At 69.9% G+C, this 109,406-nt stretch carries 109 protein-coding genes, 5 tRNA genes, 1 other RNA gene and 2 riboswitches (1 of these 117 only partly in view); of the genes, 66 read left to right on the top strand and 49 right to left on the bottom strand.

The annotated features are described in order from the left end of the window. Positions 1-1,726, top strand: the 3' portion of a protein-coding gene (gene parC, locus H7F53_RS06050) for a DNA topoisomerase IV subunit A (protein WP_185678572.1). The gene continues 563 nt to the left of window position 1, outside the view; 1,726 of the gene's 2,289 nt are visible here — the last part of the coding sequence; its start codon lies off the left edge, out of view; it ends in the stop codon at positions 1,724-1,726. Positions 1,727-3,113: 1,387 nt separating this feature from the next. On the opposite strand, the gene H7F53_RS06045 is transcribed toward parC, so the two are convergent. From H7F53_RS06045 to H7F53_RS06025, 5 genes are read right to left on the bottom strand one after another with little or no spacing between them, the layout of a single operon-like run. Further along, on the bottom strand, positions 3,114-3,758 hold the full coding sequence (locus H7F53_RS06045; RefSeq protein ID WP_185678571.1) for a retropepsin-like aspartic protease family protein: 645 nt from the start codon (positions 3,756-3,758) through the stop codon (positions 3,114-3,116). Between the two features lie 42 nt (positions 3,759-3,800). After that, entirely contained in the window at positions 3,801-4,970 is a 1,170-nt protein-coding gene (locus tag H7F53_RS06040; protein WP_185678570.1) for a CCA tRNA nucleotidyltransferase, read from the bottom strand. Next, positions 4,963-5,559 carry a CoA pyrophosphatase gene (locus H7F53_RS06035; protein ID WP_185678569.1) on the bottom strand — a complete coding sequence of 199 codons (597 nt, stop codon included), beginning with the start codon at positions 5,557-5,559 and terminating at the stop codon, positions 4,963-4,965. Before H7F53_RS06035 ends, H7F53_RS06040 begins: the two co-directional genes overlap by 8 nt. Continuing rightward, entirely contained in the window at positions 5,556-6,098 is a 543-nt protein-coding gene (locus tag H7F53_RS06030; RefSeq protein WP_185678568.1) for a DUF1285 domain-containing protein, read from the bottom strand. The genes H7F53_RS06035 and H7F53_RS06030 overlap by 4 nt, the downstream gene beginning before the upstream one ends. A gap of 24 nt (positions 6,099-6,122) precedes the next feature. Further along, positions 6,123-6,641 (bottom strand): GNAT family N-acetyltransferase, encoded by a 519-nt coding sequence (locus H7F53_RS06025; protein ID WP_185678567.1) that lies wholly within the window; start codon positions 6,639-6,641, stop codon positions 6,123-6,125. An 84-nt stretch (positions 6,642-6,725) separates the two neighbouring features. Between H7F53_RS06025 and H7F53_RS06020 the strand changes: the two genes are divergently transcribed. The 4 genes from H7F53_RS06020 (at position 6,726) to folP (ending at position 10,083) form a co-directional block, all read left to right on the top strand. Next, entirely contained in the window at positions 6,726-7,370 is a 645-nt protein-coding gene (locus tag H7F53_RS06020; RefSeq protein ID WP_185678566.1) for a ribonuclease HII, read from the top strand. A gap of 234 nt (positions 7,371-7,604) precedes the next feature. Beyond that, entirely contained in the window at positions 7,605-8,750 is a 1,146-nt protein-coding gene (locus H7F53_RS06015) for a site-specific DNA-methyltransferase (protein WP_185678565.1), read from the top strand. Between the two features lies 1 nt (position 8,751). Beyond that, a complete protein-coding gene (locus tag H7F53_RS06010) occupies positions 8,752-8,940 on the top strand; it encodes a hypothetical protein (protein ID WP_185678564.1) in 189 nt (62 codons plus the stop codon). Between the two features lie 42 nt (positions 8,941-8,982). Continuing rightward, entirely contained in the window at positions 8,983-10,083 is a 1,101-nt protein-coding gene (gene folP / locus H7F53_RS06005; protein ID WP_185678563.1) for a dihydropteroate synthase, read from the top strand. Here the strand turns inward: folP and H7F53_RS06000 are convergent. Beyond that, positions 10,054-10,239, bottom strand: coding sequence for a hypothetical protein (locus H7F53_RS06000; RefSeq protein WP_185678562.1), 186 nt, complete (start codon positions 10,237-10,239; stop codon positions 10,054-10,056). The two genes, folP and H7F53_RS06000, sit on opposite strands and share 30 nt — an antisense overlap. A 77-nt stretch (positions 10,240-10,316) precedes the next feature. Further along, entirely contained in the window at positions 10,317-11,717 is a 1,401-nt protein-coding gene (locus tag H7F53_RS05995) for a sigma-54-dependent transcriptional regulator (protein ID WP_221773612.1), read from the bottom strand. A 193-nt stretch (positions 11,718-11,910) separates the two neighbouring features. On the opposite strand from H7F53_RS05995, the gene H7F53_RS05990 reads away from it, so the two are divergent. The 13 genes from H7F53_RS05990 (at position 11,911) to gcvPB (ending at position 23,415) form a co-directional block, all read left to right on the top strand. Beyond that, entirely contained in the window at positions 11,911-12,045 is a 135-nt protein-coding gene (locus H7F53_RS05990) for an aa3-type cytochrome c oxidase subunit IV (protein WP_281384740.1), read from the top strand. Positions 12,046-12,060: 15 nt separating this feature from the next. Next, entirely contained in the window at positions 12,061-13,191 is a 1,131-nt protein-coding gene (locus H7F53_RS05985) for an NAD(P) transhydrogenase subunit alpha (RefSeq protein WP_185678560.1), read from the top strand. A gap of 86 nt (positions 13,192-13,277) precedes the next feature. Then, positions 13,278-13,697, top strand: coding sequence for an endonuclease domain-containing protein (locus tag H7F53_RS05980; protein WP_185678559.1), 420 nt, complete (start codon positions 13,278-13,280; stop codon positions 13,695-13,697). A gap of 1 nt (position 13,698) precedes the next feature. After that, a complete protein-coding gene (locus H7F53_RS05975) occupies positions 13,699-13,995 on the top strand; it encodes an NAD(P) transhydrogenase subunit alpha part 2 (RefSeq protein ID WP_185678558.1) in 297 nt (98 codons plus the stop codon). Next, complete coding sequence (locus H7F53_RS05970) at positions 13,995-15,446, top strand: NAD(P)(+) transhydrogenase (Re/Si-specific) subunit beta (protein WP_185678557.1); 1,452 nt, start codon at positions 13,995-13,997, stop codon at positions 15,444-15,446. Before H7F53_RS05975 ends, H7F53_RS05970 begins: the two co-directional genes overlap by 1 nt. Next, the gene (locus H7F53_RS05965) at positions 15,446-15,763 is read left to right on the top strand and encodes a hypothetical protein (RefSeq protein ID WP_185678556.1); all 318 of its coding nucleotides are present in this window, start codon (positions 15,446-15,448) and stop codon (positions 15,761-15,763) included. Before H7F53_RS05970 ends, H7F53_RS05965 begins: the two co-directional genes overlap by 1 nt. A gap of 116 nt (positions 15,764-15,879) precedes the next feature. Next, positions 15,880-16,572 (top strand): aspartate/glutamate racemase family protein, encoded by a 693-nt coding sequence (locus H7F53_RS05960; protein ID WP_185678555.1) that lies wholly within the window; start codon positions 15,880-15,882, stop codon positions 16,570-16,572. A gap of 11 nt (positions 16,573-16,583) precedes the next feature. Further along, entirely contained in the window at positions 16,584-17,750 is a 1,167-nt protein-coding gene (locus H7F53_RS05955) for a deoxyguanosinetriphosphate triphosphohydrolase (RefSeq protein WP_185678554.1), read from the top strand. 8 nt (positions 17,751-17,758) lie between these two features. Further along, entirely contained in the window at positions 17,759-18,472 is a 714-nt protein-coding gene (locus tag H7F53_RS05950; protein WP_185678553.1) for an NAD(P)H-binding protein, read from the top strand. 53 nt (positions 18,473-18,525) lie between these two features. Next, a riboswitch (glycine riboswitch) is annotated at positions 18,526-18,647 on the top strand. Between the two features lies 1 nt (position 18,648). Continuing rightward, positions 18,649-18,767: riboswitch (glycine riboswitch) on the top strand. Between the two features lie 35 nt (positions 18,768-18,802). Further along, entirely contained in the window at positions 18,803-19,948 is a 1,146-nt protein-coding gene (gene gcvT, locus H7F53_RS05945; protein ID WP_379542872.1) for a glycine cleavage system aminomethyltransferase GcvT, read from the top strand. 10 nt (positions 19,949-19,958) lie between these two features. Beyond that, a complete protein-coding gene (gene gcvH, locus H7F53_RS05940) occupies positions 19,959-20,330 on the top strand; it encodes a glycine cleavage system protein GcvH (protein WP_185678552.1) in 372 nt (123 codons plus the stop codon). A gap of 146 nt (positions 20,331-20,476) precedes the next feature. Next, on the top strand, positions 20,477-21,859 hold the full coding sequence (gene gcvPA / locus H7F53_RS05935; protein WP_185678551.1) for an aminomethyl-transferring glycine dehydrogenase subunit GcvPA: 1,383 nt from the start codon (positions 20,477-20,479) through the stop codon (positions 21,857-21,859). Further along, entirely contained in the window at positions 21,856-23,415 is a 1,560-nt protein-coding gene (gcvPB, locus tag H7F53_RS05930) for an aminomethyl-transferring glycine dehydrogenase subunit GcvPB (RefSeq protein ID WP_185678550.1), read from the top strand. The genes gcvPA and gcvPB overlap by 4 nt, the downstream gene beginning before the upstream one ends. A 71-nt stretch (positions 23,416-23,486) precedes the next feature. Here gcvPB and H7F53_RS05925 read toward each other — a convergent pair whose 3' ends face one another. After that, a complete protein-coding gene (locus tag H7F53_RS05925) occupies positions 23,487-24,392 on the bottom strand; it encodes a DMT family transporter (RefSeq protein WP_343061940.1) in 906 nt (301 codons plus the stop codon). A 49-nt stretch (positions 24,393-24,441) separates the two neighbouring features. Between H7F53_RS05925 and H7F53_RS05920 the strand changes: the two genes are divergently transcribed. Beyond that, positions 24,442-24,639, top strand: a complete 198-nt coding sequence (locus H7F53_RS05920; protein ID WP_185678675.1) for a hypothetical protein — start codon at positions 24,442-24,444, stop codon at positions 24,637-24,639. Position 24,640: 1 nt separating this feature from the next. Here H7F53_RS05920 and H7F53_RS05915 read toward each other — a convergent pair whose 3' ends face one another. Beyond that, a complete protein-coding gene (locus H7F53_RS05915) occupies positions 24,641-26,152 on the bottom strand; it encodes a TadA family conjugal transfer-associated ATPase (RefSeq protein ID WP_185678549.1) in 1,512 nt (503 codons plus the stop codon). A gap of 129 nt (positions 26,153-26,281) precedes the next feature. Between H7F53_RS05915 and H7F53_RS05910 the strand changes: the two genes are divergently transcribed. Together H7F53_RS05910 and H7F53_RS05905 are read left to right on the top strand one after the other, a co-directional pair. Next, entirely contained in the window at positions 26,282-26,593 is a 312-nt protein-coding gene (locus H7F53_RS05910) for an HNH endonuclease (RefSeq protein WP_246438583.1), read from the top strand. A gap of 20 nt (positions 26,594-26,613) precedes the next feature. Continuing rightward, positions 26,614-27,141, top strand: a complete 528-nt coding sequence (locus tag H7F53_RS05905) for a DUF6265 family protein (RefSeq protein WP_185678548.1) — start codon at positions 26,614-26,616, stop codon at positions 27,139-27,141. Here the strand turns inward: H7F53_RS05905 and H7F53_RS05900 are convergent. The 7 genes from H7F53_RS05900 to H7F53_RS05870 all read right to left on the bottom strand — a co-directional run bounded on the left by H7F53_RS05900 (position 27,072) and on the right by H7F53_RS05870 (position 35,514). Continuing rightward, positions 27,072-28,601 (bottom strand): hypothetical protein, encoded by a 1,530-nt coding sequence (locus H7F53_RS05900; RefSeq protein ID WP_185678547.1) that lies wholly within the window; start codon positions 28,599-28,601, stop codon positions 27,072-27,074. The genes H7F53_RS05905 and H7F53_RS05900 overlap by 70 nt on opposite strands. Positions 28,602-28,685: 84 nt before the next feature. Further along, a complete protein-coding gene (locus H7F53_RS05895) occupies positions 28,686-28,943 on the bottom strand; it encodes an ATP synthase F1 subunit epsilon (protein WP_185678546.1) in 258 nt (85 codons plus the stop codon). A 202-nt stretch (positions 28,944-29,145) separates the two neighbouring features. After that, positions 29,146-30,591 carry a F0F1 ATP synthase subunit beta gene (atpD, locus tag H7F53_RS05890; RefSeq protein ID WP_185678545.1) on the bottom strand — a complete coding sequence of 482 codons (1,446 nt, stop codon included), beginning with the start codon at positions 30,589-30,591 and terminating at the stop codon, positions 29,146-29,148. Positions 30,592-30,621: 30 nt separating this feature from the next. Continuing rightward, positions 30,622-31,497, bottom strand: a complete 876-nt coding sequence (locus H7F53_RS05885; protein ID WP_185678544.1) for a F0F1 ATP synthase subunit gamma — start codon at positions 31,495-31,497, stop codon at positions 30,622-30,624. 105 nt (positions 31,498-31,602) lie between these two features. Then, positions 31,603-33,132: a F0F1 ATP synthase subunit alpha gene (gene atpA, locus H7F53_RS05880; RefSeq protein WP_185678543.1), complete on the bottom strand. Its 1,530-nt coding sequence runs from the start codon at positions 33,130-33,132 to the stop codon at positions 31,603-31,605. Positions 33,133-33,146: 14 nt separating this feature from the next. Then, positions 33,147-33,701 carry a F0F1 ATP synthase subunit delta gene (locus tag H7F53_RS05875; protein ID WP_185678661.1) on the bottom strand — a complete coding sequence of 185 codons (555 nt, stop codon included), beginning with the start codon at positions 33,699-33,701 and terminating at the stop codon, positions 33,147-33,149. Between the two features lie 268 nt (positions 33,702-33,969). Continuing rightward, the gene (locus tag H7F53_RS05870) at positions 33,970-35,514 is read right to left on the bottom strand and encodes a S1C family serine protease (RefSeq protein WP_185678542.1); all 1,545 of its coding nucleotides are present in this window, start codon (positions 35,512-35,514) and stop codon (positions 33,970-33,972) included. Positions 35,515-35,611: 97 nt separating this feature from the next. On the opposite strand from H7F53_RS05870, the gene H7F53_RS05865 reads away from it, so the two are divergent. The 3 genes from H7F53_RS05865 (at position 35,612) to H7F53_RS05855 (ending at position 37,649) form a co-directional block, all read left to right on the top strand. Next, the gene (locus H7F53_RS05865) at positions 35,612-36,103 is read left to right on the top strand and encodes a DUF1203 domain-containing protein (RefSeq protein ID WP_185678541.1); all 492 of its coding nucleotides are present in this window, start codon (positions 35,612-35,614) and stop codon (positions 36,101-36,103) included. Beyond that, on the top strand, positions 36,100-37,173 hold the full coding sequence (locus H7F53_RS05860; RefSeq protein ID WP_185678540.1) for a methylated-DNA--[protein]-cysteine S-methyltransferase: 1,074 nt from the start codon (positions 36,100-36,102) through the stop codon (positions 37,171-37,173). Before H7F53_RS05865 ends, H7F53_RS05860 begins: the two co-directional genes overlap by 4 nt. Positions 37,174-37,295: 122 nt before the next feature. Further along, a complete protein-coding gene (locus tag H7F53_RS05855) occupies positions 37,296-37,649 on the top strand; it encodes a hypothetical protein (protein WP_185678539.1) in 354 nt (117 codons plus the stop codon). Here the strand turns inward: H7F53_RS05855 and H7F53_RS05850 are convergent, their stop codons facing one another. Continuing rightward, positions 37,650-39,215, bottom strand: coding sequence for a cryptochrome/photolyase family protein (locus H7F53_RS05850; RefSeq protein WP_185678538.1), 1,566 nt, complete (start codon positions 39,213-39,215; stop codon positions 37,650-37,652). A gap of 61 nt (positions 39,216-39,276) precedes the next feature. Continuing rightward, a complete protein-coding gene (locus H7F53_RS05845; protein ID WP_185678537.1) occupies positions 39,277-41,445 on the bottom strand; it encodes a primosomal protein N' in 2,169 nt (722 codons plus the stop codon). Between the two features lie 155 nt (positions 41,446-41,600). Between H7F53_RS05845 and fsa the strand changes: the two genes are divergently transcribed. The 4 genes from fsa (at position 41,601) to cysS (ending at position 46,607) form a co-directional block, all read left to right on the top strand. Then, positions 41,601-42,251: a fructose-6-phosphate aldolase gene (gene fsa, locus H7F53_RS05840; RefSeq protein ID WP_185678536.1), complete on the top strand. Its 651-nt coding sequence runs from the start codon at positions 41,601-41,603 to the stop codon at positions 42,249-42,251. A 178-nt stretch (positions 42,252-42,429) separates the two neighbouring features. After that, positions 42,430-44,244, top strand: coding sequence for a cobaltochelatase subunit CobT (gene cobT / locus H7F53_RS05835; protein WP_185678660.1), 1,815 nt, complete (start codon positions 42,430-42,432; stop codon positions 44,242-44,244). Positions 44,245-44,272: 28 nt separating this feature from the next. Beyond that, positions 44,273-44,932 (top strand): nitroreductase, encoded by a 660-nt coding sequence (locus H7F53_RS05830; RefSeq protein ID WP_185678535.1) that lies wholly within the window; start codon positions 44,273-44,275, stop codon positions 44,930-44,932. Positions 44,933-45,143: 211 nt separating this feature from the next. Continuing rightward, positions 45,144-46,607, top strand: a complete 1,464-nt coding sequence (cysS, locus tag H7F53_RS05825) for a cysteine--tRNA ligase (protein ID WP_185678534.1) — start codon at positions 45,144-45,146, stop codon at positions 46,605-46,607. A gap of 35 nt (positions 46,608-46,642) precedes the next feature. On the opposite strand, the gene H7F53_RS05820 is transcribed toward cysS, so the two are convergent. Together H7F53_RS05820 and H7F53_RS05815 are read right to left on the bottom strand one after the other, a co-directional pair. Then, positions 46,643-47,014, bottom strand: a complete 372-nt coding sequence (locus H7F53_RS05820) for a hypothetical protein (protein ID WP_246438580.1) — start codon at positions 47,012-47,014, stop codon at positions 46,643-46,645. Further along, positions 47,004-47,192, bottom strand: coding sequence for a hypothetical protein (locus tag H7F53_RS05815; RefSeq protein WP_185678533.1), 189 nt, complete (start codon positions 47,190-47,192; stop codon positions 47,004-47,006). Before H7F53_RS05815 ends, H7F53_RS05820 begins: the two co-directional genes overlap by 11 nt. 105 nt (positions 47,193-47,297) lie before the next feature. Here H7F53_RS05815 and H7F53_RS05810 point away from each other — a divergent pair, with 105 nt between their 5' ends. From H7F53_RS05810 to H7F53_RS05800, 3 genes are all read left to right on the top strand, one after another. Continuing rightward, the gene (locus tag H7F53_RS05810) at positions 47,298-47,954 is read left to right on the top strand and encodes a S24 family peptidase (protein WP_185678532.1); all 657 of its coding nucleotides are present in this window, start codon (positions 47,298-47,300) and stop codon (positions 47,952-47,954) included. Between the two features lie 199 nt (positions 47,955-48,153). After that, a complete protein-coding gene (locus H7F53_RS05805) occupies positions 48,154-48,813 on the top strand; it encodes an MBL fold metallo-hydrolase (protein WP_281384739.1) in 660 nt (219 codons plus the stop codon). A gap of 19 nt (positions 48,814-48,832) precedes the next feature. Next, the gene (locus tag H7F53_RS05800) at positions 48,833-49,396 is read left to right on the top strand and encodes a GrpB family protein (RefSeq protein ID WP_185678531.1); all 564 of its coding nucleotides are present in this window, start codon (positions 48,833-48,835) and stop codon (positions 49,394-49,396) included. A 16-nt stretch (positions 49,397-49,412) separates the two neighbouring features. On the opposite strand, the gene H7F53_RS05795 is transcribed toward H7F53_RS05800, so the two are convergent. Next, positions 49,413-49,802 carry an MAPEG family protein gene (locus H7F53_RS05795; RefSeq protein ID WP_185678530.1) on the bottom strand — a complete coding sequence of 130 codons (390 nt, stop codon included), beginning with the start codon at positions 49,800-49,802 and terminating at the stop codon, positions 49,413-49,415. Positions 49,803-49,949: 147 nt separating this feature from the next. Between H7F53_RS05795 and rpmF the strand changes: the two genes are divergently transcribed. The 5 genes from rpmF to H7F53_RS05770 all read left to right on the top strand — a co-directional run bounded on the left by rpmF (position 49,950) and on the right by H7F53_RS05770 (position 53,090). Then, positions 49,950-50,129 (top strand): 50S ribosomal protein L32, encoded by a 180-nt coding sequence (gene rpmF, locus H7F53_RS05790; protein WP_185678529.1) that lies wholly within the window; start codon positions 49,950-49,952, stop codon positions 50,127-50,129. A 26-nt stretch (positions 50,130-50,155) separates the two neighbouring features. After that, positions 50,156-51,229 (top strand): phosphate acyltransferase PlsX, encoded by a 1,074-nt coding sequence (plsX, locus tag H7F53_RS05785; RefSeq protein WP_185678528.1) that lies wholly within the window; start codon positions 50,156-50,158, stop codon positions 51,227-51,229. Continuing rightward, a complete protein-coding gene (locus H7F53_RS05780) occupies positions 51,229-52,200 on the top strand; it encodes a beta-ketoacyl-ACP synthase III (protein WP_185678657.1) in 972 nt (323 codons plus the stop codon). The genes plsX and H7F53_RS05780 overlap by 1 nt, the downstream gene beginning before the upstream one ends. Positions 52,201-52,338: 138 nt before the next feature. Next, positions 52,339-52,635 carry an integration host factor subunit alpha gene (locus H7F53_RS05775; RefSeq protein WP_185678527.1) on the top strand — a complete coding sequence of 99 codons (297 nt, stop codon included), beginning with the start codon at positions 52,339-52,341 and terminating at the stop codon, positions 52,633-52,635. A gap of 23 nt (positions 52,636-52,658) precedes the next feature. Then, complete coding sequence (locus H7F53_RS05770) at positions 52,659-53,090, top strand: MerR family transcriptional regulator (RefSeq protein ID WP_185678526.1); 432 nt, start codon at positions 52,659-52,661, stop codon at positions 53,088-53,090. Between the two features lie 84 nt (positions 53,091-53,174). Here the strand turns inward: H7F53_RS05770 and H7F53_RS05765 are convergent, their stop codons facing one another. Continuing rightward, positions 53,175-53,729, bottom strand: coding sequence for a SixA phosphatase family protein (locus tag H7F53_RS05765; protein WP_185678525.1), 555 nt, complete (start codon positions 53,727-53,729; stop codon positions 53,175-53,177). A gap of 31 nt (positions 53,730-53,760) precedes the next feature. Beyond that, on the bottom strand, positions 53,761-56,502 hold the full coding sequence (locus H7F53_RS05760; RefSeq protein ID WP_185678524.1) for an ATP-dependent DNA helicase: 2,742 nt from the start codon (positions 56,500-56,502) through the stop codon (positions 53,761-53,763). A 213-nt stretch (positions 56,503-56,715) separates the two neighbouring features. Here H7F53_RS05760 and H7F53_RS05755 point away from each other — a divergent pair, with 213 nt between their 5' ends. Further along, positions 56,716-57,279 carry a phosphoribosyltransferase gene (locus H7F53_RS05755; protein WP_185678523.1) on the top strand — a complete coding sequence of 188 codons (564 nt, stop codon included), beginning with the start codon at positions 56,716-56,718 and terminating at the stop codon, positions 57,277-57,279. A 20-nt stretch (positions 57,280-57,299) separates the two neighbouring features. On the opposite strand, the gene H7F53_RS05750 is transcribed toward H7F53_RS05755, so the two are convergent. After that, positions 57,300-57,815: a DUF4402 domain-containing protein gene (locus tag H7F53_RS05750; RefSeq protein WP_185678522.1), complete on the bottom strand. Its 516-nt coding sequence runs from the start codon at positions 57,813-57,815 to the stop codon at positions 57,300-57,302. Positions 57,816-58,303: 488 nt separating this feature from the next. Here H7F53_RS05750 and H7F53_RS05745 point away from each other — a divergent pair, with 488 nt between their 5' ends. Continuing rightward, positions 58,304-59,920, top strand: coding sequence for a lysine--tRNA ligase (locus H7F53_RS05745; protein ID WP_185678521.1), 1,617 nt, complete (start codon positions 58,304-58,306; stop codon positions 59,918-59,920). Further along, positions 59,917-60,834, top strand: coding sequence for an SGNH/GDSL hydrolase family protein (locus tag H7F53_RS05740; RefSeq protein ID WP_185678520.1), 918 nt, complete (start codon positions 59,917-59,919; stop codon positions 60,832-60,834). The genes H7F53_RS05745 and H7F53_RS05740 overlap by 4 nt, the downstream gene beginning before the upstream one ends. Positions 60,835-61,304: 470 nt before the next feature. On the opposite strand, the gene H7F53_RS05735 is transcribed toward H7F53_RS05740, so the two are convergent. The 5 genes from H7F53_RS05735 to H7F53_RS05715 form a co-directional block, all read right to left on the bottom strand. Then, complete coding sequence (locus tag H7F53_RS05735) at positions 61,305-63,170, bottom strand: DUF885 domain-containing protein (protein ID WP_185678519.1); 1,866 nt, start codon at positions 63,168-63,170, stop codon at positions 61,305-61,307. Beyond that, positions 63,161-63,862 (bottom strand): 2OG-Fe(II) oxygenase, encoded by a 702-nt coding sequence (locus H7F53_RS05730; protein ID WP_185678518.1) that lies wholly within the window; start codon positions 63,860-63,862, stop codon positions 63,161-63,163. Before H7F53_RS05730 ends, H7F53_RS05735 begins: the two co-directional genes overlap by 10 nt. A 96-nt stretch (positions 63,863-63,958) precedes the next feature. Next, positions 63,959-64,981 (bottom strand): RcnB family protein, encoded by a 1,023-nt coding sequence (locus tag H7F53_RS05725; protein WP_185678517.1) that lies wholly within the window; start codon positions 64,979-64,981, stop codon positions 63,959-63,961. Between the two features lie 156 nt (positions 64,982-65,137). Next, on the bottom strand, positions 65,138-66,817 hold the full coding sequence (gene ettA / locus H7F53_RS05720) for an energy-dependent translational throttle protein EttA (protein WP_185678516.1): 1,680 nt from the start codon (positions 66,815-66,817) through the stop codon (positions 65,138-65,140). Positions 66,818-66,924: 107 nt separating this feature from the next. Beyond that, a tRNA-Val gene (locus tag H7F53_RS05715) sits at positions 66,925-67,000 on the bottom strand. A gap of 101 nt (positions 67,001-67,101) precedes the next feature. Here H7F53_RS05715 and H7F53_RS05710 point away from each other — a divergent pair. Then, on the top strand, positions 67,102-67,719 hold the full coding sequence (locus tag H7F53_RS05710) for a DUF938 domain-containing protein (RefSeq protein WP_185678515.1): 618 nt from the start codon (positions 67,102-67,104) through the stop codon (positions 67,717-67,719). Positions 67,720-67,766: 47 nt separating this feature from the next. Here H7F53_RS05710 and H7F53_RS05705 read toward each other — a convergent pair whose 3' ends face one another. Further along, on the bottom strand, positions 67,767-68,282 hold the full coding sequence (locus tag H7F53_RS05705) for a DUF2306 domain-containing protein (RefSeq protein WP_185678514.1): 516 nt from the start codon (positions 68,280-68,282) through the stop codon (positions 67,767-67,769). A gap of 121 nt (positions 68,283-68,403) precedes the next feature. On the opposite strand from H7F53_RS05705, the gene H7F53_RS17900 reads away from it, so the two are divergent. Then, positions 68,404-69,174, top strand: coding sequence for a LytTR family transcriptional regulator DNA-binding domain-containing protein (locus H7F53_RS17900; RefSeq protein WP_185678513.1), 771 nt, complete (start codon positions 68,404-68,406; stop codon positions 69,172-69,174). Between the two features lie 65 nt (positions 69,175-69,239). On the opposite strand, the gene H7F53_RS05695 is transcribed toward H7F53_RS17900, so the two are convergent. From H7F53_RS05695 to H7F53_RS05680, 4 genes are all read right to left on the bottom strand, one after another. Further along, positions 69,240-69,316, bottom strand: a tRNA-Pro gene (locus tag H7F53_RS05695). 29 nt (positions 69,317-69,345) lie between these two features. Continuing rightward, a tRNA-Ile gene (locus H7F53_RS05690) sits at positions 69,346-69,421 on the bottom strand. Positions 69,422-69,469: 48 nt separating this feature from the next. After that, positions 69,470-70,474, bottom strand: coding sequence for a polysaccharide deacetylase family protein (locus H7F53_RS05685; RefSeq protein WP_246438579.1), 1,005 nt, complete (start codon positions 70,472-70,474; stop codon positions 69,470-69,472). Between the two features lie 21 nt (positions 70,475-70,495). Continuing rightward, a complete protein-coding gene (locus tag H7F53_RS05680) occupies positions 70,496-72,202 on the bottom strand; it encodes a HAMP domain-containing histidine kinase (protein ID WP_185678512.1) in 1,707 nt (568 codons plus the stop codon). A 271-nt stretch (positions 72,203-72,473) separates the two neighbouring features. Between H7F53_RS05680 and H7F53_RS05675 the strand changes: the two genes are divergently transcribed. After that, complete coding sequence (locus tag H7F53_RS05675) at positions 72,474-72,941, top strand: Lrp/AsnC family transcriptional regulator (protein ID WP_185678511.1); 468 nt, start codon at positions 72,474-72,476, stop codon at positions 72,939-72,941. Between the two features lie 45 nt (positions 72,942-72,986). Here the strand turns inward: H7F53_RS05675 and accC are convergent, their stop codons facing one another. The 4 genes from accC to H7F53_RS05655 all read right to left on the bottom strand — a co-directional run bounded on the left by accC (position 72,987) and on the right by H7F53_RS05655 (position 75,907). Then, positions 72,987-74,336 carry an acetyl-CoA carboxylase biotin carboxylase subunit gene (gene accC / locus H7F53_RS05670; protein ID WP_185678510.1) on the bottom strand — a complete coding sequence of 450 codons (1,350 nt, stop codon included), beginning with the start codon at positions 74,334-74,336 and terminating at the stop codon, positions 72,987-72,989. Positions 74,337-74,340: 4 nt separating this feature from the next. Continuing rightward, the gene (gene accB / locus H7F53_RS05665) at positions 74,341-74,787 is read right to left on the bottom strand and encodes an acetyl-CoA carboxylase biotin carboxyl carrier protein (RefSeq protein WP_185678655.1); all 447 of its coding nucleotides are present in this window, start codon (positions 74,785-74,787) and stop codon (positions 74,341-74,343) included. Between the two features lie 153 nt (positions 74,788-74,940). Next, positions 74,941-75,375, bottom strand: coding sequence for a type II 3-dehydroquinate dehydratase (aroQ, locus tag H7F53_RS05660; protein ID WP_185678509.1), 435 nt, complete (start codon positions 75,373-75,375; stop codon positions 74,941-74,943). A 118-nt stretch (positions 75,376-75,493) separates the two neighbouring features. Next, a complete protein-coding gene (locus tag H7F53_RS05655; protein ID WP_185678508.1) occupies positions 75,494-75,907 on the bottom strand; it encodes a holin family protein in 414 nt (137 codons plus the stop codon). Between the two features lie 171 nt (positions 75,908-76,078). Here H7F53_RS05655 and H7F53_RS05650 point away from each other — a divergent pair, with 171 nt between their 5' ends. Continuing rightward, a complete protein-coding gene (locus tag H7F53_RS05650) occupies positions 76,079-76,855 on the top strand; it encodes a crotonase/enoyl-CoA hydratase family protein (RefSeq protein ID WP_185678507.1) in 777 nt (258 codons plus the stop codon). Here H7F53_RS05650 and H7F53_RS05645 read toward each other — a convergent pair. From H7F53_RS05645 to H7F53_RS05635, 3 genes are all read right to left on the bottom strand, one after another. Then, positions 76,852-77,508 (bottom strand): flavin reductase family protein, encoded by a 657-nt coding sequence (locus H7F53_RS05645; protein ID WP_343061939.1) that lies wholly within the window; start codon positions 77,506-77,508, stop codon positions 76,852-76,854. The two genes, H7F53_RS05650 and H7F53_RS05645, sit on opposite strands and share 4 nt — an antisense overlap. Before the next feature lie 13 nt (positions 77,509-77,521). After that, on the bottom strand, positions 77,522-78,460 hold the full coding sequence (locus tag H7F53_RS05640; protein WP_185678506.1) for an NAD(P)H-dependent flavin oxidoreductase: 939 nt from the start codon (positions 78,458-78,460) through the stop codon (positions 77,522-77,524). Positions 78,461-78,647: 187 nt separating this feature from the next. Continuing rightward, positions 78,648-78,724, bottom strand: a tRNA-Pro gene (locus H7F53_RS05635). 213 nt (positions 78,725-78,937) lie between these two features. Between H7F53_RS05635 and yajC the strand changes: the two genes are divergently transcribed. From yajC to secF, 3 genes are read left to right on the top strand one after another with little or no spacing between them, the layout of a single operon-like run. Beyond that, on the top strand, positions 78,938-79,267 hold the full coding sequence (gene yajC / locus H7F53_RS05630; RefSeq protein ID WP_185678505.1) for a preprotein translocase subunit YajC: 330 nt from the start codon (positions 78,938-78,940) through the stop codon (positions 79,265-79,267). Positions 79,268-79,320: 53 nt separating this feature from the next. Further along, positions 79,321-80,928, top strand: a complete 1,608-nt coding sequence (secD, locus tag H7F53_RS05625) for a protein translocase subunit SecD (RefSeq protein WP_185678504.1) — start codon at positions 79,321-79,323, stop codon at positions 80,926-80,928. 13 nt (positions 80,929-80,941) lie between these two features. Then, positions 80,942-81,919 carry a protein translocase subunit SecF gene (secF, locus tag H7F53_RS05620; protein WP_185678503.1) on the top strand — a complete coding sequence of 326 codons (978 nt, stop codon included), beginning with the start codon at positions 80,942-80,944 and terminating at the stop codon, positions 81,917-81,919. A 22-nt stretch (positions 81,920-81,941) separates the two neighbouring features. Here the strand turns inward: secF and H7F53_RS05615 are convergent, their stop codons facing one another. Both H7F53_RS05615 and H7F53_RS05610 read right to left on the bottom strand, forming a co-directional pair. After that, complete coding sequence (locus tag H7F53_RS05615) at positions 81,942-83,120, bottom strand: glycosyltransferase (RefSeq protein ID WP_185678502.1); 1,179 nt, start codon at positions 83,118-83,120, stop codon at positions 81,942-81,944. Between the two features lie 8 nt (positions 83,121-83,128). Further along, positions 83,129-83,704, bottom strand: a complete 576-nt coding sequence (locus tag H7F53_RS05610; RefSeq protein ID WP_185678501.1) for a helix-turn-helix domain-containing protein — start codon at positions 83,702-83,704, stop codon at positions 83,129-83,131. A gap of 111 nt (positions 83,705-83,815) precedes the next feature. On the opposite strand from H7F53_RS05610, the gene H7F53_RS05605 reads away from it, so the two are divergent. Both H7F53_RS05605 and H7F53_RS05600 read left to right on the top strand, forming a co-directional pair. Beyond that, on the top strand, positions 83,816-84,292 hold the full coding sequence (locus H7F53_RS05605; RefSeq protein WP_185678500.1) for a DUF6456 domain-containing protein: 477 nt from the start codon (positions 83,816-83,818) through the stop codon (positions 84,290-84,292). Positions 84,293-84,396: 104 nt separating this feature from the next. Continuing rightward, a complete protein-coding gene (locus tag H7F53_RS05600) occupies positions 84,397-86,199 on the top strand; it encodes a DUF885 domain-containing protein (RefSeq protein WP_185678499.1) in 1,803 nt (600 codons plus the stop codon). A 34-nt stretch (positions 86,200-86,233) separates the two neighbouring features. On the opposite strand, the gene H7F53_RS05595 is transcribed toward H7F53_RS05600, so the two are convergent. After that, positions 86,234-88,030: an ABC-F family ATP-binding cassette domain-containing protein gene (locus H7F53_RS05595; protein ID WP_185678498.1), complete on the bottom strand. Its 1,797-nt coding sequence runs from the start codon at positions 88,028-88,030 to the stop codon at positions 86,234-86,236. A gap of 119 nt (positions 88,031-88,149) precedes the next feature. Between H7F53_RS05595 and H7F53_RS05590 the strand changes: the two genes are divergently transcribed. The 3 genes from H7F53_RS05590 to H7F53_RS05580 all read left to right on the top strand — a co-directional run bounded on the left by H7F53_RS05590 (position 88,150) and on the right by H7F53_RS05580 (position 90,639). Then, positions 88,150-88,473: a PepSY domain-containing protein gene (locus H7F53_RS05590; RefSeq protein ID WP_185678497.1), complete on the top strand. Its 324-nt coding sequence runs from the start codon at positions 88,150-88,152 to the stop codon at positions 88,471-88,473. A gap of 89 nt (positions 88,474-88,562) precedes the next feature. Beyond that, on the top strand, positions 88,563-89,240 hold the full coding sequence (locus H7F53_RS05585; protein ID WP_185678496.1) for a response regulator transcription factor: 678 nt from the start codon (positions 88,563-88,565) through the stop codon (positions 89,238-89,240). Between the two features lie 52 nt (positions 89,241-89,292). After that, on the top strand, positions 89,293-90,639 hold the full coding sequence (locus H7F53_RS05580; RefSeq protein WP_246438596.1) for a sensor histidine kinase: 1,347 nt from the start codon (positions 89,293-89,295) through the stop codon (positions 90,637-90,639). A 35-nt stretch (positions 90,640-90,674) separates the two neighbouring features. On the opposite strand, the gene H7F53_RS05575 is transcribed toward H7F53_RS05580, so the two are convergent. Continuing rightward, positions 90,675-90,995, bottom strand: coding sequence for a chorismate mutase (locus tag H7F53_RS05575; protein WP_185678495.1), 321 nt, complete (start codon positions 90,993-90,995; stop codon positions 90,675-90,677). Positions 90,996-91,113: 118 nt separating this feature from the next. Here H7F53_RS05575 and H7F53_RS05570 point away from each other — a divergent pair, with 118 nt between their 5' ends. The 6 genes from H7F53_RS05570 (at position 91,114) to ffs (ending at position 97,171) form a co-directional block, all read left to right on the top strand. Further along, positions 91,114-92,130 carry a polyprenyl synthetase family protein gene (locus H7F53_RS05570; RefSeq protein WP_185678652.1) on the top strand — a complete coding sequence of 339 codons (1,017 nt, stop codon included), beginning with the start codon at positions 91,114-91,116 and terminating at the stop codon, positions 92,128-92,130. A 314-nt stretch (positions 92,131-92,444) separates the two neighbouring features. Continuing rightward, the gene (locus H7F53_RS05565) at positions 92,445-93,515 is read left to right on the top strand and encodes an acyltransferase family protein (RefSeq protein ID WP_185678494.1); all 1,071 of its coding nucleotides are present in this window, start codon (positions 92,445-92,447) and stop codon (positions 93,513-93,515) included. Between the two features lie 69 nt (positions 93,516-93,584). Beyond that, complete coding sequence (locus tag H7F53_RS17570; RefSeq protein ID WP_221773594.1) at positions 93,585-93,917, top strand: PEPxxWA-CTERM sorting domain-containing protein; 333 nt, start codon at positions 93,585-93,587, stop codon at positions 93,915-93,917. 169 nt (positions 93,918-94,086) lie between these two features. Next, a complete protein-coding gene (gene hrpB, locus H7F53_RS05555) occupies positions 94,087-96,573 on the top strand; it encodes an ATP-dependent helicase HrpB (RefSeq protein ID WP_185678493.1) in 2,487 nt (828 codons plus the stop codon). A 172-nt stretch (positions 96,574-96,745) separates the two neighbouring features. Further along, positions 96,746-97,024 (top strand): ETC complex I subunit, encoded by a 279-nt coding sequence (locus H7F53_RS05550; protein WP_185678492.1) that lies wholly within the window; start codon positions 96,746-96,748, stop codon positions 97,022-97,024. Positions 97,025-97,076: 52 nt separating this feature from the next. Next, positions 97,077-97,171: signal recognition particle sRNA small type (gene ffs / locus H7F53_RS05545), an RNA gene on the top strand. Here the strand turns inward: ffs and H7F53_RS05540 are convergent. Then, positions 97,167-97,667 carry a DUF4188 domain-containing protein gene (locus tag H7F53_RS05540; protein WP_185678491.1) on the bottom strand — a complete coding sequence of 167 codons (501 nt, stop codon included), beginning with the start codon at positions 97,665-97,667 and terminating at the stop codon, positions 97,167-97,169. The genes ffs and H7F53_RS05540 overlap by 5 nt on opposite strands. Positions 97,668-97,752: 85 nt before the next feature. Here H7F53_RS05540 and H7F53_RS05535 point away from each other — a divergent pair, with 85 nt between their 5' ends. The 4 genes from H7F53_RS05535 (at position 97,753) to H7F53_RS05520 (ending at position 103,107) form a co-directional block, all read left to right on the top strand. Continuing rightward, on the top strand, positions 97,753-99,603 hold the full coding sequence (locus H7F53_RS05535; protein ID WP_185678490.1) for a DNA polymerase III subunit gamma/tau: 1,851 nt from the start codon (positions 97,753-97,755) through the stop codon (positions 99,601-99,603). Continuing rightward, positions 99,600-99,938 (top strand): YbaB/EbfC family nucleoid-associated protein, encoded by a 339-nt coding sequence (locus tag H7F53_RS05530; protein WP_185678489.1) that lies wholly within the window; start codon positions 99,600-99,602, stop codon positions 99,936-99,938. Before H7F53_RS05535 ends, H7F53_RS05530 begins: the two co-directional genes overlap by 4 nt. A 195-nt stretch (positions 99,939-100,133) precedes the next feature. Continuing rightward, positions 100,134-102,533, top strand: a complete 2,400-nt coding sequence (lon, locus tag H7F53_RS05525) for an endopeptidase La (RefSeq protein ID WP_185678488.1) — start codon at positions 100,134-100,136, stop codon at positions 102,531-102,533. A gap of 301 nt (positions 102,534-102,834) precedes the next feature. Further along, positions 102,835-103,107 carry an HU family DNA-binding protein gene (locus tag H7F53_RS05520; RefSeq protein WP_185678487.1) on the top strand — a complete coding sequence of 91 codons (273 nt, stop codon included), beginning with the start codon at positions 102,835-102,837 and terminating at the stop codon, positions 103,105-103,107. 143 nt (positions 103,108-103,250) lie between these two features. Here the strand turns inward: H7F53_RS05520 and H7F53_RS05515 are convergent, their stop codons facing one another. Next, complete coding sequence (locus H7F53_RS05515; RefSeq protein ID WP_185678486.1) at positions 103,251-104,123, bottom strand: hypothetical protein; 873 nt, start codon at positions 104,121-104,123, stop codon at positions 103,251-103,253. Positions 104,124-104,153: 30 nt separating this feature from the next. Next, entirely contained in the window at positions 104,154-104,972 is an 819-nt protein-coding gene (gene rlmB / locus H7F53_RS05510) for a 23S rRNA (guanosine(2251)-2'-O)-methyltransferase RlmB (RefSeq protein ID WP_185678650.1), read from the bottom strand. 165 nt (positions 104,973-105,137) lie between these two features. Here rlmB and H7F53_RS05505 point away from each other — a divergent pair. The 3 genes from H7F53_RS05505 (at position 105,138) to H7F53_RS05495 (ending at position 106,937) form a co-directional block, all read left to right on the top strand. Beyond that, positions 105,138-105,223 (top strand) — tRNA-Tyr (locus tag H7F53_RS05505). A gap of 134 nt (positions 105,224-105,357) precedes the next feature. Next, on the top strand, positions 105,358-106,107 hold the full coding sequence (locus H7F53_RS05500; protein ID WP_185678485.1) for a phosphatidylserine decarboxylase: 750 nt from the start codon (positions 105,358-105,360) through the stop codon (positions 106,105-106,107). Beyond that, the gene (locus H7F53_RS05495) at positions 106,104-106,937 is read left to right on the top strand and encodes a CDP-alcohol phosphatidyltransferase family protein (RefSeq protein WP_185678484.1); all 834 of its coding nucleotides are present in this window, start codon (positions 106,104-106,106) and stop codon (positions 106,935-106,937) included. Before H7F53_RS05500 ends, H7F53_RS05495 begins: the two co-directional genes overlap by 4 nt. On the opposite strand, the gene H7F53_RS05490 is transcribed toward H7F53_RS05495, so the two are convergent. After that, positions 106,909-107,196 (bottom strand): hypothetical protein, encoded by a 288-nt coding sequence (locus tag H7F53_RS05490; RefSeq protein ID WP_185678483.1) that lies wholly within the window; start codon positions 107,194-107,196, stop codon positions 106,909-106,911. The two genes, H7F53_RS05495 and H7F53_RS05490, sit on opposite strands and share 29 nt — an antisense overlap. Positions 107,197-107,570: 374 nt before the next feature. On the opposite strand from H7F53_RS05490, the gene rpsB reads away from it, so the two are divergent. Together rpsB and tsf are read left to right on the top strand one after the other, a co-directional pair. Next, entirely contained in the window at positions 107,571-108,323 is a 753-nt protein-coding gene (rpsB, locus tag H7F53_RS05485; RefSeq protein WP_185678482.1) for a 30S ribosomal protein S2, read from the top strand. Positions 108,324-108,417: 94 nt separating this feature from the next. Continuing rightward, complete coding sequence (gene tsf, locus H7F53_RS05480; protein WP_185678481.1) at positions 108,418-109,344, top strand: translation elongation factor Ts; 927 nt, start codon at positions 108,418-108,420, stop codon at positions 109,342-109,344. Positions 109,345-109,406 lie beyond the last annotated feature (62 nt).

Here is a 109,406-nt window from a genome sequence, read left to right as displayed (position 1 = left end):
GATCCCCAGCCACAACGTCGCCGAGATCGTCGATGCGACGCTGCTGCTGATCGACAATCCCCATGCCGAGCATGCCCAGCTGATGGAGGTGTTCCACGGCCCCGATTTCGCCACGGGCGGCGTGGTGGTCGACAGCCCGGCGGCGATCAGCGCCGCCTATGCCACCGGCAAGGGCGCGCTGCGGGTGCGCGGGCGCTTCTCGACCGGGCGCGACGCGGCCGGCAACTGGGAAGAGACCGGGATCGAGAAGCTGGGTGGCGGCCAGTGGCAGCTGGTCATCTCCGAGATCCCCTACATGCTCCCCAAGAGCAAACTGATCGAGCAGGTCGCGCAGTTGATCGCCGACAAGAAGCTGCCGATCCTCGAGGACATCCGTGACGAGAGCGACGAGCAGATCCGCATCGTCTTCGTGCCCAAGAGCCGCAACGTCGATCCCGAGCTGCTCAAGGAATCGCTCTACAAGCTGACCGACCTGGAAAGCCGCTTCGGGCTGAACATGAACGTGCTCGATGCCCAGCGCACTCCGGGCGTGCTCGGGCTGAAGCTGCTGCTCCAGGAATGGATCATCAGCCAGATCGACATCCTCGTCCGCCGCAGCCAGCACCGCCTCGACAAGATCGCCGCGCGGCTCGAGCTGGTCGAAGGCTACATCGTCGCCTACCTCAACCTTGACCGGATCATCGAGATCATCCGCACCGAGGATGAGCCCAAGCCGGTGATGATGGCCGAGTTCAACCTGACCGACCGCCAGGCCGAGGCGATCCTCAACATGCGCCTGCGCTCCCTGCGCAAGCTCGAGGAGATGGAGTTGCGGCAGGAGCGCGACGAGCTGCTGGCCGAGCAGGACGAGCTGCAGAAGCTGCTCGACAGCCCGGCCCGCCAGCGCACCCGCCTGAAGCGCGACCTCACCGCGCTGCGCAAGGAGTATGGCCCCGACACGCCGCTGGGCCGCCGCCGCACCACCATCGCCGAGGCCGCGCCGACGCGCGAGTTCAACATGGACGCGATGATCGAGAAGGCCCCGGTCACGGTGATCCTCTCGGCGCGCGGCTGGATCCGCGGCGCCAGCGGGCACGAGCCGCTCGACAAGGACTACAAGTTCAAGGAGGGCGATGGCCCGGCCTTCGTGCTCCACGCCCAGACCACCGACAAGCTGCTGCTGGCCTGCGACAATGGCCGGTTCTACACGCTCGGTGCCGACAAGCTGCCCTCGGCGCGCGGGTTCGGCGAACCGGTACGGACCATGGTCGATATCGATGCGGCGGCGCAGATCATCGCCGTGCTGGTCTATCGGCCCAAGGCCCAGCTGCTGCTGGCCAGCAATGCCGGGCGCGGCTTCGTGGCGGAAATGGACGAGCTGCTGGCCGAGACCCGCAAGGGCCGCGGGGTGATGAGCACCAAGCCCGGCGTGCGGCTGATGATCGTGCGCGAAATCCCGCCCGAGCACGACCACGTCGCCGCCGTGGGCGAGAACCGCAAGCTGGTGATCTTCAGCCTTGCCGAGATGCCGGTCATGGCCAAGGGCCAGGGCGTGGCGCTGCAACGCTTCCGCGAGGGCGGCCTGTCCGATGCGATCACGATCCGCCTCGAGGATGGGCTGAGCTGGAAGATGGGCGGCGAAAGCGGCCGCACCCGCACCGAAAGCGACGTGCGCCTGTGGAAGGTCGCCCGCGGCGCCGCCGGGCGCATGCCGCCCAACGGGTTCCCGCGCGACAACAGGTTCTAGGGGCAAATAAGCGGCCGGATGCTGGTGCGCGGCAGGGGCTGGGACTTGATTGTCGTTCAGGCTTCCGTCGCTGAACGGCAGCTCACGCCCAGAATTAGCCATTCAGCTCCTCTCCGCACAGAGTACACGATCACCCCCTGATCGTCGCCCCGGCCTTGAGCCGGGGCAGGGCTTGCGTGGCCACGGTTGGGGAAGGACAGCCCTGTCCCGGGTCCCCGACCTCCGCCAGGGCAGGCAAGCCCGGGACGACGATGGCTTTAGTAATGTGCCAATTTGCGGGCGTGCGAATTGGTCTTGGGTCGGCGATGCGCGCTTGCCCCTCTCCCAACCCTCTCCCCTGAGCCGAAGGCCGCCGAAGGCAATGGGAGAGGGCTAACGTCCCTTTCCCACCCCCAAATCGCCAATCCTTCAATCGATCGAAACCGGCCGACTTTGGTGGATAGCGGACGCGGGTAGCTGGGGTGGACGGGGCTGTCGCTCATTGTCTGATCAGAGCCAAACCCAGCGTCATGCTAGCTTAGACTGGCATCTTCTGCGGCAATGCCAGAGATCCCAGCCTGCGCTGGGATGACGGATATTCGGCGCAACCCGCCGAGCCCATGTCGGCCTGACCCTCCATCCCGTCATGCCAGCGCAGGCTGGCATCTTCTGCGGCGGGGCGAGAGATCCCAGCTTTCGCCGGGATGACGGATATTCGGCGCAACCCGCCGAGCTCATGTCGGCCTGACCCTCCACCCCGTCATGCCAGCGCAGGCTGGCATCTTCCACGGCGAGGCTGGAGATCCCAGCTTTCGCTGGGATGACGGATGTTCGGCGCAACCCGCTGAGCCCATGTCGGCCTGACCCTCCACCCCGTCATGCCAGCGCAGGCTGGCATCTTCTGCGGCGGGGTGAGAGATCCCAGCTTTCGCCGGGATGACGGATATTCGGCGCAACCCGCCGAGCCGAAGTCAGCCTTCCCCTCCATCCCGTCATGCCAGCGCAGGCTGGCATCTTCCACGGGGAGGCGAGCGATCCCGGCCTTCGCCGGGATGACGGGTATCCGGCGAAAGCGGACCTCCGCCATTCTGGCGTTAAATGACCGGCCCTGGTCACAACCGGGCATCCCAGGTGTCTTGCCCCCTTGGCATGCCCGCTGCCGCAAGACAGATCTGCGTTGCCGCCCGGCCGGGCGCCGCTTCCGCCTCGCGCATTTTCCTACCCGCCGCCGCGATGGCACAGTCCCGTCATGGCCATGCCTCGATCCTACCCGGTCACAACCTCCGGCATGTGGCGGTGCCTTTGTCATCTGGACCGTGTCAACCGTGTCAACCTGTTCAGCCTTGCCGGGCCGGGGATGAACCATTGCTGCCGACATGGTCTCTACCGCTGGCCCGCTTCCCGTCGCTCAGCCCCCATCCTCCTGCGGATGGTGCGGCACCAGGATCAGGGTGCGGCCCTCGACCCGCCAAGAGGCCAGCCGCGACAGGAAGTTCATCCCCAGCACGCTGGTGCCCTGCAAGCCCGGGGCGACCACGGCATCGAGATCGCGGGCGACGACATTGCCGATGCGCACCTCGCCAATCGTCACCAGCTGGGCCGGGACCGTCCCGTTGGCGGTGCGCAGCAGGATCGGCTGGCGCATCGGCTGGGGGGTGACGCGGGCCGTCTCGGCCACCTCGGGCGAGATCGCGGTCACCGTCGCGCCGGTGTCGACGAGGAAGCGTTGTGGGGTGCCATTGAGCGTGGCCTTGACCCAGAAATGGCCGTCGCGGGCGATCGGCACGCGGGTCTCACGCCCGCTCACCTGCTGGGTTGGCAGCCCGAGCTGGGGCACCCCGAAATCGACGGTCTGGTTGACCCGGACGATCTGCATGACGGTGAGCAGCAGCGCGCCGAACAGGCCGACATTGCCGATCCCGCGGATCAGCCCGCCAAGCAGCGGGAAAACCCGCCGCAGCAGCCCGCCGACCAGCACCAGCGCCATGGCGAGCAGGGCCAGCGCCAGCAGCGGCTGGCTCAGCAGGTATTGGCCAAGCGGGGCAAGGTCCATGCCGCCCATGCTATGCCCGGGCGCACCTGTCGGCAGCCTGACTCATCGTCCGGCCAGCACCGCGTCGAGCAGCTCCTGCACGCGGGCGCCCGCAGGAAAGTCCTCGGCCACCCAGCGCGTCTCGACCGCCCGCAGCACGCGCGCCACCTCGGGCCCGGCGCCGATGCCGCGCGCGACAATGTCGCCGCCCTTCAGCGGCAGCCGCGGCATGGTCCAGCCATGCAGCGGGGCGAGGCTGGCGCCGGCCAGCAGCAGCCGATCGCTCGCTTCGACCAGACCCAGCCGGTAGGCCAGCGCGCGGGCCGGTTCCGCCGGCTCGGCCGCGCGCGCGGCGGCGGTGACCAGCCGCTTGCGCTGCGCGGTGGACAGCCGCAGCCGCGCCCCGACCTGATCGGCCAGTGCCGGCTGGGCCGGGAGCAGCGCCGCCAGCCGGCGCAGCGGATCGGGCGCTGCGGCCTCGCGCTGCTCGGCCGCGACCAGCGCGGGCAGTCCGGCGGGGTTGCCCTCGGGCAGGATCACCGTCAGCACGCCCAGCGCGGCCATGCGGCTGAGGGTGGGGGCGGGATCGGGCAGGGCCAGCAGGTTGAGCAGTTCCATCGCCACGCGTTCGCGCGACAGGCCCTTCAGCATTGGCGCCAGTTCGGCACAGGCCGCCTCGGCCTCGGCATCGGCGGGGAGCGAGCCGAAGCGTGCCTGGAAGCGGAAATAGCGCAGGATGCGCAGGTGGTCCTCGCGGATCCGCTGCGCCGCCTCGCCGATGAACCGGACCCGCCGGCCGGCCAGATCGGCCAGCCCGCCGAACCAGTCGTGCACGGTGCGCGTGACGGGATCGGCATAGAGCGCGTTGATCGTGAAATCGCGCCGCGCCGCATCCTCCTCCCACTCCGCCGCGAAGGCCACGGTGGCGTGGCGCCCGTCGGTGCTGACGTCGCGACGCAGGGTGGTGATTTCGACCGGGCCTGCCGCGAGCACGGCGGTGACCGTGCCGTGCGCGATGCCGGTCGGCACCACGCGGATGCCAGCCGCGGCCAGCCGCGCCATCACCGCATCGGGCGGCAACGGGGTGGCCATGTCGATGTCCTTCACCGCCAGTCCAAGCAGCGTATCGCGCACCGCGCCGCCGACATAGCGCGCGTTGCCCGCGCCCAGCGCGGCGACCAGCGCATGAAGGTCGGGCCGTTCGGTCCAGGCAGCGGCGGGGAGCTCAGTCATGCCAGCGCAGCCGCCGCGCCAGATTGACCACCAGGCCGCCGGTCACGCCCCAGATGCGGTGCTCGTTCCACGTGATCTCCCAATAGGCATGCGGCCGCCCCTCCCACTCGGTCGGGATCTCGCGGTGATTGGCCGGATCGAGCACGAAGTCCAGCGGCGCCTCGAACCACTGGGCCACCTCGGCGGGGTTGGGGACCAGCGGCAGGTCGGGTGGGATCACCCCGATCACCGGGGTGATCGCGAAGCCCGAGCCGGTCAGGTAGAGATCGCCGGTGCCCACCACGGTGACCGCCGCGGGCGGGATGCCCAGCTCCTCGTGGGCCTCGCGCAGCGCCGCCTCGACCGCGGTCTCGCCCGGATCGCACTTGCCGCCGGGAAAGGCCACCTGCCCGGGATGGGCGCGCATGTTGGAGGGGCGGTGGATCAGCAGCACGCCGGGGCGGGGCCGCTCGGTCACCGCGACGAGCACCGCGGCCTCGCGGAACGCGGTCTGTCCGGGGGCGATCCGGGGGTCGCTGGTCAGCGCCAGATCGTCGCGCGCCGCCCCGATCCGGTGCAGCCCGGCCAGCCGCGCGGCGAGCCCGGTCATGCCGGCACCAGCGGAAAGCGCAGGCCCTGACTGGTCACGGCCCAGTCGTCCCCGTCGGCCAGCTCGACCAGCTGGAGCCAGGTGCTGCGGTTGATCCGGGCCTCGCAGCCATGCCGCACGCCCAGGTAGATCGCCGGCTGCTCGGCCGTTCCGGCGGCGCGCAGCGGGTGGTCCGGCCCGGCGACGATCAGGTCGTCGGTGTTCAGCCGGAACACCAGCGCACCCTCGCGCGCCACCACGTCGACCGCGACGAAGGCCGCGTCGACCACCTGTACCGCGTGGCGCTGGTGGGGGGTGCACAGCCAGTAGTCACCCGCGGCATCGCGCATCAGCAGGCTGGAGAAGGCGCGCACCATGGCCGGGCGCTCGATCCGCCCGCCCTCATGATACCAGCTGCCGTCGGCACGGATCTCGATCCCGCTGTCGAGCGTCTCGCTCGGGGTCCAGTCGGTCACCGGGGGGAGCCGCCGCGCCGTCACCAGATCGGCGATCTCGCCCAGCGACAGGGCGGTCAGTTCGGGAGGGGGCTCATAGGGCATGGTGCTGCCCGATGCCAGATCGGTCTAGCGCCGCCAAGGCCCCAGCATGCCCCGTTCGGGCAGGATCGCGGGATTGTCGCAGCGCGCCAGCAGGCGGTGTTGGGCGAAGGGGCCGGGCAGGCTCCAGCCGCCGGTCTGGGCATTGCTGAAGCCCCAGAAGCGGCCGTAGTACTCGGGATCGCCGATCATCACCTGCGGCAGCGGCGCCTGCGGGCTGAGCGCGCCAAGGCTCGCGGTCATCAGCGCCTTGCCATAGCCGGCGCCCTGATGCTCGGGCAGCACCGCCACCGGCCCCACCATGATCAGCGGGTGGGCACGACCGGCGGGATCGGTCAGGGCGACCGGCCAGCACTGGATCGTCCCGACCAGATGCTCCTCGGTATCGAGCGCGGCGAACGAGAGCTGCGGCAGCCAGTCCATCCCTTCGCGTACCTTGTAGGCGGTGCGCTGATGGCGGCCCGGCTCGAACGCGCGGTCGAGCAGGTCCTCGACCAGGGCGGGGTCGACCGCGTCGAGCGGGATCAGATGGGCAGCCTCGGACATGAGAGGCGCGCCGATAGGACCTGCCGCCCCGCCATGCAACGAATCTCTTGCTGTCCGGCGCCGGGCCGGGCGATAGCCGGGGACATGGACGGAGCGAACGAGGGGCCGGAGGGCGCGGAAGCCGGGGTCGATCGCCCGGCCGGCCGGATCGTGGTCGGCGTGGACGAGGCCGGGCGCGGCCCGCTGGCCGGACCGGTGGTGGCGGCGGCGGTCGTGCTGTGCCGGCCGCGGCCGGCCGGGCTCGACGATTCCAAGCGCCTGTCGCGCGCGGCCCGCGCCCGGCTCGACGCGCAGATCCGGCGCCGCTGCACCTGGGCGATCGGCGTGGTCGAGGCTGACGAGATCGACCGCATCAACATCTTCGCCGCGACCATGCGGGCGATGACCCTCGCGGTCGGCGGCCTGTGCGACCGGCTGGGGTGCGATCCGCACGAGGTGCTGATCGACGGCAACCTCACCCCGCAAGGGCGGCAGCCCGACTGGCGCTGGCCGGCGCGGGCGATCGTCGGCGGGGATGCGATCGAGCCGTGCATCTCGGCGGCCTCGATCATTGCCAAGGAGCACCGCGACGCGCTGATGCGCGCCCATGCCGTGGTCCACCCGCACTACGGCTGGGAGCGCAATGCCGGCTATGGCACGCCCGAGCATCTCGCCGCGCTGCGGACCCATGGTCCCACCCCGCTGCACCGCCGCAGCTTTGCCCCGGTGGCCCAGCTCGCGCTGTTCTGACCCGCTGGTGTCCTGACCTTTTGTCGCCGCGCTTGCCGGACGGGGTGGGCACAAGATCTTGAGTCCCGCCGGGGTCGGGAGACTCAAGATCTAGCGTCGGACTCGTTGTGTTCTCCCGGATGGATGGCTGCGACTCGCCGGAATCCGGCGAGTCGCAGCTTGACGGCGAGTCCCTGATGACTCACAAGGGGCGAAGTTTTCCACAGGGGCGGGCGCAAGATCATGGTAGGGCTGATGCTCAAGGAACCGGTGACGAGGACCAGGACCCGCGCCCGCAGTGCCGGCCGCGGCGCCGCCGATGTGCAGGCCGCGCTGCCGCTGGGGCAGATCCTGGCGGGCGATTGCATCAGCGCGATGCGCAGCCTGCCCAGCGCCAGCGTTGACATGGTCTTCGCCGATCCGCCCTACAACCTGCAGCTCGGCGGCGATCTCAGCCGGCCCGACGGCAGCCATGTCGATGCGGTCACCGACGACTGGGACAAGTTCGCCAGCTTCGCCGCCTACGATACCTTCACCCGCGCCTGGCTGAGCGAGGCGCGCCGCGTGCTCAAGCCGACCGGGTCGCTCTGGGTGATCGGCAGCTACCACAACATCTTCCGCGTCGGGGCGATCCTCCAGGACCTGGACTTCTGGATCCTCAACGACATCGTCTGGCGCAAGGCCAACCCGATGCCCAACTTCAAGGGCACCCGCTTCACCAATGCCCACGAGACCCTGATCTGGGCGAGCATGGGCGAGAAGGCGCGCTACACCTTCAACTACCGCGCGATGAAGACGCTCAACGACGAATTGCAGATGCGGTCGGACTGGGTCCTGCCGATCTGCTCGGGGCAGGAGCGGCTGAAGAAGGGCGGGGCCAAGGTCCATCCCACCCAGAAGCCCGAAGCCCTGCTCTATCGGGTGATGCTGGCGACGACCAACAAGGGCGACGTGGTGCTCGATCCGTTCTTCGGCACCGGCACCACCGGCGCAGTCGCCAAGCGGCTGGGCCGGCAGTGGATCGGCTGCGAGCGCGAGAGCGCCTACCGCGAGGCCGCGCTCGAGCGGATCGAGCTGGCCCTGCCGCTCGACGAGAGCGCGATCACCACGATGCAGAGCCCGCGGACCGCGCCGCGGGTGGCCTTCGGCACGCTGGTCGAAACCGGCTGGGTCCGGCCGGGCAGCGTGGTGTGCGATCGCAAGCGCCGCTTCGTGGCGCTGGTCCGGGCTGACGGCTCGCTCGATTGCGGCCAGGACACCGGCTCGATCCATGGCCTCGGCGCGAAGCTGCAGGGCGCCCCCTCGTGCAACGGCTGGAGCTTCTGGCACATCGAGCACGAAGGCCAGCTCAAGCCGCTCGACGATATCCGTCAGCTCTACCTGCTTTCGACCGAGCCCTGACGTGCCGATCGGCGACACGCTCGTGGCGATCCTGCAATCGCTGCAGGATCCCCGGCTGCTGCGCATGCGCGCCGGAATGGGCCGCGCGGCCGGGCCGCTCGCTCGGCTGGCCCGCAGCGGTCTCGTCCGCACCGGGCGGGCCCGGCTCGCCCTGGGGCGCCGCCGGACCTTGCGGCCGGGGCGTGGCTGAAGCGCCTTACCTCGCGGCGCGGCACCGGCTAAGGCGCGCGGCATGACCCGCTTCTATCTCCAGCCGATCACCCTTGCCGCCAGTCCGCAGAGCCTTGACGGGGCGGCCCTGCGGCTGGCCGGCGGGCTGGTCTATGCCAGCCAGTTCGCGCTGCTGCACCGCGCGGAGGAGGGGCACGTGGTGGCGCGCGAGGTGCTGGATCTGCGCGCGCTCGAGGCGCGCCTGCCCGACCTGCCCGAGGCGGTCCGCACCCAGTGGGACAATCTGCGCCGCAGCCCGGCCCCGCTGCAGCTGGGCGCGCGCACCGTGCGGCTCGACCAGCCGCAGGTGATGGGCATCCTCAACGTCACGCCTGACAGCTTTTCGGATGGCGGCGAATTCCTGGACAAGCCGGAGGTGGCCGCGGCCCATGCCGCGGCGATGCTCGAGGCGGGGGCGGCACTGGTCGATGTCGGCGGCGAATCGACCCGCCCCGGCGCGGCGGCGGTGTGGGAGGGCGACGAGATCGCCCGCGTGGTGCCGGTGGTCGCAGCGCTGGCCGCGATGGGGGCGGCAATCAGCGTCGATACCCGCCGCGCCGCGGTCATGGAGGCGGCGCATGCCGCCGGGGCCCACCTGTTCAACGACGTGTCGGCGCTGCGCCACGATCCGCGCGCGCTGGCCCTGGCGGCCGGCACCGGGCTGCCGGTGGTGCTGATGCATGCGCCCGGCGAGGGCGAGGATCTCCATGCGGGTGCCGGCTATGCCAACGTGGTGCTCGACGTGTTCGACTGGCTTGCCGCACGCCGCGACGCCGCGGTGGCCGCCGGTATCGCGCGCGAACGGATCGTGCTCGATCCGGGCATCGGTTTCGGCAAGTCGCTGGCCGACAACCTCGCGCTGCTCAATGCCCTGCCGCTGTTCCACGCGCTGGGCCAGCCACTGCTGGTCGGGGCGAGCCGCAAGCGGATGATCGGCGCGCTTTCGCATGAGGCTCCGGCCGACCAGCGGCTTGGCGGTTCGCTGGCGCTGGCGGTGAAGGCGATGGAGGCCGGGGTGCAGTTGCACCGCGTCCACGATGTTGCGCCCACGGTGCAGGCGGCGCGGGTCTGGCGCGGTCTGCGGGACGCGGCGCTAACCGACTTCGCGCAGCTCCCACTTTGAGGTGGTGACCGCCACCGGGGTGCGATCGGCCGCAGCGGGATCGGCGGGCGGGGCGCGGTCGCGCAAGTCAGCCCGGCTGACGACCGTGTCAAGCGGGACCAGTCCCCACCCGGTGAGCGGGGTGCCAGCAGGTTCGACGATGTCGTGAAGGCTCATGGCAATCCGCCCCATTTCAACGGATTAACGTAGACTGCTCAAGCCGGTTCCCGCGTCTGGCGGGCGACCGGCCGGATTCAGGCGGCGCTGTCGATGCCGAGGTCGGACAGCTTGCGGTAGAGCGTCGAGCGGCCGATGCCGAGCCGCCGTGCCACTTCGGTCATCCGTCCGCGGTAATGGCCAATCGCCAGTCGGATCACGTCGGCCTCGATCTCCTCGAGCGGACGCAGATTGCCGTCCGGGGTGTAGAGCAACACGCCGGGCGAGCCGTGGACGGCCTGGTTGCCAGGGGTGACCGGCTGGTCCATCCCGAGCATCGTGCAGAGCTGCGGGAAGTCCTCCGCCGTCAGCCCGTCGCCATCGCAGAACACCGCCGCGCGGAACAGGACGGTCTGGAGCTGGCGCACGTTGCCCGGCCAGTCATAGGCCGAGAGCAGCGACAGCGCGCTGTCGGTGATCGACAGCCGGCGCAGTCCGGGTTGCTCGCCGATCCGGGCGAGGAAGTGGCGAGCGAGGGCCGGAATGTCCTGGGCGCGTTCGCGCAGCGGAGGCAGCGCCACGCTGACCTGGGCGATCGCCTCGTGGAGCGCGCCGAGGAAATGCCCGCCGGCGACAAGATCGGCCAGCGGCAGGTTGCTGGCGGCGATGATCCGCACGTCGATCCGGAACGAATGCCGCGCGCCGATCGGGCGGACGTCGCCGCGGGCAAGGGATTCGGCCAGACGCTCCTGCACGGCAGGGGGCAGGCGGTCGATCTCGTCGAGCACCAGAGTGCCGCCGTCGCACTGCTGGATGGCGCCGACCTGCCGGTCGAAGGCGCCGGGAAAGGCACCCTTCTCGTGGCCGAACAGCACGGATTCCACCGCATTGGCCGGCAAAGAGCCGATGTTGACCATGCGGATCGGTGCCTTGGCGCGCGGGCTGGCGGCGTGCATCGCGCGCACCAGCATCTCCTTGCCGGTGCCGCTTTCGCCCTCGATCAGCACGTGACTGTGCCCGCGCGCGGCCTTGGCGGCGACCGCCAGCGCGGCGCGGAAGGTGGGCGCGGCGCCGATCATCGCGTCGAAATCGGGCTTGCCCGGCATCTTCTCGGTCAGGGGAGCGAGCTCGTCGCGCGGGGTGCCCTTGGCGGTTGCAGCGCGCAGCGCCTGCATCAGCCGTTCGGGCGCCACCGGCTTGATCAGGTAGTCGGCCGCGCCGGCGCGCATCGCCTCGACCGCCAGCAGTGGCGACGAACTGGTCGTCAGCATCAGGATCGGCAGCGCAGGTCGGCGCGCCTTCAGTTCGGCGATCAGCGTGCAGGCCTCGTCGCCGGGCACCCATTGGTCAAGAATGATCGCGGAGAGCTGCATGCCCTGGCGCGTGCCGAGCGTGGCGATGGCGGTCTCGGCGTCGCGGACAACCAGCGTGCGCCAGCCCTCGCGCCCGGCCAGGGCGGTGATCAGGCGGCTCTGGGCCGGCTCGTCGTCGATCAGCATCAGCAGACGCTGCTCGAACTCGGCGATCGAAGGGGTCTGATTGGCTCTCACTCAACAGTGCTTAGGGCAATCAGGTAAAAACCAGCTTAAAGATCAGGGGGCACGCTGGCCCCCTTGAGTGGGGGGGCGCGCCGCGATAGAGCCATGCGCGGTTTGTCACGCAACGGGCCCCGCAGCGGGTCGAAGCACGGGAATGATTGAGATGGCATCTGGAAACGACATCAAGGCCGCCCGCGAAACCTACGAGGCGTTCATCGGGGTGGTGAAGTGGACCACGCCGGCGCTGATCGCGCTGACGGCGTTTGTCGTCTACCTGCTCGCCCGCTGACGCACTGACGGGGGGATGAAACTAGCCGTCGTTCGGGAGCGGGCTCCCGGTGAGACGCGCGTGGCTGCGACACCGGAGACGGTGAAGAAGTTCATCGCGCTGGGGGCCTCCGTGGCCGTGGAACCGGGTGCCGGGGCCGCGGCCTCGATCGCCGACGCCGACTACGCCGCCGCCGGGGCCGAACTGGCCGCGTCTGCCGTGGCCGGGGCGAACATCATTCTGGGTGTGCAGGGGCCCGATCCGGCCGCGCTGGCGGCAGCGGCGCCGGGCGCCTGGGTGGTCGCCGGGCTCGATCCGTTCGGGCAGGGGCCGGGGGGTGGACGCGCCCGGGTCGATGCCTATGCCGCGGCCGGGCTGGAAGCGCTGGCGATGGAGTTCATGCCGCGCATCACCCGCGCGCAGTCGATGGACATCCTCTCCTCGCAGTCGAACCTGGCCGGCTACAAGGCCGTGATCGAGGCGTCCAACCTCTACGGCCGGGCCTTCCCGATGATGATGACCGCGGCCGGCACGATCAGCGCCGCCAAGGCCTTCATCATGGGGGTGGGCGTAGCGGGGCTCCAGGCGATCGCCACGGCCCGCCGCCTCGGCGCCCAGGTTTCGGCCACCGACGTGCGTTCGGCCACGCGTGAGCAGATCATCTCGCTCGGCGCCAAGCCGATCTTCGTCGAGACCGTCGCCGGGATCGAGGGTGAGGGCGCTGGCGGCTATGCCACCGAGATGAGCGAGGAGTACCAGAAGGCCCAGGCCGAGCTGGTCTCCAGCCACATCGCCAAGCAGGACATCGTCATCACCACCGCGCTGATCCCGGGACGCGCCGCGCCCCGCCTGATCAGCGATGCGCAGATCGCCAGCATGAAGCCGGGTTCGGTGATCTTCGACCTGGCCGTGGCGCAGGGCGGCAACGTCGAAGGGTCGGTGCCCGACCAGGTGGTCGAACGCCACGGGGTCAAGATCCTTGGCTACAGCAACACGCCGGCCAAGCTGCCGGCCGATGCCTCGGCCCTGTTCGCGCGCAACCTCTACAACTTCCTCGCCGCCTTCTGGGACAAGGAACAGGGCAAGCCCGTGCTCGATGAGGAGATCGGCGGGGCGATCCGCCTGACCCAGGGCGGCAAGGTGGTGAACCCGAGGCTGCTCGGGTGAGGGCAGCGGGCGGGGCGCCCGTGGGCAATTCGAGACTCCCCCTCTGGGGGAGGTGGCAGCCCGGAGGGCTGACGGAGGGGGAAACGATGGAGAACCACACGCCCCGGGCTCTGGGCGCCGCACGCAAGCTGCGCCGCCAGATGTCGCTTCCGGAAGGTCTGTTGTGGCAGCAACTGCGCCAGCGCCCGTGTGGCCTCAAGTTCCGCAGCCAGCATCCGGTCGGCGATTTCGTGGTCGATTTCTACTGCGCCAGCCATCGCCTCGTGATCGAGATCGATGGCAAGGTTCACGATATGGGAGGAAATCCGGCCAGGGATCGCGAGCGGGATCAATGGCTCGAAGGCAAAGGCCTGACCCTGGTGCGGGTGCCCGCTCCCGATGTTCTGCGTGACCCCGCCCGGGTCGCTGAGTCGCTTGTGGCGCTGTGCCACGACATGCCCCCTCCGTCAGCGCTTCGCGCTGCCACCTCCCCCAGAGGGGGAGACTCGTTAGGAGTCGTTAGCTGACATGGACTTTATCTCGATCCTGAGCATTTTCGTGCTCGCCTGCTTCGTGGGCTATTACGTCGTCTGGTCGGTCACGCCCGCCCTCCACACCCCGCTGATGGCCGTGACCAACGCGATCTCCTCGGTGATCGTGGTCGGCGCGCTGATCGCGGCGGCCGCGCCGGTGCTGGGCGCCAGCGGGACCACGGCCAAGTGGCTGGGGCTGGGGGCGGTGGTGCTGGCCTCGGTCAACATCTTCGGCGGCTTCGCTGTCACCGCGCGCATGCTCGCGATGTACAAGAAGAAGGAGAAGAAGTGATGAGCTTCGCGCTCCTTGCCGCCGCCGCGGCCGAAGCCGGGCATGCCGCCATCCCCGCCTGGGTGGCGCTGGCCTACCTCGTCTCGGGCGTGCTGTTCATCCTCGCGCTGCGTGGGCTGTCCAGCCCGGCGACCAGCCAGGCGGGCAACCGCTATGGCATGATCGGCATGACCATCGCGGTCGCGACCACGCTGGTCACGCACGAGATCGCCAGCCTGCCGGAGATCGTTGCCGCGCTGGCCATCGGCGGCGGCATCGGCTGGTTCATCGCGCGCAAGATCGCGATGACCGACATGCCGCAGCTGGTCGCGGCGTTCCACTCGCTGGTCGGCCTCGCCGCCGTGCTGGTCGGCCTGGCCGCCTATCTCAACCCGCAGGCCTTCGGCATCGCCGGCGCGGACGGGGTGATCGAGGTGCAGAGCCGGATCGAGATGGGTCTTGGCATCGCGATCGGCGCGATCACCTTCTCGGGCTCGGTCATCGCCTTCCTCAAGCTGGCGGGCAAGATGAGCGGATCGCCGATCCTGCTGCCCGGCCGCCACGTGCTCAATCTCGGCACGCTGGTCGCGATCCTGGGGCTCGTGGCCTATTTCACCCAGGACCAGTCGGGCTGGGTGATCGCCACGATCACTGCGCTCAGCTTCTTCATCGGCTTCCTGCTGATCATCCCGATCGGCGGCGCGGACATGCCGGTCGTGGTCTCGATGCTCAACTCGTACTCGGGCTGGGCCGCGGCGGCGATGGGTTTCACCCTGCACAACAGCGCGATGATCATCACCGGTGCGCTGGTCGGTTCGTCCGGCGCGATCCTCTCCTACATCATGTGCAAGGCGATGAACCGCGGGTTCCTGTCGGTCATCGCCGGCGGCTTCGGCGCCGATGCGGCGGCCGGGGGCGGGGGTCCGGCCAAGGAGCAGCGCCCGTGGAAGCGCGGCTCGGCCGAAGACGCGGCCTACATGATGAAGCAGGCCGAAAGCGTGATCATCATCCCGGGCTACGGCATGGCGGTCAGCCAGGCGCAGCATGCGCTGCGCGAGATGGCCGACACGCTCAAGAAGGAGGGCGTCAGCGTCAAGTACGCGATCCACCCGGTGGCGGGGCGCATGCCCGGGCACATGAACGTGCTGCTCGCCGAGGCCAACGTGCCCTATGACGAGGTGTTCGAGCTGGAGGACATCAACAGCGAGTTCGCCCAGGCCGACGTGGCCTTCATCATCGGCGCCAACGACGTGGTGAACCCCGCGGCCAAGACCGACAAGTCGAGCCCGATCTACGGCATGCCGGTGTTCGACGTCGACAAGGCCAAGACGATCTTCTTCGTCAAGCGCTCGATGGGCGGGGTCGGCTATGCCGGCGTCGACAACGACGTGTTCTACATGGACCAGACGATGATGCTCCTCGCCGACGCCAAGAAGATGGTCGAGGACATCGTCAAGGCGTTGGCCCACTGATGCGCCGCGGGGCGGTGCTGGGCGGCCTGGCGCTGCTGGCCGTCCCGCTGGTCCTGGCCGGCTGCGTCGAGCGGATCGCGGAGAGCCGCGTGCGTTCGGCGCTGGTCGGGGCCGGGCTATCGGAACCAACCTCGGCCTGCATGGCGCGCCGCATGGTCGATCGGCTGACGATTGCCCAGTTGCGCAAGCTCCAGGCGCTGCAAGGCCCGAAGCGCAGCCTGGCCGACTATGTCGCGGCGGTGCGCAGGGTGGGCGACCCGGCGGTGATCGAGGTGACCGCCAGCTCGGCCGCGCTCTGCGCCACCGGCTTCGGCTGATCTCCACGCCGCCGCACCGAACGCCGCTGGACCTCGGCCGGAGGCATCCCTAAGACCCCGCTCGACTGACGACCATGCCGGCCGCCCTGGCCGGATCGTTTGGGGAGTTCTCCGTCTTGCGCAAGATCGGCCTGATCGGCGGCATGTCCTGGCTGTCGACCCGTACCTACTACGAGCACATCAACCGCCTCGTCCAGGCCCGCGCCGGCCGCCAGGCCAGCGCTCCGCTGCTGATCGAGAGCCTCGACTACACCAACCTGCAGCGCCTGCAGGGGGCCGAGGAGTGGACCCGGGCCGGGACGATCCTGGCCGACAGCGCCGCGCGGCTCGAGACCGCGGGGGCCACCGCGATCCTGATCGGTGCCAATGCGATGCACAAGGTCTACGATCAGGTGGCCGCAGCGGTCGGCGTGCCGGTCTTGCACATCGCCGAATGCGTCGGCGAGCGGATGGCGCGCGACGGGATCAAGCGGGCGGCGCTGATGGGCACGCGCAACGTGATGGTGGAAAGCTTCTACCGCAAGAAGCTGATCGCCCGCGACATCGAGCTGCTGCCGCCCGAGATGAAGTTCGTCGAGGCGCTCGACCGGATCATCTATGACGAGCTGATGCTCGGCAAGGCCACCCGTCAGGCCGAGCGTGAGCTGAAGTCGATGATGGTCGAGCTGCAGCGCGACGGGGCCCAGGCGGTCGTGCTGGGTTGCACCGAGCTTGAGATGGTGGTCGACGTCGATGCCAACGTGATGCCGATCTACGACTGCACCCGGATCCACGCCGAGGCGGCGGTGGACTGGATCTGCGGCGATTGACGGACCCCGGGATGACAGGCTTGCGCGCGCCCTATGCGTCCGACCCGGCCCGGAGCCGGGGTCGCGAGTTCGCAGCCGATGATACGGTAACCCGCGGGCCGCGCGGGCCCTACCAGCGCGACCGCGACCGGATCATCCATTCGATCGCCTTCCGCCGCCTGCGCCACAAGACCCAGGTGTTCATCGCGCCCGATGGCGATCATTACCGCGTGCGCCTGACTCACAGCCTCGAGGTGGCCCAGATCGGCCGGGTGATCGCCCGCGCGCTCGGGCTCGACGAGGACCTGACCGAGGCGCTGTGCCTGGCGCATGACATCGGCCACCCGCCCTTCGGCCATGCCGGCGAGGAGGCGCTCGACGCGGCGCTGACCGACCACGGCGGGTGGGACCACAACGCCCATTGTCTGCGCACGCTGATGCGGCTCGAGAGCCCCTACTGCGAGTTCGACGGGCTCAACCTCACCTGGGAGCTGCTGGAAGGGCTGGCCAAGCACAATGGCCCGGTCAGCGCGCCCAACTGGGCGCTCGCCGAGCTCGATGCCGCCTGGCCGCTGGACCTCGGCCAGTGGCCCAGCCTCGAGGCGCAGGTCGCCTCGCTGGCCGACGACATTGCCTACGACAATCACGACATCGACGATGGCCTGCGCGCGGGGTTCCTCGTGCACGACGATCTGCTCGCGCTCGATTTCCTGGCCGACCAGTGGCGGGCGGTCGAGCGCCGGTTCCCCCATGCCCCGCGCGAACGCCAGCTGCGCGAGCTGGTGCGCGGCCAGATCGGCTGGATGGTCAACGATCTGATCGAGACCACCCGCGGCCGTGCCGCCGGACTGGGCAGCGCCGAGGCGGTGCGGACGGCGGGCCAGGCCACGGCGGCCTTCTCCCCAGCGCTGGCCGAGCACGAGCGGGTGCTCAAGCGCTTCATGTACCAGCGGCTCTACTACCACCCCGAGCAGCTCGCCACGGCGGAGCGCGCCCGCGAGGTGATGACTACGCTGCTCGCCGCCTACCGGGCCGACCCGGCCCTGATGGGCGCGGGCTGGGCCGGGCGCCTTGACGAGGCCGAGCCCGACCGCACCCGGCATATCGTCGACTACATCGCCGGGATGACCGACCGCTTCGCCGCCACCGCCTATGCGCGCATCACCGGCCATGCCCCGGAAGGGCTGCGCAATGTCTAGGGGGCGCCGTGGCTAGGCCGGTGCGGATCGGGCTGGTCGGAGCGAGCGGGCTGGTCGGCTCGGCGCTGATCGCGGCCTGCGTCGGCCGCGGCGACGTGCGCCTTGTGGCGGTGGCGCGGCGCGAGCTGGCGCTGCCGCGCGGCGCGACCATGGAGGTGCTGCTCGCCGATCCGGAGAACTGGGGCGACGCGCTCGCCGCGGCGCGACCCGACGTGGTGGTGAGCGCGCTGGGCACGACGATCCGCCGGGTCGGCGGTGACGAGGCGGCCTTTCGCGCGGTCGACCATGATCTGGTGCTGGCCTGTGCGCGCTGGGCGGGCGAGGCCGGGGCGCGGCAGTTCATCGCGGTCAGCGCGATCGGTGCCAGCCCGCAATCGCGCAACTTCTACCTGCGCGTGAAGGGCGAGACCGAGGCGGCGCTGGCGCGGACCGGGCTGGCCCGGCTCGACATCCTGCAGCCCGGCCTGCTGCTTGGCGCGCGCGACGATCGGCGTCCGGCCGAGGCGGTCGGCCAGCTCCTCGCGCCGCTGGCCGGGCTGGTGCTCCACGGCGGCGCGCGGCGCTACCGGCCGATCGCGGCGGATACCCTGGCCGAGGTGATCCTGGCCCTGGCGCACCAGAAGGCGCGCGGACGGTTCGTCCACGATCACGACGCGATGATCCGGGCGCTGCGCCGCCATGCCTTCGAACGCTCGCTGCCTGCCCGAGAGTCTGTGGACTAAATCGGCCGCGCGCGGTTGACTTCGCACCTGCACACGTTCACGCCGGGCAGGACGCTGACCGCGCGGGAGAGTCCGACGCGAATCGCCGCCCTTTCATCCGGGGCGTCACGGTTCGCCCGGCGCCGAAGGAGCAACCGCCCCGGAATCTCTCAGGCTTCAGGACCGCGATGGGTCGATAGCGTCGCTCTGGAAAGTGCAGCACCTTCGGGGGCTGCCGCCGAAGGGGTAACCCGGTTCCGCCAGTCATGGCCGGAACAGGGGAAAGCTCTCAGGCTTCCGTGACAGAGGGGGCACGGAAACGTGTGCCACATCTGTGCGGAGCCATGCCCTGTGAACGCGATCGACGCGCCTGCGAACGACGAGCTTGATGACGCTCCGGCCGAGCCGGAAACCCTGCCCCTCGATGATTGGCACCGGGCGCGCGGCGCGCGGATGGTGCCCTTCGCCGGCTACTGGATGCCGGTCCAGTACGAGGGAATCATCGCCGAGCACCTGTGGACCCGCAGCAGCGCCGGACTGTTCGACGTCTCGCACATGGGCCAGCTGTTCATCAGCGGCCCGGGGGGCGAGGCGGCGCTCGAGGCCGTGCTGCCGATCGACCTCGGCACGCTCAAGCCCTATGCCCCGCGCTACTCGCTCCTGCTCGACGAGTATGGCGGCGTGCTCGATGACCTGATGGTCACGCGCTGGAACGAAGGGTTCTACCTGGTCGTCAACGGGGCCACCAAGTGGGATGACATAGCCCACCTGCGCGAGCACCTGCCCGACGAGATCACGATCAACCACCTCGCCGATAGTGCCCTGCTCGCACTGCAGGGCCCGGCCGCGGCAGTTGCGCTGGCCCGGCTCGCGAACGGTCCGGTGCCGATCGAGGCACTCACCTTCATGAAGGGCGGCAGCTTCACCCTGGCCGGGGTCGAGGCATGGATCAGCCGGTCCGGCTATACCGGTGAGGACGGTTTCGAGATCTCGATCCCGGCCGAGGCCGCGGCGGCCGTCGCTGCAGCGCTGTGCGGCGAAAGCGAGGTCAAGCCGATCGGACTCGGCGCGCGCGACAGCCTGCGGCTCGAGGCCGGCCTGCCGCTCTACGGGCACGACCTCAGCCCCGAGATCAACCCGGTCGAGGCCGGGCTGACCTTTGCGATCAACAAGCGGCGCAAGGCCGAGGGCGGCTTTCTGGGCGCCGAGACCGTGCTCGCGGCCCTGGCCGAGGGGCCGGCACGGTGCCGCGTCGGGCTGGCGCTCGAGGGGCGCATGGCCGCGCGCGAGGGCGCCGCGGTCCATGCCGGCGAGGCCGTGATCGGCACGGTCACCTCGGGCGGCTTCTCGCCCAGTCTTAACCATCCGGTCGCCATGGCCTACGTCGCGGCGGCGCAGGCCGCGCCCGGCACCGAACTGACCATCGACATGCGCGGCAGGCGGCTCCCTGCCCGGGTCGTGCCGCTGCCCTTTGTCCCCCATCGCTACCATCGCTGAGGAGCTCACCGTGACGACCTACTACACCAAGGATCACGAATGGATCGCCGTTGCCGGAGAGACCGGCACGGTCGGCATCACCGACTATGCCCAGAGCCAGCTCGGCGACATCACCTATGTCGACCTGCCGGCCGCCGGCACGACCATCGGCAAGGGCGATGCCCCCTGCGTGGTGGACAGCGTCAAGGCCGCCTCGGACGTCTATGCCCCGGTCAGCGGCACGGTGACCGAGAGCAACGCGGCGCTGGCCGATGCCCCCGAGCTGGTCAACAGCGCCCCCGAGACCGACGGCTGGCTGTTCCGCCTGACCCTGTCCGACCCGGCCGAGCTGGCCGGGCTGATGGACAAGGCCGCCTACGACGCCTTCGTCGCCGGGCTGTAATCGCCGACACGATTTCGCGCACTCACGTCCGCTCGTGCTGAGCCTGTCGAAGCACGCGCGCGAGGCCAGTCCCGAGCGTGGCCTTCGACAAGCTCAGGCTGAGCGGACCGGGTGAATTGGGCAAATGCCAAGGTGTGGAGCACCCTGTGAGATACCTTCCCCTAACCCCTGCCGACCGCGCCGAGATGCTCGGCGTGATCGGTGCCGATTCGGTTGATGCCCTGTTCGCCGACGTCCCGCCCGAGGCGCGTCTGCCCGGGCCGGTGCCCGGCCTGCCGCACCACGCCAGCGAGATGGCGGTCGAGCGGCATATGGCCGCGCTGGCCGCGCAGAACCTGGCCGCCGGCGCCGCGCCGTTCTTCCTCGGGGCAGGGGCCTATCGCCATCATATCCCGGCCTCGGTCGATCACCTGATCCAACGCGGCGAGTTCCTCACCGCCTACACGCCCTACCAGCCGGAGATCGCCCAGGGCACGCTGCAGGTCCTGTTCGAGTTCCAGACCCAGGTCGCGCGGCTGTTCGGCACCGATGTCGCCAATGCCTCGATGTACGATGGCTCGACCGCGTGCTGGGAGGCCGTGGCCATGGCCGGACGGGTCACCCGGCGCAGCAAGGCCGTGCTGTGTGGCGGGCTCCACCCGCACTACGTCGCGACCATCGAGACCATGGCCCGCTTCACCGGCGACCAGATCGACAGCCGCGTGCCGACGCTCAGCGCCGAGCCGGACGAGGCCGGGCTGATCGCCGCGATCGATGCGGCCACGGCCTGCGTGGTGGTGCAGTACCCCGACGTGCTCGGCCGGGTGCCCGATCTGGCGAAGATCGCCGCGGCGGCCCAGGCGCAGGGCGCGCTGCTGATCGCGGTGGTGACCGAGCCGGTCGCACTCGGCCTGATCGAGGCGCCGGGCAAGCTCGGCGCCGATATTGTGGTGGGCGAGGGGCAGTCGCTCAGCGTCGGGCTCCAGTTCGGCGGACCCTACCTCGGGCTGTTCGGCTGCCGCGAGAAGTTCGTGCGGCAGATGCCGGGGCGGCTGTGCGGCCAGACGGTCGATGCCGATGGCCGGCGCGGCTTCGTGCTCACCCTGTCGACCCGCGAGCAGCACATCCGGCGCGAGAAGGCGACGAGCAACATCTGCACCAACTCGGGGCTCTGCGCGCTGGCCTTCTCGATCCACATGACCCTGCTTGGCGGGGACGGGCTGGCCCGGCTGGCCCGGATCAATCACGCCCGTGCCCAGCAGACCGCGGCCGCGCTGGCCGGAGTGGCCGGGGTCGAAGTGCTCAACCACGCCTATGTCAACGAGTTCACGGTGATCCTCCCGCGCGATGCGCGCGAGGTGGTGCGCGAACTGGCCGACTATGGCGTGCTGGGCGGGGTCTCGCTCGGCCGGCTCTATCCGCGCCAGCCCGAACTGAGCAACGCCCTGCTGGTCACCGCCACCGAGACCACCACCGATCAGGACATCCACGCCCTTGCCGCGATCCTCGGCGAGGTCCTTGCCAATGCCCACGAAGGAAGCCCGACATGAACGCTCCCAATGTTTCCGGCTGGCGCCCCGCGATGGGCGAAGGGGGCGGCGAGGGTGCCCCGATCGTGACCACCAGTGGTGACCGCGGGCTGTCGCTCGAAGAACCGCTGATCTTCGAGCTGGGCCGCGCCGGCACCTGCGGGGTCGATCTGGACGAGGTCGATACGCCGGTGGTCCCCGGGCTTGCCCGCTTCCTCCGCGCCGCGCCGCCGGCCCTGCCCGGCCTGACCGAGCCCGAGACCGTGCGCCACTATACCCGGCTGTCGCGCCAGAACTACGCGATCGATCTCGGGCCGTTTCCGCTTGGCTCGTGCACGATGAAGCACAACCCGCGGCTCAACGAGAAGGTCGCGCGGCTGCCCGGCTTTGCCGACATCCACCCGCTCCAGCCGCAGCACACCGTGCGCGGGGCGATCGGGGTGATCGCCGAACTGGCGCACTGGCTGGTGACCCTGACCGGGATGAGCGCCGTGGCCATGACCCCCAAGGCCGGGGCCCACGGCGAGCTGTGCGGGCTGCTGTGCATCCGCGCCGCACTGGAGGCCCGCGGCGATGCCCGGCAGGTCGTGCTCGTGCCCGAGAGCGCCCACGGGACCAACCCCGCCACGGCGGCCTTCGCCGGCTACCGGGTCGAAAACATCCCCGCCACCGCCGAGGGGCGGGTCGACCTGGCGGCGCTGACCGCGCGGCTCGGCCCGGACGTGGCGGCGGTGATGATCACCAACCCCAACACCTGCGGCCTGTTCGAGCGCGACATGAAGGCGATCTCGGACGCGGTCCATTCCGCCGGCGGGCTGGTCTACTGCGATGGCGCGAATTTCAACGCGATCGTCGGCAAGGTCCGCCCGGGCGACCTCGGCATCGATGCGATGCACATCAATCTGCACAAGACCTTCTCCACCCCGCATGGCGGCGGCGGGCCGGGCTCGGGGCCGGTGGTGCTGTCGGCCGCGCTGGCCCCCTTCGCCCCGCTGCCCTTTGCCCTGCGCGGTCCCGACGGGATCATCCGGCTGGTCGAGGAAGAGGACGCGCCGGTCCATCATCCGCAGAGCTTCGGGCGGATGGCGGCGTTCCACGGGCAGATGGGCATGTTCACCCGCGCGCTGGCCTATATCCTCAGCCACGGCGCCGACGGGCTGCGCCAGGTGGCGGAGGACGCGGTGCTCAACGCCAACTACGTGCTGCGCAGCCTGGAAGACCTGCTCGATGCCCCCTTCGCCGGAGCGGGGCCGTGCATGCACGAGGCGCTGTTCAGCGACAGCGGCTTTGCCGAGGGCTTCTCGACGCTCGACCTGGCCAAGGGGCTGATCGACGAGGGCTTCCACCCGATGACGGTCTATTTCCCGCTGGTGGTCCACGGGGCGATGCTGATCGAGCCGACCGAGACCGAGAGCAAGGCCGGGCTCGACCGTTTCATCGGCTCGATGCGCAGCCTGGCGGAGCGGGCGCGGGCCGGTGATCCGGGGCTGAAGTCGGCGCCGCATCTGGTCCCGCGCCGCCGGCTCGACGAGACCCAGGCCGCGCGCAAGCCGGTGCTGGTCTGGCCGGAGGCCTGATTCAGGCCGCAGTCCCCGGCGCCGCGCCCGGTGTGACGGGCCGCGTCGCCGGGGACAGTCCGGCTGGTGCCTCAATCGGCGTTGGGCGCGGTCGCCGGGTCCAGCACGCTGCGGCGGTGCAGCACGTGCTCGCGCCAGGCGATGATCAGCCCGGCGGCAATGATCAGCGGCGCGCCCAGCCAGCTCGTGGCCGGCGGGAGCTGGCGCCAGATCAGGTAGCCCCACAGCGTCGACCAGATCAGCTGGCTGTAGTCCATCACGATCACGCTTGCGACGCTGCCATAGCGCAGCGCCGCGGTCAGCAGCAGCTGGGTGACGATCCCGGTGGCGCCCAGCCCGGCCAGCAGCAGCCACTGCACCTGGCTGTGGGCACGGCCGGTGACCAGCGCCGCGGGCAGCAGCAGCAGCGCGCCGAGCAGCGAGAAGTAGAACACGACCCGCAGCGGCTCCTCGGTGCGGCCGAGGTCGCGCAGCTGGATCGAAACCAGCGCGACCGAGAAGGCGGCGAACAGGCCGACCACCACCCCATTGAGCGGCAGGTGGGCGCGGTCGGGCCCGACGATGACCATCACGCCGACCAACCCGACCGCCACCGCGCTCCAGCGCCACGGCCCCACCGTCTCGCGCAGGAACAGGGCGGCCAGCACCACCGCGAACATCGGCGTGGTGAAGCCCAGGATCGTCGCTTCAGCCAACGGCAGGATGCGCACCACGCCCAGGGTGCCGAACATCCCCACCGTGCCGATGAAGGCGCGGCGGGCATGGATCCAGAAGCGTTCGGTGCGCAACCGGCTGAGCTGGCCGCGCGCGGCCAGCCAGGCCAGGATGCCGATGGCGGGCAGCAGCTGTCGCCAGAACAGCGCCTCGGGCAGGGCCAGACCGTAGTCCCCGGTCAGCTTCGAGAACAGCAGCATGACCGACATCGCGACCATCGCCAGCAAGCGCAAGCCGAGCGCGAGGAAAGGTTTTTGTTGCACTTGCACAATCCGGCTTTAGCCGGGCGGCCGGTTGAGACAAGAGGCGTGCGTGGAATTCGGCAGCGACCATCCTGCCCTTGTGGGTGCCATCTTCGCACTTGCGGTGGCGATGGCCGCCTGGTGGGGCGATCGTCGCCGATGGCGTCGGAGCGATCTGGACCGGGTCGGGCTGATGCCCTGGCAGGGCCTGTTCGTCTGGGCGCTGCTGGCCGCAGTGCTCCTGGGGGCGGCCGCCCTTCGGGGATGACCTAGAGGCAGGCCTCGAGATAAGCCTGGTCGAACCCGAACTGGCGCGCCTTCTCGAGCGTGTAGGGACGCAGCCCGGTCGAGCGGAACTCGCCGATGATCTTGCCGTCGTCGCTCTCGTCGAGATACTCGAACTTGAACAGCTCCTGGGTGACGATCACGTCGCCCTCCATCCCGATCACCTCGGTGATGTTGGTGGTGCGGCGCGAACCGTCGCGCAGGCGCTTGACCTGGACGATCAGGTCCACCGATTCGGCGATCTGGCGGCTGATCGCTTCCTTCGGGATCTTGATGTCGCCCATCAGGATCATGTTTTCCATACGGCCAAGGCATTCGCGCGGGCTGTTCGCGTGGAGCGTGCACATCGATCCGTCGTGGCCGGTGTTCATCGCCGCGAGCAGGTCGAAGCACTCGGCGCCGCGGATTTCGCCCAGGATGATCCGGTCCGGGCGCATGCGCAGCGCGTTCTTGACGAGATCGCCGATGGTGATCGCACCCTGGCCCTCCAGGTTCGGCGGGCGGGTTTCCAGCGGCAGCCAGTGCGGCTGCTGCAGGCGCAGTTCGGCCGCGTCCTCGATGGTCAGCACGCGCTCGCCCGGGTCGATCATCTTCGACAGGGCGTTGAGCATCGTGGTCTTGCCCGAACCGGTACCGCCCGAAATCACGATGTTCATGCGGCAGGCGCCCGCGATCTTCAGCGCGGTGCACATCTTGTCCGACATCGAGCCGAAATCGCGCAGCATGTCGAGCGTGATCGGCTTCTCGGAAAACTTACGGATCGAGATGGCCGTGCCGCGCAAGCTGAGCGGCGGGACGATCACGTTCACGCGGCTGCCGTCCTTGAGGCGGGCGTCGGCCAGCGGCGTGGTCTGGTCGACGCGGCGGCCGACCTGGTTGACGATGCGCTGGGCGATCTGGAACAGGTGCTGCTCGTCGCGGAAGCGGATCGGAGCGAGCTGCAGCTTGCCCTTCTTTTCGATGTAGGTCTGGTCCGGCCCGTTGACCATGATGTCCGACACGTCGGGGTCGTTGAGCAGCTCCTCCAGCGGGCCGAAGCCGAGCAGCTCGTCGATCAGCACCTTCTCCAGCGCGAACTGTTCGCGACGGTTGAGGGTGATCTTGAGCTCGGCCAGCACCTCGAGGATGATCGGGCGGAATTCTTCCGACAGCTCGTCCTTGGACAGCGTCGCGGCGGCTTCCGGATCGACCCGCTCGAGCAGGCGGGGGAGCACCTGCTCCTTGATCTTGTGGACCGAGGCCTCGAAGCCTTCGGCCTGGTACTGGTTGTCGACGATCTGGGTGGAGCGGTCGTTGAGCCGCGCCATTGCATCGCCCTTGTTGGGGTCGAGCGCAGCCGGTGCAGGGGCTTCGCCGGGCACAGGCGAGGCGGCAAAGTCGGCCCGGCCACCATCGACGCCGCCGGGGCCGGTTTTCATCGGTCGGGCGACGCCGAACGAGGGGCGGGCGCCCGGTGCCATCCCGCCTAGTCCGTTCTTCCGCCCAAATGCATTCATTTCAAGACTTTCCCCGTCATGACCGAGTCGTGTCGCGATGCTGACCCGGCCTTGGCGCTTGCGTTCGTGCTTCGGTATATGGTTGAAACTTTGAAAACTTCCTAAAGGCAGTGGAGCGCGCTGGTGGCGATGATGGCCGATCCGCCCCCGTCCGCCAGCCCCTGCTGGCTGTGTCAGCGCCCGCTCGGCCGGCGGGTGGAGCGCCACCATCCGGTGCCGAAAAGCCGTGGCGGACGGGCCACCGTGCCAGTGCATCCGCTGTGTCACCGCACGCTCCATGCCACCTTCAGCCCGGCAGAGCTGCAGCGTCTCGGCGCCGATCCGGCAAGGCTGCGCGCCCACCCCGACCTGGCGACTTTCCTGAAGTGGATCGCGGGCAAGCCGGCCGACTTCCACGTCGTCACCGCGCCGCGCAAGAAAGACCTTGGCCGGCGGGGCTGATTGGCCCTAACCCGGCAGGGATGCTCCGCCTCCCGCCGTCGCTATTCGCCGCTCTGCTCATCCCGCTGGCGCTGGTCCATGCGCCGGTGCCCCTGGCAGCACAGCCGCGTGAGACGCGCCTGCCCGAATGGATGGCCGGCACCTGGCACTCGCAATCCGGCGCCGCCTGGGGCGACCGGCTGTGGACTGCGCCGCACGGCGGGCAGATGCTCGGCCTCGCCCGGCGCGGCTTCGGCCCCGAGGTGGAGAGCTGGGACTACCAGCGGATCGTGCGCCGACCGGGCGGCGGCCTGAGCCTGATGGTCCAGCCGCAGGGCGGCAGCGCGGTCGACTATGCGATGGCGGTGATGAGCGACCAGGCGATCGAGTTCGCCAACCCGTCGGCGCCTTATCCGCAGCGAATCCGTTTCTGGCGTGAGGGCCAGTTGCTGATGGTCGAGGCCTCGCAGCTTGACGGGAGCCGGGCCGAGCGCTGGAACTACCGGCCCGTCGCCGGCCCGCCGCCGGACGGACTGCCCCCGGAGCGGCCGGCCTTGCAATCGCCGTAGACGATCACCTGCCCCGAGGCGGTGAAATCCGAGACGGTCTCCACCCCCCAGCGCTGGCAGCCGCGCAGATAGGCAAGCACCAGGGGAACCGTGCGCGGATTGCCCATCGCCGGGGTCAGCCCCGCGGGCACGACCACAACCTGGGGCTGCCAGGCCAGCACGCGGCGCATTTCGCCCGCAGCGTCGCGCCAGCTGGTGCCGTCCTCGGAGGCGGCGCCGAGCAGGTAGGGGAAGAACAGCGGGGTCGGCGGGTAGCGGCCGACCATCTCGTACAGATAGGACGGGCCGAGGAACACGAGCAGCCGGGGGTGGGGCTCGCGGCGCTGCACCATGGCGGCCAGCGCCGCCATCTGCGCGCGCGATTGCTGGCGCGGGGCAAACCAGAACGAAGGGCTGATCAGCAGCACCAGCAGCAGCGCGGCCAGGGCATAGCTGGTGCCCGCGCGGGGCCGGTCGAGCGCCGCGGCTGCGGCCAGGCTGAGCGGGAGCAGCAGCGGCAGCATGTAGTGCAGCAGGAAATTGGGGACCAGCACCAGCCCGACCAGCGCGGCGATCACCCAGCCGGCGACGAAACCGGGCGCCACGCCGCGCTCCCGCGGCCAGATCAGTCCGGCGGCGGCGGGGAGCAGCAGCGGCAGCCCGATCCAGGCCAGCGCCGTGGCCCGCGCCGCGGCATCGCCGCCCGGGTTGGTCGTGCGCACCAGGTTTGACGTGACCATGGCATACCAGAACTCGGCGAAATGGCCGATCGCGGCGAAGCCCAGCCCGGGCAGGACCAGCGGTGCGGCGCCCGCCGCGGCCATCGCCAGGGTTAGCCGGATCAGCCGCCGCGCGTCCTCCCGGCGCAGCTGCCACAGCCCCCACAGCCCGAGGAACAGGCCCTCGGCCAGCGCGGTCTGCTTGAAGCTGGCGGCCAGCCCGGCGAGCAACATGGCCGTGACCAGCTGGCCGCGCAGCACCCGCATCGCGGCGAGGGCGATGAACAGGTTGTAGAACACCGGGGCCTGTCCGCCGATGCCGCCGAACAGTGGCAGCATCACGATGTAGAAGGTCGCTCCCCAGGTTGCTCCGGTGCGGCTGCCGAGCCGCTCGCCCAACTGCTGGATTGCCCAGGCGGTGGCGACCACGAAGCCCGTGGCGACCACCTGGTAGCCGATAAGCGGCACGGGCAGCGCGGCGATCAGACCATAGAGCGCGAACAGCCCGGGTCCCTTGCGGTCCCACAGGTCGACGTAGGGCAGCAGCCCGGCGTGCTGGCGCAGGCCGAGCTGGAGGTAGAACAGCTCATCAGCGAACAGATTGGGATCGCCCCAGGCGGCGACACGGGTGGCCAGCGCGAGCAGCACGAACCAGCCCAGCTGGACCGGCCGCGGCGCCAGCGCACGGGCGATGCGCAAGAACAGGTCGGCCCGGGGTGGCGGGGCGGCGGGCGGTGGAGCGATCGGGTGATGGTCCCCCATGGGTTCAGGCTAGCCGCCCAGCACGGCGGAACCAAGCACCAAGCCCGAGGGCGTCACGGGGTGGGCCGGGCCGGCCGCCGGGGCTCAGCCCTCGACGTGCTCGGCCAGCACGGTCAGGCCATTGGCGCCGACCTCGGCGAAGCCGCCCGACACCGCGATGTCCTCAGGCGCGGCGTTCTCGCTCTTGTAGACGCGGATGACCCCGTCCTTGACCGTCGACATGAACGGCGCGTGGCCCTCCAGCACGCCGAACTCGCCCTCGCTGCCGGGGACGACGACCATATGGACGCTCTCGCTCCGCACGAGCTTGGCCGGGGTGACGAGTTCGAAGTGCAGCGGCATGTCCAAAACTCCCCCTCCGCTTGCCGGAGGGTCACTAGGCTCCCCTCCCGTTGACGGGAGGGGCGGGGGGAGGGCTTGTTCCTGACCGGAGGAAGGTCGCCCAACAGGCCCTCTCCCGGCCCCTACCCATGTCCCCGCGAAGGCGGGGAACAGCGGGAGGGGAGGTTGCGGTGCCCCGGCCCTTGCGGGCGGGGCACTGTTATCAGGCGTCTTCGGCCAGCTTCTTGGCCTTCTCGACCACTTCGTCGATGCCGCCGACCATGTAGAACGCGGCTTCCGGCAGGTGATCGTACTCGCCGTCGACCACCGCCTTGAACGAACGGACGGTGTCTTCCAGCTGGACGAACTTGCCCGGGATGCCGGTGAACACCTCGGCGACGTGGAACGGCTGCGAGAGGAACTTCTGGATCTTGCGCGCGCGGGCAACGATCGTCTTGTCCTCTTCGCTGAGCTCATCCATGCCGAGAATGGCGATGATGTCCTGCAGCGACTTGTACTTCTGCAGCGTCTCCTGGACGCGGCGCGCGGTCTCGTAGTGCTCGGCGCCGACAACGCGCGGCTCGAGCACGCGCGAGGTCGAGTCGAGCGGGTCGACCGCCGGGTAGATGCCCAGCTCCGAGATCGCGCGGTTCAGCGTGGTGGTCGCGTCGAGGTGCGCGAACGAGGTCGCCGGGGCCGGGTCGGTGAGGTCGTCCGCGGGGACGTAGATCGCCTGGACCGACGTGATCGAGCCCTTGTTGGTCGAGGTGATGCGCTCCTGCAGCGCGCCCATGTCGGTCGACAGGGTCGGCTGGTAGCCCACGGCCGAGGGGATGCGGCCGAGCAGCGCCGACACTTCCGAACCCGCCTGGGTGAAGCGGAAGATGTTGTCGACGAAGAACAGCACGTCCTGGCCTTCCTGGTCGCGGAAGTATTCGGCCATGGTCAGGCCCGACAGCGCGACGCGGGCGCGGGCGCCCGGCGGCTCGTTCATCTGGCCGAACACCAGGGCGACCTTCGAGCCCTCCGACGTGGCATTGCCCTCGGCATCCTTGGCGATGACGCCCGCGTCGAGGAACTCGTGGTAGAGGTCGTTGCCCTCACGGGTGCGCTCACCCACGCCGGCGAAGACCGACACGCCGCCGTGACCCTTGGCGATGTTGTTGATCAGCTCCTGGATGAGCACGGTCTTGCCCACGCCGGCGCCGCCGAACAGGCCGATCTTGCCGCCGCGCGCATAGGGGGCGAGCAGGTCGATCACCTTGATGCCGGTGACGAGAATGGCGGCCTCGGTCGACTGGTCGACGAACTCGGGAGCCTTGGCGTGGATCGGCGCGTGCAGGTCCGAACCCACCGGGCCGCGCTCGTCGATCGGCTCGCCGATCACGTTCATGATGCGTCCGAGGGTCTTGGGGCCGACCGGCACCGAGATCTGCGCGCCGGTGTTGGTCACGGCCTGGCCGCGGGTCAGGCCGTCGGTGGCGTCCATCGCGATGGTGCGCACGGTGTTCTCGCCGAGGTGCTGGGCAACCTCGAGCACCAGGCGGTTGCCGTTGTTGTCGGTCTCGAGCGCGGTGAGGATCGCCGGCAGCTCGCCGTCGAAGGTCACGTCGACGACGGCGCCGATGACCTGGCTGATCTTGCCGGTGGAAGTGAGCACGGTGGCCATGGTTGTTTCCTTGCCTTCTCTCTCGTTGCCTTAGAGCGCTTCCGCGCCGGCAATGATTTCAATCAGTTCAGTCGTGATCGCGGCCTGGCGGCTGCGGTTGTACTGGATGGTGAGCTTGTTGATCAGCTCGCCCGCGTTGCGCGTGGCGTTGTCCATCGCGGTCATCGAGGCGCCCTGTTCGGAGGCCATGTTCTCGAGCAGCGCGCCGAACAGCTGGGTGCGCAGGTAGCGCGGCAGCAGCTCGACCAGGATCGTCTCCTCGTCGGGCTCGTACTCGACCACGGCACCATCGTCGGTCGCGGCGGCGGCCGGGGCGGGGACCGGGATGATCTGCTGCGCGGTGGGCACCTGGACCAGCGCGCTGCGGAACTTCGAATAGAACAGGTGGGCGACGTCGAACTTGCCGGCCTCGAACAGTCCGAGCAGCTCGTTCGCGATCGCCTCGGCCTCGGTGAAGCCGGGCTCGCGCACGCCCGTGGTGTCGAACTGGCCGATGATCGCATTGGGCCAGTCGCGCCGGATCTGGGCGCGGCCCTTGCGGCCGACCAGATAGAACAGCACGGTCTTGCCCTCGGCCTGCAGCTCGGTCGCCTTCACCTTGGCGGCCTTGACGATGTTCGAGTTGAACGCGCCGCACAGCCCGCGGTCGGAATTGGCAACCACCAGCAGGTGGACCTGGTCCTTGCCGGTGCCGGCCAGCAGCTTCGGGCTCGAGCCCGACACCGTGACCTTGCCGGCCAGGCTGCCCATCACCCCCGCCAGCCGCGCGGCATAGGGCCGCGCCGCTTCGGCGGCGGCCTGCGCCTTGCGCAGCTTCGCCGCGGCGACCATCTGCTTTGCCTTGGTGATCTTCTGGGTCGACTTGACCGAGTTGATCCGCAGCTTGAGTTCCTTGAGTGAAGCCACTCTACCGGTTCCTCTAATTCGTCATCCCGGGCTTGCCCCGGGACCGCTGTCGTTCTGGCTGTACCTGGCAGCCAGCGGTCCCGGCTTTCGCCGGGACGACGGCACTTACGCGAACTGCTTGGCGAAAGCGTCGAGCGCCGCCTTGACCTTGGCCTTGGCGCTGTCGCCGAAGTCCTTGGTGGTGCGGATCTCCTCCAGCGCGTCAGCGTGCTTTTCGCGCATGAAGCTGAGCATCTCGGCCTCGTACTCGGTCACCTGGCTGACCGCGATGTTGTCGAGGTAGCCGTTGGTGCCGGCGAAGATCGACACGGTCTGCTCCTCGAACGAGAGCGGGCTGAACTGCTTCTGCTTGAGCAGCTCGGTCAGGCGCGCGCCGCGGTTGAGCAGCTTCTGGGTCGAGGCATCGAGGTCCGAACCGAACTGCGCGAAGGCCGCCATTTCGCGGTACTGCGCGAGCTCAAGCTTGATCGAGCCGGCGACCTTCTTCATCGCCTTGGTCTGGGCCGCACCACCGACGCGCGACACCGAGAGGCCGACGTTGATGGCCGGACGGATGCCCTGGTAGAACAGGCCGGTCTCAAGGAAGATCTGGCCGTCGGTGATCGAGATCACGTTGGTCGGGATGTAGGCCGAGACGTCGCCGGCCTGGGTTTCGATCACCGGCAGAGCGGTCAGCGAACCGGCGCCGTTCTCGTCGTTCATCTTCGCGGCGCGCTCGAGCAGGCGGCTGTGCAGATAGAACACGTCACCCGGATAGGCTTCGCGGCCCGGCGGGCGGCGCAGCAGCAGCGACATCTGGCGATAGGCGACGGCCTGCTTGGAGAGGTCGTCGTAGACGATCACGGCGTGCATGCCGTTGTCGCGGAAGAACTCGCCCATGGTCGCGCCGGTGTAGGGCGCCAGGTACTGGAGCGGGGCGGGTTCCGAGGCGGTGGCGGCGATCACGATGGAGTACTCCATCGCCCCGTTTTCCTCGAGCTGGCGGACGATCTGGGCGACGGTCGAGCGCTTCTGGCCGACGGCCACATAGATGCAGTAGAGCTTCTTGCTCTCGTCGCTGCCCTTGTTGGCTTCCTTCTGGTTGATGAAGGTATCGATCGCGATTGCGGTCTTGCCGGTCTGACGGTCGCCGATGATCAGCTCGCGCTGGCCGCGGCCGACCGGGACAAGCGCGTCGATCGCCTTGAGGCCGGTCTGGACCGGCTCGTGCACCGACTTGCGCGGGATGATGCCCGGCGCCTTGACCTCGACGCGCTGGCGCGAGGTGGCCTCGATCGGGCCCTTGCCGTCGATCGGGTTGCCCAGTGCGTCGACCACGCGGCCGAGCAGCCCCTTGCCGACCGGCACGTCGACGATGGTGGCGGTGCGCTTGACCGTATCGCCTTCCTTGATCTCGGCGTCCGAGCCGAAGATCACGACACCGACGTTGTCAGCCTCGAGGTTGAGGGCCATGCCCTTCACGCCATTGGCGAACTCGACCATTTCGCCGGCCTGGACCTTGTCCAGCCCGTGGATGCGGGCGATGCCGTCACCCACCGAGAGCACGGTGCCGACTTCCGAGACCTGGGCCTCGGTGCCGAAGCTGGCGATCTGGTCCTTGATGACCTTCGAGATTTCAGCGGCGCGGATTTCCATGATCTTTAAGCCTTTCAGCCTTTCATCGCCTGGGCGAGGGTATTGAGACGGGTGCGGATCGAGCTGTCGATCTGGGTGCTGCCGATGCGGACGACGAGCCCGCCCAGCAGTTCGGGATCGACACTCGCCTTGAGCTTGACGGTGCGGCCCTCGCGGGCCTGGAGCTTGGCGCCCAGTGCCTTCAGCTGGTCGGCCGAGAGCGGATGGGCGCTGGTGACCTCGGCGGTCACTTCGCCGCGGAAGGCGGCGGCGATGGCGGCAAAGGCGCGAACGATCTCGGGCAGGGCCGAGAGGCGGCGGTTGGCGGCGAGCACGCCGAGGAAGTTGCGGGTCAGCGGCGAGAGCGCGAGCAGGGCGGCCACGCCATCGATCGCCCGGGCGGCGGCTTCGCGGGTGACCTTCGGGTTGCGGATCAGCCCGGCCAGATCGTCCGAGGCGCCGATCGCCTCGCCCAGCTTGTCCAGATCGGCCTCGACCGCGGCGACACTGTCCTGCTCGCGGGCAAGGTCGAAGAGCGCCGAGGCGTAGCGCCCCTGCAGGCTGGCGGTGATGCCGGCGGAATTCTCCACGCGCGTCGTTTCCTTTTCAACGGGTGCCGGATTGACCGGGTTGCTGGCCAGGGCAAGCCTGCCGCAACCGGCGCTGCCCATGCCGACGCCCCTTATCGTCGGGGGCGCGCCTAGCAATGAAAGCCCGGGGATGCAAGGCACCGGACCTAAGTCTAACGCGTCGCGGAATTCCCGCGTTTCATCGATCGATTAACGACGGGTCCGACAGTGGCGGAAAGCCGCGGTCTTGCGCTCTCTGTCCGGCCGCCGGCAGACCTCGCCGCGCGCTCTATTGCGCAGGGCGGCAATCGTAGACCAGACGCTCGTTCGGAGCGCCAGGAAGCAATGCGCGCATCGCGGCCTGGGAATCGGCCAGCCGGTTGGCCTCGGCCTCGCCCGCGCCGCAGGCCGGGGCGGGATAGCGTGCCCGTTCGGCGCGGACCTTGGTCAGAGTGTCGAGATCGAGCAGGTAGCGATCCTGCCGGTAGGTGCGCGTGGCCGGGTCGAAGGTCGCCACGGTCACCGCGTCCTCGCCGTTGGGCGCCAGCACCCGTGCCCAGCCGTCGGGACCCGGACCGTACTGGGTCTTCCCGTTGACGCAGCCGTCGGGGGCGAAGGCCAGCGGCACGTCGGCGGTGTCGGACACGGTCACCCGGCTGCGCTGCGGGTTGAACACGCAGATCAGCGGCGGGAGCGCTGTGGCGGCGGGTTCGCTGGGACTGCCGCTTTCCGGCGTCTCGCCAGCCGCGACGATAGCCTGGGCGCGCGAATCGATTTCGCTGATCGAGGGCCGGGTGAACCATGCGATCGGTGCGGCGATAACCGCCAGACCGGCCACGGCCAGCGCCAGCTTGCGCTCGCGGCGGCGGCGCTGCTGGCCCAGCCACAGGCTGGCGCCGCCCGTCAGGGTGGCCAGCACCAGCGCCAGCCCGGCGAGCGCGATGTGGTTCTCGCGCCCGGTGATGATCTCGAGCTCGGCTTGCCGGGTGGCCTGCTGCAGCGCAGCGTCGCGCCGGGCCACGGCGGCGCGCTGCAGTTCGGCCGACTGGGCCAGCGCGCCGGCCTGGCGCTCGCGTTCGAGCGCGTCGAGCTCGGCGATCGATCGGCACGGCTCGCCGGTAGTCCGCGGGGTCACCTTGGCGCCGATCAGGAAGCGGGCGATTTCACGCATCGAGACGGCGAAGTAGAACTCCGAATCTGCCGTGCTGTCGGACGCCGTGCCGAACGAGTTGGCGCCGATCACCCGGCCGCAGCTGTCGAGCAGCGGGCCGCCCGAATTGCCCGTGCCGAGCGGCGCCGTGTGCAGGATCGTCTCGAAGCCCTTGCTGCTGCGCCCGGCCGAGACCGCGCCGCGGGTCTTCACCGGCACGGTCGGGCTCATCAGGTCGGAAGGATCGAGCCCCTGGGCCTGGTCGACATTGCCGGGATAGCCCACCGCATAGACGTCCTCGCCATCGGTCACGGCCCCGGTGAACAGGGTGGCCGGGGTCAGGCTGCCCTTCTCGGACAGGCGCAACAGAGCCAGATCGTTGCGCGGCGAATAGGCGACGACCTTGGCGAAGTAGCCCGTCTGCCCCTGCGACGGGACCACGCCCACCCGCATGTCCGGGCTTTCGGCCATCGGCGCGATCACGTGGGCGTTGGTCACCACCAGGTCCGGCGCGACCGCGAAGCCCGAGCCGTGGCCGATCAGCTGCACGCCGCCGCCGCTGCGCGAGATCAGCACCACCCGCACGACCGAGCGCGACGCGGCGGCGATATCGGCCGGATCGGCGGTCACGCGGTGGGGGGCGAGCGCCAGCAGCAACAGGGCGAGCAGGATCAAGGGGCGCATCACCCGTCCCGATTAGCCACAGCCAAGTTTGACCGCAAGGCGCGGGACGCGGCGCCGGGCGCGCTGGGCTAGCCAGCCGCCACCAAGGAGACATGCCATGACCTACATCGTCACCGGCCTCGCGGCCGACCTCTTCGCGGATCTGCCGGACCTGGATGACGCGGCGCTGGCGCAGCGCGGCATCTCCCGGGTCACCGCCACCGCCAACCGCGGCTTTCCCTGCCGCATCACGTTGGAGGACGCCCGCCAGGGCGAGGAGCTGCTGCTGCTCAACCATGTCACCCACCCGGTCGCCGGACCGTATCGCTTCGCCTATGCGATCTATGTCCGCGTCGCGGCGATCCGGGCCGGTGGAGCCCCGGCGCGCCACGTCGCGGTCCCGCCGCCGGTGTTTGCCGGACGCCACTTGGCGCTGCGCGGCTTCGCCGATGACGGCACGCTGCGCGAGGCGCGGTTGGCCGCCCCGGGCGAGGCCGACCCTGCGATCCGGGCCCTGTTCGCCGACCCGGCCATCGCCTATATCCACGCGCACAACGCCGCCCCCGGCTGCTTCGCGGCGCGGGTCGATCGAGAGGAGCCCCGGCTGTGACCTCCGCCACCGTTCCCGTCACCGCGGGGCCAAAAAGCGATGTCCCGGGCAGCGAGGAGGCCTGGCGCGCCGTGCTGGCACGCGACCGCCGCTATGACGGGCGGTTCGTGACCGGGGTGTTCTCCACCGGAATCTATTGTCGTCCGTCCTGCGCCGCCCGGCACCCGGCCCGCGCCAATGTCGGATTCTTCGCCGATGGTCGGGCCGCCCGCGCCGCCGGCCTGCGTCCCTGCCTGCGCTGCCTGCCCGATGACGTCGCCCGTGACGAGGCTGCCGTAGCCGCTGCGCTCGCCACGCTGCGCGCCGCCGAGACCGCGCCGCCGCTGGCGCAGCTGGCGGCGGCCGCGGGCTACAGTCCGGCCCATTTCCAGCGGGTGTTCTCGCGTCTCGTCGGGCTGTCTCCCGCCGCCTATGTCCGCAGCCTGCGGCGCGAGCGCGCGCTGGCGGCGCTGGCGGGGGCGGATCGGGTTACCGATGCGATCTACGACAGCGGCTATTCCGCCCCGTCACGATTCTATGCCGCCAGCGAGGGGCGGATGGGCATGTCCCCCTCGGCCTGGCGCGACGGAGGCCGGGGGGTGACGATCCGCTGGGCCGTGGTGACCACCACGCTCGGGCCGATGCTGGTCGCGGCGACCGACAAGGGGATCTGCCGCCTTGCCTTCACCGAGCCCGCAGACGATCTGCGGACGCGGTTCCCCCATGCCGAGCTTGCCCCGGCCGATCCCGCCTTCACCGCGCTGCTGGCAGAGGTCGTCGCCGCGGTCGAGCAGCCCGGCCGACCCAGCGCGCATATCCCGCTCGATGTCCAGGGCACGGCCTTCCAGGAGCGCGTCTGGGCTGCGCTGCGGCAGATCCCCGCGGGCGAGACCCGCAGCTATGCCGAGATCGCCGCCGCCGCCGGCCATCCCGCGGCGGTGCGCGCGGCGGGGTCGGCCAACGGCGCCAATGCCGTGGCCGTGTTGATCCCCTGCCACCGCGTGGTCCGCGCCGATGGCAGTCTGGGCGGCTATGCCTGGGGCCCGGCGATCAAGCAGGAACTGCTCCGCCGCGAGCGAATGGCAAATTGATCAGAGCGACCGATTAACCCCTCCGGGCCCGGGCGTCCCAGATGTGGACGGCGGCGAATCTGCCGGGCGCCCCCCGGTGATATCCCTATGTCGAGCCGGCGCGCGGCAGGTAAACAGCAACCATGCTGACTCGCGTTATGATCCCTGTCGTCTCGATCCTGCTGGCGCTGGTGCCGTCGTGCACGGTGTCCGCCCAGGGCCTTCCCTCAGTCCCGCGGGCCCTGGTCGGGCAGTCGGGCGTGGTCTGCGTCAAGCTGACCGGCAACCGCGTGGCCGATGCCTTCGTGGTGGTTTCGACCGGCCAGCCGCAGGCCGATGCCGCGCTCGTGTCGTGGGTGCGCGAGATGGACTGGGGCACTCCGGACAGCGCCGCCGCCCCGCGCGACCGCTGGTTCCCGATGCCGGTGGCCTTCGGCGAGGGCGAGCCGCCCGCCCCGCCGGCGCAGTGCGGACCGACCCCGGCGAACTGGAGCTGATCAGCCCGCCGCGCGGGCCCAGCCGGGCCGCGCCGGCTTAAGCGTGGCGAGGAACGCCTCGGCGCTGGCGAGGTAATCGGCCTGCTTGTCCGGGCCCATTCGCCGCCAGGTCGCATAGGGCTGGAACAGCCGGGCATTGCCCGCCAGCTTCGCCTCGTTGCGTGCTAGGAAATGCCAGTAGAGCGCGTTGAACGGGCAGGCCTCCGGTCCGGTCTTCTGCTTGACCTTGTAGTGGCACGATCCGCAGTAATCGCTCATCCGGTCGATATAGGCGCCGCTGGCCGCATAAGGCTTCGAGGCGAGTCGTCCGCCATCGGCGTGCAGCGCCATGCCTGCCACATTGGGCAGTTCGACCCATTCGTAGGCATCGGCATAGACCGCGAGGAACCAGTCCGCGACCTCTTGCGGGCGCAGCCCGGCCAGCAGCGCGAAGTTGCCTAGCACCATCAGCCGCTGGATATGGTGGGCATAGGCGTTGTCCCGCGTGGTGCGGACGCATTCGGCGAGGCAGCGCATCGGCGTCTCGCCGGTCCACCAGAACTCGGGCAGGGGGCGCGTCGCCTCCAGATGGTTGGCGGCGGCCAGGCCGGGCATCTCCAGCCAGTACATCCCGCGGATATACTCGCGCCAGCCGATGATCTGACGGATGAACCCTTCGGCCGCCTCGATCGGCACCCGCCCGGCGCGCCACTCGGCCTCGGCGCGGCGGCAGACCGCCAGCGGATCGAGCAGGCCAAGGTTGAGCGCCGGCGCGAGCAGCGCGTGGTACATCGTGTCCTGCCCGGCCAGCATGGCATCCTGGTACCGCCCGAACAGCGGCAGCCGCTCGGTCAGGAAATGGTCCAGCGCGCGCTCGGCGGCGGCGGCGGTGACCGGCCAGGCGAAGCGCTCGGCCGTGCCGAAGTGCCCGGCGAAGCGGGCGGCGACCAGGGCCTGGACCTCGCGGGTGATCGCGTCGGGGGCGAAGGCGGGCGGGGCTGGCGGGACAAGATCGGCCGGGGCGGCGCCGCGGTTTTCGACGTCGAAGTTCCAGCGCCCGCCGACCGGCTTGTCTCCCTCCATCAGCAGCCCGGTGCGGCGGCGCATGTCGCGATAGAAGTACTCCATCCGCAGCTCGCGGCGGCCCGCCGCCCAGGCGAAGAAGTCGGGCAGGGGGCAGAGAAAGCGGGTATCGGGCAGGATCCGCACGCGCACGCCAAGGCTGTCGCGCCAGCTCTCGATCGCTTCGCGCACCCGCCATTCGCCAGGCTCGGTCACCTGCACCCCGCGCGCGCCATGCCGGGCCACCGCGCGCGCCACCTCGCCGGTGAAACTGCCGCTGTTGCCGGGATCGTCGAGCGCGACATAGTCCACCGTCCAGCCGGCGGCGCGCAGTTCGGCGGCAAAATGACGCATCGCCGAAAGCACCAGCACCAGCTTGGCCTGATGGTGGCGGACGTAGCCGGTCTCCTCGGCCACCTCCATCATCAGCACGACCGTGTCGGCCGGAGAGCGGTCGGCCAGGCTGGACAGGCCAGGGCTGAGCTGGTCGCCCAGAATCGGCACGAGGACGGGGGCTGCGGTCACACAGCGGGGATGGCGCGAGGGCAGCCCGAAGCAAGCTGGGCTTTGGGGAGGGGCGGGCGCGTCAGACGAAGCTGTAGGGATCGATGTCCACCGCTACGCGGACGCCGGGCGGGAAGCGCAACTGGCCCAGCCAGTCGCGGATCACCCGCTGGACCTCGGCCGAGCGGCGCGCGTTGAGCAGCAGGCGGTAGCGGTAGCGCCCGCGCAGCAGGGCCATCGGCGCCGGGGCTGGGCCCAGCACCAGCACGTCGGGCAGGTCCGGGCGCGTCCCGCCGATCGCCCGCGCCGCCTCGCGCGCCTCGGCCTCGTCCTCGCTCGACACGATGATCGCCGCCCAGCGTCCGAACGGCGGCGCGCCGGCCTCGCGCCGGGCTTCGGCCTCGGCGGCATAGAACGAATCCCGGTCCCCTGCGGCCAGGGCGGCGATCACCGGGGCTTCGGGGTGGCGGGTCTGGATCAGCACTTCGCCCGGCTTCTCGCCGCGCCCGGCGCGCCCGGCCACCTGGGCGATCTGCTGGTAGGTCCGCTCGCCGGCGCGCAGATCGCCGCCCTCCAGCCCCAGGTCGGCATCGATCACCCCCACCAGGGTCAGCTCGGGGAAGTGGTAGCCCTTGGTCACCAGCTGGGTGCCGACGATGACCTCGACCAGCCCACCTTCGACCGCCTCGACGAACTCGCGCACCTTGCCAGGGGAATTCAGCGTGTCCGAGGTGACCACGGCGACGCGGGCAGAGGGAAACCGTTCGGCCACCTCGTCGGCGATGCGCTCAACCCCGGGGCCGCAGGCGACCATGCAGTCGGGCGTGGCGCATTCGGGGCAGGCCTCGGGTGTCGGCACCTCGTGCCCGCAGTGATGACAGGCCAGCCGGCGCGACAGCCGGTGCTCGACCAGCCAGGCGGTGCAGTTGGGGCACTGGAAGCGATAGCCGCAGGTGCGGCACAGCGTCAGCGGGGCATAGCCGCGGCGGTTGAGGAACAGCAGCGACTGTTCCCCCCGGTCGAGCCGGTCGCGCAGTTCCCGGACCAGCGGCGGGGCGATCCAGTGCTGGCGCTCGGGCTGGTCTTTCCTGAGGTCGACCACGCGGATGGCGGGCAGCTCGGCCCCGCCATAGCGCGCGGCCAGCTCAACCTTGATGTAGACCCCGGCCTCGGCGAGCTGCATCGATTCGAGCGCGGGCGTGGCGCTGGCCAGCACCACCGGGATGCCTTCGAACTTGGCGCGCACCACCGCCACGTCGCGGGCGTTGTAGCGCACCCCGTCGTCCTGCTTGAACGAGACCTCGTGCGCCTCGTCCACCACGATCAGCCCCAGCCGGGCATAGGGCATGAACAGGGCCGAACGGGCGCCGACGATGACCTGCGCGTCACCGGAAACGATCGCCCGCCACGCCCGTCGCCGTTCGCTGGACTTCAGCGAGGAATGCCACAGCACCGGCGGCACCCCGAAGCGCGCCTCGAAGCGGCGCAGAAAGTTTTCGGTCAGCGCGATCTCGGGCAGGAGCACCAGCACCTGCCGGCCGAGCGCGATGGCCGTGGCGACCGCCTCGAAATAGCATTCGGTCTTGCCCGATCCGGTCACCCCGTCGAGCAGGAACGGCTGGAACCCGCCATCGCGCACGGCGGTGCTGAAGCGGTCGGCGGCGGCCTGCTGGTCGGGCGAGAGATCGGGTGCGGCGAAATCGATCCGGGCGCGGGGGTAGGGCCGATCGAGATCGACCAGCACCGGTTCGAGCAGGCCCGCCCCGACCATGCCGCGCAAGACCCCTTCCGAAACCCCGGCGCGTTCGGCCAGTTCGCGGATCGTCGCCTGCTCGTCATGCAGGGCATCGAGCGCGGCGGCCCGTTGCGGGGTGAGGCGGGCGGGCTCGACCCCGGTCAGCCGATACTCGGTGGCGGTCCCGCCGCCCTTGAGCGCGGCCGTCGATCCGATCGCCATGCGCGCCACGGCAGCCAGCGGCGCACAGTAATAGTCGGCGGTCCATTCGATCAGGCGCCGCAGCGGCGTGGACAGGGGCGGCACGGGCAGGGCCTTGAGCAGCGGGCGCAGCTTGCTGGCGGGCACCTCGGTGCCGCCGTCGAGCCGGTCGGCATCCCACACGATGCCCAGCACCTGCCGCGGCCCGAGCGGGGCGATCACCACCGACCCTGGTTCCACCGCCATGCCCGGCGGCACCCGGTAATCCAGCGGCCCCAGCGCGGCGTTGAAGATGATCAGGCGGACCCGGTCCATGCCGGGGCTATATGGGGAGGATCGGTCGGGTGCCAGCCCCGGTACGGGATTCGGCACGCGCGCGATCAATCCACCGCTCCGCCCGCGCAAGGGCTGGCCCGAACCGGCCGTGCCGCCTATAGGCGAGCGAAACCGCCAAGCCCCGGAGCGCTCCCGTGAAGTTTTTTGTCGACACTGCCGATACCGCCGAAATCGCCGACCTGGCCGCCACCGGGCTGCTCGATGGCGTGACCACCAACCCCTCGCTGATCGCCAAGTCCGGGCGTGACTTCATGGAGGTCACCAAGGAGATCTGCGGGCTGGTCCACGGGCCGGTCAGCGCCGAGGTGATTGCGCTCGACCACGAAGGCATGATGCGCGAGGCCGAAAAGCTGCGGAAGATCGCCGACAACGTCTGCATCAAGGTGCCGCTGACGATCGACGGGCTGAAGACCTGCAAGAAGCTGTCGGGCGATGGCACCATGGTCAACGTCACGCTGTGCTTCTCGGCCAACCAGGCGCTGCTTGCCGCCAAGGCCGGCGCGACCTTCATCTCGCCCTTCGTCGGCCGCCACGATGACAACGGCTTCGACGGCATGGGTCTGATCAGCGACATCCGCCTGATCTACGACAACTACTCGTTCGCGACCGAAATCCTTGTCGCCTCCGTGCGGCATGGGATCCACGTGCTGGAAAGCGCCAAGATCGGAGCCGACGTGATGACCGCGCCGCCCGCCGTCATCAAGGGGCTGTTCAAGCACGTCCTGACCGACAAGGGCATCGAGGGCTTCCTGGCCGACTGGGCCAAGACCGGGCAGACGCTCTAGCGGCGCGCCACCCGATCGGGCGCTTGCGCCCGGAGCGGACTGCCGCCACACACGGGGGCGAACGCTGCGCGTGGCCTTCGACAAGCTCAGGCTGAGCGGGCTTGTGGAAGTGGCCATGGCCACCATTCCGCTCGGGCTGAGCCTGTCGAAGCCCGCGCGCCAACCCTACCGGATCAGAATGTCCCAGGAATCGCCCCTCGACCGCTTCAAGACCGCGCTCACCGGAGCCAGCCGGGCGATCTCGGGCGCTGAGGAGCTGGATCTGGTCTGGACCGCCGATGCCCCGGTCCTGACCGGCCAGACGCTCCGCGTGCCGATGCCCGGGCGTACGCTGGCGGCCGAGCAGGCCGCGCTGGCTCGCGGCTATGCCGATGGCTTCGCCCTGCGCCTGCGCCACCACAATGAGGCGCTCCACGCGCGCAACGCCCCGGCCGAGCCGACCGCGCGGGCCTGCTACGACGCGGTCGAGGCGGTGCGCTACGAGGCGCTCGGCTCCACCGGATTCGAGGGCATGCGCGGCAACCTCGACGCCGCGCTCACCGCGCGGATCGGCAGCGACCCGATCGCGCGGGCGACCCGCTCGGACGAGGTGCCGATGGCCTCGGCGCTGGCGCTCCTGCTGCGCGAGCACCTGACCGGCCAGCCCGTGCCCGAGGCGGCCCAGGCTGGCGTGGCGCTGGTCCGGCCGTGGATCGATGCCCGCGCCCGCGATGATTTCGCGGCCCTGGCCGGATCGCTCGGCAACCAGAAGGCGTTCCAGGCCCTGGCGCTTGACATGCTCCAGCACCTCGAACTGACGCGGATGGCGCCCGATCAGCCCGAGCCCAACGAGCCCGAGGAGAACGAGACCGAGGAGGAGGCGCCCGAGGACGAGGACGGTACCGATCCCGACAGCCAGGACCAGCCGATGGAAACCGCGGCCGAGCCTTCGGACAGCGGCGAGCCGGGCGACGACGAGGGCGAGAGCGAAGCCGACGACCTGCCCGACGATGCCGACGGCGACGACGAAGGCGAGGAGGGCATGCTCCCGGTTCGTCCCAACCGGCCCTGGACCGACCTGCCGTCCGACTTCGACTACAAGGTCTATACCAGCCAGTTCGACGAGGTGATCGCCGCCACCGAGCTGTGCGACGACGAGGAACTGACCCGGCTGCGGGCCTATCTCGATGCCCAGCTCAAGGGGCTGCAGGGCGTGGTCACCCGGCTGGCCAACCGCCTGCAGCGCCGGCTGATGGCGCAGCAGAACCGCTCGTGGGACTTCGATCAGGAGGAGGGCCTGCTCGACGCCGCGCGGCTGGCCCGCGTGGTGGTCTCGCCCGGACAGTCGCTGTCCTACAAGATCGAACGGGATACCGAGTTCAAGGATACGGTCGTCACCCTGCTGATCGACAACTCGGGATCGATGCGCGGGCGGCCGATCTCGATCGCGGCGATCAGCGCCGACGTACTGGCGCGCACGCTTGAGCGGTGCGGGGTCAAGACCGAGATCCTCGGCTTCACCACCCGGGCCTGGAAGGGCGGGCAAAGCCGCGAGGCCTGGCTGGCGGGAGGCAAGCCGGCCCACCCGGGGCGTCTCAACGATCTGCGCCACGTGGTCTACAAGAAGGCCGACGAGCCCTGGCGCCGCGCGCGCAAGAACCTGGGCCTGATGATGCGCGAGGGGCTGCTGAAGGAGAACATCGACGGCGAGGCGCTGCTCTGGGCGCACAACCGGATGCTCGCCCGGCAGGAAGACCGCCGCATCCTGATGGTCATTTCCGACGGCGCGCCGGTCGACGATTCGACGCTCAGCGTGAACTCGGCGGGCTATCTCGAACAGCACCTGCGCAAGGTGATCGACTGGATCGAGAAGCAGTCGCCGGTCCAGCTCGTCGCCATTGGCATCGGCCACGATGTCACCCGCTACTATCGCCGCGCCGTGACGATCATGGACGTGGAGCAACTCGGCGGCACGATCATCGAACAGCTCGCCGACCTGTTCGAGGAAGAATGACGGCCGCCGTCCCGAAGGAAGTCCCCCGATGAACGTTACCGAAGCCGTCCTGACCCGCCGTTCGATCCGCGCCTTCAAGGACACGCCTGTCCCGCTCGCCACGCTGCGCCGGGTGCTGGACAACGCGCGCTTTGCGCCCTCGGGCTGCAATTACCAGCCGTGGGAAGCTGTGGTCCTGACCGGGGCGCCGCTCAAGGCGCTGCAGGAGGTCCTGCTGGCTGCCCAGCCGGATGAGCCCCTGGAGTACCGCTACGATCGCCCGGCCGTATCCGAGAAGCATCAGGCGCGCCTGTTCGAGCTGGGCGCGGCGATGTACGGCGCGCAGGGCATCGGCCGTGCCGACAAGGCCGCGCGCGATGCGTTCGCCCGCAACAATCTGCTGTCGTTCGGCGCTCCGGTGCTGCTGCTGTGCCACTTCCCCAAGTTCATGGGCGAACCGCAGTGGTCCGACGTGGGCATGTGGCTGCAGACCATCATGCTGTTGCTGAAGGACGAGGGGCTCGATTCCTGTCCGCAAGAGTGGTTCGGGATCTATGGGCGGACCATCAAGGCCCATCTCGGCATGGGTGAGGACACGCTGCTGTTCGCCGGCCTGTCGATCGGCGAGGCCGATACCAGCGCGCCGATCAACGGTTTCACCCGGCCCCGCGCGGCGCTGGACGATCACGTGACCTTCCAGGGGTTCTGAGGCCAGCCCGGGGCCTGCGCCCGGGGCCAGACCTCTCCGACCTGACGACTGGTCACTGTTCCCGTTCGCCTCGAGCGAAGTCGAGAGGCCGCGCGCCCCGTGTCTCGACTGCGCTCGACACGAACGGGTTGGGTGGGTGACTGGCCGGGAGCTGTTGTCGAAGCCGCCTCCCGGTTGACCGTCCTGCCATTCCGACGCATGGCCCGCGGCCATGACCGATCAAGCCAGCCAGCCCCCGCTTGTCCTGTTCAACAGCCTGACCCGTCAGGCCGAGCCCTTCGTTCCGGTCCATCCGGGCGAGGCGCGGGTCTATTCGTGCGGGCCGACGGTCTACAACTACCCGCACATCGGCAACATGCGGGCCTATGTCTTCGCCGACGTGCTGGGTCGGACGCTGAGCTTCCGGGGCTATCGGCTGACCCATGTGATCAACATCACCGATGTCGGCCACCTGACCGACGATGCCGACGCCGGCGAGGACAAGATGGAGCGGATGGCGGCGCAGCGGCAGCAGTCGATCTGGGACATCGCCGAGCACTACAAGCAGGCCTACTGGGCCGACGTGCGCGCGCTCAACATCCGCCAGCCGGCGCAATGGACCGTGGCGACCGACTTTGTTCCGCAGATGATCGACTTCGCCCGGGGCATTGCCGACAAGCACTGCTACGAGCTGCCGAGCGGGCTCTATTTCGATGTCTCGACCGTGGCCGACTATGGCCGGCTGGCCCGCGCCGCCACCGATGACGCGGGGGAAGGGCGGATCGAGGCGGTCGAGGGCAAGCGCCACGCCGCCGACTTCGCGATCTGGCGCAAGACCCCGCCGGGCGAGACGCGGCAGATGGAATGGGATTCGCCCTGGGGCCGGGGTGCGCCGGGCTGGCATCTGGAATGCTCGGTCATGTCGGGCGCGGTGCTGGGCTTTCCGTTCGACATCCACACCGGCGGGATCGACCATCGCGAGATCCACCACCCCAACGAGATTGCCCAGAACCAGGCGCACTGCTGCACCGGCGGCCTGTCTGATCCCGCCAATTCGGGCGCCCGGTTGTGGATGCACAACAATTTCCTGGTCGAGCGCAGCGGCAAGATGAGCAAGAGCTCGGGCGAGTTCCTGCGCCTGCAGCTGCTGATCGACAAGGGCTACCACCCGCTCGCCTACCGCATGATGTGCCTGCAGGCGCACTACCGCAGCGAACTGGAGTTTTCGTGGGAGGGGCTCGGCGCCGCGCTGGTCCGGCTCAAGCGGCTGGTCATGGCCGTGGCGACGCTGCGCGGTCAGACCGCGCCGGCGGCAGGGTGGAGCCCGCGCTTCGCACCGTTCGTCGAGCGCTTCACCGCCGCCGTGAGCGACGATCTCAACACGCCGGTCGCGCTGACCGTGCTCGAGGAGGTGGCCGCGCTCAAGAAGGTCGATCCCGCCGAGAAGCTTGCCGTGCTCGCGGCGATGGACGCCGTGCTCGGGCTTGACCTGCTCGCACTCGACCGGGCCATGCTGCGCCTGCGCCCTGCCACCACGACGATCGACGAGGCGGCAATCGCCGCAGCCCTGCAGCGCCGCGCCGCGGCGCGCGCCGCCAAGGACTTCGCCGCCTCGGACGCCCTGCGCGACGAACTGGCGGCGCAGGGCGTCGAGGTGATGGACGGCGATCCGCTCGGCTGGGACTGGCGGCTCTAGCGCCGTTCAAGCCGCCATCCGGGCAGCGCGCGGCCTCACGCCTCGGCCAGCAACAGCAGCTCGCAGGTCACCACCAGCATGGGGGTGGGGAGGGCACGCTGCTCCGCTGCGATGATCGCGGTATCGGCCACGATCTGGCCCGGGATGGCGAACTCGTGATCGGGCAGCGCGGCGATCAGATCCTCGCCCCGTGCGATCGCGGCCAGCCCGGTGAAAGCCAGGGTGAAGCGGTGGCGCGATCCGGCGAAGGTCGCGCTGGCCCAGGCGTGCTCGCTGTGCAGCTGCAGCTCGGCTGTGCCCCCGGCCAGTTCGTTGAGCGCGCGCAGAAGATGAAGCCAGGGGCCGGGGCGGACCCGACTGCCCGGAATGCGACAGCCCGGCGGGCGGCGGGCCAGGTCAGCCGGCATGGTGCGACCGTCGATACATGTTCATGAAATGTTCCACCCGTCTTTCCGTGCCGGGGCGGGGCGTCCGGCCGTTGCGCAGGTCCTGGACGAAGCGCGGGTCATGGGTGGCGAGGCGACCGAACCGGGTCCAGGGCATCCCGGTTTCGCGGAGAAAGTGTTCGATGCGGGCGATCAGCATGGGTGGGGTTTCCGGATCTGCGACTCACGAGGGGAGCGACCGGTTCCCTGCATCCCGCGCGAAATCCTACTTGTCTAGGAAAAATACATCATGTAGGACGCGGCGATGGATGATCGCGATCCCCGTGCCCGCCTGCTCGCCCTGGCTGCCCAGCGCGGTGTCAGTCTAGCCGCGCTGTCGGGCCTGATCGGCCGGAATCCCACCTATCTTCAGCAGTTCGTGCGCAAGGGCAGTCCGCGCAAGCTCGAGGAGGAGGATCGCCGCCGGCTGGCCGAGTTCCTTGGTGCCAGCGAGGCCGAACTGGGCGGTCCTGCGTATTTTTCCCATGGCGTGACGCGCGGTAGCGTGCGCGGGCCGGGTGGCTGGATCGACGTGCCTCGGCTCGACATTGCCGCCTCGGCCGGGCCGGGTGCCTTCGGCGGCGAGGACGCCGCGATCGGTACCTTCCGCTTCTCGGCGCGCTGGTTGCGCGAACAGGGCTTCGATGCCGCGCGGCTCAGCGCGATCCGCGTCGCCGGCGATTCGATGGAGCCACTGCTGCGCGATGGTGACGAGATCCTTGTCGACACCACCCCCGGTCCGCTGCGCGACGGCGTCCACGTGGTCCGCATCGAGGAGGCGCTGCTGGTCAAGCGGGTGCAGACCGGGGTGCCCGGGCAGATCGTGCTCGAAAGCCAGAACCCGGCCTATCGCCCGATCGTGCTCAAGCCGGGAGAGGTCGAGGTGATCGGCCGCGTGGTGTGGAAGAGCGGGCGGCTTTAGGCGGCGTTGCCGCGCTGTCGGAGAAGGGCGTCATCCCAGCGAAGGCTGGGACCTCTGGCGACCGGGTACGACCTTCTGCTGCGCAATCCGGTTGGAGGTCCCAGCCTTCGCCGGGATGACGGGGTGTTCGCGTCGCTGCACGGTTCGTTGCACCCGCACCCCCATTGATTCCCGCCCGTTCAACCCCCATCAGCAGCCCATGACCGACACCCTGCCCCTGCGCGCCGCGATCGTTCCCGTCACCGCCTTCGAGCAGAACTGCTCGCTGCTGTGGTGCACCCGCACGATGGAAGGGGTGCTGGTCGATCCGGGCGGCGATCTGCCCCGGCTCAGGCAGGCGATCGAGAAGGCCGGGATCACGGTGGTCAAGCTGCTGGTGACCCACGGCCACATGGACCATTGCGGCATGGCCGGCGTGTTCGCCGCCGAGCTGGGCGTACCGATCGAGGGGCCCCATCCCGACGACGCGTTCTGGATCGACCAGCTCGACACCGCCGGGGCGCACTACGGCGTCGAAGGGCATCCCTTCGTCCCCGATCGCTGGCTGCACGACGGCGATACCGTGCAGTTCGGCGAGGTCACGCTCGACGTGATCCACTGCCCCGGCCACACTCCCGGCCACGTGGTGTTCCATCACGCGCCCTCGAACCTCGCCGTGGTCGGCGACGTCCTGTTCGCCGGTTCGATCGGCCGCACGGACTTTCCCCGGGGCAACCATGCCGACCTGATCGCCTCGATCACCGAAAAGCTCTGGCCGCTGGGCGACGAGACGCTGTTCATTCCCGGTCATGGCGGGACCAGCACCTTCGGGCGCGAGCGGCAGACCAACCCCTTCGTCGCCGACCAGCGCTTCGGCTGAGCGCGGACGGCGCGGCGCGATGGGCAAGGTGCTGCGCCTCGTGCCCTACCGGGCCGACTGGACCGAACGCTATCGCGCCATCGCCGACCGGCTCGCCCCGGTCATCCCGGCGGGCGCCGCGCTGCACCACATCGGATCGACCGCGATCCCGGGGATGGCCGCCAAGGATGTCATCGACCTGCAGCTGACGGTCGACCGGCTCGGCGACCTCGCCGCGGACCGGCTGGCCGGGCTGGGCTTCGTTGCGCGGCCGGGGCGGGTCGATCACGTCCCCGCGGGTGCGGGGTGCGACGCGGCCGACTGCGCCAAGCTCTACTTCACCCTGGCCGCCCCTGCCGCGCATCTCCACGTGCGCGAACGCGGCCGGTCGAACCAGCGCTATGCCTTGCTGTTCCGCGACTATCTGCGAGCTGACCCGGCCGCGGCGGCGGCCTACCAGGCGGTCAAGCTGGCGCTGATCGAGGCTACCGGCGGCGATCCGCTGGCCTATGGCGCGATCAAGGATCCGGTCTGCGATGGCATCATCGCCGCCGCCGAGCGGTGGGCGAGGTCCGTCGGCTGGCGCGTGCCGGACGCGGGGTGACCCGGCACGGCGGCGCTCAGAGCACCTGCAGCGCGATCAGCACCGCCACCACGGCCAGGCCCAGCGCGGCGAGATAGGCGGTCAGCGTGCCGACCGCGCGCCCCCAGGTGAGCTTGCCGTCCATGCCGATCGCGTGGACCACGCGCCCCAGCATGAAGGCCGCGCCGAGCGGCGCCAGCCAGATCCCGCCCTTGCCCGTGGCCTCGACCAGCCCGAACAGGATCAGCAGCAAGGGGGTGTTCTCGATGAAGTTGGCCTGAGCTCGCATCCGCCGCAGGATCGCCTCATGGCCGCCGTCGCCCACTGACACCTTGAGTGCGTGGCGCAACTGGCCGATCCGCAGGCCGAGCCAGAAGTTGATCACGGCGGCAGCCGCGGCCAGGCACAGGGTGGTCTGCAGGATCATCGTCGGTTCCCTCCGGTCATTTGCCCCCCGCTAGCCCGGCGATGCTTGCAACGCACGCCAAAATCGCTATAGGCGCGCCTTCGCTCCGCCGGCCCGTGGGCCTGGTGGTCATTGCCAGACTTTAGATTTGCAGGAACAGGTGCCGAGATGGCTGTCCCCAAGAGAAAAACGAGCCCGTCCCGCCGGGGCATGCGCCGCAGCCACGACGCGCTGAAGCCGGAAGCCTTCCACGAATGCTCGAACTGTGGTGAACTGAAGCGGCCGCACAATCTGTGCCCGGCCTGCGGTCACTACAACGGTCGCGAGATCATTGCCGTCGGCGCCTGATCGCCGATAACGAGAGGTTTGGGGGGATGAGCCTGCCGCGTATCGCGATCGATGCGATGGGCGGGGACGTGGGCGTGCGCGTGATGATCGAGGGCGCCGCGCTGGCGCGTCGCCGTCACGAACGCTTCCAGTTCCTGCTGGTGGGCGACGAGGCGCGGATCGTTGCGGCTCTGGAAAACCACCCAAACCTGCGCGCCGCTTCCGAGGTGCTGCACGCGCCGGACGTGATCAGCGGCGAGGACAAGCCCAGCCAGGCGCTGCGCCGGGCAAAGACCACCTCGATGGGCATGGCGGTCGATGCCGTGAAGCAGGGCGCCGCCGGCGCCGCGGTCAGCGCCGGAAACACCGGGGCGCTGATGGCGATCAGCAAGCTGGCGCTGCGGACCCTGCCGGGCATTGACCGGCCGGCGCTGGCCGCCCTGCTGCCCACGCTGGGCGCCAACGATCTGGTGATGCTCGATCTCGGCGCGAACACAGAGTGCGATGCCCGCAACCTGGTGCAGTTCGCGATCATGGGCGCGGCCTATTCGCGCATCGTCACCGGGCTGGAGGCGCCGCGCGTGCGCCTGCTCAACATCGGCACCGAGGAAATCAAGGGCACCGACGCATTGCGCGTCGCCGCCAACGAGCTCAAGGCCGCCTCGGCCGAGCTGGCGATGTCGTTCGAGAACTTCATCGAGGCCGACAAGATCAACCGCGGCGAGGTCGACGTCGTCGTGACCGACGGGTTCTCGGGCAACATCGCGCTCAAGGCGGTGGAGGGGACCGCGCGGTTCGTCGCCGATCTGCTGCGGCGCTCGTTCGCCAGTTCGCTGCGCTCGAAGATCGGTTTCCTGATTTCGCGGCCGGCGACCGAGCTGCTCAAGCACCATCTCGACCCCAACAATCACAACGGCGCGGTTTTCCTGGGCCTCAACGGCGTGGTGGTGAAGAGCCACGGCAGCGCCAATGCGCTGGGCGTGGCCAATGCGGTGGCCGTGGCGGCGCGCCTGCTGGAGGAAAACCTGACCCAGCGTATCGCCACCGACCTGACCCGGGTCGGTGCCGACAACCTGCGTCCCACTGGCCGGACCGCCGCCAAGAGCCGGGCGGCCGAATGATGGTGCAGCGCGCGGTTCTGATCGGCACGGGCTCGGCCTTGCCGGCGCGGCGGGTGACCAATGCCGAGCTGGCCGAGCGGGTTGATACCACCGACGAGTGGATCGTCGAGCGCACCGGGATCCGGCAGCGCTACATCGCCGCCGAGGGCGAAACCACCTCGACCCTCGCCATCGCCGCGGCCCGCGCCGCGCTGGCCGCGGCCGGGGTGGAAGGGCCGTCGATCGACCTGATCGTGCTGGCCACGGCCACGCCCGACCAGACCTTCCCGGCCACGGCCACGATCGTGCAGGATGCACTCGGTGCCAACGGGGGCATGGCCTTTGATGTCGCCGCGGTCTGCTCGGGTTTCCTCTATGCGCTCGGCGTGGCGGATTCGATGCTCCGCTCGGGCATGGCGCGGCGCGCGCTGGTGATCGGCGCTGAAACCTTCTCGCGCATCCTCGACTGGGAGGACCGGACCACCTGCGTCCTGTTCGGCGATGGCGCCGGCGCGATCGTGCTGGAAGCGCGTGAGAGTGATGCGGCGGATGCGCCGGGCGTCCTGGCGACGCGGCTCCATGCTGATGGTGCCCACAACCAGTTGCTCTACGTTGACGGTGGCGTTTCCACCACCGGAACGGTCGGCAAGCTGCGGATGAAGGGCAAGGAGGTGTTCAAGCACGCGGTCACCAACCTGTCCGAGGTGCTGCGCGAGGTCCTGGCCGACACCGGGGTCAGCGCCGAGCAGCTCGACTGGGTCGTGCCGCACCAGGCCAACCAGCGCATTCTGGACGGCACGGCGAAGAAACTGGGCCTGCCCCCCGAAAAGGTGGTGGTGACGGTCGATCGCCACGCCAACACCTCGGCCGCATCGGTCCCGCTCGCGCTCGACACGGCGGTACGCGACGGGCGTATCCAGCCCGGTCAGCTGGTCATGCTCGAGGCGATGGGCGGCGGGTTCACCTGGGGCGCCAGCCTGATCCGGATCTAGCCGCGGGGGCGGCCCCAGCTCGGCGGCAACGTCCCGCCACGGCACGGACCAGCCCGACCGATTGCCTTTGTCGGCGCAGCTTGTAAGACTTTGCACGGGAATCAGGGTCTCTGCATGCACGCGGGAGTGGGAACAGACATGCGTTCCGTCAGTACGCTTACCCGGGCCGACCTGGCCGAGGCGATCAATCGCCGGCTTGGCTTCTCCCGGTCCGAATCGCTTGACCTGGTCGAATCGATCCTGCGTCAAATGTGCGACGCCCTCGCCGAGGGCGAGAACGTGAAGATCTCCGGCTTCGGTACCTTCCTCCTGCGCGACAAGGCCGAGCGGGTCGGGCGCAATCCCAAGACCGGGATCGAGGTACCGATCACGCCGCGCCGCGTCGTCACGTTCCGCGCCAGCCAGATGCTCAAGGACCAGATCGCCGCGGCCTGAGGCCGGGGCGAAGGGACCCGCCGGTGACCGCGGCTGCCTCGCCTCCGCCGCTCACCCCTCCGGTCTGGGGGGACGGCAAAGCGCCGGCGGCGCTGCGCACGATCGGTGAGGTCGCGCAGGCGCTTGGCATCCGCCAGCACGTCCTGCGCTACTGGGAAGACCAGTTCCCCCTGCTCAGCCCGCTCAAGCGCAGCGGCGGCCGGCGTTACTACCGCCCCGAGGATGTCGCGCTGGTCCAGCGGATCGACCAGCTGGTTCACCGCGAGGGCTATACCCTGCGCGGCGCGCGCGGCGTGCTGGAGGGAGAGCGGGGCCAGGCCCCTTCGGCGTTGGGCGCGTCGGCCCCGACTGCCGCGCTGCCCGCCGCGCTGCCGGACCCCGCTGGCACACCGGGCGACCTGCGCGCCGAGCTTGCCAGGTTGCGTGCCCGGCTGGCCGCTGCGCTGGAGGCGTAGGCCGTCTTCAGCGCTGGATAAGGGCGCTGTTGCAGCGGCAGAGCTGCTGCCGCCGGCGCCGCAGCCTCCGCGCGGCCACGCCGGTCAGAAGCCGTCGTCGTCGTGCGACGGGCCCAGCGCCGGATCGAGATCACGCGGGCGGATCAGGTGGACCAGCTTGCCGCAGCCATCGTCCAGATCGGCCCAGCGGTCGATCGCCAGCTCGAGCACGGCATAGGTCGCGGTGGGGAACTTCTCCTCCACCAGGGCGCGCAGCGGGCAAGTTCCGTCGTCGGGGACCAGGTCGAAGATCAGATCCTCCAGCCCGGGGTTGTGCCCGACCAGCAGCGCGCTGGCATTGGCGTCCGGCAGCTCGCGCAGCACGTCGGCGAGGTTGTGCGAGCTGGCGAGGTAGAGCCGGCGGTCCCATTCGACCGGCACGCTCTGCCCGGCGGCCTGCGCTGCCAGTTCGATCGTCTCGGCCGCGCGAACCGCGGGTGACGAGAGGACGCGCTGCCAGCGTACCCCGTGTCCGGCGATATGGCGGCCCATCACCGCGGCGCCCTTGCGCCCGCGGGCGTTGAGCGGCCGGTCGAAATCGCGCGCGCGGGCATCGTGCCAGTCGGACTTGGCATGGCGGAACAGGCCGAGAAGTTTCATTGCGCGCTCGCAGGTCCGTGGTCTGGTCGGGTCAGGCCCCGTCGGGGAGGGCCGGGGATTCGGCCTGTCCCGCAGGAACACGCCCGGCCACCCGTTGTAAAGCCTCGGCCAGCGTCACCCGGTGGACCGGGGTGCCGACCGGGAAGGCCCCCAGCAGCCGGCTGGGGAAGGCCGCCGAGAGCACGACGAAGTGGCCGTGATCGTCCTTGCTGCGGATCAGCCGGCCGAAGGCCTGGGCCAGGCGGGCCCGGATGATCCGGTCGTCATGGGCGGCCCCGCCACCGGCTGCGCGGCGTGCGCGGTGGAGGATCGAGGGCTTGGGCCAGGGTACCTGCTCCATCACCACCAGCCTCAGCGAATGGCCCGGCACGTCGACCCCGTCGCGCAGCGCATCGGTGCCGAGCAGGCTGGCGCGGGGATCGTCGCGGAAGATGTCGACGAGGGTGCCGGTATCGATCGGGTCGACGTGCTGGGCAAACAGCGGCAGCCCGCCGCGGGCCAGCCGGTCGGCGATGCGGCCGTAGACTGCGCGCAGTCGCTTGATCGCGGTGAACAACCCCAGCGCCCCGCCGCCCGACGCCTCGATCAGCCGGCCATAGGCGGCGGCGAGGGCGGACAGGTCGCCGCGTGGCACGTCGGTGACGATCAACACCTCGGCCTGGGCAGCATAGTCGAACGGGCTGTCGGCAGCCGACAGGCGCGGTGCGGATTCGAGGTAACCCGCACCCGAGCGGGCGATCGCCCCGGCCCAGTCGCCGCCGTCCTGGCCTCCGTCGCGCAGCGTCGCACTGGTCAGCATCACCCCGTGCGCCGGCTCCAGCACGGTGCGGGCGAAGGGCTTCATCGGATCAAGATAGCGCCGGTGCAGCCCGATGTCGTATTCGCGCGCCTCGGCCCGGTCGACCGCGAGCCAGTCGACGAATTCCGGATCGGTCGGCCCGCCGAGCCGCTCGAGCATCGCCTCCCAGGCCCCGATCAGGTCGACCCGCCAGGCCAGCGACTGGCGGGCGCCCTCGATCCGCGCGCGGCCCGGCCCATCGAGCCAGTCGGGCGGATCGGCCAGCACGGCCTCCAGCCTCAGCCCCAGCCGCAGCAGCGGCCGGCGCAGCGCGGCCAGCGCGGTCTGGGCGGCGGCGGCCAGCTCGATGAACGGGCCGGGGAGCTGCGCCGCCTCGGTTTCAAGCCCATAGCCGGCCTCCTGCCCGCCGCTCTCGTCGCGGGCATAGACCACCGCGTGGACCCCGCCGAGCAGCTCCTCGAGCGGGCCGGACGGCGCGCCCTCGGCGAGCCGCTGCAGCCAGCCGTCGCCGGGTAGGGCCTCGGCCGCCTCGCGCGCGGCGGTGATCGCGGCGGCGCCCTCCTCGTCATAGCTGGCGATGTCGGCCAGCCGCGCCGACAGCCCGCGCCGCCGCCCCTTGGCGCCGCGCTCGGGCCCGATCACCCAGCGCCGCAGCTCGATCGCCTCGCTGCCGGTGAGCGCGGCGGCGAAGGTCGAATCGGCCGCCTCGAACACGTGGTGGCCTTCGTCGAACACGATCCGGGTCGGGCGCTGGGCGTGGTCGCGCCCTCGCGCGGCGTTGACCATCACCAGCGCATGGTTGGCGATGACCAGATCGGCCTGGGCGCTGGCCCGCGCCGCGCGTTCGATGAAGCATTTCCGGTAGTGCGGGCAGCCGGCATAGACACATTCGCCGCGCCGGTCGGTCAGCGAGGTGATCGCGCGCTGGCGGAACAGGGTGCCAAGCCAGCCGGGCAGGTCGCCGCCGATCATGTCGCCGTCCTGCGAATAGGCCGCCCAGCGCGCCACCAGCTGCGCGAGGATCGCCGCGCGCCCGCCGAAGCCGCCCTGCAGCGCGTCTTCGAGGTTGAGCAGGCACAGGTAGTTCTCGCGGCCCTTGCGCACCACCACCGGGAGCGAGCCGTCGCCGCGCCGGGCCGGCCAGGCGCGGCGGCTCTCGTGGCGCAACTGGCGTTGCAGCGCCTTGGTATAGGTCGAGACCCAGACCGTGCCGCCGCTCTGCTCGGCCCACAGCGAGGCCGGGGCGAGATAGCCAAGCGTCTTGCCCGTGCCGGTCCCGGCCTGGGCCAGCAGCAGGTGCGGCAGGCCTTCGCGCGGGCGCGGCGCGAAGGTGTGGGCCGCCTCGATCGCATAGGCCCGCTGCGCCGGGCGCGGTTCGGCCTGGGCCCCGGTCAGCGCCGCGAGCCGGGCCGCCACGGCCTCGGGTTCGAGCGCCACCTGGCGCGGCTGCGGCCGTTCGGGGGTCTCGTCCCATTCGGGCAGGCGGGCGAACAGCCAGCGCTCGGCCCGCGCCGGCTTGCGCACGTGTTGCAGCAGCAGCCCGGCCCAGGGCCAGCGCATCTTCTGCAGCGCCTGGAGCTGGGTCCAGGCGCCCTCGCGCTCGGCCCAGTCCTCGCCCGCGCAGGTGGACAGCAGCGCGCCCGCGGCCTGCTGCAGCAGCGCGGGCACGTCCTCGTCGCCCAGCGGCGGATCGAGCGCCAGCACTGCGGCCAGCCCCTTGGGGGTGGGCACCACGAAGCGCGCCGGATGGACGAAGGCGAACAGCTCGAGCAGGTCGAGCCCGGAGAGGTCGGGATAGCCCAGCCGGCTTGCCACCAGCGGCGCGTTGAGCAGCAGCAGCGGGGTGTCGGCGGCGGCGGTGATCGCCTCGCCCTTGCCGACCCCCCTGGTCTCCATCGCGGGGGTGCGCTCCGCGTCGCGCAGCCAGCATCCGCCATGGCTGGCATGGAGGGCAGGGAGGTCAAGCGCGGCCATGGTCGGGACATGGCGAGCGCGGAACGAAAAGTAAACATGGCCAGCGGGGTTTTCGTCCGGCGGTGGCGTCCGACCTTCCGCCGTCTTGCACCAGAACACCGGAGAGGACAGCCGATATCAGCGGCAGGCACCGGAGCCGGGGCAGGGGACAACCCGCCCCATCACCCGCCACGCGGCTTGTCCGCGCGCCGCGCGCGGCATAGCCTGTGCCACATGACTGACATCCCCAAGGTCTGGCTCACCGCTGACCAGCTGCTGGCCGATTCCTTCCGGCTCGGCCAGCAGGTGCTCGCCGCCGGCTTCGTGCCGACACACATCGTCGGGATCTGGCGGGGCGGGGCGCCGGTGGGCATCGCGGTCCAGGAGCTGCTGGAGTATCGCGGGGTGGCCTGCGATCACATCGCGATCCGCACGGCCTCCTATACCGGGATCGACCGCCAGGATGCGGCGGTGCGGGTCTATGCGCTGGGCTATCTGGTCGACAGGCTGGGCGCCGATGACCGGCTGCTGATCGTCGACGACGTGTTCGATTCCGGACGCTCGGTTGCGGCCGTGCTGCGCGAGCTGGCGGCGCGCTGCCGTGCGAACATGCCGGCCGAGGTGCGCATCGCCACCGTCTACTGGAAGCCGGCGCGTAATCGCACGGCGCTGAAGCCGGACTTCTATCTGCACCAGACCGATGACTGGCTGGTCTTCCCGCACGAGCTGTGCGGGCTGAGCGAGGAGGAGATCCGGCGCCACAAGCCGCAGGCCGGCGTGATCCTGGGGGAGGCCTGAACCAGGCCCCCGCAGCAGGGTCATTGGTAGGTGACGGTGACCGTATAGCTGCCGGTATAGGCGCCGGCGGCCTGGCCCGCCGCGACGGTCAGCGTCCCGCCGACCCGCAGCGCGAAAGAGCCTGCCGCGCTGAGCGTGCCGGTGGCCGGCACCGAGAGCGCAAGAGCCATCGTCGCCGGGGTCGGCCCGCTGGTGCGGACAGTGTTGCCCGTCGAAGTGGCGATGGTGAAGGTGCGCGAACCGCTGCCCAGGACCGTGAAGGCATCGGCCGTCACGGTGCCGCCGGTGACCAGCCCGACATCGCCGGTGACCGAGGCGGTGCCGGCCTGGCTGACCGAGACGGTGCCGCCGGTGCCCGCGGTGAAGGCGCCGAAGTTGATCGCCGCGCCCGGGGCATGAATGATCTGCAAAGGGGCGATCACGGTGGCATTGGCCGTGCCGGTGGCCGTGGCAGTGTTGCCGGTGGCGGCAAGGGCCGGGCTGGCCAGCAGCAGGAGCCCGAGCGGAGCGATGCCGAGCCGGAGAAAGGTGGACATGGTTTCGATCCCGTTGTCGTTGCCTGTGCCCGGAGCCGGAGGCCGGCTGCGGTGCAGGCTGCCGACCTAAGGAAAAAGGGTTAACGTCAGGCTAAGGACGATACCGTAGCGGGAAAGTGCGTATTAGGCCGGGTCACGTCTCGACGTCCCGTCCGCTCCCGATTGACGGCAACGGGCCATGCCCCATCATCGTCCCGACATTCCTGCGCCTTGGCCCTGGGTCTGGCACCAGCTGGATCCCGGGTCAGGCCCGTTCCCCGCGCCGTGTCCTACTCCCGCCACGGGGGCTATACCGGGCAGATGCGCTGCACCGCCGCCCTGCCAGTCCATCCGCCCGCCCGGCCCGGTGCGAGTGGTGCCTGCGCGGTTGACATGGTCCTCCTTGGACCCTGTCAACCGTGTCAACCTGGCAAGGTTCACGCTCACTTTCCTGAACGAACCGCAGTCCCTGCTTGCGCCCCGGCGCGCCATCCGCAAAAGGCCGCTGCATGACCGACGCCGTATCGCCCTCGCCCGAACTGCCCGCTGATCTGCTCGCCGCCGCCCAGGTGTCCAAGGCCTGGCCGTTCGAGGAGGCGCGCAAGCTGCTCAAGCGCTATCCACAAGGGAAAGTGGGGGCGCCGGTGCTGTTCGAAACCGGCTATGGTCCTTCGGGCCTGCCGCATATCGGCACCTTCCAGGAGGTGCTGCGCACCACGCTGGTGCGCCGCGCGTACGAAGTCCTCACCGGTGGCGCCCCGACGCGCCTGGTCGCGTTCTCGGACGATATGGACGGGCTGCGCAAGGTGCCCGACAACGTGCCCAACCCGGGCCTGCTCGCCGCGCACCTCGGCCATCCGCTCAGCCGCATTCCCGATCCGTTCGGCCGCTATGAGAGCTTCGCGCACCACAACAACGCCATGCTGCGCGAGTTCCTTGACCGGTTCGGCTTCGACTATGAATTCGTCTCGGCCTCGGACCGCTACAACTCGGGCGCCTTCGACCAGGCGCTGCGCGGCGTGTTGCGCCAGTACCAGGCGATCATGGACATCATGCTGCCCACCCTGCGCGAGGAGCGCCGCCAGACCTATTCGCCGGTCCTGCCGATCTCGGCGAAGACCGGCCAGGTGCTGCAGGTGCCGGTGACCGTGGTCGATGCCGAGGCCGGGATCGTGCGCTTCCACGATTGCGGCGAGGAGGTCGAGCAGTCGATTCTCGGCGGCCGGGCCAAGCTGCAGTGGAAGGTCGACTGGGCGATGCGCTGGGTCGCGCTGGGCGTCGATTACGAAATGTGCGGCAAGGACCTGACCGACAGCGTCACCCAGTCGGGCAAGATCGCCCGGGTGCTCGGCGGGCAGCGGCCCGAGGGCCTGATCTACGAGCTGTTCCTCGACGAGAAGGGTGAGAAGATCTCGAAGTCGAAGGGCAACGGGCTGACCATCGAGCAGTGGCTCACCTATGGCAGCGAGGAAAGCCTGGGCTTCTACCTGTTCCGCGAGCCCAAGAGCGCCAAGCAGCTCCACGTCGGGATCATCCCCCGCGCAGTCGACGAATACTGGCAGTTCCGCGAGAAGATCCCGGCCCAGCCGGTCGAACAGCAGCTCGGCAACCCGGTGTGGCACCTGCTGCGGGCCAATGGGGCGCCAGAAGGCGAGGGCGATGCGCTGCCGGTGACCTATGGCCTGCTGCTCAACCTGGTGGGCGTGCTGGGTGCCGGGGCAACGCGTCAGCAGGTCTGGTCCTACCTCGGCAACTATGTCGCGGACGCCGATCCGGCGGCACACCCCGCGCTGGACGCGCTGGTTGGCAAGGCGCTGGCCTATAATCGCGACTTCATCGCGCCCACGCTGCAGCGGCGCAAGCCCGATGCCGGCGAGGCGGCCGCGCTGGCCGCGCTGGACGAGGAGCTGGCGGCGATGGACGAGGGGGCGACGGCGGAGGAGCTGCAGAACCTGGTCTATGAGATCGGCAAGGACCCGCACTTCGGGTTCGAGCAGCTGCGCGACTGGTTCAAGGCGCTCTACGAGACGCTGCTCGGCTCCAGCCAGGGGCCGCGCATGGGCAGCTTCATCGCGCTCTATGGGGTGACCAATACCCGCAAGCTGATCGCCGAGGCGCTGGGGTGAGGCGTGTTCTGGCCGGGCTGGCGCTGATTGCCGCGCTGGCTGCGGGCGGGGAGGCGGTCGCCCGCTCGATCCTGTTCGTCGGCAACAGCTTCACCTACGGTTTCGGCACGCCGATCCGGCGCTTCCATCCCGAGCGGGTGGTCGATCTCAACCGCGAGGGGGTGGGCGGCGTCCCGGCGCTGTTCCGCACCTTTGCCGACCAGGCCGGCGGCGGCTGGGAGGTCAGCCTCGAGACCGCCGGCGGGCAGGATCTTGCCTTCCATCTCGAGCAGCGCGCGCCCCTGATCGAGCGGCCGTGGGACGTGGTCGTGCTGCAGGGTCATTCGGTGCTCGATCCGCTCCGGCCGGGCGATCCGGCGCGTCATGTCGCCGCGGCGCGGGGGCTGGCCGATCTGGTCGCCCGCGCCAATCCGCGGGTGCGGGTCTATCTCGTGTCCACCTGGCCGCGCGCCGATCTGGCGTGGCAGCCGGGCAGCCCGTGGTCGGGCAAGCCGCTCGCCGCCCTGCCCGAGACGGTGGATGCGGCCAACCGCCTGGCCGTCGCCGGGCGCCCCGCGATGGCTCCGCCGGTGCCGGTCGGACAGGCCTGGCTGCGCGCGATCGAGCAGGATCTGGCCGATCCCAACCCCTATGACGGGGTAGCCTATGGCCAGGTCAACCTGTGGACCTGGGACAGCTACCACGCCAGCACCGAGGGCTACTACCTCGAGGCGCTGGTCCTGTTCGGCGCGATCACCGGGATCGACCCGCGCAGCCTCGGCCCGGCCGAGCGGGCGGCGGACGAACTGGGAATGAACCCCGCGGTGACCGTGCGGTTGCAGCAGGCCGCGGCCTCGGCGCTGGGACTGCCGCCACCGCCTGGCGGGGTGCCGCTGCGCAAGGTTCCCGAGCCACCGCGGAAACCGGCCGGATAGGGCGTCCGGGCAGATCAGGACGGCCGGTTGCGCCCCACACCCGTCATCCCAGCGAAGGCTGGGATCTCTGGCCTTGCCGCGGAAGATGCCAGCCTGCGCTGGCATGACGGGATGGAGGGGAGGGCCTAAGTGGGCTCGGCGGGTTGCGCCGGATACCCGTCATCCCAGCGAAGGCTGGGATCTCTCGCCCCGCCGTGGACGATGCCAGCCTGCGCTGGCAGGGCGATGGCTATGGCTTTGGCCAGTCTCCGAGCGACAGCCCCGTCCACCCCAACAATCCACGTCCGCTCCCGGCGCGAGTCGCTCGCAGCCGCGCTCCCCAACATGGCGACGCGGCCGAGCTGCACCGGACAGCCGACCTGTCCTACCGCGCTGCGCTCAGGCATGCTGCTCCAAACCGTCCGGCCCGGCTCCGTGCCATTGCAAGGATCGTCATTTTGGAAGAGCCGGCGCGCCTGGTCCGCTGGGGGTCACCGTTGCGCGGCGATCCAGCGGTCAATCTTGGCCTCAAGCACCGACAGCGGCAGCGCGCCCGAGCCCAGCACCTGCTCATGGAAGGCACGGATGTCGAAGCGTTCGCCCAGCGCGGTGCGGGCCTTGTCGCGCAGCCGCAGGATGGTCAGCGCGCCGATCTTGTAGCCCAGCGCCTGACCGGGGATCGCGATGTAGCGTTCGACCTCGGCAGTGGCGTCGGTGCGTCCCATGCCCGAATTGGCCAGCATGTAGTCGATCGCCTGCTCGCGGCTCCAGCCCTTGGCATGCAGCCCGGTGTCGACCACCAGCCGCATCGCGCGCAGCATCTCGTCGTCCAACGTGCCCCAGTGTTGCATCGGGTCCTTGTAGAGGCCCATCGGATAGCCCAGCGTCTCGGCATAGAGCGCCCAGCCCTCGACATAGGCGTTGTTGCCGCCGAAGCGCTGGAAGTCGGGCAGGGTCGTATCCTCCTGCGCCAGGCTGATCTGGAAGTGGTGCCCCGGCGCGCCTTCGTGGAGGTAGAGCGTGGCGATTCCGGTCAGGAACCGGCTCGGCAGGTCATAGGCGTTGTAGAAGAAGGTGCCGGGGCGGCTGCCGTCGGCACTGCCCTGGTTGTAGCTGCCGCCCGCCTCGTACTTCTCGCGGTAGGCCGGATAGGGCTGGATCTCGAGCCGGGTACGGGGGACCCGGGCGAAGTATTGCGGGACCAGGGCATCGACCTGCCGGGCGACCCGGGCGAAGCCCTCGGCCAGTTCCTCGCGGCTGCGTGGATGGAACCGCGGATCGGTGCGGATCGTGTCGAAGAAGCTGCGCAGCGGACCGCTGAAGCCCAGCTCGCGCTGTACTCCGGCCATCTCCTGCTGGATCCGCGCCACCTCGGCAAGACCCAGCTGGTGGACCGCCTCGGGCTCGAGCGGAAGCGTTGTCTGGGCACGGATCAGCCGGCGATAAAGGTCGGCGCCGCCCTTCATCTGCCCAAGCCCCACCGCCTCGCGCGCCACGGGCAGGTACTCATCGGCGAGGAAGGCGCGCAGCCGGCGGTAGGCCGGATAGACCGTGGACTGGGCCATGGCGATGTAGGCTGCGCGCAGCGCCGCCCGCTCGCCCTCCGGCACCGTGGCAGGGAACTGCGCCACCGCCGAAGTGAAGGGCGATTGCTCGACCGGCTGGGCCAGCAGGGCGTCGATCTGGCTCAGCATGTTGCGCACGGTCAGGCGGGATTCGACCACCCCGCTCGCCATGCCCTCGCGGAAACGCAGGATCGCCTGGTCGAACACCTTGGCGATCGCGCCCTGCAGGGCCAGGTTGGCGCGGTAGTCGGCGGGGGTCTGGTATCTCAGCACCGCCCCGGCAGCCATCAGCGCGGGAAAGCCGGTGTGCAGCCCGTCGAAGTGGTTCATCGGCCGCACCGCCACGCGGGCCCGCACATCCGGCTGGAGCCACTCGAGCTGGTTGCGCCGGCTCCACGCAAAGGCATCGTAGGAGGTCTGCCGTTCGGGCGAGAGCGCGGCGCGGTCGATCCGGGCCAGCGCGGCGAGGCTCTGCTGGACCGAGGCGAGCTGGCGCCGCTCGAGCGTATCGGTGAAGATCAGGGCGAGCAGGCGGGGATCGACCGCCTCGCCGCGCAGCAGCTGCTCGAACGGCTCGAGTGCGCCCTCCCGGCGCGCGTCGTCGGCGAACAGGTCCATCAGCCGACGCTCGGCCGCGGCGCGGGCGGCTGCCGCGTCGACCGGGGGCCGGGTGGTTTGCGCTGGCGCGGCCCGCCCAGCCGTGCCCGTTCCGGTCAGGGCCAATCCTGTCGCGGCCAGCGCCAGCCCCGCGGCCGCGCCGCACCACTGCCGCTTGCTTGCCTTCAGCCCCATCGACGTGTCCGATACCATTTGGTGATGACGTATTTGACCCCCCGCACCACCGGATGCGCGGCATGCATCGTGTCCCAGTTGGGTGCGCCGTCAGGGGTGGCGTTGTTCCAGACCAGCAGTGCCCCCCGCTGCGGCGTGATGGACAGGCCGAGCCGGGTGAACTCGGTTACCCCGCCTTCCTCCACGGCGTTGAGGTAGGCCATGGCGGTCCAGCCCCGCTGCCCGCCGCGGCGTGCCTCCTGCGGCCAGTATTCCGCCAAAGTGGAGAACCAGTCGCAGTGTGCCTTGAACTCCTGCCCGGGGTGGTAGCGTTGGCCCTGGATCGCCTCGCCCCAGCTGGACTCCAGCCCGAGCAGGTCGTCGATTCGCCGCTCGATCATCCGGACGAAGGGATCGGCCGGGTCGACATCGCCCGAGTAGCTGGTGCGGGTCTCCGACTGGCGGGGCAGGTCGTAGACCATCGAAGGGCGGGCCGTGGCATCGACCAGGGCGATCATCCGGTCGCATTCGGCCGGATCGAGGAACTCGCCGAAGGCGAAGATCTCGGCGCGGTCGGTGGGCAGACGATAGGCCGCCGGATCGGCCGCCAGCCGTGCCCGCACCCGTTCGCCGCAGCGCACCAGCGCCGCCCGGTCGGCCAATGGCGCCGGCTTTTGGGGTCCGTCCTCGCTGCGGCTCTCGGCATACGACATGGTGGCCACCACGCTAGCCGACCCGGCGCACGGGGCAAGGCCCGCCCCGCAAAAAGGCGGGGGCCAGTCCCGGCCGGACCGGCCCCCGCGGCGCGATTACCAGAAGAAGTCGTAGATCACGTCGACCACTTGGCCGTCGTAGATGTTCACCATCAGCGCATCGTCGTAGTAGCGGATCCAGCGGTAGGGTCCGAAGGCCGGCGGCAGGCGGTACATCCACGGATCGTTGATCCAGTAGCGCGATCCGAAAAAGCCGTTGTCGATGATGATGCCGATCCCGAGGCGGCGGTAGGCATAGTTGCGGAATGGCGGGGTGTAGCGGCCGACCCGGTAGATCTCGCGGTGGCCATTGCGCCAGCTGCGCCAGTCGTAGCGGCGATCCTGCCGCCACTGGCGATCCCAGCCGCGCTCGCCGCGGCTCGACCAGCCTTCGCGGCGCGTGCTCCAGTCCGGCCGGTTGCTCCACCCGCGATCATTGTCCCAGCCGCGGTTGGGCGTGCCGTTCCAGTTGCGGTTGCGGTCGGAACGGGGCTGGTCGTCGCGCCCGTTCCAGCGCGGACCATCGCCCCGCCGACCGTCGCGGTCCTGACCGTTCCAGCCCTGACCGTTCCAGCCCTGACCGTTCCAGCCCTGACCGTTCCAACCCTGACCGTTCCAACCCTGCCGGTTGCCGCGTCGATCGTCATCGCGCTGCCGGTCACGATCCCGCCCGTCCCAATTCCGACCGTCCCAGTTCTGGCCGTTCCAGCGCTGGCCGTCCCAGCCCTGCTGGCGGGCTGCGTCGACCCGGCGAGCATCTGCGCCATAGGAGGGGTCGCGGCCGGGATCGACGTAGCCTGGGTTGCGGGGCGGCGGGGTGGCGACGCTGCCCATCCGCGGGCCGTTCCAGCCACGCTGCTGGCGCGCGCCCTCTGCGTCCATGCCACGCGGGGCTGCCGGGTTCCCCTGGCTCCGGTCGGGCGCGCCACCTCGATCCCAGCCGCGACCGCTCTCAGCCCGCAGTTCCGGACCGCGCTCCATCCGGTCCTGTGCCGTGGCCGCCGGGCCCGCGCCCAGCGCCGCCACTCCGGCCAGCAGGATGGCCAGCCCGTGCGACGATCTCCCGAAACCTGCGGCCATGGCCGTTCTCCCGTTCGTATGTCGCACCGTCTGCGACACCCGTGACGGTGGCTATCAGCGGTCCGCTGTCGCCAGTCTGAACTGGCTTGATAGCCTGCCGTTCAGGTTCGAGGCGATTTTTCTGACTGCGGAGCGGCCCGGTGCCGCTCCGCCCGGTCAGCGGGTCAGCTTCTTGTAGGCCAGCGCGGTCGGCCGGTCGGCGGCATCGCCGAGGCGGCGGCGCTTGTCCTCCTCGTAGGCGGCGAAGTTGCCTTCGAACCATTCGACGTGGCTGTTGCCCTCGAAGGCCAGGATATGGGTGGCGAGGCGATCGAGGAAGAAGCGATCATGGCTGATCACCACGGCGCAGCCCGCAAAGTTCTCGATCGCGTCCTCGAGCGCAGCGAGCGTCTCGACGTCGAGGTCGTTGGTCGGCTCGTCGAGCAGAAGCACGTTGCCACCGGCCTTGAGCATCTTGGCCATGTGCACGCGGTTGCGCTCACCGCCCGACAGTTTGCCGACGTTCTTCTGCTGGTCCGGACCCTTGAAGTTGAACGCCCCGACATAGGCGCGGGTCGACATGTCCTGCTTGTTGACCACCATGTAGTCGAGCCCGTCGGAGATCTCTTCCCAGACGTTGTTCTTGGGATTGAGCGCATCGCGGCTCTGATCGACATAGCCGAGGTGGACGGTCGAGCCGATCTCGATCGATCCGCTGTCAGGCTGCTCCTTGCCGGTGATGATCTTGAACAGAGTGGACTTGCCGGCGCCGTTCGGGCCGATCACGCCCACGATGCCGCCCGGCGGCAGGGTGAACGAGAGGTCCTCGAACAGCAGCTTGTCGCCATAGGCCTTCGAGATGTTCTTCACCTCGATCACCTTGCCGCCCAGCCGCTCGGGCACCTGGATGACGATCTGCGCCTTGCCCACCGGACGGTTGTCCTGAGCGTTCTGCAGCTCCTCGAACTTGCGGATGCGCGCCTTGGACTTGGTCTGGCGCGCGGCCGGGGTCTGGCGGATCCACTCGAGCTCGCGCTGGAGGGCCTTCTGCTTGCCGCTTTCCTCGCGGTCCTCCTGCTCGAGCCGCTTGGCCTTCTTCTCGAGATAGGTCGAATAGTTGCCTTCATAGGGGAAGTACTTCCCGCGATCGAGCTCGAGGATCCAGCCCACCACGTTGTCGAGGAAGTAGCGGTCGTGCGTGATCATCAGCACCGCGCCGGCATACTCCTTGAGGTGGTTCTCCAGCCACAGCACGCTTTCCGCGTCGAGGTGGTTGGTCGGCTCGTCGAGCAGCAGGATGTCCGGCTTCTGGATCAGCAGGCGGGTCAGCGCGATGCGGCGCTTCTCGCCGCCCGAGAGGTTCTCGACCGACCAGTCGCCCGGCGGGCAGCGCAGGGCCTCCATCGCGATCTCGAGCTGGTTGTCGAGCGTCCAGCCGTCAACCGCGTCGATCTTGCCCTGCAGGTCGCCCATTTCCTCCATCAGCGCGTCGAAATCGACGTCCTCCGGCGGGTCGGCCATGATGTTCGAGATCTCGTTGAAGCGGTCGACCAGATCGGCCGTTGCCCGCGCGCCGTCCTTGACGTTCTCGAGCACGGTCTTGCTCTTGTCGAGCTCGGGCTCCTGCGGGAGGTAGCCCACGGTGATGTTCTCGCCCGGCCAGGCCTCGCCAGTGAAATCGGTGTCGATCCCGCCCATGATCTTCATCAGGGTGGACTTGCCGGCGCCGTTGGGGCCGACGATGCCGATCTTGGCGCCCTGGTAGAACTGCAGGCTGATGTTGTTCAGCACCGGCTTGTTCGCACCGGGGAAGGTCTTGGTCATGCCCTTCATGACATAGGCGTACTGGGCGGCCATTGCGGGTCCTCTGGGGATTGGAAGCGAAACTCGGCCGTGCCTCTACAGGGCGGGCCAGCGGGCCGCAAGCGCGGCGGGGGCGCCGTGGCCGATCCGCGGCCGGATCATGGTGGGCGCTGACGGGCTCGAACCGCCGACCCTCTCGGTGTAAACGAGATGCTCTACCAACTGAGCTAAGCGCCCGCCCCCGGAAAGGTCGGTGGCCAGCGCCTATTGCCGAACGGCCGAGGCGTCAAGGCGGGCGCGGGCCCTGTGCGTCGGGTCTGGCTCTGCTATGCAGGGTCATGCCGCCCATTGACGACGCCCGCCGCCACGCTCCCGCCACCCTGCGCAACCGCGATCCGATCCTGGCGATCCTGAAGACGATCCTGCCGGAGCGCGGCACCGTGCTCGAGGTGGCGAGCGGGAGCGGCGAGCATATCGTCCATTTCGCGCGCCACCTGCCGCACCTGGCCTGGCAGCCGTCCGACCCCACAGCCGAGGCGCGCGCCTCGATCGCCGCCTGGCTGGCGGCCGAGCGTCTGGCCAATGTCGCGCCCCCGCTCGCGCTGGATGCGGCCGCGACCGACTGGCCGGTGGTGGACGTCGACGCGATGGTCTGCATCAACATGGTGCACATCAGCCCGTGGCCCGCGACGCTGGGCCTGTTCGCCGGGGCGGAGCGCCTGTTGCCGCCGGGGGCGCCGCTGTACCTCTACGGGCCGTACATCGTGACCGGACAGCCACTCGCGCCCAGCAACGCCGCATTCGACCGCGACCTGCGCGAGCGCGATCCCGCCTGGGGACTTCGCATGCTGGACGACGTGCTCGCCGCCGCCGCGCAGGCCGGCTTGGCGCTCGACCGGATCGACGAGATGCCGGCAAACAACCTCTCGGTCACCTTGCGGCGCAGGTTGTTCTAGCGACAGACAGCACAGATCCGGGCCGCGAGGCGTGATAGCGATGGGGTTCAGCGCGTCGGGTCTGGCCGCGCCAGCAATCGTCCGAAGATCCACCAGCTCCCCACGGCGTAGAGCGCAAGATTGATGATAGCGAAACTGGTCCAGAAGCGGACCGGTTCGAAGGCCGGGGCGATGCCGAAGCGGTCATTGACGAGGACCTGGCTCACCCCGGCCATCAGCAGCCCCAGCCAGCTGTAGGCCATCTGGACCTTGTGGGCCTTGAGGTCGGCCGGCTGGCGATCGCGCAGCCAGCGGCGCAGCGCCAGCATGCCGGTGCCGAGCGAATAGAGGCTGACCAGCGCGAGGACATGGAACGGTGACAGCGCCAGGGTGCGCTTGCTGCCCGGGACAAAGGTGGCGAGGGCCGCCAGGTTGCACACCAGCATGGCCGGAACGTAGATCCGGCCGGCGAGAGCGTGGCCCGGCGTCCCTTGCGGCGCGACCAGTTGATAGAATCCGAGGGGCAGGGCCAGCAGGGCGGCGGCAAGATGGGCCAGCAGCAACGGTGGCAGATTGGCAAGCATGGGGGCTCCTTTCGGTTGGCGATGACCGGTCGGTGACCCAGCCTGCCGGCTTGCCTCAAGGCCGCTTTCGCCTAAGCTCCCGTTGTCTTCGCCAACCCTGTCGCTGCCGGATTGACGCTTCGTGGAATCGACCCTGCGCCTCGACCCTGCTGCCGCGCCGCCGTTGCGGCCCCAGCTTGCCATCACCCTTTTCGCGATTCTGGCTGCGGTGCTCGCCGGGCCGTTCCGCACCCACGACCTGGCGCTGCCCAGCCGTCTGGTGTTCTGGCTTGTGCTGATCGGGTGGAACAGCGTCAAGTGGTGGCTGTGGTATGGCTGGACCGGAGCCCGGATCGGGAGCCGGCGCGGCGCCGTGCTGGTGGCGGTCTCGGGCGCGCTGCTACTCAACGCCACGCTGCCGCTCGAGATCGACCTGATGTATCGCGCGATCGGCCAGCCGAAGGCCATGCCCTGGGCCGGTCTCTATCTTTCGGCGCTGGTCATCGCGGCGGGAATCGCGGTGCTCGTCGCGCTGCTGTCACCGGTCCGGCCCGGCGCCGGCACCGGGGTGGTGGCGCCGAGCGGCCCTGGCCTGCTGGCGGCCAAGGCCGGCCTGCCCGATCTGCGCGGCCTGCTGGCCGTGACCGCCGAGGACCACTACCTGCGGCTGCACCTGGCCGATGGCAGCCGGCCGCTGGTGCTGTTCCGCTTCGGCGACGCGTTGGCCGAACTGGCCGCGCTCGACGGCTGCCAGGTGCATCGCGGCGCATGGATCGCGGATGGGGCGGTGGCGGAAGCCCGGCGTCAGGGCCGGCGCTGGATGCTCTGTCTGGCTGATGGCACGACCCTGCCGGTGAGCGAAAGCCACTTGGCGGCTGTCCGCGTCCGGGGCTGGCTGCCAACGCGCAGATGAGCAGGCAGGATGGCTTGCCGGGTGGCAGGCCTGGAGGCACTCCCGCCAGATGTCCTGAGTGAAGTTGGTCGGGGAGACAGGATTCGAACCTGCGACCCTCTGCTCCCAAAGCAGACGCGCTACCGGGCTGCGCCACTCCCCGACCTGGGGTGTCTGTCGGCGGCCTACCGGTGGTAGGCCCGGCAGGATTCGAACCCGCGACCAAGCCGTTATGAGCGGCCTGCTCTAACCGCTGAGCTACAGGCCCCCGGCCACGCCGTCGACTGACGAGGGGGCGGTAGCCGGGATGGGGGCGTTAGGCAAGCCGCGCCGCGGCCATGATCTCGGCCACGGTGGTGGGGGCGACACCGCGCCGGGCCAGCGCGGCGAAGACCGTGCGCCACCACTCGTAGAACGCCGCGAGGTCGGCTTCGGTCCGCACATAGGGGGTGTGGCCGGGTTGCAGCGAGGGGCTGTGGAACGAGAACACCAGCACCGGCACGCGCTCGGCCAGCGCGCAGTCGATCCCGCGCACCGCCTCGGCCGCGCTGACGCCCTCGGGGGTGAGCGGAATGCGCTCGAGCGCACAGAGCCGCGAGAGCACGCCGCGCAGTCGCGGAGCGCGCCACAACTTGGGATAGAGCACCGGTCCGAAGCGGCGCAGCGGGCCCCAGTAGACCGTGGTCAGCGGCAGTTCCATCAGTCCGCCGGGCGAGCCGATCCACCAGGGATGGACCGGCAGGTCGCGGAAGTTCTGGCCGCCGCCGGCGCTGTAGTCGAAGCGGGAGCGGGCCGAGGTGTCGACAGCGATGCCGTGGTCGCGCAGGATCGCCGTGGTGGCCGGGCCGACCCCGTAGCGACCAGCGCGGTAGATTCGCGGGGCCTGGCCGAAGTTGCGCTCGATCGCCTCGCGCAGGGCGGCGAACTTGGCCCGTTCGAGCGGCTCGGGCAGGTTGCCGGCAAAGCTGTTGTGCGCGGTCACCGTCTCGTCATGCGGCGGGTTGACCCAGGGGTGGAGTTGCACGCCCACCTCGGCGCGGCCGGCGCGGACCGGATCGCGCAGCACCTCGGCGGCGCGCGGATCGGTGGCGACCGGATAGTCGATCAGGTAGACCGGCGCGACCCCGGCCTCTTCGCAGAACCGCTGGAAGGTCCCGAGTTCGCCGACCGCGTCGAGCGTGTGGCCGGTGGCGGCAAAGGGCGCGGTCCAGTCGAACTCTTCCTCGGTATCGACCGTGACGAGGAAGCGCGGGGCAAAGTCGGCCGGCCACTGCACCAGCGCATCGGCGGCAGGTGGATCGGTGACGCGGCCAATCGACAAGTGGAAGTCCCCCCTGGCCCCCTAGCCGGTGCTGGAGACGCCTGACGCCGCAGGGTTAGGTAGCTCGCCGGGTCCGGTCAACCGCCCTGCGGTCGCCGCGGGCAGGGAAAGCACGGCATGACCGTCGCGGAACACCAGGCTGCCGCCGGCGCCGCGGGCCTCGGCCGCGGCAAGGCGCAGCGCGAAGCCGGTGCCGAACAGTCCGCCGGACACCGCCTGCGGCGCGGCGGGAGCGGGGCCCTCGAACGGATCGGGCAGGGCGGCGATCGCTTCGGGCAGGGCCAGGGTGAGCGTGAGCGTGCCGCCGCCTACCTGCAGGGCCAGGTCCAGCAGCTCGCCCGGGCGGGTCGCGCCGGCCAGGGTGGCGAGCAGGCGCCAGCCAAGCCGCTCGGCCTCGTCCGGTGCCAGCTCGACGAGAGCCGGTTGGTCCGTGCCGGTATAGACGAAGCCGCTGTGCCGTGGGGCGGTGAAGGGCTCTAGCTGGCGCATCAGCGCGGAGAGCACGGCAGCGAGATCGCTGGTGCCGGTTTCAGGGACCATGGCCGCGCTGTCGAGCCGGGCGAGCCGTTCGAGCTCGTCGAACCCGGCGAGCATCTGGGCCGCATCGGCCGCCACGCTGGCGGCAAGCGCGCGGTAGCCATGCGGCACCGGCCCGACCAGCTGCTGGTGGATCAGTTCGGCGAAACCCTGGATCGCGTTGACCGGGGTGCGCAGCTCGTGAAGGATCTGGCGCACCCGCACCGCCTCGGGATTGACCGCGTCGGACGGGGCGGCCGGTACCGGGCGTCGGGCCTTGCCGAGATAGCCGGTAAAGTGGCCGTCCCGGTCGAACTCGGGCGCGGCATCGAGCTGCCACGGTCCGGCCAGCGCCGGCGCCCCGCCCAGTTCGATCACCGCGCCGCGCACCGGCAAGCGCCGCCGGAACGCGCTGGCCAGCGCGCCGCCCGGCCGCTCGGCCAGCGGCAACAGCAGGCCGACCACCATCCCGGCCAGCGGGGCATCGGTCCAGCAGATCCGCCCGGCGCTGTCGCAGGCGAAGGCGAAGGCCTGGAGCCGCGGTTGTTCGGGCTCCTCGACCAGCGGCAGCAGTGGGGCATCATTGGCCGCCGGCCGGGCGCCCTCGCGGCTGCGCCGGAAAGCCTCGATGCGCCGGACGATGGCACCGATCCCGTCGCGCGCGCCCGGCGGCCCATCGGCCGGTTCGCCGGCAGGGGGCGCCGCGGGCTCGCCCCGTCCGCGCAGTGGCAGGACCTTTGCGCCGGTTCCGGCCGGAGCTGCGGCGGCATCGGGCGCGGGCAGGCCGGGGCCGCCGGCGCCAAGCTGGTCGAGCCGCTCCGCCAGGGCCGGGCCCAGATCCGGCCGCTGGCGCAGCAGACCCCGCATGCCCGGGGGAAGCGCAGGCAGGATGTCGAGCCACTGTTCCTCGCTGAGCCGCGCGTTGCGGACCGCGGCGGCGCCGACCCGGGGATGGTCGCAGGCGAGTTCGGCCACCAGCCGGGGGTTGCGCAGCCGTACCCCGGTCCGGTCCAGCGCGACAGCGCGATCCTCGGCCGACAGGCGCCGCCCCAGTTCCGCGAGGCGCAGCATGGCGGCATCGACGAGCGGTCCGCGACCGTCGGCGGGCAGGGTGCCGAGCAGATCGACCAGCTGGCGGAACTGCACGCGCGCCTGATTTTCGCCGGTGGCGCTGACGGCAAGCACCGTAGCGAGGCGATCGTCGACGTACATCGTGGCTCCTGGCTGGCGGCGGTCTGCAGCGCTCGGATCGCCCGCCGGTCGGACTTAGCACCTCGCCGGCAAACCGGAAGGCCCGCCGCACCCCGGTGTTCCAAAGCGGAGCGGTTTCCGTGGAAAACTCTCCGCCGCGCTAAAGTTTCCGCCTACAGGCCCATCGTTGCGCCCCGGCACAACAAAGTTGTTGCATGTGGCGCCCAAGCTGCCAAGAGGTTGCCGAGATGGCGCCTCGGGCACCATTAGATTGCGGACACGTGGAGTGGGAATGCCGAACCTGGACCAGATCGATCGGCGCTTGCTGGCCGAATTGCAGGACGATGGCAGGATGACGAACGTCGACCTGGCGCAGCGCGTCGGGCTGACCGCGCCGCCGTGCCTGCGGCGCGTCCGTGCACTTGAGGATTCCGGGGTGATCCGCGGCTACCATGCCGAGCTTGACGCCGCCAAGCTGGGTTACACCATCACCGTCTTCGCGCTGGTCTCGCTCAAGAGCCAGGCCGAGGAGGCGCTGCGCCAGTTCGAGGACCACATGAAGGGCCTGCCCGAGGTGCGCGAGTGTCACATGCTCAACGGCGAGATCGACTTCATCCTCAAGATCGTCAGCAAGGACCTGCAGAGCTTCCAGGAGTTCCTGACCAGCAAGCTGACCCCGGCTCCCAACGTGGCGAGCGTCAAGACCTCGCTGACGATCCGCACCGCGAAGCAGGTTCCCGGCGTCCCGATGGACGGCTGAGTCACCCAGTGCGGGCCGGACAGCCGGCCCGGCCGGACCGCGTGATCAGTTCTCGCGCCGGGCGAGCCAGTCTTCCAGCCACTTGATCGAATAGTCGCCGCTGAGCACGTCGGGCTCCTGCAGCAGGGCCTGGTGCAGCGGGATCGAGGTCTTCGGCCCCTCGATCACCATCTCCTCCAGCGCGCGGCGCAGGCGCATGATGCAGCCTTCGCGGGTGCGGCCGTAGACGATCAGCTTGGCGATCATCGAATCATAGTAGGGCGGGATCCGGTAGCCGGCGTAGAGCCCCGAATCGACGCGCACGTGCATGCCGCCGGCGGCGTGATAGCTTTTCACCTCGCCCGGCGAAGGCGCGAAGGTCCACGGATCCTCGGCGTTGATCCGGCACTCGATCGCGTGCCCCTTGAACTCGATGTCCTCCTGGCGGACCGACAGGGGCAGACCATCCGCGATGCGGATCTGCTCGCGCACGAGATCGAGCCCGGTGATCGCCTCGGTCACCGGATGCTCCACCTGCAGGCGGGTGTTCATCTCGATGAAGTAGAACTTGCCGTCTTCCCACAGGAACTCGATCGTCCCGGCGCCACGATAGCCCATGTCGGCCATGGCCTTGGCCACGACGCCGCCCATGTGCTGGCGCTCGTCCGACGAGATGACCGGCGAGGGCGCCTCCTCGAGCACCTTCTGGTGGCGGCGCTGCAGCGAGCAGTCGCGCTCGCCGAGGTGGATCGCATTGCCGTTTCCGTCACCGAAGATCTGGAACTCGATATGGCGCGGGTTGCCGAGGTACTTCTCGATGTAGACCGTGGCATCGCCGAAGGCGGCCTTGGCCTCGGTGCCGGCCTGCTGGATCAGGCTTTCAAGCTCGTCAGGGCCTGTGCAGACCTTCATCCCGCGCCCGCCGCCACCCGAGGCGGCCTTGATGATCACCGGATAGCCGGCCGCCTCGGCGATCGCCCGGGCTTCGGCGATGTCGGAGACCGCTCCATCCGAGCCCGGGACCAGTGGCAGGCCAAGCGCACCGGCGGTGCGCTTGGCCTCGATCTTGTCGCCCATGGTGCGGATATGCTCGGGCTTGGGCCCGATCCAGGTGATCCCGTGGGTTTCGACGATCTCGGCGAACTGGGCGTTCTCCGAGAGGAAGCCGTAGCCCGGATGGATCGCGTCGGCATGGGTGATCTCGGCGGCCGAGATGATCGCGGCGACGTTCAGGTAGGAATCGCGCGCCGCCGGCGGGCCGATGCACACCGCGTGGTCGGCCAGGCGGACGTGCATCGCGTCGGCATCAGCGGTGGAGTGCACCGCCACCGTCTCGATGCCCATCTCGTGCGCCGCGCGGTGGATGCGCAGGGCGATTTCGCCGCGGTTGGCGATCAGCAGCCGGCGAATGGCCATTGCGTCAGCCGATCACGACCAGCGGCTGGTCGAATTCGACCGGCTGCCCGTTGTCGATCAGGATCGCGGTGATCGTGCCGGCCTTTGGCGCGACGATCGGGTTCATCACCTTCATCGCTTCGACAATCAGCAGCGTCTGCCCGGCCTTCACCGCAGCGCCGACCTCGACGAAGTTCGCGGCGCCCGGCTCGGGCGCCAGATAGGCCGTACCGACCATCGGCGACTTCACTGCGTCGACCGGAGCAGCCGGAGCGCTCTCGGCCACCGGGGCCGCGGCGGCGGCAGGGGCTGTGGCGGGTGCCACGGGTGCCGGCATGGCCAGCGGAGCGGCGGCGATGAGCTGCCGCGCGACGCGGATCTTGCGATCGCCGTCCTCGACCTCGATCTCGGACAGTCCGGTATCGGCCAGCAGCTCTGCCAGCTCGCGCACCAGCGCGCTGTCGATGTTCATCTTGCCGTTACGGCCTGCGCCCGGGGTATCACCCATTCGAACCTTCCGTTTTCTGCTGTTCGGCGCCCCGTAGGCCGCCGGCAAGGTCGCTGGCAAGGCCAAAGCGACAGGTTATCCTCCGGCACAGCCCGTGACAGGCCGCGCCGACCGTTCCTAGAGGGCCGCCGCTGCCTCGAGCGCGAGGACATAGCTGCGCGCCCCGAACCCGGCGATGGTGCCCCGTGCGGCGCGCCCGACGAAGCTGACGTGGCGAAATTCCTCGCGAGTGTGGGGGTTGGACAGGTGGACCTCGATCACCGGGACGGTCACCGCCTTGATCGCATCGAGCAGGGCGACGCTGGTGTGGGTGTAGGCCCCGGCGTTGAGCAGGACCGCCCTGGCCCCGATGGCCTGGGCCTCGTGGATCCAGTCGACCAGCGTGCCTTCATGGTTCGACTGGCGGACATCGACCGCCAGACCAAGCTCGGCCGCGCGCACCTCGAGTTGCGCGGCGATATCGGCGAGGGTGGTCGATCCGTAGATCGCCGGCTCGCGCGTGCCGAGCAGGTTGAGATTGGGTCCGTTGAGGACGAAGATCTGGTTGGACATGGCTACCCCTGTGGCACTGGCGCCCACCTTAGTGTGCTGGTGCGCCAGTGCAAAGAGCCGGGCTCTGTCGTCGCGTTCCGCAAGGCGGGGCAGGTGTCTTGCTCTCGGTCGGCTGGGCTCAGCGGTCAGTCCCGCGGGCCTTGCCCCACTGCCGCGCCGCCGTGTAGCCGAGGTAGCCGGTGCCGAACAGAGCATATAGCGGTTCGGGCAGTCCGTTGAGATAGGCGGTCATGCCGCGCCCGATCGCCTCGGCCATGTCCGGACGGAACGCCGCGACCACCCCCATCGGCACGGCCAGCAGGATCAGTGCGTACATCACGTAAAGAAAGCTCGGCCGGGCCCGGCTGGTCCAGGGATCGGCCGCGCCGGCCTCGGCGACGATCGCCGACAGCTGGGTCCTGAGCAGCTCCAGCTCCTGGCTGCCCTGCAGCCGCAGCAGTTCGAGCTTGGCGGCATCGCGAGCCTTTGGATCGGGTACGATCTTGTCGATCAGGGTGCTGATCGGGGCGAGCAGTGCATCGAAGATGGCCATGGCAGGTCCTCCTTGGGTGGGAAGACCCCACCATCTAACCCGGCGACGGCGAGTAGGAAAATCGGGCAGGCGCGTTGCCTTGGCGCGTGGATCGCCTAGTCTTGGTGGCATCGTCCTGGCCCTTTCGGGCCGGAGGTCCTTACCGAAACAGGCAGGAGCAGGGCAGAAGACATGACCGATGACAGGGTCACGCTGACAGTGAACGAGGGCATCGCCGAGGTCCGGATGAACCGGCCCGACAAGCTCAACGCGCTCGACGCGGCGCAGTTCGTGGCCCTGGCCGAGGCGATCGATGCCCTGAGCGGCATGCCGGACCTGCGCTGCGTGGTGCTGTCGGGCGAGGGCCGGGCGTTCTGCGTCGGGGCCGACCTGCAGAGCCTTGCGGGCTCGCCGCTCGTCGCGGACCTGGTGACACGGACCCATGGCGCGGCCAACCTGCTGCAGCATGTTGCCTGGGGCTGGCGCACCCTGCCGGTCCCGGTGATCGCGGCCGTGCATGGCTATGCCTTCGGCGCGGGCTGCCAGATCATGCTCGGCGCCGATCTCCGCATCCTGGCCCCCGATGCCGAAGTGGCGCTGATGGAGATCCGCTGGGGGCTGGTGCCCGATATGGCCGGTTTCGCCCTGGCGCGCGGGCTGGTCCGCGATGATCATCTGCGCGAACTGGTCTACACCGGGCGCCGCGTCGGCGCCGAGGAGGCACTGCGCGTGGGGCTGGCCAGCCACGTTGCCGCGGACCCGCAGGCGCGGGCGCTCGAACTGGCCCGCGCCATCGCTGCCGGTCCCCCTGCGGCGGTGCGCGCGGCGAAGCAGCTGTGCAATGTGTCTTGGGAGACCAGCGACGCCGCGCTGTTGTTGGCCGAGGCCGAGACCCAGACCCGGCTGCTGCGCTCGCCCGACCACCATGCGGCGCTGCGCGCCGCCGCGGCGCGGTCCGCCTCCGGCTAGGCGGCGGGCGGCGTTTCCGATCCCTCGAGGCGCGCCGGGTCGTAGGGCTCGCGCGGCAGGGCGAACTGGTCAGTGGTGCGCAGGTAGCGGTCCGCGCCGTGCATGCGTGCGATCAGGTGCATGGCGGTGGTGTCGAGGTGAAGCCGCTTCGGATCGGTCACGAAGGCATCGGCCACGTGGGTCACCAGGACCTCGCCGATGACGATCACCTGCCCGGTGCCGATCGTCACCGTCTCGCGCCGGACACATTCGAAACTGACCGGCGCGGAGGCGATGCGCGGCGGTGCGACGCGCAGCGCTGGCGCGGTGGCGATCCCGGCATAGTCGATCTCGCTGAGCACGCGGGGCACGGGCGCGGCCGAGCGGACCATCGCGGCGGCATCGGGTTCGCCCACCAGATTGACCACGAATTCACCGGTGGCGAGGATGTTCGTCGCCGTATCCTTGTCGTCGCCGGTCGCGCCATCCTTCATCAGGCCCAGCACCAGAAGCGGCGGATCGTCGCCCATCGCATTGAAGAAGCTGTAGGGCGCGGCATTGACCGTGCCCGCGGGGCTCATCGTCGTGACCCAGGCGATCGGCCGCGGGACCACAGTGGAGACCAGCAGCTTGTAGCGATCGCGCGCTGGCAGATCGCCCATCACGAAGTGCACGGGGCGGCCCCGGTCAGGCGGCGCAGAGCGCGCCGCGCGCCGCGGCATATTCGCGCTGCAGCCGGGCGACCAGCTCGGCCGCGCCGACCACGGCATCGACCGCGCCGATCCCCTGGCCGCAGCCCCAGATGTCGCGCCAGGCCTTCTTGCCTTCGGACAGCTCGGCGAAGTTCATCTTGCTGGGATCGGATTGGGGCAGGTTGTCCGGATCGAGCCCGGCCCGTTCGATCGATGGGCGCAGGTAGTTGCCGTGGACCCCGGTGAACAGGTTGGAATAGAGGATGTCGGCGGCCGAGCAGTCGACCAGCATCTGCTTGTAGGCGGTATCGGCCACCGCCTCGTGGGTGGCGATGAATGCCGATCCCACATAGGCCAGGTCGGCCCCCATCGCCTGCGCGGCGAGCACGGCGCGGCCGTTGGCGATCGAGCCGGACAGGGCCAGCGGGCCGTCGAACCAGGCGCGGATCTCCTGCACCAGAGCGAAGGGCGAAAGCGTGCCGGCATGCCCGCCGGCCCCTGCCGCCACCGCGATCAGCCCGGTGGCGCCCTTTTCGATCGCCTTGCGGGCGAAGCGGTCGTCGATCACGTCGTGCAGCACGATCCCGCCATAGCCACGGATCGCCGCATTGACGTCCTCGCGCGCGCCAAGCGAGGTGATGACGATCGGCACGCGGTGCTTGACGCACAGCGCCAGGTCCTCCTCGAGCCGCGCGTTGCTGCGGTGCACGATCAGGTTGACGGCAAAGGGTGCGGCGCTCTCGTCCAGCTCCTGCGTCAGGCGCAGCAGCCAGTCATCGAGGATGGCGGCGCTGCGGGCATTGAGCGAGGGGAACGAGCCGACCACCCCGGCGCGGCACTGCGCCAGCACCAGCTCGGGCTGCGAGATGATGAACATTGGCGAGCCGATCACCGGCAACGACAGGCGGTTTTGCAACAGGGCCGGCAGGCTCATGGTCGGGGTCCTCGTCCGCGGGTGGCCGCCGCGAGCGGGGCGGCGCTGTGTGGGCGCGGGGCTAACAAATCCCCCGGGACCGAACAAGCGCCCGCCAGGCCGTGCCGGCGATGCCGGAACGCGCCGCCCCCGGGCGACGGCGGCGTGCCGTAGCGGAAGCGGGGTGCCGGCGATGTGAAGAAAATTTTGGTCGGGACGAGAGGATTCGAACCTCCGACCCCCACACCCCCAGTGTGATGCGCTACCAGGCTGCGCTACGTCCCGACCGGAGCGGCGCCCTATAGGCAGGGCTTCCCGCCGATGCAAGCGCGCATGAGCGGTCTCGGTGCAATTGGCCTGGGCGCTGCCCGGCGGTCGCCGCGTTGCCACGCCCCGACATTGCTGCTAACCGCGCCCCATTCCGGCCGGGCCGGCCTTGCACCAGCGGGTGCGAGCGTCCGGTACCGGTGCCCCGCCATAGAAAGCCGATCCAGTCCCATGAGCAGCGCGACCCTCAGTCTTCTTGCCGCCGCCACCGCCGGTGCGCCGCCAGCGTGGACCAGCTTTGTTCCGTTCCTTGGGATGGGCCTGGTCTTCTACTTCCTGCTCCTGCGCCCGCAGATGCAGCAGCAGAAGAAGCAGCGCGCCAAGCTGGCCGCGATCAAGAAGGGCGATCAGGTCGTCACCGCGGGCGGGCTGATCGGCAAGGTGACCAAGGTCGAGGATCTCTATGTCGACCTGGAACTTGGGCCCAACGTGAAGGTCCGTGCGGTGCGCGCGACGATCGCCGACGTGATGCAACCCGGCGGCGTCGCCGCGAACGACTGAGCCCGCCCGGGTCCGGTGATCGCTGACACCCTGCAGCAGGACGGCTGAAACAGATGCTCGATTTTCCCCGCTGGAAGCAGGCCTTCTACTGGTCGCTCGCCGCCCTGGCGATCCTGGCCGCGCTGCCTTCCATCTTCGCCTTCGCCAATCTGCGCTGGCCCTCCGGGCTGCCGCGGCCCGAGGTCAACCTCGGGCTCGACCTCGCGGGTGGCAGCCACATCCTGCTCGAGGCCAACCCCGATCAGGTCAAGCGCCAGCGGCTCGAGGCGATGGACGAGGACGTCCGCCAGCGGCTCAAGCAGAACGCCCCGGACGTGCGGGTCGGCGACATCTCGACCAAGGACGGCTCGGTCAGCTTCATGGTCGAGGACCCGGCGCAGCTCGACAAGGCCCGCGAAGCGATGCTGCCGCTGACCAACGGCGCGCAGCTCACCGGTCAGCGTGACTGGGACATCCAGGTGCTCGATGGCAGCCGCCTCGTGCTGACCCCGACCCAGGCCGGGATCGACCTGGCGGTGACCCAGGCCATGGATACCGCCACCGAGGTGGTGCGCAAGCGCATCGACGCACTGGGCACCCGCGAGCCGACGATCATCCGCCAGGGCGCACAGCGGATCGTGGTGCAGGTGCCCGGGCTCAAGGATCCGGCGGCGCTCAAGGCGTTGCTCGGACAGACCGCCAAGCTGGAATTCAAGCTGGTCGACGCCACGGCGAGCCCGACCGACCTGGCCCAGGGCATTGTCCCGCCGGGCAGCCAGATCGTGCCCTGCGCCGATGCGCGGGCCTGTGGCGGCCCACCCACCCTGGCCGTGCGCCGGCTGGGCGGGATCAAGGGCGATCAGCTGACCAATGCGCAGCAGACCTTCGAGCAGCAGAACAACCAGCCCGTCGTGTCGATCACCTTCGACCAGGCCGGCGGTGCCAAGTTCGCCAAGCTGACCAGCGAGAACGTCGGCAAGCCCTTTGCGATCATCCTCGACGGCAAGGTCATCTCGGCGCCCAACATCAACGAGCCGATCCTTGGCGGCAGCGCGCAGATTTCGGGCAGCTTCACCGTAGAGAGCGCCAACCAGCTGGCGATCTCGCTGCGTTCGGGCGCCCTCCCGGTCGATCTCAAGGTGGTCGAGGAGCGCTCGGTCGGTCCCGACCTCGGCGCCGACTCGATCAAGAAGGGCATGCTCGCCATGCTGGTGGGGACCACCGCGCTGGCGGTGTTCATCCTCGTCACCTATGGCCGCTTCGGGGTCTATGCCTGCGCGGCGCTGGTGGTGAACGTGCTGATGATCCTCGGGATCATGGCCGTGGCCAACACCACGCTGACCCTCCCCGGGATTGCCGGCTTCGTGCTGACGATCGGCGCCGCGGTCGACGCCAACGTGCTGATCAACGAGCGCATCCGCGAGGAGCGCCATCGCGGCCGCCGGGTCGTCCAGGCGGTCGAGATGGGCTACAAGGAAGCCAGCCGCGCGATCTTCGACGCCAATATCACCAACGTCATTGCCGCGGCGCTGATGTTCTTCTTCGGCTCCGGTCCGGTGAAGGGTTTCGCGGTGGTGCTGGTTATCGGGATCGTCACCTCGGTGTTCACCGCTGTCACGATGACCCGGATGTGGGTGGCGAACTGGCTCCGCCGCGCCCGCCCGACCGAAATCGCGCTGTAAGGGAGAGCCGACGATGAAACTGCTGAAGCTCGTCCCCGACAACACCAATATCCGCTTCCTGCGCTGGCGGGTGCCGTTTTACGTGGTCAGCCTGCTGCTGATGGCGGCGAGCATCACCCTGGTGATGACCCGCGGGCTCAACATGGGCGTCGATTTCGTCGGCGGGCAGATGATCCGCGTCACCTTCACCCAGTCGGCCGCGGCGCCGGTCGCCGTGCTGCGCGAGGAGGTGACCGCGCTTGGCTTCGGCGAGCCGATCATCCAGCAGTTCGGCAAGCCGAACGAGGTTTCGATCCGGATGAAGCTGCCGGAAGGCTCGGACAAGGACGCCGGGCTGGCCGATGCCATGGCCAAGACCATCACCGCCAGCATCAAGGCCAAGCACGCCGACGTGCGGATCGACGGGGTCGATTCGGTCTCCGGCAAGGTGTCGAAGGAGCTCGGCTGGACCGCGTTCCAGGCGCTGGGTCTCGCCGCGCTTGCGGTGGCCGCCTATATCTGGATCCGCTTTGAATGGCAGTTCGGCGTGGGCGCGCTGTTCGCGCTGGTCCATGACGTGACGCTGACGCTGGGGCTCTTCGCGATCACCCAGATGGAGTTCGACCTCAACATCGTCGCCGCGCTCCTGACGCTGATCGGCTATTCGCTCAACGACACCATCGTGGTCTACGACCGCATCCGTGAGAACCTCAAGAAGTACCGCAAGATGCCGCTGCCCGAGCTGCTCGACCTGTCGGTCAACGAGACGCTCGCGCGCACGATCGTGACCTCGCTGTCGATGCTGATCACGCTGGTGGCGCTGCTGCTGCTTGGTCCCAACGTGATCTTCGGCTTCACCGCGGCGATCACGCTGGGCATCTTTGTCGGTACCTATAGCTCGATCTACATGGCCGCACCCATCCTGATCTGGCTGAAGGTCACGCCGAAGAGCTTCGTTCCGACCGAAACCGCGCTCGAGAAGCAGGAGCGTCTCGCCCGCGAGCAGGGCTGAGCCGCGGGGTCGGCATCCCGGCTTAGCGTCCCGCCAGTGTGGCCCAGTGGGCGACCAGCGCGGCGGCATTGGCCTCCCAGCTGAACCCGGCTACCGCCCGCGCCACCGCCTCGCGCGGTGGCGGAGCAGCGAGCAGCGCTGTGACCGCGGCCGCGATCTCGGCTGCGTCCCGGCCGGCGAAGCGGCCCCAGGTTGGATCGGTAAGGAGTTCCACGGCCCCGGGGATCGGGGTGGTGACCACCGGGGTGCCGCAGGCCAGAGCTTCGACCCAGGCATTGGCCAGACCTTCGCTGGCGCTGGGCAGTACGAAGACATCGGCGGCCGACAGCACCAGTGGCAGCCGGTCGTGCGGCACGGCACCGAGCCAGCGCACCCGCTGCGCCACGTCCACTTCCGCGGCTCGCCGGCGCAACGCCGCCTCGTCCGGTCCGGCGCCGGCCAGCACCAGCGTAGCGTCCGGCAAGCGGGCAAGCGCTTCGATCACATGGACCTGACCCTTGCGCGGGATCAGTGCCCCCACCGTCGCCAGAACCGGCCCCGCTGCGGGCAGGTCCAGTGCCGCGCGGCTTGCGGCCGGGTCGAGTGGCCTGAACAGCGTACGGTCGAGCCCGGTGCGATGCAGTGCGATCCGCTCCCGCGGCAGACCCAGCCCGGCCATGTCTTCGGCCAGCCCGGCTGAGACAGCGAGCAGCCCGCTCGCGGCCTGCCCCGCGGCCCGTACCTGCCCCGCCGTGCCGCGTGCCCGGCCCCAATGGTGGATATCGGCGCCGCGGGCCTTGATCGAACTGGGCAGGCCAAGGTCGGCCGCCAGCCGCACTGCGGCCGGACCGTCGGGATAGAAGAACTGGGCGTCGATCAGGTCGAATGGCGCGGCGGCGTGAAGCCGGCGCGCGATCGGCAAGACCGCGCGCAGCACCGCCCCGGCGTTGAACCGGCCGCCGATCGCCGGGAGCAGGCGGAAGCGTGGCCGCAGCACGGGGACGCCGTGCCAGGTTTCGGCCTCGGGCAGGGCGGCAACGGTGCGGTAGCGGGGATGTCGGTCGAGCGGGAAGGGCGGGAGGCCCAGCGGGTTGATCACGGTCAGGTCGACCGCGCCGCTGCGCATCACCGCCTCCATCTGCCGCGCCACGAAAACCCCGAAGTTGGGTGCCGCGCCATGCGGGTAAAGCGTGGCCAGCGACAGCACTCGCAGGCGGGCCATGGTCGTGCTCAAAGCGGGCGGACGAGCATTGCCGCCACGGCCAGCCAGGCGGGATTCTCGATCACGATCTGGCGCTGGCCGATCCCGGGGGGCAGGACCGCGAGACGCCGGCCGTCACGGTCGACCAGCCTCCCGAAGGCGAACCGGCCGGCGGGGCGCGGCACCAGCACGTCGCGGTTGAGCAGGCGGCCCCAGCCGGCATCGTTGGCGATCTGCCGCAACCACAATTGGTCGCCGGCGCGGTACTCGCCGGTGCTCGTCTCGATGACGATGGCGATCAGCGGCTCCTCGCCGGTCAGCTGGGTGGGCAGCAGGGCCTCGCGCGGTTGCCCGAGCGCTTCCGCGCCGGTCTCGGTCAGCCGGGCCACGGTCGTCGGCGCCTGCCCGTGCTCGCTGCGCACCAGCAGCTGCGGATCGACCTGCAGTGCGGCGGCGATGCGGTTCATCCAGGCGAGCGAGAGCTGGCGCATGCCCGTCTCGAGCCGGCCGATGGTCTGGGCGGTGGTCGGCGGCGAGCAGCGTTCGGCAACTTCGGCCAGGGTCAGGCCCTTGTCCTTGCGGATGTCGCGTATGCGGTTGATCATGCGTGTGCACCCCTGGCCTCGGATAACCGTATGGGTGTTTCCGCTTTCCTACAACCCGCCGGTCTTGGCACCTCAAGCCCCTCCCACACCTTTGGCAGGAGCACCCCGGCGATGAAGCGCGATTTGGTCGAACGTGAATGGACCCCGGTCGGACCTGGCCCGCGGCCGCCGGAGCCGCGGGGCCGCAGCCTGACAGTCAACCTCGCCGAATCGCCGCTGACCTGGCTGCATGCGCGCGGGCACCTGTCCGATCGGGAGCTGGCGGCAGGGGAGTGCCTGCGCCGCGACTATGAGGCCGCGCAGCTGGCGCCGGCGGTCACCATGCGCTGGGATCCGGTGCGCGTGGCCGGCACCGCGGCGGCCGGCGCAGGGCTTCACGCCAGCGAGCGTCAGCTGGTGGCGCGCGACCGTTTCGAACGCGCCGTGGCAGCCGCCGGTACCGGGCTTGCCGACGTGCTGTGGCGGGTGGTCTGCGCCGGGGAAAGCCTGGCCGATGCCGAGCGCGGGCTGGGCTGGCCAAGCCGTAGCGGCAAGCTGGTGCTCCGCTTCGCGCTGGAGCGGGTGGCCGGGTTCTATCGCCTACCCTGAACAAAATGCCGTGGGGCGCCAGACGCTTGGGATCCGGTGTCGGCTTGCCCGGCGTGGGGTGGCTGTGCCAACAGGTCACAATTGAAACGTCTTGAGGAGAGTTCATGGACCGTCGGCATTTTCTGGGTGGCACCGCCGCCGTGGCCCTGGCGAGCCGGGCAACCGGTGTCCTCGCCGCCGCCCCGGCCGATGCCCGCCTGGTGTCCGCGCTCGACCGCCAGTACTTCGGCGAACTGATGCTCCAGCCGGAGCAGGCCACTGCCCTCGGGCTCGACAAGGGCCCCTATGCCGCGCTCAAGAGCCAGTTGAACGACTATGGCGAAGGCGGGCGCCAGACCATGCTGCGGTTCAACCGGGCGGCCCGTGACGAGCTGCGCGCGATCGCTCCGGCCAGCCTCGGCCCGGAGGCCCGGCGCTACCGCGAGGTCGCGCTCTACCGCGCCGAAGTGCAGCTTGAACCGGATGCCTTCGGGCTGAGCAGCGCGCAGAGCCCCTATCCGATCTCGCAACAGGACGGGGCCTATTTCGGGATCCCGGATTTTCTCGCCAACCAGCACACGATCGAAACCGTCGCCGATGCCGAGGCCTATATCGCGCGGCTCACCGGCTTCGCCGGCGCGCTCGATGCGGAAAGCGAGGTGCAGCGCAACCGGGCCGGGCGCGGGGTGATCGCACCGGTCTGGTCGCTCGACCTTGCGCTGGGCCAGATGCGCAAGCTGCGCGAGGTGCCGCCAGAACAGAACGGGCTGGTGCTCTCGCTGGTGCAGCGTGCCACCGCCAAGGGCCTGCCCGGCGACTGGGCGCGGCGCGCCACGCAGATCGTTGCCACCGCGGTCTATCCGGCGCTCGATCGCCAGATCGCCCTGGTCGAGACGCTCAAGCGCTCCACCCCGGCCGGGGACGGCGCCTGGCGGCTGCGTGACGGCGATGCGATTTATGCGATGGCGCTGCGCCATGCCACGACGACCAGCCTGACCCCCGATGAGGTTCATCGCATCGGGTTGGAGCAGGTTGCCGAACTGACCGCGCGGCTCGATGCGGTGCTGCGCAGCGCCGGCTATACCCAGGGCAGCGTCGGGGCCCGGCTCGTCGCGCTCAATACCGCCGCCGACCAGCTGTTCCCCAATACCGACGCCGGCCGCGCCGCCTTGATCGCCTCGCTCAATGCCGATGTCGGGCGGATGACCACGCTGCTGCCCAAGGCCTTCAACCGCCTGCCGAGCGAGGCGCTCGACGTGCGACGGGTTCCGCCGGACATCCAGGATGGTGCACCCAACGGATACTACAACCCGTCCGCGCTCGATGGTACGCGCCCGGCGATCTACTGGATCAACCTGAAGGACACGGCCGACTGGCCGAAGTATCAGCAGCGTTCGCTGACCTATCACGAGGGCGTGCCGGGCCATCACCTGCAGATCGGCTCGGCCCGCCTGGGCGGCGACCTGCCGAAGCTGCTGCAGTCCTATTACATATCGTCCTACGGCGAGGGCTGGGCGCTCTACGCCGAACAACTGGCCGACGAGCTGGGGGGGTACGACGGGATCGAGCGGGCCGGCTACCTTCAGTCGTTCCTGTTCCGCGCGACCCGGCTGGTGGTCGATACCGGGCTCAATCACAAACGCTGGAGCCGCGAACAGGCGACGCGCTACATGGTTGAGACCACCGGCTTCACCCAGGGGCGCAGCCAGCGCGAGATCGAGCGTTACTGTGCCTCGGTCGGCCAGGCCTGCAGCTACAAGATCGGTCACAACAAGTGGCTCGAGCTGCGCGACCGGGCTCAGCGCCGGCTGGGCGCGAAGTTCAGCCTTGGCTGGTTCCACGAGGTCCTGCTCGAAGGGGCCATGCCGCTCGCCCTGCTCGAGCGCAGGGTCGATGAGCGGATCGCAGCGCGTCTGGCGGCGGGGTGACCGACGGGTGAGCGGGGGCTGGCGGCGTCCGCCGTCAGCCCTCAACCTGCTCGGCCAGATCCAGCCAGCGCTCTTCGGCGGCGTCCTTCTCGGTCCGGGCGCGGTCGATAGCGGCGGTCAGCGCCGCAAACCGGGCCGGATCGCGGGCATAGAGCGCGGGATCGGCGAGCAGAGCCTCGTCGCGCGCGATCGCGGCCGACAGTTCCTCGATCCGCTGGGGCAGCAGTTCGTAGTCGCGTTGGTCCTTGTAGCTCAACTTCGTCCGCTTCGGCGGCGGCGGAGCGGGCGGGGCGGCGGCGGTCTTGCCGGCGGTCTCGCCCCGCGCCACGGGTTTCCCCGCCAGCCGGGCCTTGCGTTGCTTCTCCCAGTCGGCATAGCCGCCGGCGACCACATCGACCTTGCCCGAGCCGTCCATGCCGAGCGTGACAGTCACGGTGCGATCGAGGAAGTCGCGGTCATGGCTGACGATCAGGACCGTGCCGTCATAGTCCGAGATCACCTCCTGCAGCAGGTCGAGCGTCTCGAGGTCGAGATCGTTGGTCGGCTCGTCGAGCACCAGCAGGTTGGAGAACCGGGCAAACTCGCGGGCCAGCAGCAGCCGTGAACGTTCGCCCCCCGAGAGCGTCCCGACGCGGGCCTCGACCATGCCGGGATCGAACAGGAAGTCCTTGAGATAGCCGTGGATATGCTTGCGCACGCCCTGCACGTCGATCCAGTCGCCGCCCTCGGCCAGCACGTCGCGCACCCGCTTGTCCGGGGCCATCAGGCTGCGCTGCTGGTCGATGATGACCGGGGTCAGCGTCTTGGCGAGGGTGACCGTACCGCTGTCGGGGGCAAGGCTGCCGGTCAGGAGCTTGAGCAGGGTGGTCTTGCCGGCGCCGTTGGCGCCGACCAGCCCGATCCGGTCGCGCCGGGTGATGCGCAGGCTGAAATTGCCGACGATGGTCCGGTCGCCGAAGCGCTTGGTAACCTTGTCGGCGACGATCACCGCCTTGCTCTTGGCATCGTCGCTGGCCAATGCGAGCTTGGCCGCGCCTTGCGGGCTGAGCATCGCCGCGCGCTGGGCGCGCATCTCGTAGAGCTTCTCCAGCCGGCCCATGTTGCGCTTGCGCCGCGCGGTGACCCCGCGCTCCAGCCAGTGTGCCTCGATCTTGAGCTTGGCGTCGAGCTTCTCGGCGGCGCGGGCCTCCTCGGCATAGACCGCTTCCATCCACGCCTCGTAACCGCCGAAGCCGATCTCGCGGCGGCGCAATGCCCCGCGATCGAGCCACAGGGTGGCGCGGGTCAGGCGCTCAAGGAAAGTGCGGTCGTGGCTGATCACGACGAAAGCGCCGGTGTAGCGCTGGAGCCAGCCCTCCAGCCATTCGATTGCCGCGAGATCGAGGTGGTTGGTCGGTTCGTCGAGCAGCAGCAGGTCAGGCTCGCTGGCGAGCGCGCGGGCGAGGGCAGCGCGCCGCCGTTCGCCGCCCGAGGCGCTTTCGGCCGGGCGCGACAGGTCGATGCCGAGTTGGCCGGCGATCGCTTCGACCTCGTGTCGGGGCGGCGCGTCCCGGCCCGACAGGGCGAAGTCGAGCAGCGTCTCGAAGCCGGTGAAGAACGGGTCTTGCTCGAGCATGACGATGCGTGTGCCGGGTTGGACCGAACGGGTGCCCCTGTCGCCCTCGACCTCGCCGCCGATCAGCTTGAGCAGCGTGGTCTTGCCCGCGCCGTTCCGTCCGATCAGCGCCAGCCGGTCGCGCGGGGCGATATGCAGGTCGAGATCGCGGAAGAGCCAGCCTGAGCCTTGCTGCAGGCTGAGGCCTTCCCAGGAGAGGATCGGTGCGGCGGCCATGGCGGGGCGTTAGGCGGCAGGGCAGGCGAAGGCAAGGGCTGTGCCCGCGCAGCGGCCGGCGCGCGGCCCTACGCCATTCACACCTTGTTCAACGCCAGTCTCTTAGGCATCGTGCCGTGATGAAGCGCTGGTCCGTTCCGATCCTGTCCACAGTGGTTCTCCTTGCCGGCATGGCCCTGTCCGGGCTGGTCTCGCTGCCAAGTCCCGCCCGGGCCGCCCCCGGGGGCGAGCAGGGCCAGGTGCGCCGCGACATGCGCGCGGGCAATGTCCGGCCGCTGCGCGAGATCGAGGGGCGGGTCCTGCCGATGATGGCGGGGATGCAGTATCTGGGTCCCGAGTATGATCCCACCGCCATGGCCTATCGCCTCAAGTTCATCCGCGATGGCCGGGTGGTCTTCGTCGACGTCGATGCCCGCACCGGCGAGGTGCTGGGGCGACGCTGACCATCGGTGCTGTGGGGCGCGCGGGTTGACGCCTTCAGGCTTTCTTCGCATCACGCCGGCACACCAGCCATAGTCCAGGGAATCCGAGCATGCGCATCCTCATCGTCGAAGACGAACCCACCCTGGGCCGTCAGCTCAAGACGACGCTGGAGCAGACCGGCTATGCGGTCGACCTGTCGACCGACGGCGAGGACGGGCATTTCATGGGCTCGACCGAGGAGTACGACGCGGTCGTGCTCGACCTCGGCCTGCCCGAGATCGACGGGCTGACCGTGCTGGGCATGTGGCGCAAGGAAGGGCGCAACTTCCCGGTGCTGGTCCTGACCGCGCGCGACAGCTGGTCGGACAAGGTCGCCGGGCTCGATGCCGGGGCGGACGACTACCTCGCCAAGCCGTTCCAGACCGAGGAGCTGATCGCCCGCCTGCGCGCGCTGATCCGCCGCGCCTCGGGCAATTCGTCCAGCGAGCTGACCGCCGGCGACGTGCGGCTCGACACCCGCTCGGGGCGGGTCACGCTCAAGGGCGAGCCGGTCAAGCTCACCGCGCAGGAGTACAAGCTCCTGTCCTATCTGCTCCACCACAAGGGCAAGGTGGTGAGCCGCACCGAGCTGATCGAGCACATCTACGACCAGGACTTCGACCGCGATTCGAATACGATCGAGGTGTTCGTGACCCGCATCCGCAAGAAACTGGGCGCCGACGTGATCACCACGATCCGCGGGCTGGGCTACAGCCTCGACGATCCCGCCGAAGCGCCGCGTGGCTGAAGCAGCGCAGCCGGCGGACGGGACGGAGACCGCAGCGGCCGGTGCGCCGCGCATGCACACGGGCTCGCTGTCACGCCGCATGATGGTGATCGCGGCGGGCTGGATCGCGATCCTCCTGCTGGGCGGCGGGCTGGCGCTCGACCGCACGCTGACCAGCCTGGTGACGCGCAATTTCGACGACCAGTTGGGCTACATGCTGACCGCGATGATCGGTTCGGCCGAGGTGGATTCGGCCGGCGAGGTCTATTTCAACCGCCCGCTCGGCGACCAGCGCTTTCTCGAGCCCAATTCCGGACTTTACTGGCAGATCACCGGGCCGGGGCACGAGGACTTCCCCTCGCGCTCGCTGTGGGATCGCAGCCTCAAGGTCCGCGCCGACCACTTCGACAACGAGCCGCACGTCTACGACAGCAACCAGTTCGCCGGCGAACCTTTGCGGGTGCTGGAGCGCTCGATCATCCTGCCCGGCAGCGACACCAAATGGTGGTTCGTGGTGGCCGCCAGCCGCACCGAGCTCAACGCGCAAATCCGGCGCATCCGGTTGATCCTGGTGTGGAGCTTCATCGTTCTGGGCGCCGGCCTGTTTCTGATGGCCGGGGTGCAGACCTGGTATGGCCTCGGTCCGCTGCGCCGGGTACGGCTGGCGATCAAGCGGCTGCGCACCACCGGAGCCAACCGGGTGACCGATCCGCTCCCGCTCGAGGTCCAGCCGCTGGTCGAGGAGCTGAACGGCCTGCTTGCCCATGCCGAGCGCCAGGCCGAGGAGGCCCGCACCCACGCCGGCAATCTTGCCCATGCCCTCAAGACGCCGCTGACCGTGGTGATGAACGCCGCCACGGCGCGGGCGCCCGATCTGGGCGATACGGTGATCCGCGAGGCGGCCGTGATGCGCCGGCAGGTCGATCATCACCTGGCGCGGGCCCGCGCGGTCGGGCGGCGCGCGGTCGGCCAGTCGCGCGCCAATGTGGCCGAAAGCGTCGAGGCGGTGCTGCGCGCGGTCACCCGCCTGCACGATCGCACCCGCTTCGATCTCGACGGCGCGCGCGACGCGGCGGTGGCGATCGAGCGGCAGGACCTCGACGAGATCCTCGGCAACCTGATCGAGAACGCGGCCAAGTATGGTGGCGGCTCGGTCTTCGTCACGATCGACGCGGTACCCGACGATCCGCGTGCCTGCGAGATCTGGGTGGAGGACGACGGCACCGGGATTCCGCCGGCTGAGCGCGTCCGGATCTTCGATCGTGGCGCCCGGCTGGACACCGGCAAGCCGGGCACCGGGCTGGGCCTGGCCATCGTCCGCGATGTTGCCGAAATCTATGGCGGGGCGGTCGAACTGGGCGAGAGCGAGGACCTCGGCGGGCTGCTCGTCCGCCTGCGCCTGCCGCGCGCGGCGGTCTAGCCACCTGTCCTGCGGGACCGGCCCGCGATGACGGCCTACCCCTGGCCCTGGGCCTGGTGATGGTGGCGGATCACCTCGTCGATGATGAAGCGCAGGAATTTCTCGCCGAAGTCGGGATCGAGCTGGGCGTCCTCGGCCAGCTTGCGCAACCGGGCGATCTGGCGCTCCTCGCGGCCCGGGTCGGAGGCTGGCAGGCTGTTCGCCGCCTTGTAGGCTCCCACGGCCTTGGTGATGCGGAACCGTTCCGCCAGGATATGGATCAGCGCCGCATCGATATTGTCGATACTGGCGCGGAAACCGGCGAGAACGGGGTCCGCCGAGCCGTCCGGCGCAAGAGTGTTGCTGTCGTGTCCCATCGGCACGGCCGCTAGCACGGGACGCGGCCCGACGCAAAGCGGGCGAATCCGCGGCCGCGCCGGGACGAAGGAGCAGGTTCGCTTGACGAACCGCCGCCCCTTGACCAAGGACAGCGCGATGAGCGCCGATGTGATCCCCCTGCGCGCTGCGGCGCCCCAGCCCTCGCTGGCCCCGCTGCTGTCGCTGACCGCCGCCGGCATGAACAGCGTGAACGCGATCATCCTTGACCGGATGCAGAGCGAGATCCCGCTGATCCCCACCCTGGCCGGTCACCTGATCGCCGGTGGGGGCAAGCGGATGCGGCCGATGCTGACCATCGCCGGGGCTGCGCTGTGCGACTATCAGGGCGCGCGGCACCACAAGCTGGCCGCCGCGGTGGAATTTATTCATACCGCCACTTTGCTGCACGATGACGTGGTCGATGGCTCCGAGCTGCGCCGCGGCAAGCAGACCGCCAACGTGGTCTATGGCAATCCGGCGACGGTGCTGGTCGGCGACTTCCTGTTCACCCGCGCCTTCGAGCTGATGGTCGAGGACGGCAGCCTCAAGGTGCTCAAGATCCTCTCCAAGGCCAGCTCGGTGATTGCCGAGGGCGAGGTCGACCAGCTCACCGCGCAGCGCAAGGTCGAGACCAGCGAGGAACACTATCTCTCGATCATCGGCGCCAAGACCGCCGCGCTGTTCGCCGCAGCAACCCGCATCGCCGCCGTGGTGGCCGAGCGCAGCGAGGCCGACGAGGCCGCGCTGGACGCCTATGGCCGCAACCTCGGCATCGCCTTCCAGCTGGTCGATGATGCGATCGACTATGATTCCGATGCCGCTGAGATGGGCAAGGGCAAGGGCGACGATTTCCGTGACGGCAAGATGACCCTGCCGGTGATCCTTGCCTATGCCCGCGGCACCACCGAGGAACGGCAGTTCTGGCAGGAGGCCATCGCCGGCTTCCGCTGCGAGGACGAGGATCTGGCCCATGCCGTGGCGCTGATCGCCAAGTACGATACCGTGGCCGCCACGCGCGAGCGGGCACGGCACTATGCCCAGCGCGCGATCGACGCGATCGCGGTGTTCCCCGCCGGGCCGGCCCGCGCAGCCATGGCCGAGGCGGCCGAATTCGCGGTGGCCCGGCGCTACTGATTCGCCTCCGCCGTTCAGCTTCGCGCCGCTTTTGCTGGACAGGTTGACACGGTTGACACGGTCCAGGGATGACAGGCCCGGGGGTCCGGCAGAGCGCTTGCGCGGCCGGAAATCGGCGCAGGTCCAGGCCGGAGGGCAGGGGTGTCGGGTCATCCGTCCAGCCTGTCAGATCGGCACGCTGTAGGACATCCGGACCCGCCAAGTAGCCTCTACCAACTCGCCCTGCGGCTGCGCCGCGCCTTGGCTGGCGAGATGCCGGGCGGTTGCCCGATCGGGGCTGGCCCGATACCGCTGCCGGAGGAAGGGGCAAGCCCATGGCAGGGATCACTCGCCAGACCGGGGAGCGCGGAGACCACGCCGGTCCCGCACCGTTCGATGTGCGCTCCGGCGGCGGGCGCGATGCCGTGCTCGACGGGCTGCGCGCGGTGGCCGTGCTGGGGGTGGTGGTGGCCCATGCCGCGCTGTTCCGCTTCGGCGCTTCGCCATGGGCACAGGCGCCGGGGCTCAAGGAGCTGTGCGCCGCGCTGGGCCAGGTCGGGGTCAGGATGTTCTTCCTGATCAGCGGCTACGTCATCACCCGGCTGCTGCTGCGCGAGCTGGCGGCGACCGGCCGGCTTCGCCTCGGGCGATTCTACCTGCGCCGGGCGACGCGGATCCTGCCCCAGTTCGGGCTCTACCTCTTGACCATCGCCGTGCTGTCGCATGGGGTCTACCTCTATGTCCCCAAGCTGGAGCTGGCCGCGGCGGGCCTGTTCCTGTGCAACACCCCGCTCTACGAATGCGGCTGGTTCGTCGGGCACAGCTGGACGCTGGCGGTGGAGGAGCAGTTCTATCTGGCTTTCCCGCTGCTGCTGGTGCTCTGCGGCGGGCGGCGGCTCGGCGCGGTGCTGCCGGTGCTGCTGCCCGCGCTGATGGCGGGGCTGCTGGCGATCGGCATCATGGGCACCGGCAAGAGCGCCAGCAATGCGGTCTCGTTTCTGTTCATCGCCAGTGGCGCGCTGCTGGCGGCGGTGCCGGCGCTCCAGGCCGTGGTGGTGCGCCGGGTGCGGGGGCCGCTGTGGCTGGCCATCCTTGCGGGTTTCGCGCTGCTGATCTGGCAGGCCCCGCCGCTGCTGCAGACCGCGCTGGCGCCGCCCTTGCTGGCGCTGGTGGTGTTCGGGTCGGGCAACCTGCGTCCAGCCCGCTGGCTGCTGGCGACCGCGCCGGTCCAGGCGATTGGCCGGTGCTCCTACACGATCTACCTGTGGCAGGAGCTGTTCCTCGGCATGCCGCGGTTCTATTTTTCCGCGTTGCCGCCCTTGTGGCTGTTTCCCATCGTGGTGGTCGCCGCGTGGCGGCTGGTCGAGAAACCCGCCATCGATCTTGGGCGGCGGGCGTTTGCGTGAACGGGTGCCCCGGGGACCTTACGTCCACGGCCGTTCACCAGCGGGACAACGGTCAGCATCCTTGACGGCTTGAACGGGAGCGGTTCGCTTCTCGCCAGCCTGGTGCTGGGCAAGGCCACAAGCGGGTCTTCGAACCCCGACGGCTTCGGCGCGCAGTACTGCACCTTCCAGGACTTCTCGCTCGGTTTCAGCGGTGTTGCCAAGTTGGTCGTGTTCGGCGGAACGGTCAACCAGCAGGTCTTCGACGATCTCACGTTCGGTTCGACCACGGCCGGAAGCGGCGGGAACACCGGTGCGGTTCCCGAGCCCTCGACCTGGGCCATGATGCTGCTGGGCTTTGCCGCGGTCGGCATGGCGATGCGCAAGCGGGCGAACGTGGTCACGTCGGTCCGCTACGCCTAAGGCCCTCATCCCGTCCTTGTGAGCAACGCCGTCGGCCGAAAGGTTGGCGGCGTTGTCGCATGCCCCTTGGCGGCTGCCGGCTCTGCGGGCGCCGCCCACAGTCTGCCGGGCCCGGTCCCGGCCGCGGCGCCTCTCGCCTCGCTGGCCAATCCGCAGTAAGGCGCCCGGCGTGAGCGACCTGCCGATCCATGCCGTCCTGCCTGATCTGCTCGCGGCGCTGCGGGCCGGGCCGAAGGCCGTGCTGATCGCGCCGCCGGGAGCCGGCAAGACCACGGCGGTCGCACCGGCCCTGCTGGGCCAGCCGTGGTGCACCGGCAGCGTCATCGTGCTCTCCCCCCGCCGGGTCGCGGCGCGCGCCGCGGCCGAGCGGATGGCCGAGCTGCTGGGTGAACCGGCCGGGGAGACCATCGGCTACCTGACCCGGCTCGACAGCAAACGCTCGGCCCGCACGCGGGTGCTGGTGATGACGGAAGCGATCTTTGTCAGCACGATCCAGCGCGATCCCGAGCTGGCCGGGGTTTCGGCCGTCCTGTTCGACGAGGCGCACGAGCGGCATCTCGACAGCGATCTCGGGCTGGCGCTGGTGCTGGAGAGCGCGGCGGTCCTGCGCGAGGACCTGCGCGTGCTGGTGATGTCGGCCACGCTCGACGGCGCGCGCTTCGCCGCGCTGCTCGGCGCGGGGACGCCGGTGATCGAGAGCGCGGGCAAGGCCTGGCCGCTGGCGCTGCGCTGGCTGGGCGCCCGGACCGAGCTGCGGCTGGACGAGGCGATGGCCGCGGCGATCCTGACCGCCTGGCGCGAGGAGAGCGGGGACATCCTCGCCTTCCTTCCCGGGGTGGGCGAGATCGAGCGGACCCGCGAGCGGCTGGCCGAGCGCCTGCCGGCAGCGCTGGTCCTGCCGCTGCACGGCCAGTGCGAGCCGGCCGCCCAGCGCGCCGCGATCCGCCGCGATCCGCAAGGGCGGCGGCGGATCGTGCTGGCCACCGCGATCGCCGAGACCTCGCTGACGCTGGAGGGCGTGTCGGTGGTGGTCGATGCGGGCCTGTCGCGCCGGGCCGAGTTCGACAAGGCTGCCGGGGTGACCCGGCTGGTCACCCACACCGCCAGCCAGGCCGCCGCCGCGCAGCGGGCCGGGCGTGCGGCGCGGCAGGGTCCGGGTGTGGCCTATCGGTTGTGGGAAGAGGCGGCCCATGCCGGGCGCCCGCCCTTCGATCCGCCGGAGATGCTGGTCTCCGATCTCGCCCCGCTGGCGCTGACCCTGGCGCAGTGGGGCGCGGCCGATCCAGCCGCGCTGCCCTGGCTGGACCCGCCGCCGGCGCCGGCCATGGGCGCGGCGCGGGACCTGCTCACCCAGCTCGGCGCGCTCGATGCGGCGGGGCGGATCAGCCCGCACGGACAGGCGATGGCCACCCTGCCGCTGGAGCCGCGGCTGGCGCACATGGTGCTCGATGCCGTGGCTTCGGGTTCGGAGGATGATGCCGCCGTGCTGGCCCTGTTGCTGCAAGAGCGTGGGCTGGGTGGGCGGAGCGATGATCTCCATGCGCGGTTCGACAGCCTGGCGCGGGATCGCTCTGCCCGCGCCCAGGCCTCGCGCAAGCTGGCCGAGCGTTGGGCCAGGGCGGCGCGTGGGGTTCGACAGGCTCAGCCTGAGCCTGTCGAGGTCCCGGCACAACGCCAGCCCAACGGCGCGCCTCCCCTCGGCGTGCTGCTGGCCGCGGGCTTTCCCGACCTGCTCGCCCGCCGCCGTGACCCTGCCGGCGAGCAGTGGCTCACCGCCGGGGGACGGGGCCTGCGGCTCGATCCGGCCTCGCCGCTCATCCGCGCCGAGTGGCTGGCGGTGGGCGAGGCCCAGGGCGAGGCGAAAGGCGCGCGCATCACCGCCGCGATCGCGCTGACCGAGACCGAGGTCCAGCGCTGGCTGGGCAACCGGATCGAGCGGCGCACCACGCTGCGCTGGATCGCGGAGGAGCGCCGGGTCGAGGCTCTGCTCGAACAGCGGCTGGGGGCGATCACCTTGATGCGCGTGCCCGATCCCCGGCCCGAACCGGGCGCGGTCGCCCGGTTCCTCGCGGCGCGGGTGGCGGAGGAGGGGCTGGGGCTGCTGCCGCTGTCGGCGGCCAGCGCGGCCCTGCTCACCCGCGCCGGTTTCGCCGGGCTGGAGGTCCTGTCCGATGCGGCGCTGCGCGGTGCGGTGGAGGACTGGCTGGTGCCCTTGCTTGGCCGCCGGCTTGACGATCTCGATCCCGGCCGCCTGCACGAGGCGCTCCTGGCGCGGCTTGACTATGCCGAGCGCCAGGCGCTCGACCAGGTCGCCCCGGCCCAGTTCCGCAGTCCGGCGGGGACCGCGCACGCGATCGACTATGCTGATCCCGGCGGTCCCGCGGTCGAGGTGCGGGTCCAGGCGCTGTTCGGGCTCGACCGCCATCCCGGCTTCGGCCAGCCGGCCCGGCCGCTGCTGCTCAAGCTGACCGATCCCGGCGGCAAGCCGCTGCAGACCACGCGTGATCTGCCGGGGTTCTGGCGCGGCTCGTGGAAGGACGTGGTGAAGGACATGAAGGGCCGCTATCCCAAGCACCGCTGGCCCGAGGCGCCGTGGGAGGAAGACCCCAGCCTCAAGACCAAGAACGCCTTCGCCCGCGACAAGGGGAGGTCATAAACGGGCCTGGTTCGCGCAGGGTGGTCCGGCGCAGCGCAATGCCGGTTTGCGCCTGCGGCCTGGCCTTGCCCGCAAGCCTCTCCGTGGCGCGGCGCGAACCAGACCTTTCCGTGCTCGCCTGCGCGCATTTGTCCTCTTGATTCCGCCCTCGATTCGCCCGAAAGCGCGGGCCATGACCGCTCGCATCTATCAGCGCCCCAAGAATGCCATGCAGTCGGGCAAGGCCCTGACTGATTCGTGGCTGCTCGAGTTCGTGCCGGCCGAGGCCAAGAAGCCCGATCCGCTGATGGGCTGGGCCGGCTCGGGCGATACCCGGCAGCAGGTGGTCCTGCGCTTCGCCAGCCAGGCCGAGGCCATCGCCTACGCCGAGCGCTATGGCATCGCCGCGCGGGTCCAGGCGACCCCGCCGAAGCGGCTCAAGCTGCAGGCCTACGCCGACAACTTCCGCTGACGCGGCGGGCGGCGGGGCTGGACAAAGCTCTGCCCGGCCGCCATATGCGCCGCCGGGAGTCGGTCGGACGCTTGCGTCCGCCAACCTGGTCAGGTCCGGAAGGAAGCAGCCACAACGGGTTGCGGCGGGTCGGCCGGCTCCTTTAATCCCCCGTCAGGTCATGATCGCCGCGCAAGCGCTGCCGCGCCGCCTCGCGCGAGCCGGTGGCTGGAACCAGTCCGGCGATGCGCCCCAGCCCGAACGGCGGCATGTTGCCATAGATCGTCTCGCTGGCGCCGCGCTCCACCACGTAGGTTTCGTGGAAGATCCCGACGGTGCCATCGCCGCCGACCGCCTGGTTGAACGCCGTCCAGGCCGGCCAGTGCCGCCGGTCGCGGGCGCGGGCATAGCCTTCGAGGCTGTCGAAATCGCGCCAGTACTGGATCATCACGATGGTGCGCGGGCTGGCCAGCATGGTCTGCCCGCCCAGAAAGCCGCTGCCCGGGTCGGCCAACAGCTCGCGCAGCATGGCCGGCATGGCCCGCGCCACCGGCAGCCATTTGCCGACCGCGCGGAACCGGTTGATGCGCATGCCGATGACGAAGACGACGAGCGGCCCCTCATGGGCGGCGGTGAAGCGGCCGGGGCGGATCGGTGGGCTCATGCGATCAAGGTTTCATGGCGAAACCTACCGGTCAAGCCGTCTCCCCATTCGACAAGCGCGGCGCCAGCGCTTACCTAGGCGCGCGATGGACGACTCTGCTGACATGTTCGGACCCGACCCGGCCGACGAGACCGACGCCGCGCCATCCGCGGCCGAGCTCGAGGCGGCGGGCCAGTCGGCGCTGTTCGGCGATCCGCTCCCGCCTTCGGGCCAGGCGCCGGCTTCCGCTCCGGCCCCGGCGCCCGCCGCTGCGGTCGCTGCGGCCGAACCGGCCTCTGCACCTCCCGTTGCCCCAACCCAGCCCTACCGCGTGCTGGCCCGCAAGTACCGCCCGCAGACCTTCTCGGCGCTGATCGGGCAGGACGCGATGGTCCAGACGCTTGCCAATGCGATCCGCCGCGACCGGCTGGCCCATGCCTTCCTGATGACCGGCGTGCGCGGGGTGGGCAAGACCAGCACCGCACGGCTGATCGCCAAGGCGCTCAACTGCGTCGGCCCGGACGGCAAGGGCGGGCCGACGATCGATCCCTGCGGCCAGTGCGAGCCCTGCGTGGCGATCGCCGAGGGGCGCCATATCGACGTGATCGAGATGGACGCCGCCAGCCACACTGGCGTCGACGACGTGCGCGAGATCATCGAGGCGGTGCGCTATGCGGCGGTCTCGGCGCGCTACAAGATCTATATCATCGACGAAGTCCACATGCTCAGCCGCAACGCGTTCAACGCGCTGCTCAAGACGCTGGAAGAGCCGCCGGCCCATGTGAAGTTCCTGTTCGCCACCACCGAGGTCGACAAGCTGCCGGTCACGGTGCTGTCGCGCTGCCAGCGCTTCGACCTGCGGCGCATTCCCGCCGGCCTGCTGGCCGATCACTTCGCCCGCGTCTGCGCCGAGGAGGGTGTCCCGGCCGAGGCCGAGGCCCTGTCGATGATCGCCGAGGCGGCCGAGGGATCGGTCCGTGACGGGCTGTCGATCCTCGACCAGGCGATCGCCCATGCCGACCTTGGCGGGGAAGGGCGGGTCACCCCGGCGCAGGTCCAGGACATGCTCGGCCTGGCCGACAAGACCGTACAGCGCCGCCTGCTTGCCGCGATGCTCGCCGGCGACGGGCCGGGCCTGCTTGAGCTGGTCGCGGCGCAGTTCGCGCTCGGGGTCGAGCCGCTGGCGCTGCTGCGCTCGCAGCTCGAGCTGGTCCACCGTATCACCGTGACCCAGGTCGGTCGCACCGGGGCCGAGGCGATCTCGGCCGAGGAGCGCGCCGCGATCGAGACCTGGGCCGATCAGCTGTCGCCCGGGCAGCTGCACCGGCTGTGGCAGCTGCTGCTCAAGGGGCACGACGAGGTGCGCACCGCACCCGATCCGCTGGCTGCGGCACAAATGGCGCTGCTGCGCGTGCTGCATGCCGCCGATCTGCCCGATCCCGGCCAGTTGGCCCGCCGTCTCGAGCAACTCGCCGCACAACCTGGCGTCGCCTTCCCGGGCGAGGCCCCGGCGGGTGGCGGACAGAGCGGCCCGACCGGAACCGCAATGGCGGCCACCACGCTCGATTGGGACGCGCTGGTTCACCAGGTCGAGCAGCAATCGCCGATGGTCGGGGCCGCCTTGCGGCTTGGTCTGCGCGTGATCGAGCTGCGCTCCGGGCTGCTGCGCTACTGCTTCGCGCCCGGTCTGGCCCCGCTGGGGGCGGCCGAGATCCGCAAGGCGTTGGAAGCCGCCACCGGCATCGCGTGGCAGGTGGAGCCGGGTGAGGGGGAGGGTCGCCCCAGCCTGGAGGAGCAGCGCGAGGCCGCCGCGCGCGACGCCGATGCGCAGCTGCGCCGGGCGCCACTGGTCGAGGCCGCCTTCGCGGCCTTCCCCCAGGCCCGCATCGTCGAGGAGGATTCCCACCCCGGCGGCTCGTCGCCGCGGGTCGAACGCAACTGGAGCCGTAGAGCATGAAGTCGATGGAAGAGATGATCCAGGCCGCGCAGAAGGCCGCCGAGACCATCCAGAAGCAGATGAACGAGGCCCAGACCCGCCTCGACCAGATCGAGGTCGAGGGCGTGGCCGGCGGGGGGCTGGTCCGGATCCGCTGCTCGGCCAAGGGCCGCGTGGTCGGCGTCAGCCTGGATGACAGTCTGCTCCAGCCCGCCGAAAAGGGCATCCTCGAGGATCTGGTCGCCGCCGCCTTCAACGATGCCCGGGCCAAGGCCGATCAGGTGTCGGGGGAGGAAATGGCCAAGATGCAGCAGGGCCTCGGCCTGCCGCCGGGGTTCAACTTCCCCGGGCTCTGAGCCCGCCCGGCCACCCTCCGGCCGCGGCAATCCACAACCACGCGCGGGCGGAGGCCATCGGCGGCATTGCACCGTGCCGGCCCCGTCCCCATATCTCGGAGAACCCCGCCGCCGCCATGGCGGCGCAAGGAGCGCCGGGACCTGTGCCCGCACCCGACTTGCACCGCCGGGGGTGAGCGCCCAGATTGGACGGATATGGAACAGATCTCACTTCCCCTGCTGCCGCTGCGCGACATCGTCGTGTTCCCCGGCATGGTCGTCCCGCTCTTCGTCGGGCGCGAGAAATCGGTCGCCGCGCTCGAGGCGGCGATGTCGGGCAACAAGGACATCTTCCTGCTGGCGCAGCTTGATCCGGGCTGCGAGGATCCGCAGGCCGACGATCTCTATGACGTCGGCGTGGTCGCCAGCGTGCTCCAGCTGCTCAAGTTGCCCGATGGCACGGTGCGTGTGCTGGTCGAAGGTCAGCAGCGCGCACGTCTGGTTGAACTGGCCGAGGGTAGCGGGTTGACCACTGCGCTGGTCGAACTGGCCGAGCCGGTCACCACCTCGGGCAGCGAGGTCGCCGCGATGATGCGTTCGGCGGTCGAGCAGTTCCGCGAATATGCCAAGCTCAACAAGAAGCTCGCGGCCGAGGCCGGCGACCAGCTGGGCGAGATCGACGATGCCTCGCGCCTGGCCGATGCCATCGCCGCGCAGCTTGGCGCCAAGGTTTCGGACAAGCAGGCACTGCTGAGCGAGGGCGATCCGCTCAAGCGGCTCGAAATGGTCTTCTCGTTCATGGAGGGCGAACTGGGCGTGCTCCAGGTGGAGCGGCGCATCCGCGGGCGCGTGAAGCGCCAGATGGAGAAGACCCAGCGCGAATACTACCTCAACGAGCAGCTCAAGGCGATCCAGTCCGAGCTGGGCGGCGGCGACGGCGATGAGAGCAACGAGATCGCCGAGCTGCAGGAGAAGATCGAGAAGCTCAAGCTCTCGGACGAAGCCCGCACCAAGGCCAATGCCGAGCTCAAGAAGCTCAAGTCGATGCAGCCGATGAGCGCCGAAGCAACCGTCGTGCGCAACTATCTCGACGTGCTGCTGGGCCTGCCCTGGGGCAAGCGTTCGAAGCTCAAGAAGGACATCGGCAAGGCCCAGGCGATCCTCGACGCGGATCACTACGCGCTCGAGAAGGTCAAGGACCGGATCGTCGAGTACCTGGCCGTCCAGGCCCGGACCAACAAGCTCAAGGGGCCGATCCTGTGCCTCGTCGGCCCGCCGGGCGTGGGCAAGACCAGCCTCGGCAAGTCGATCGCCAAGGCGACCGGGCGCGAATTCATCCGCCAGTCGCTGGGCGGCGTGCGCGACGAGGCCGAGATCCGCGGCCACCGCCGCACCTATATCGGCTCGCTCCCGGGCAAGGTCGTGTCCAATCTCAGGAAGGCAGGCACCAGCAACCCGCTGTTCCTGCTGGATGAGATCGACAAGCTGGGCCAGGACTTCCGCGGCGATCCGGCTTCGGCCCTGCTCGAGGTGCTCGATCCCGAGCAGAACGCCAAGTTCCAGGACCATTACCTGGAGGTCGACTATGACCTGTCGGACGTGATGTTCGTCTGCACGGCCAACAGTCTCAACCTGCCGCAGCCGCTGCTCGACCGGATGGAGATCATCCGGCTGGAGGGCTACACCGAGGACGAGAAGGTCGAGATCGCCGAGCGGCACCTGATCGCCAAGCAGATCGAGGCGCACGGGCTGAAGAAGGGTGAGTTCACTCTGACCCAGGCCGGCCTGCGCGATCTGATCCGGTTCTACACCCGCGAGGCCGGCGTGCGCACGCTGGAGCGCGAGATCGCCCGTCTGGCGCGCAAGTCGCTGCGGCGGATCCTGGAAGGCAAGGACCAGGCCATCACCATCACGCCCGACAACCTCGCCGATTTCGCCGGGGTGCGGAAGTTCAAGCATGGCGTGTCGGACACCGAGCACCAGGTGGGCGCGGTGACCGGGCTGGCCTGGACCGAGGTGGGCGGCGAGCTGCTGACCATCGAAAGCGTGACCGTGCCGGGCAAGGGCGCGGTCAGGACCACCGGCAAGCTCGGCGAGGTGATGAGCGAGAGCGTCCAGATGGCGTTCAGCTTCGTCAAGGCGCGGGCGCCGGCCTATGGCATCAAGCCCTCGCTGTTCCAGCGCAAGGACCTGCACATCCACCTGCCCGAGGGCGCCGTGCCCAAGGATGGCCCCTCGGCCGGGATCGGCATGGTCACCGCGATGGTTTCCACCCTGACCGGCATCCCGGTGCGGGCCGACGTGGCGATGACCGGCGAGGTCACGCTGCGCGGCCGGGTCCTGGCGATCGGCGGGCTCAAGGAAAAGCTGCTCGCCGCCCTGCGGGGGGGCATCAAGACCGTCCTGATCCCCGAGGAGAACCGCAAGGACCTGGCCGAGATCCCGGAGAACATCCTCCAGGGGCTCGAGCTGGTGCCGGTGAGCCATGTCGACGAGGTGCTGGTGAGGGCGCTGACCGCGCCGGTCGAGCCGATCGACTGGACCGAGGCCGACGACCTGGCCAGCCAGCCGGCTCCGGCCGGCACGGTGGGCACGCCCCAGCCGACCGCGCACTGAAGCTCCGCCTGTCGGATAGCGCTCCGCTTGGCGGGGCGCCGTCCCGGGCGAGCTCGCCAGGCCCCGATTCGAGGCGTGAAACGCCCGGAATTCGGGGCCTTTGCGTGTTGCGACGCAGCAATCGGCGCGGTTTCCACAGCTGCAAGCGTGTGACGCCGCCAAATCGGGCGAAAATCGGGCGAATCGCCGGAGAATCGCGGGGGTTTGGCTTTGACAGCTTCGTCAAAAGGCGTTCAATTCCGCGCCAACCGACGCGATTCCCAAGATCACAGCGGTTTCACACGAGGTAGGGGGTTCCCGAATGAACAAGAACGAACTGATCGGCGCGGTGGCCGAATCCAGCGGCCTGACCCGCGCCGATGCCACCAAGGCAGTGGAAGGCGTGTTCGATGCCATCAGCGGCGCCCTGAAGAAGGGCGAGGAAGTGCGTCTGGTCGGCTTCGGCACCTTCTCGGTGGCCAAGCGCAAGGCCTCCACCGGCCGCAACCCGCGCACCGGTGAGCCGATGAAGATCAACGCCTCGAGCCAGCCGAAGTTCAAGGCCGGCAAGGGGCTGAAGGACGCGGTCAACTAAGGCTGCCGTCCTGACGGGCCCGCTGCGGCCCATTTCCATGCAGAAGCGCCGCCCCGCGAAGGAGCGGCGCTTTTTGCTGTCTGCGGGCCGCGCGGTAGGACTGCGCCGGGGCCGTGCCCCGGTTCCGGACCTTTGGCCCGGCCTCAGTTGCCCAGCCGTACCAGTGCGGTCGGCGCCGGATTGCGCGGGTTCACGGCCCAGGTCAGCATCGGTCCCGTGGTGCCGGGTTGCGGCCCCTCGTCGGTGTTGTTGGCGATGATCGCCCCGTCGGTGGTGAGGGTGAAGGTGCCCTCGAACGGGCCGAACGGATTGCCGGGCAGGTCCGCGCCATCCTTGCCGCCCTTGCCGGCCTTGCTCATCGCGCCGGCCATCCCGGCAAGCGCCATGCCCATCGGATTGCCGGCGCCGGACTGGGCGGAGAATCCCGGCGCATCGATCCGCACCGTGCCGTCATTCCGGCGCGAGACCTGGACGAAGGCATTGGCCAGCGGCAGGCGCTCGACCGTGGGGAAGACGAAATCGTGATCGAGCCGCCCGGCTATCGCATAGTCGACCACGAACAGGCCATCACCCTTGTAGACCACGCTCTTCCACCCCGCCTGGCGCCGCAGCCGGGCCGCCATCTCCTCGGCGGCCTGCGGGTTCGACGGATCGATTCCGCCCAGCAGCGCCTTCATCTGCTCGGCTTCGGCCTTGTCCTTGGGGCCGCTCTGCTTGAGCCGTTCCTCGAAGGCTTTCTTCTGATCGGCCAGTTCCTCGGCGGTGCAGGGGCGTTCCTTGGCCTCGTCGTTGTAGCAGGTGTCGGGCTCGAACACCTTGGGCTTGCTGCCCATCTGCGCCAGCTTGGTCAGGGCCAGCATATGGATCTCGCCCTGGTAGGCGAAGCGGAAGGTGCCGTCGCGGCGCAGGTCGAGGCTGGAGGTGAACCGCCCGGGAGTGAGCAGGCAGGCGCCGAGCGCCGCCGCCAGGACGATCAGCAGCGCCGCAGCGGCCTTGGGGGTGCGGGTCCGGAACAAGCGGGGTCTCCTCGCTGGAAAGCCACGAGGTTATTCGCCCCGGGTTGCAATCGCGTAAAGCGCGATGGCGGCGGCGTTGGACACGTTGAGGCTCTCGATCGCCGAACTGGTCGGCAGGCGGGCGAGGGCGTCGCAATGCTGGGCCACGTTGTGCCGCATGCCTTCGCCTTCCGCGCCCAGCACCAGCGCCACCGGGCCGGCCGGAAGGACCGCGCCCAGCGTGTCCTTGCCGGCGCCGTCCAGGCCGATCCGCCAGTACCCGGCCTCGGCCACCTCGTCGAGCGCGCGGGCGAGGTTGACCACGCGGACCCACGGCACAACCTCGAGTGCGCCCGAGGCGCTCTTGGCCAGGGTGCCCGATTCGGGCGGGGCGTGGCGATCCTGGGTGACGATCGCGCAGGCGTTGAAGGCCGCGGCCGAGCGCAGGATCGCCCCGACATTGTGCGGATCGGTGACCTGGTCGAGGATCAGCAGCGGGCGCGCCGGATCGCCATCCAGCACCTCGTCGAGGAAGATATCGGGCAGGGGCTCGCATTCCAGCACCAGGCCCTGATGCGGCGCGTCGCGGGCCACCAGCCTGGCCAGGTCGGCGCCCTGGGCATATTCCACCGTGAAATCGGCGGGCAGTTCGCCATCGAGCGAGGCGATCCCCTCGCGCGTCGCCCACAGCTTGCGATGGCGCCGTTCCGGGTTCTTGAGCGCCGCCTCCACGGCGTGGCGGCCCCACAGCCGCACCGCGCCGGACGAGGCCCGGCCCGAGCCGCGCCCGCCCTGCATGCGGCCCGCCCGCCCACGCAGCGCGCGTTTCGGCCTGTCGTCCCCACCTCGATTGCCGCCGCGCTCTGCCATGGTCATTGTCCCGTGATTGTCGACCGGTGGTCGAATTTGCGTCGCGCTCATGCCCGCACCCCCATTGACAGGCAAGCCCGGCTTCGCCATTGGGGCCGCCTCTCGGCCGGACGGTCTCGCAAGAGACCCACATTGCGGGTTCGCCCGCCACCGGCAAGCTGGTGTGGACAGGTGGCCGAGTGGTTAAAGGCAGCAGACTGTAAATCTGCCCGCGCAAGCGTACGCTAGTTCGAATCTAGCCCTGTCCACCACCACCCTTTCTGCCGCGTTCCTCTCGCCTGGGTTGGCCGCCGCCGAGGCGGCCTGGATCCGCGATCCGGCGGCTGTGCCCGACGCTGGCCGTAGCTGCCTTGCCGGGACCGCTGCGAGGCCCTAGATGGTCGGCATGTCCGGCGAAATCACAGACAATCGCGGTCGCGGCAACGCGGCCTGGCAATGGCCATCGATCCATCCCGAAGGGCGCAAGTTCGGCCTGATCGTCGCGGCCCTCGCGGCGCTGCTCGCGTTCCTCGCGTGGGAGACGCTGGCCTGGCCGGTGGGCTTCCTGACGCTGGGCGTGCTGGCCTTCTTCCGCGATCCGCTGCGCGTCACCCCGCAGGGGGATGGCTATCTGGTGGCGCCGGCCGACGGGCTGATCACGCTGATCCGCAAGGTCGATCCCCCGCGCGAGCTGGTGCTGGACGACGGCACCGGCACGGTCGGCCTGCCCTCCGCGCAGGTAACGCGGATCTCGATCTTCATGTCGGTGTTCGACGTGCACATCAACCGCGCCCCGATCGGCGGCACCGTGCGCCGGGTGGTCTATATCCCCGGAAAGTTCATGAACGCCGATCTCGACAAGGCGAGCGAGGACAACGAGCGCCAGCACATCCTGATCGAGCGCAGCGACGGGATGCGGATCGGCTTTACCCAGATCGCCGGGCTGGTTGCGCGCCGCATCGTGCCGTTCGTCAAGCCGGGTGACATTCTGGCCGCGGGCCAGCGCGTCGGGCTGATCCGTTTTGGCAGTCGGGTCGATGTCTATCTGCCCGAGGGCACCGAGCCGCGCGTGCTGCTTGGCCAGCGGGTCGTCGCCGGCGAGACGGTGCTGGCCGAGCTGGGCCAGCAGGGCCTGATCGAGGGCGTCAGCCAGTGAGCGATGCCCGCGAGCGGCGGCCGCGTCGCGAGGCGGTGCGGCTGCCCGGGGGGCTGACCCTGCGCGCCCTGGTGCCCAACGCGATCACCGCGGCGGCACTGGCCTCGGGGCTGACCGGGATCCGCTTCGCGATCACCGCGGCCAGCGGCACCCCGGTGCCGACCACGCCCGGGCTGCCGCTGGACGACTGGCAGAAGGCCGTGCTGGCGGTGATCCTGGCGGGAATGCTCGACGGGGTCGACGGGCGCATCGCCCGCCTGCTCAAGGCGCAGTCGCGCTTCGGCGCCGAGCTCGACAGTCTGTCGGACGTGATCTCCTTCGGCGTGGCGCCGGCGCTGATCCTGTTCCTGTGGTCGCTGCAGGACGTGCCGCGGCTCGGCTGGTTCGCCGCGCTGGCCTTTGCCATCTGCATGGCGCTGCGCCTGGCGCGCTTCAACGCCCGGATCGACATGGCCGACGAGCCGCGCAAGGCCGCCGGCTACCTGACCGGGGTCCCGGCGCCGGTCGGGGCGGGGCTGGCCTTCCTGCCGCTCTATCTGTGGATCGCCAGCGGCAACGACCTGTTCCGCCGTCCCGAGCTGGTCGGCATCTGGCTGCTGCTGACGGCGTTCCTGCTGATTTCCAGCCTGCCCACCCTGAGCTGGGCCTCGATGCGGCCGCGCCGCTCGGTCCGGCTCGAGCTGATCGGACTGGCGGCGCTGGTCTTCGCGGCGCTGATCAGCGAGCCTTGGCTCACTCTTGCCGGTATCTGCCTGGTTTACCTGCTGCTCGTTCCCTATGGCTGGGTAAGCTACGCCCGGATCAGGCGGCAGCGGGGCGAGCGAGGCTGAAAGCCGGCCGCGCCGCGCCCGGGGTCCGCACCCGGCGGCTGATCCGCACCGGCCCCGGCGCCACGGCGACCGGGCGAACCTGATGCGCGACCACACTGATGACCAGGCTGCGGGTCGGTTCGCAGGCCGCAAGCTCGGCGCGCAGGCGGGCAAAGGTTCCGGCATGGGCGCGCCAGGTCCCCACCAGCACCGTCACGGCCAGCACGCCGCTGCCCAGGAACAGCACGGGAAGAACGAGGGTGGCAAACAGCGCGATCATGCCTTGATCCTTGTGTTGGGACCGCCCACCGGCGGTTGAGGCCTTGTGGACTGTCCTGTGGATAACCGGTGGGCCGTGACCCTGTTCCCGGTTTGGTCTCATCGCCTCTATGTTCCACTCCTGTTCTCCCCGTCAAGCGATTATTTTCCCCCTTTGTTCTCGTCTACAGCAAGCCGCTCATTTTGGGCTGGAAATTCGCCGGATGAGGCGCTAGGGGCGCGGCGTCGCGGGCGATCCGGCCAGTTGCCGGGTTCAGCTGTCGCGGCAAATCCACACGGGAAGCACCACACCCGGTGCCGCAGCGGACGATGAGGCTTTCGGGCCAACCGCACGGTTCCAGCTTCCCGGAGGTTCAACCGGAAAGGAACTATCCTATGGCGGCTCCTGTCGTCACCATGCAGCAACTGATCGAGGCCGGCGCCCACTTCGGCCACCAGACCCACCGCTGGAACCCGCGGATGAAGCCGTACATCTTCGGCGCCCGCAACGGGGTTCACATCCTGGATCTGTCGCAGACCGTGCCGCTGTTCGCCCGCGCGCTCGATTTCATCTCGGCCACGGTCCAGGCGGGCGGCAAGGTCCTGTTCGTCGGCACCAAGCGCCAGGCCCAGCAGCCGATCGCCGAAGCCGCGCGCGCCTCGGGTCAGCACTTCGTCAACCACCGCTGGCTGGGCGGCATGCTCACCAACTGGAAGACCATCTCGGGCTCGATCAAGCGCCTCAAGACGCTGGAAGAGCAGCTGGGCGGAGACACCACCGGCCTGACCAAGAAGGAAGTGCTGCAGCTCACCCGTGAGCGCGACAAGCTCGAGCTGTCGCTCGGCGGCATCCGCGACATGGGCGGCATCCCCGACGTGATGTTCGTGATCGACGCCAACAAGGAAGAGCTGGCGATCAAGGAAGCCAACGTGCTGGGTATCCCGGTCGTCGCGATCCTGGATTCGAACGTCTCGCCCGACGGCATCGCGTTCCCGATCCCGGCGAACGACGACGCCAGCCGCGCGATCCGCCTCTACTGCGAGACCGTCGCCGCCGCCGCCACCAAGGGCCGGCGCGAGGCGGTGATCGATTCGGGCGCCGATATCGGTGCGCTCGACAACCCGGTCGAGGACGCGATCGAGGCCTGAACGCCGGTCGACCTCGGGTGAGGTCGTCACACGATTGTCGCGCGCCGGGTCCAAGGGCCCGGCGCCGTTTCCATACCCAACAAGGACAAACGCCATGGCTTACACCGCCGCTGACGTGAAGAACCTGCGCGAGCGCACCGGCGCCGGCATGATGGATTGCAAGAAGGCCCTCGACGAATCCGGGGGCGATTTCGAAGCCGCGGTCGACGCGCTGCGCGCCAAGGGCCTGGCCGCCGCCGCCAAGAAGTCGAGCCGCACCGCGGCCGAGGGCCTGGTCGGCGTCGCCGTCGCGGGCACCAAGGGCGTGGCCGTCGAGGTCAACTCGGAAACCGACTTCGTCGCCAAGAACGACCAGTTCCAGGACTTCGTTCGCAAGACCACCGAAGTCGCATTGGCCACTGCCGCCGCCGACGTCGAGGCGCTCAAGGGCGCGGCCTATCCGGACGGCGGCACCGTCGCCGACAAGCTGACCAACAACGTCGCCACCATCGGTGAGAACCAGCAGCTGCGCCGCCTCAAGCACGTGGCGGTGAGCAGCGGCGTGGTCGTGCCCTACGTGCACAATGCCGCCGCCACCAACCTTGGCAAGATCGGCGTGCTCGTCGCGCTCGAATCCGAGGCTGGTGCCGACGTGCTCGAGCCGCTCGGCAAGCAGATCGCCATGCACATCGCCGCGGCCTTCCCGCTGGCGCTGTCGGCCGACGATCTCGATCCCGAGCTGCTCGCCCGCGAGCGCAAGATCGCGGCCGAGAAGGCGGCCGAGAGCGGCAAGCCCGCCGAGGTCCAGGCCAAGATGGTCGATGGCGCCGTGGCGAAGTACGCCAAGGAGAACGCGCTGCTCAGCCAGCTGTTCGTGATGGACAACAAGACCCCGATCGCCGACGTCGTGGCCCAGGCCGGCAAGGCCGCCGGGACCAAGATCGCGCTGGTCGACTATGTCCGCTTCCAGCTCGGCGAAGGCATCGAGAAGGAAGAGTCCGACTTCGCGGCCGAAGTGGCTGCGGCCGCCGGCCTCAAGTAAGCATCGCAGCCCGGCCGCGGCCGGGGCAGGGTTCGAGGGGCGCTGCCGGCAACGGCGGCGCC

The sequence above is a fragment of the Novosphingobium piscinae genome, from assembly GCF_014230355.1.
GTDB classification, from domain to species: Bacteria; Pseudomonadota; Alphaproteobacteria; order Sphingomonadales; family Sphingomonadaceae; genus Novosphingobium; species Novosphingobium piscinae.
Note: the sequence above shows the minus strand (reverse complement) of the source record. Positions and strands in the feature narration are given on the sequence as shown.

Bases quoted from the DNA above. Each gene is read 5' to 3' on its own strand.
- H7F53_RS06045 (WP_185678571.1), bottom strand. From the start codon at position 3,758: ATGGACCTTGCCCCGCTTGGCCAATACCTGCTGAGCCAGCCGCTGCTG.
- H7F53_RS06040 (WP_185678570.1), bottom strand. From the start codon at position 4,970: ATGACTGAGCTCCCCGCCGCTGCCTGGACCGAACGGCCCGACCTTCAT.
- H7F53_RS06035 (WP_185678569.1), bottom strand. From the start codon at position 5,559: ATGACCGGGCTCGCCGCGCGGCTGGCCGGGCTGCACCGGATCGGGGCG.
- H7F53_RS06030 (WP_185678568.1), bottom strand. From the start codon at position 6,098: ATGCCCTATGAGCCCCCTCCCGAACTGACCGCCCTGTCGCTGGGCGAG.
- H7F53_RS06025 (WP_185678567.1), bottom strand. From the start codon at position 6,641: ATGTCCGAGGCTGCCCATCTGATCCCGCTCGACGCGGTCGACCCCGCC.
- H7F53_RS06020 (WP_185678566.1), top strand. From the start codon at position 6,726: ATGGACGGAGCGAACGAGGGGCCGGAGGGCGCGGAAGCCGGGGTCGAT.
- H7F53_RS06015 (WP_185678565.1), top strand. From the start codon at position 7,605: ATGCTCAAGGAACCGGTGACGAGGACCAGGACCCGCGCCCGCAGTGCC.
- folP (WP_185678563.1), top strand. From the start codon at position 8,983: ATGACCCGCTTCTATCTCCAGCCGATCACCCTTGCCGCCAGTCCGCAG.
- H7F53_RS06000 (WP_185678562.1), bottom strand. From the start codon at position 10,239: ATGAGCCTTCACGACATCGTCGAACCTGCTGGCACCCCGCTCACCGGG.
- H7F53_RS05995 (WP_221773612.1), bottom strand. From the start codon at position 11,717: ATGCTGATCGACGACGAGCCGGCCCAGAGCCGCCTGATCACCGCCCTG.
- H7F53_RS05990 (WP_281384740.1), top strand. From the start codon at position 11,911: ATGATTGAGATGGCATCTGGAAACGACATCAAGGCCGCCCGCGAAACC.
- H7F53_RS05985 (WP_185678560.1), top strand. From the start codon at position 12,061: ATGAAACTAGCCGTCGTTCGGGAGCGGGCTCCCGGTGAGACGCGCGTG.
- H7F53_RS05980 (WP_185678559.1), top strand. From the start codon at position 13,278: ATGGAGAACCACACGCCCCGGGCTCTGGGCGCCGCACGCAAGCTGCGC.
- H7F53_RS05975 (WP_185678558.1), top strand. From the start codon at position 13,699: ATGGACTTTATCTCGATCCTGAGCATTTTCGTGCTCGCCTGCTTCGTG.
- H7F53_RS05970 (WP_185678557.1), top strand. From the start codon at position 13,995: ATGAGCTTCGCGCTCCTTGCCGCCGCCGCGGCCGAAGCCGGGCATGCC.
- H7F53_RS05965 (WP_185678556.1), top strand. From the start codon at position 15,446: ATGCGCCGCGGGGCGGTGCTGGGCGGCCTGGCGCTGCTGGCCGTCCCG.
- H7F53_RS05955 (WP_185678554.1), top strand. From the start codon at position 16,584: ATGACAGGCTTGCGCGCGCCCTATGCGTCCGACCCGGCCCGGAGCCGG.
- gcvPB (WP_185678550.1), top strand. From the start codon at position 21,856: ATGAACGCTCCCAATGTTTCCGGCTGGCGCCCCGCGATGGGCGAAGGG.
- H7F53_RS05915 (WP_185678549.1), bottom strand. From the start codon at position 26,152: ATGAATGCATTTGGGCGGAAGAACGGACTAGGCGGGATGGCACCGGGC.
- H7F53_RS05910 (WP_246438583.1), top strand. From the start codon at position 26,282: ATGATGGCCGATCCGCCCCCGTCCGCCAGCCCCTGCTGGCTGTGTCAG.
- H7F53_RS05905 (WP_185678548.1), top strand. From the start codon at position 26,614: ATGCTCCGCCTCCCGCCGTCGCTATTCGCCGCTCTGCTCATCCCGCTG.
- H7F53_RS05900 (WP_185678547.1), bottom strand. From the start codon at position 28,601: ATGGGGGACCATCACCCGATCGCTCCACCGCCCGCCGCCCCGCCACCC.
- H7F53_RS05895 (WP_185678546.1), bottom strand. From the start codon at position 28,943: ATGCCGCTGCACTTCGAACTCGTCACCCCGGCCAAGCTCGTGCGGAGC.
- atpD (WP_185678545.1), bottom strand. From the start codon at position 30,591: ATGGCCACCGTGCTCACTTCCACCGGCAAGATCAGCCAGGTCATCGGC.
- atpA (WP_185678543.1), bottom strand. From the start codon at position 33,132: ATGGAAATCCGCGCCGCTGAAATCTCGAAGGTCATCAAGGACCAGATC.
- H7F53_RS05870 (WP_185678542.1), bottom strand. From the start codon at position 35,514: ATGCGCCCCTTGATCCTGCTCGCCCTGTTGCTGCTGGCGCTCGCCCCC.
- H7F53_RS05865 (WP_185678541.1), top strand. From the start codon at position 35,612: ATGACCTACATCGTCACCGGCCTCGCGGCCGACCTCTTCGCGGATCTG.
- H7F53_RS05855 (WP_185678539.1), top strand. From the start codon at position 37,296: ATGCTGACTCGCGTTATGATCCCTGTCGTCTCGATCCTGCTGGCGCTG.
- H7F53_RS05845 (WP_185678537.1), bottom strand. From the start codon at position 41,445: ATGGACCGGGTCCGCCTGATCATCTTCAACGCCGCGCTGGGGCCGCTG.
- cobT (WP_185678660.1), top strand. From the start codon at position 42,430: ATGTCCCAGGAATCGCCCCTCGACCGCTTCAAGACCGCGCTCACCGGA.
- H7F53_RS05830 (WP_185678535.1), top strand. From the start codon at position 44,273: ATGAACGTTACCGAAGCCGTCCTGACCCGCCGTTCGATCCGCGCCTTC.
- cysS (WP_185678534.1), top strand. From the start codon at position 45,144: ATGACCGATCAAGCCAGCCAGCCCCCGCTTGTCCTGTTCAACAGCCTG.
- H7F53_RS05820 (WP_246438580.1), bottom strand. From the start codon at position 47,014: ATGCCGGCTGACCTGGCCCGCCGCCCGCCGGGCTGTCGCATTCCGGGC.
- H7F53_RS05815 (WP_185678533.1), bottom strand. From the start codon at position 47,192: ATGCTGATCGCCCGCATCGAACACTTTCTCCGCGAAACCGGGATGCCC.
- H7F53_RS05810 (WP_185678532.1), top strand. From the start codon at position 47,298: ATGGATGATCGCGATCCCCGTGCCCGCCTGCTCGCCCTGGCTGCCCAG.
- H7F53_RS05805 (WP_281384739.1), top strand. From the start codon at position 48,154: ATGACCGACACCCTGCCCCTGCGCGCCGCGATCGTTCCCGTCACCGCC.
- H7F53_RS05800 (WP_185678531.1), top strand. From the start codon at position 48,833: ATGGGCAAGGTGCTGCGCCTCGTGCCCTACCGGGCCGACTGGACCGAA.
- H7F53_RS05795 (WP_185678530.1), bottom strand. From the start codon at position 49,802: ATGATCCTGCAGACCACCCTGTGCCTGGCCGCGGCTGCCGCCGTGATC.
- rpmF (WP_185678529.1), top strand. From the start codon at position 49,950: ATGGCTGTCCCCAAGAGAAAAACGAGCCCGTCCCGCCGGGGCATGCGC.
- plsX (WP_185678528.1), top strand. From the start codon at position 50,156: ATGAGCCTGCCGCGTATCGCGATCGATGCGATGGGCGGGGACGTGGGC.
- H7F53_RS05780 (WP_185678657.1), top strand. From the start codon at position 51,229: ATGGTGCAGCGCGCGGTTCTGATCGGCACGGGCTCGGCCTTGCCGGCG.
- H7F53_RS05775 (WP_185678527.1), top strand. From the start codon at position 52,339: ATGCGTTCCGTCAGTACGCTTACCCGGGCCGACCTGGCCGAGGCGATC.
- H7F53_RS05765 (WP_185678525.1), bottom strand. From the start codon at position 53,729: ATGAAACTTCTCGGCCTGTTCCGCCATGCCAAGTCCGACTGGCACGAT.
- H7F53_RS05760 (WP_185678524.1), bottom strand. From the start codon at position 56,502: ATGGCCGCGCTTGACCTCCCTGCCCTCCATGCCAGCCATGGCGGATGC.
- H7F53_RS05755 (WP_185678523.1), top strand. From the start codon at position 56,716: ATGACTGACATCCCCAAGGTCTGGCTCACCGCTGACCAGCTGCTGGCC.
- H7F53_RS05750 (WP_185678522.1), bottom strand. From the start codon at position 57,815: ATGTCCACCTTTCTCCGGCTCGGCATCGCTCCGCTCGGGCTCCTGCTG.
- H7F53_RS05745 (WP_185678521.1), top strand. From the start codon at position 58,304: ATGACCGACGCCGTATCGCCCTCGCCCGAACTGCCCGCTGATCTGCTC.
- H7F53_RS05735 (WP_185678519.1), bottom strand. From the start codon at position 63,170: ATGGGGCTGAAGGCAAGCAAGCGGCAGTGGTGCGGCGCGGCCGCGGGG.
- H7F53_RS05730 (WP_185678518.1), bottom strand. From the start codon at position 63,862: ATGTCGTATGCCGAGAGCCGCAGCGAGGACGGACCCCAAAAGCCGGCG.
- H7F53_RS05725 (WP_185678517.1), bottom strand. From the start codon at position 64,981: ATGGCCGCAGGTTTCGGGAGATCGTCGCACGGGCTGGCCATCCTGCTG.
- ettA (WP_185678516.1), bottom strand. From the start codon at position 66,817: ATGGCCGCCCAGTACGCCTATGTCATGAAGGGCATGACCAAGACCTTC.
- H7F53_RS05710 (WP_185678515.1), top strand. From the start codon at position 67,102: ATGCCGCCCATTGACGACGCCCGCCGCCACGCTCCCGCCACCCTGCGC.
- H7F53_RS05705 (WP_185678514.1), bottom strand. From the start codon at position 68,282: ATGCTTGCCAATCTGCCACCGTTGCTGCTGGCCCATCTTGCCGCCGCC.
- H7F53_RS05680 (WP_185678512.1), bottom strand. From the start codon at position 72,202: ATGTACGTCGACGATCGCCTCGCTACGGTGCTTGCCGTCAGCGCCACC.
- H7F53_RS05675 (WP_185678511.1), top strand. From the start codon at position 72,474: ATGCCGAACCTGGACCAGATCGATCGGCGCTTGCTGGCCGAATTGCAG.
- accC (WP_185678510.1), bottom strand. From the start codon at position 74,336: ATGGCCATTCGCCGGCTGCTGATCGCCAACCGCGGCGAAATCGCCCTG.
- accB (WP_185678655.1), bottom strand. From the start codon at position 74,787: ATGAACATCGACAGCGCGCTGGTGCGCGAGCTGGCAGAGCTGCTGGCC.
- aroQ (WP_185678509.1), bottom strand. From the start codon at position 75,375: ATGTCCAACCAGATCTTCGTCCTCAACGGACCCAATCTCAACCTGCTC.
- H7F53_RS05655 (WP_185678508.1), bottom strand. From the start codon at position 75,907: ATGGCCATCTTCGATGCACTGCTCGCCCCGATCAGCACCCTGATCGAC.
- H7F53_RS05650 (WP_185678507.1), top strand. From the start codon at position 76,079: ATGACCGATGACAGGGTCACGCTGACAGTGAACGAGGGCATCGCCGAG.
- H7F53_RS05640 (WP_185678506.1), bottom strand. From the start codon at position 78,460: ATGAGCCTGCCGGCCCTGTTGCAAAACCGCCTGTCGTTGCCGGTGATC.
- yajC (WP_185678505.1), top strand. From the start codon at position 78,938: ATGAGCAGCGCGACCCTCAGTCTTCTTGCCGCCGCCACCGCCGGTGCG.
- secD (WP_185678504.1), top strand. From the start codon at position 79,321: ATGCTCGATTTTCCCCGCTGGAAGCAGGCCTTCTACTGGTCGCTCGCC.
- secF (WP_185678503.1), top strand. From the start codon at position 80,942: ATGAAACTGCTGAAGCTCGTCCCCGACAACACCAATATCCGCTTCCTG.
- H7F53_RS05615 (WP_185678502.1), bottom strand. From the start codon at position 83,120: ATGGCCCGCCTGCGAGTGCTGTCGCTGGCCACGCTTTACCCGCATGGC.
- H7F53_RS05610 (WP_185678501.1), bottom strand. From the start codon at position 83,704: ATGATCAACCGCATACGCGACATCCGCAAGGACAAGGGCCTGACCCTG.
- H7F53_RS05605 (WP_185678500.1), top strand. From the start codon at position 83,816: ATGAAGCGCGATTTGGTCGAACGTGAATGGACCCCGGTCGGACCTGGC.
- H7F53_RS05600 (WP_185678499.1), top strand. From the start codon at position 84,397: ATGGACCGTCGGCATTTTCTGGGTGGCACCGCCGCCGTGGCCCTGGCG.
- H7F53_RS05595 (WP_185678498.1), bottom strand. From the start codon at position 88,030: ATGGCCGCCGCACCGATCCTCTCCTGGGAAGGCCTCAGCCTGCAGCAA.
- H7F53_RS05590 (WP_185678497.1), top strand. From the start codon at position 88,150: ATGAAGCGCTGGTCCGTTCCGATCCTGTCCACAGTGGTTCTCCTTGCC.
- H7F53_RS05585 (WP_185678496.1), top strand. From the start codon at position 88,563: ATGCGCATCCTCATCGTCGAAGACGAACCCACCCTGGGCCGTCAGCTC.
- H7F53_RS05580 (WP_246438596.1), top strand. From the start codon at position 89,293: ATGCACACGGGCTCGCTGTCACGCCGCATGATGGTGATCGCGGCGGGC.
- H7F53_RS05575 (WP_185678495.1), bottom strand. From the start codon at position 90,995: ATGGGACACGACAGCAACACTCTTGCGCCGGACGGCTCGGCGGACCCC.
- H7F53_RS05570 (WP_185678652.1), top strand. From the start codon at position 91,114: ATGAGCGCCGATGTGATCCCCCTGCGCGCTGCGGCGCCCCAGCCCTCG.
- H7F53_RS05565 (WP_185678494.1), top strand. From the start codon at position 92,445: ATGGCAGGGATCACTCGCCAGACCGGGGAGCGCGGAGACCACGCCGGT.
- H7F53_RS05550 (WP_185678492.1), top strand. From the start codon at position 96,746: ATGACCGCTCGCATCTATCAGCGCCCCAAGAATGCCATGCAGTCGGGC.
- H7F53_RS05540 (WP_185678491.1), bottom strand. From the start codon at position 97,667: ATGAGCCCACCGATCCGCCCCGGCCGCTTCACCGCCGCCCATGAGGGG.
- H7F53_RS05535 (WP_185678490.1), top strand. From the start codon at position 97,753: ATGGACGACTCTGCTGACATGTTCGGACCCGACCCGGCCGACGAGACC.
- H7F53_RS05530 (WP_185678489.1), top strand. From the start codon at position 99,600: ATGAAGTCGATGGAAGAGATGATCCAGGCCGCGCAGAAGGCCGCCGAG.
- lon (WP_185678488.1), top strand. From the start codon at position 100,134: ATGGAACAGATCTCACTTCCCCTGCTGCCGCTGCGCGACATCGTCGTG.
- H7F53_RS05520 (WP_185678487.1), top strand. From the start codon at position 102,835: ATGAACAAGAACGAACTGATCGGCGCGGTGGCCGAATCCAGCGGCCTG.
- rlmB (WP_185678650.1), bottom strand. From the start codon at position 104,972: ATGGCAGAGCGCGGCGGCAATCGAGGTGGGGACGACAGGCCGAAACGC.
- H7F53_RS05500 (WP_185678485.1), top strand. From the start codon at position 105,358: ATGTCCGGCGAAATCACAGACAATCGCGGTCGCGGCAACGCGGCCTGG.
- H7F53_RS05490 (WP_185678483.1), bottom strand. From the start codon at position 107,196: ATGATCGCGCTGTTTGCCACCCTCGTTCTTCCCGTGCTGTTCCTGGGC.
- rpsB (WP_185678482.1), top strand. From the start codon at position 107,571: ATGGCGGCTCCTGTCGTCACCATGCAGCAACTGATCGAGGCCGGCGCC.
- tsf (WP_185678481.1), top strand. From the start codon at position 108,418: ATGGCTTACACCGCCGCTGACGTGAAGAACCTGCGCGAGCGCACCGGC.